Source organism: Pseudomonas sp. S4_EA_1b, assembly GCF_016307435.1.
Taxonomy (GTDB): domain Bacteria; phylum Pseudomonadota; class Gammaproteobacteria; order Pseudomonadales; family Pseudomonadaceae; genus Aquipseudomonas; species Aquipseudomonas rhodesiae.
On record NZ_JAEILC010000026.1, the window covers coordinates 1 to 115,343 of the forward strand.

88 protein-coding genes, 2 pseudogenes and 1 riboswitch (1 of these 91 running past the window's edge) are annotated in these 115,343 nt (G+C 62.1%); of the genes and pseudogenes, 46 read left to right on the top strand and 44 right to left on the bottom strand.

Features of this window, described 5'->3' with window-relative positions; all coding sequences use genetic code 11:
- Positions 1-49: 49 nt before the first annotated feature.
- From YA0848_RS08930 to YA0848_RS08940, 3 genes are all read right to left on the bottom strand, one after another.
- Positions 50-751 carry an SPOR domain-containing protein gene (locus tag YA0848_RS08930; RefSeq protein ID WP_034095503.1) on the bottom strand — a complete coding sequence of 234 codons (702 nt, stop codon included), beginning with the start codon at positions 749-751 and terminating at the stop codon, positions 50-52.
- Between the two features lies 1 nt (position 752).
- Complete coding sequence (gene argS, locus YA0848_RS08935) at positions 753-2,489, bottom strand: arginine--tRNA ligase (protein WP_034095504.1); 1,737 nt, start codon at positions 2,487-2,489, stop codon at positions 753-755.
- 110 nt (positions 2,490-2,599) lie between these two features.
- Positions 2,600-4,819 carry a primosomal protein N' gene (locus tag YA0848_RS08940; protein WP_034095505.1) on the bottom strand — a complete coding sequence of 740 codons (2,220 nt, stop codon included), beginning with the start codon at positions 4,817-4,819 and terminating at the stop codon, positions 2,600-2,602.
- A 216-nt stretch (positions 4,820-5,035) separates the two neighbouring features.
- Between YA0848_RS08940 and rpmE the strand changes: the two genes are divergently transcribed.
- The 3 genes from rpmE (at position 5,036) to YA0848_RS08955 (ending at position 7,534) form a co-directional block, all read left to right on the top strand.
- On the top strand, positions 5,036-5,254 hold the full coding sequence (gene rpmE, locus YA0848_RS08945) for a 50S ribosomal protein L31 (protein ID WP_010213765.1): 219 nt from the start codon (positions 5,036-5,038) through the stop codon (positions 5,252-5,254).
- 35 nt (positions 5,255-5,289) lie between these two features.
- On the top strand, positions 5,290-6,087 hold the full coding sequence (locus tag YA0848_RS08950; RefSeq protein WP_034095506.1) for a thermonuclease family protein: 798 nt from the start codon (positions 5,290-5,292) through the stop codon (positions 6,085-6,087).
- A 178-nt stretch (positions 6,088-6,265) separates the two neighbouring features.
- Complete coding sequence (locus YA0848_RS08955) at positions 6,266-7,534, top strand: malic enzyme-like NAD(P)-binding protein (protein ID WP_034095507.1); 1,269 nt, start codon at positions 6,266-6,268, stop codon at positions 7,532-7,534.
- Positions 7,535-7,745: 211 nt separating this feature from the next.
- Here YA0848_RS08955 and YA0848_RS08960 read toward each other — a convergent pair whose 3' ends face one another.
- Complete coding sequence (locus YA0848_RS08960; protein WP_371919181.1) at positions 7,746-10,211, bottom strand: penicillin-binding protein 1A; 2,466 nt, start codon at positions 10,209-10,211, stop codon at positions 7,746-7,748.
- 220 nt (positions 10,212-10,431) lie between these two features.
- On the opposite strand from YA0848_RS08960, the gene pilM reads away from it, so the two are divergent.
- From pilM to YA0848_RS09015, 11 genes and pseudogenes are all read left to right on the top strand, one after another.
- Positions 10,432-11,085 carry a type IV pilus biogenesis protein PilM gene (pilM, locus tag YA0848_RS08965; protein WP_232925082.1) on the top strand — a complete coding sequence of 218 codons (654 nt, stop codon included), beginning with the start codon at positions 10,432-10,434 and terminating at the stop codon, positions 11,083-11,085.
- Positions 11,082-11,636 (top strand): PilN domain-containing protein, encoded by a 555-nt coding sequence (locus YA0848_RS08970; RefSeq protein WP_034095509.1) that lies wholly within the window; start codon positions 11,082-11,084, stop codon positions 11,634-11,636. Before pilM ends, YA0848_RS08970 begins: the two co-directional genes overlap by 4 nt.
- On the top strand, positions 11,633-12,613 hold the full coding sequence (locus YA0848_RS08975; RefSeq protein ID WP_047881441.1) for a pilus assembly protein PilP: 981 nt from the start codon (positions 11,633-11,635) through the stop codon (positions 12,611-12,613). The genes YA0848_RS08970 and YA0848_RS08975 overlap by 4 nt, the downstream gene beginning before the upstream one ends.
- 139 nt (positions 12,614-12,752) lie before the next feature.
- A pseudogene (locus YA0848_RS08980) lies at positions 12,753-14,009 on the top strand (type IV pilus secretin PilQ); the annotation flags it as partial.
- 4 nt (positions 14,010-14,013) lie between these two features.
- Complete coding sequence (gene aroK / locus YA0848_RS08985; protein ID WP_003187914.1) at positions 14,014-14,532, top strand: shikimate kinase AroK; 519 nt, start codon at positions 14,014-14,016, stop codon at positions 14,530-14,532.
- Between the two features lie 125 nt (positions 14,533-14,657).
- Entirely contained in the window at positions 14,658-15,758 is a 1,101-nt protein-coding gene (gene aroB / locus YA0848_RS08990; protein ID WP_034095512.1) for a 3-dehydroquinate synthase, read from the top strand.
- A 10-nt stretch (positions 15,759-15,768) separates the two neighbouring features.
- Positions 15,769-17,328, top strand: a complete 1,560-nt coding sequence (locus YA0848_RS08995; protein ID WP_047881440.1) for an SPOR domain-containing protein — start codon at positions 15,769-15,771, stop codon at positions 17,326-17,328.
- Between the two features lie 352 nt (positions 17,329-17,680).
- A complete protein-coding gene (gene gltB, locus YA0848_RS09000; protein WP_040265781.1) occupies positions 17,681-22,126 on the top strand; it encodes a glutamate synthase large subunit in 4,446 nt (1,481 codons plus the stop codon).
- Between the two features lie 32 nt (positions 22,127-22,158).
- Positions 22,159-23,577 carry an FAD-dependent oxidoreductase gene (locus YA0848_RS09005; RefSeq protein ID WP_034095515.1) on the top strand — a complete coding sequence of 473 codons (1,419 nt, stop codon included), beginning with the start codon at positions 22,159-22,161 and terminating at the stop codon, positions 23,575-23,577.
- 275 nt (positions 23,578-23,852) lie between these two features.
- On the top strand, positions 23,853-24,920 hold the full coding sequence (gene hemE / locus YA0848_RS09010) for a uroporphyrinogen decarboxylase (protein WP_034095516.1): 1,068 nt from the start codon (positions 23,853-23,855) through the stop codon (positions 24,918-24,920).
- Between the two features lie 193 nt (positions 24,921-25,113).
- Positions 25,114-25,602, top strand: a pseudogene (locus YA0848_RS09015) (cytochrome b/b6 domain-containing protein); the annotation flags it as partial.
- A 35-nt stretch (positions 25,603-25,637) separates the two neighbouring features.
- Here the strand turns inward: YA0848_RS09015 and YA0848_RS09020 are convergent.
- Complete coding sequence (locus tag YA0848_RS09020; protein WP_232925083.1) at positions 25,638-26,858, bottom strand: MFS transporter; 1,221 nt, start codon at positions 26,856-26,858, stop codon at positions 25,638-25,640.
- A 172-nt stretch (positions 26,859-27,030) separates the two neighbouring features.
- Between YA0848_RS09020 and YA0848_RS09025 the strand changes: the two genes are divergently transcribed.
- Positions 27,031-27,924 (top strand): LysR family transcriptional regulator, encoded by an 894-nt coding sequence (locus YA0848_RS09025; RefSeq protein ID WP_034095518.1) that lies wholly within the window; start codon positions 27,031-27,033, stop codon positions 27,922-27,924.
- 299 nt (positions 27,925-28,223) lie between these two features.
- Here the strand turns inward: YA0848_RS09025 and YA0848_RS09030 are convergent, their stop codons facing one another.
- The 20 genes from YA0848_RS09030 to YA0848_RS09125 are packed head-to-tail and all read right to left on the bottom strand — an operon-like array spanning position 28,224 to position 45,478.
- Positions 28,224-28,676 (bottom strand): hypothetical protein, encoded by a 453-nt coding sequence (locus tag YA0848_RS09030; RefSeq protein ID WP_169902965.1) that lies wholly within the window; start codon positions 28,674-28,676, stop codon positions 28,224-28,226.
- Positions 28,677-28,702: 26 nt separating this feature from the next.
- On the bottom strand, positions 28,703-29,929 hold the full coding sequence (locus tag YA0848_RS09035) for a beta-ketoacyl-ACP synthase (RefSeq protein ID WP_034095712.1): 1,227 nt from the start codon (positions 29,927-29,929) through the stop codon (positions 28,703-28,705).
- Positions 29,929-30,657 carry a 3-oxoacyl-ACP reductase FabG gene (fabG, locus tag YA0848_RS09040; protein ID WP_034095520.1) on the bottom strand — a complete coding sequence of 243 codons (729 nt, stop codon included), beginning with the start codon at positions 30,655-30,657 and terminating at the stop codon, positions 29,929-29,931. Before fabG ends, YA0848_RS09035 begins: the two co-directional genes overlap by 1 nt.
- The gene (locus YA0848_RS09045; RefSeq protein ID WP_034136590.1) at positions 30,654-31,115 is read right to left on the bottom strand and encodes a hotdog family protein; all 462 of its coding nucleotides are present in this window, start codon (positions 31,113-31,115) and stop codon (positions 30,654-30,656) included. The genes fabG and YA0848_RS09045 overlap by 4 nt, the downstream gene beginning before the upstream one ends.
- Positions 31,112-32,278 (bottom strand): beta-ketoacyl-[acyl-carrier-protein] synthase family protein, encoded by a 1,167-nt coding sequence (locus YA0848_RS09050; RefSeq protein WP_169902963.1) that lies wholly within the window; start codon positions 32,276-32,278, stop codon positions 31,112-31,114. Before YA0848_RS09050 ends, YA0848_RS09045 begins: the two co-directional genes overlap by 4 nt.
- Positions 32,275-32,757, bottom strand: coding sequence for a hypothetical protein (locus YA0848_RS09055; RefSeq protein WP_034095523.1), 483 nt, complete (start codon positions 32,755-32,757; stop codon positions 32,275-32,277). The genes YA0848_RS09050 and YA0848_RS09055 overlap by 4 nt, the downstream gene beginning before the upstream one ends.
- On the bottom strand, positions 32,754-33,488 hold the full coding sequence (locus tag YA0848_RS09060) for a class I SAM-dependent methyltransferase (protein ID WP_047881437.1): 735 nt from the start codon (positions 33,486-33,488) through the stop codon (positions 32,754-32,756). The genes YA0848_RS09055 and YA0848_RS09060 overlap by 4 nt, the downstream gene beginning before the upstream one ends.
- Positions 33,485-34,732 carry an NAD(P)/FAD-dependent oxidoreductase gene (locus YA0848_RS09065; RefSeq protein WP_080758668.1) on the bottom strand — a complete coding sequence of 416 codons (1,248 nt, stop codon included), beginning with the start codon at positions 34,730-34,732 and terminating at the stop codon, positions 33,485-33,487. The genes YA0848_RS09060 and YA0848_RS09065 overlap by 4 nt, the downstream gene beginning before the upstream one ends.
- A gap of 33 nt (positions 34,733-34,765) precedes the next feature.
- Positions 34,766-37,096, bottom strand: coding sequence for an MMPL family transporter (locus YA0848_RS09070; protein ID WP_169902961.1), 2,331 nt, complete (start codon positions 37,094-37,096; stop codon positions 34,766-34,768).
- Positions 37,068-37,658 (bottom strand): outer membrane lipoprotein carrier protein LolA, encoded by a 591-nt coding sequence (locus YA0848_RS09075; protein ID WP_169902959.1) that lies wholly within the window; start codon positions 37,656-37,658, stop codon positions 37,068-37,070. Before YA0848_RS09075 ends, YA0848_RS09070 begins: the two co-directional genes overlap by 29 nt.
- Complete coding sequence (locus YA0848_RS09080; RefSeq protein WP_034095527.1) at positions 37,655-38,080, bottom strand: acyl-CoA thioesterase; 426 nt, start codon at positions 38,078-38,080, stop codon at positions 37,655-37,657. Before YA0848_RS09080 ends, YA0848_RS09075 begins: the two co-directional genes overlap by 4 nt.
- Positions 38,073-39,614 (bottom strand): HAL/PAL/TAL family ammonia-lyase, encoded by a 1,542-nt coding sequence (locus tag YA0848_RS09085; protein WP_047881434.1) that lies wholly within the window; start codon positions 39,612-39,614, stop codon positions 38,073-38,075. Before YA0848_RS09085 ends, YA0848_RS09080 begins: the two co-directional genes overlap by 8 nt.
- A complete protein-coding gene (locus tag YA0848_RS09090) occupies positions 39,598-40,533 on the bottom strand; it encodes an LpxL/LpxP family acyltransferase (protein ID WP_034095529.1) in 936 nt (311 codons plus the stop codon). Before YA0848_RS09090 ends, YA0848_RS09085 begins: the two co-directional genes overlap by 17 nt.
- Positions 40,530-41,264, bottom strand: a complete 735-nt coding sequence (locus YA0848_RS09095) for a glycosyltransferase family 2 protein (RefSeq protein WP_034095530.1) — start codon at positions 41,262-41,264, stop codon at positions 40,530-40,532. Before YA0848_RS09095 ends, YA0848_RS09090 begins: the two co-directional genes overlap by 4 nt.
- Complete coding sequence (locus tag YA0848_RS09100) at positions 41,257-42,921, bottom strand: acyl-CoA synthetase family protein (RefSeq protein WP_169902958.1); 1,665 nt, start codon at positions 42,919-42,921, stop codon at positions 41,257-41,259. The genes YA0848_RS09095 and YA0848_RS09100 overlap by 8 nt, the downstream gene beginning before the upstream one ends.
- A complete protein-coding gene (locus YA0848_RS09105) occupies positions 42,918-43,463 on the bottom strand; it encodes a membrane protein (RefSeq protein ID WP_034111460.1) in 546 nt (181 codons plus the stop codon). Before YA0848_RS09105 ends, YA0848_RS09100 begins: the two co-directional genes overlap by 4 nt.
- Positions 43,460-43,714 carry an acyl carrier protein gene (locus YA0848_RS09110; protein WP_003209389.1) on the bottom strand — a complete coding sequence of 85 codons (255 nt, stop codon included), beginning with the start codon at positions 43,712-43,714 and terminating at the stop codon, positions 43,460-43,462. The genes YA0848_RS09105 and YA0848_RS09110 overlap by 4 nt, the downstream gene beginning before the upstream one ends.
- 9 nt (positions 43,715-43,723) lie before the next feature.
- Positions 43,724-43,993, bottom strand: coding sequence for a phosphopantetheine-binding protein (locus tag YA0848_RS09115; protein ID WP_034095533.1), 270 nt, complete (start codon positions 43,991-43,993; stop codon positions 43,724-43,726).
- The gene (locus tag YA0848_RS09120) at positions 43,971-44,783 is read right to left on the bottom strand and encodes a lysophospholipid acyltransferase family protein (RefSeq protein WP_034136601.1); all 813 of its coding nucleotides are present in this window, start codon (positions 44,781-44,783) and stop codon (positions 43,971-43,973) included. Before YA0848_RS09120 ends, YA0848_RS09115 begins: the two co-directional genes overlap by 23 nt.
- Positions 44,759-45,478, bottom strand: coding sequence for a beta-ketoacyl synthase chain length factor (locus YA0848_RS09125; RefSeq protein ID WP_034136602.1), 720 nt, complete (start codon positions 45,476-45,478; stop codon positions 44,759-44,761). Before YA0848_RS09125 ends, YA0848_RS09120 begins: the two co-directional genes overlap by 25 nt.
- Before the next feature lie 337 nt (positions 45,479-45,815).
- On the opposite strand from YA0848_RS09125, the gene YA0848_RS09130 reads away from it, so the two are divergent.
- Entirely contained in the window at positions 45,816-46,586 is a 771-nt protein-coding gene (locus YA0848_RS09130) for a ParA family protein (protein ID WP_034095536.1), read from the top strand.
- 76 nt (positions 46,587-46,662) lie between these two features.
- Here the strand turns inward: YA0848_RS09130 and trxC are convergent, their stop codons facing one another.
- From trxC to YA0848_RS09150, 4 genes are all read right to left on the bottom strand, one after another.
- On the bottom strand, positions 46,663-47,097 hold the full coding sequence (gene trxC / locus YA0848_RS09135) for a thioredoxin TrxC (protein ID WP_034095537.1): 435 nt from the start codon (positions 47,095-47,097) through the stop codon (positions 46,663-46,665).
- Between the two features lie 88 nt (positions 47,098-47,185).
- Positions 47,186-48,649 (bottom strand): protein adenylyltransferase SelO, encoded by a 1,464-nt coding sequence (selO, locus tag YA0848_RS09140; RefSeq protein WP_047881432.1) that lies wholly within the window; start codon positions 48,647-48,649, stop codon positions 47,186-47,188.
- Positions 48,650-48,697: 48 nt separating this feature from the next.
- Entirely contained in the window at positions 48,698-52,081 is a 3,384-nt protein-coding gene (gene mscK, locus YA0848_RS09145; RefSeq protein ID WP_169902956.1) for a mechanosensitive channel MscK, read from the bottom strand.
- Positions 52,082-52,130: 49 nt separating this feature from the next.
- Positions 52,131-53,873, bottom strand: a complete 1,743-nt coding sequence (locus YA0848_RS09150) for a potassium/proton antiporter (protein WP_169902954.1) — start codon at positions 53,871-53,873, stop codon at positions 52,131-52,133.
- A 472-nt stretch (positions 53,874-54,345) separates the two neighbouring features.
- Here YA0848_RS09150 and YA0848_RS09155 point away from each other — a divergent pair, with 472 nt between their 5' ends.
- Positions 54,346-54,576, top strand: a complete 231-nt coding sequence (locus tag YA0848_RS09155) for a hypothetical protein (RefSeq protein WP_034095541.1) — start codon at positions 54,346-54,348, stop codon at positions 54,574-54,576.
- On the top strand, positions 54,573-54,863 hold the full coding sequence (locus YA0848_RS09160) for a cell division protein ZapA (RefSeq protein ID WP_034111467.1): 291 nt from the start codon (positions 54,573-54,575) through the stop codon (positions 54,861-54,863). The genes YA0848_RS09155 and YA0848_RS09160 overlap by 4 nt, the downstream gene beginning before the upstream one ends.
- On the opposite strand, the gene YA0848_RS09165 is transcribed toward YA0848_RS09160, so the two are convergent.
- Entirely contained in the window at positions 54,860-56,662 is a 1,803-nt protein-coding gene (locus YA0848_RS09165) for an acyl-CoA dehydrogenase (RefSeq protein WP_047881430.1), read from the bottom strand. The two genes, YA0848_RS09160 and YA0848_RS09165, sit on opposite strands and share 4 nt — an antisense overlap.
- A gap of 204 nt (positions 56,663-56,866) precedes the next feature.
- Positions 56,867-60,820: a trifunctional transcriptional regulator/proline dehydrogenase/L-glutamate gamma-semialdehyde dehydrogenase gene (putA, locus tag YA0848_RS09170; protein ID WP_169902952.1), complete on the bottom strand. Its 3,954-nt coding sequence runs from the start codon at positions 60,818-60,820 to the stop codon at positions 56,867-56,869.
- Positions 60,821-61,280: 460 nt separating this feature from the next.
- Here putA and putP point away from each other — a divergent pair, with 460 nt between their 5' ends.
- The 3 genes from putP (at position 61,281) to YA0848_RS09185 (ending at position 65,735) form a co-directional block, all read left to right on the top strand.
- Positions 61,281-62,765 (top strand): sodium/proline symporter PutP, encoded by a 1,485-nt coding sequence (gene putP, locus YA0848_RS09175; protein ID WP_034095545.1) that lies wholly within the window; start codon positions 61,281-61,283, stop codon positions 62,763-62,765.
- A 204-nt stretch (positions 62,766-62,969) separates the two neighbouring features.
- Entirely contained in the window at positions 62,970-64,976 is a 2,007-nt protein-coding gene (locus tag YA0848_RS09180; protein ID WP_169902951.1) for a type VI secretion system Vgr family protein, read from the top strand.
- A gap of 33 nt (positions 64,977-65,009) precedes the next feature.
- A complete protein-coding gene (locus tag YA0848_RS09185) occupies positions 65,010-65,735 on the top strand; it encodes a DUF4123 domain-containing protein (protein WP_169902950.1) in 726 nt (241 codons plus the stop codon).
- Here YA0848_RS09185 and YA0848_RS09190 read toward each other — a convergent pair.
- Positions 65,721-66,998: an O-acetylhomoserine aminocarboxypropyltransferase/cysteine synthase family protein gene (locus YA0848_RS09190; protein ID WP_169902949.1), complete on the bottom strand. Its 1,278-nt coding sequence runs from the start codon at positions 66,996-66,998 to the stop codon at positions 65,721-65,723. The two genes, YA0848_RS09185 and YA0848_RS09190, sit on opposite strands and share 15 nt — an antisense overlap.
- A gap of 175 nt (positions 66,999-67,173) precedes the next feature.
- Between YA0848_RS09190 and YA0848_RS09195 the strand changes: the two genes are divergently transcribed.
- A complete protein-coding gene (locus tag YA0848_RS09195; RefSeq protein ID WP_034095549.1) occupies positions 67,174-68,010 on the top strand; it encodes a 23S rRNA (adenine(2030)-N(6))-methyltransferase RlmJ in 837 nt (278 codons plus the stop codon).
- Between the two features lie 76 nt (positions 68,011-68,086).
- Here YA0848_RS09195 and msrA read toward each other — a convergent pair whose 3' ends face one another.
- The 4 genes from msrA to aceE all read right to left on the bottom strand — a co-directional run bounded on the left by msrA (position 68,087) and on the right by aceE (position 76,124).
- Positions 68,087-68,734: a peptide-methionine (S)-S-oxide reductase MsrA gene (gene msrA / locus YA0848_RS09200; protein ID WP_034095550.1), complete on the bottom strand. Its 648-nt coding sequence runs from the start codon at positions 68,732-68,734 to the stop codon at positions 68,087-68,089.
- A gap of 72 nt (positions 68,735-68,806) precedes the next feature.
- Positions 68,807-71,503 carry a putative bifunctional diguanylate cyclase/phosphodiesterase gene (locus tag YA0848_RS09205; RefSeq protein ID WP_169902948.1) on the bottom strand — a complete coding sequence of 899 codons (2,697 nt, stop codon included), beginning with the start codon at positions 71,501-71,503 and terminating at the stop codon, positions 68,807-68,809.
- Between the two features lie 314 nt (positions 71,504-71,817).
- Positions 71,818-73,467: a dihydrolipoyllysine-residue acetyltransferase gene (aceF, locus tag YA0848_RS09210; protein WP_099313048.1), complete on the bottom strand. Its 1,650-nt coding sequence runs from the start codon at positions 73,465-73,467 to the stop codon at positions 71,818-71,820.
- Positions 73,468-73,478: 11 nt separating this feature from the next.
- A complete protein-coding gene (aceE, locus tag YA0848_RS09215) occupies positions 73,479-76,124 on the bottom strand; it encodes a pyruvate dehydrogenase (acetyl-transferring), homodimeric type (protein WP_198712449.1) in 2,646 nt (881 codons plus the stop codon).
- Between the two features lie 383 nt (positions 76,125-76,507).
- On the opposite strand from aceE, the gene glnE reads away from it, so the two are divergent.
- The 8 genes from glnE to YA0848_RS09255 are packed head-to-tail and all read left to right on the top strand — an operon-like array spanning position 76,508 to position 86,452.
- Positions 76,508-79,447, top strand: coding sequence for a bifunctional [glutamate--ammonia ligase]-adenylyl-L-tyrosine phosphorylase/[glutamate--ammonia-ligase] adenylyltransferase (glnE, locus tag YA0848_RS09220; RefSeq protein WP_169902947.1), 2,940 nt, complete (start codon positions 76,508-76,510; stop codon positions 79,445-79,447).
- A 55-nt stretch (positions 79,448-79,502) separates the two neighbouring features.
- Entirely contained in the window at positions 79,503-80,537 is a 1,035-nt protein-coding gene (waaF, locus tag YA0848_RS09225; RefSeq protein WP_034095554.1) for a lipopolysaccharide heptosyltransferase II, read from the top strand.
- A gap of 1 nt (position 80,538) precedes the next feature.
- A complete protein-coding gene (gene waaC / locus YA0848_RS09230; protein WP_034095555.1) occupies positions 80,539-81,600 on the top strand; it encodes a lipopolysaccharide heptosyltransferase I in 1,062 nt (353 codons plus the stop codon).
- Positions 81,600-82,724 (top strand): glycosyltransferase family 4 protein, encoded by a 1,125-nt coding sequence (locus YA0848_RS09235; protein WP_034095556.1) that lies wholly within the window; start codon positions 81,600-81,602, stop codon positions 82,722-82,724. Before waaC ends, YA0848_RS09235 begins: the two co-directional genes overlap by 1 nt.
- The gene (gene rfaP, locus YA0848_RS09240) at positions 82,721-83,527 is read left to right on the top strand and encodes a lipopolysaccharide core heptose(I) kinase RfaP (RefSeq protein WP_034095557.1); all 807 of its coding nucleotides are present in this window, start codon (positions 82,721-82,723) and stop codon (positions 83,525-83,527) included. Before YA0848_RS09235 ends, rfaP begins: the two co-directional genes overlap by 4 nt.
- Positions 83,527-84,261: a lipopolysaccharide kinase InaA family protein gene (locus YA0848_RS09245; protein WP_034095558.1), complete on the top strand. Its 735-nt coding sequence runs from the start codon at positions 83,527-83,529 to the stop codon at positions 84,259-84,261. Before rfaP ends, YA0848_RS09245 begins: the two co-directional genes overlap by 1 nt.
- On the top strand, positions 84,258-85,010 hold the full coding sequence (locus tag YA0848_RS09250) for a lipopolysaccharide kinase InaA family protein (RefSeq protein WP_034095559.1): 753 nt from the start codon (positions 84,258-84,260) through the stop codon (positions 85,008-85,010). Before YA0848_RS09245 ends, YA0848_RS09250 begins: the two co-directional genes overlap by 4 nt.
- Positions 85,010-86,452 carry a lipopolysaccharide kinase InaA family protein gene (locus YA0848_RS09255; protein WP_169902945.1) on the top strand — a complete coding sequence of 481 codons (1,443 nt, stop codon included), beginning with the start codon at positions 85,010-85,012 and terminating at the stop codon, positions 86,450-86,452. The genes YA0848_RS09250 and YA0848_RS09255 overlap by 1 nt, the downstream gene beginning before the upstream one ends.
- Before the next feature lie 12 nt (positions 86,453-86,464).
- On the opposite strand, the gene YA0848_RS09260 is transcribed toward YA0848_RS09255, so the two are convergent.
- Positions 86,465-88,564: a TonB-dependent receptor family protein gene (locus YA0848_RS09260; protein WP_169902944.1), complete on the bottom strand. Its 2,100-nt coding sequence runs from the start codon at positions 88,562-88,564 to the stop codon at positions 86,465-86,467.
- A gap of 184 nt (positions 88,565-88,748) precedes the next feature.
- On the opposite strand from YA0848_RS09260, the gene YA0848_RS09265 reads away from it, so the two are divergent.
- From YA0848_RS09265 to YA0848_RS09290, 6 genes are all read left to right on the top strand, one after another.
- A complete protein-coding gene (locus tag YA0848_RS09265) occupies positions 88,749-89,105 on the top strand; it encodes a YceK/YidQ family lipoprotein (RefSeq protein WP_034111482.1) in 357 nt (118 codons plus the stop codon).
- Positions 89,106-89,247: 142 nt separating this feature from the next.
- Positions 89,248-91,005: a carbamoyltransferase family protein gene (locus YA0848_RS09270; protein ID WP_034095562.1), complete on the top strand. Its 1,758-nt coding sequence runs from the start codon at positions 89,248-89,250 to the stop codon at positions 91,003-91,005.
- On the top strand, positions 91,006-91,905 hold the full coding sequence (locus YA0848_RS09275) for an antimicrobial resistance protein Mig-14 (RefSeq protein WP_184315986.1): 900 nt from the start codon (positions 91,006-91,008) through the stop codon (positions 91,903-91,905). It begins immediately after the preceding gene.
- Positions 91,902-93,314, top strand: coding sequence for a PIG-L deacetylase family protein (locus YA0848_RS09280; RefSeq protein WP_169902943.1), 1,413 nt, complete (start codon positions 91,902-91,904; stop codon positions 93,312-93,314). Before YA0848_RS09275 ends, YA0848_RS09280 begins: the two co-directional genes overlap by 4 nt.
- Before the next feature lie 59 nt (positions 93,315-93,373).
- A complete protein-coding gene (locus YA0848_RS09285) occupies positions 93,374-94,522 on the top strand; it encodes a glycosyltransferase family 4 protein (RefSeq protein WP_034095565.1) in 1,149 nt (382 codons plus the stop codon).
- Positions 94,519-95,400 (top strand): glycosyltransferase, encoded by an 882-nt coding sequence (locus YA0848_RS09290; protein ID WP_169902942.1) that lies wholly within the window; start codon positions 94,519-94,521, stop codon positions 95,398-95,400. Before YA0848_RS09285 ends, YA0848_RS09290 begins: the two co-directional genes overlap by 4 nt.
- A gap of 43 nt (positions 95,401-95,443) precedes the next feature.
- On the opposite strand, the gene YA0848_RS09295 is transcribed toward YA0848_RS09290, so the two are convergent.
- Positions 95,444-97,300 carry a bifunctional O-antigen ligase/aminoglycoside phosphotransferase family protein gene (locus YA0848_RS09295; RefSeq protein WP_169902941.1) on the bottom strand — a complete coding sequence of 619 codons (1,857 nt, stop codon included), beginning with the start codon at positions 97,298-97,300 and terminating at the stop codon, positions 95,444-95,446.
- A gap of 157 nt (positions 97,301-97,457) precedes the next feature.
- On the opposite strand from YA0848_RS09295, the gene msbA reads away from it, so the two are divergent.
- The 3 genes from msbA to YA0848_RS09310 all read left to right on the top strand — a co-directional run bounded on the left by msbA (position 97,458) and on the right by YA0848_RS09310 (position 101,752).
- The gene (msbA, locus tag YA0848_RS09300; RefSeq protein WP_034095568.1) at positions 97,458-99,263 is read left to right on the top strand and encodes a lipid A export permease/ATP-binding protein MsbA; all 1,806 of its coding nucleotides are present in this window, start codon (positions 97,458-97,460) and stop codon (positions 99,261-99,263) included.
- 136 nt (positions 99,264-99,399) lie between these two features.
- On the top strand, positions 99,400-100,824 hold the full coding sequence (gene hldE, locus YA0848_RS09305; protein ID WP_034095569.1) for a bifunctional D-glycero-beta-D-manno-heptose-7-phosphate kinase/D-glycero-beta-D-manno-heptose 1-phosphate adenylyltransferase HldE: 1,425 nt from the start codon (positions 99,400-99,402) through the stop codon (positions 100,822-100,824).
- Positions 100,817-101,752: an NAD-dependent epimerase/dehydratase family protein gene (locus tag YA0848_RS09310; RefSeq protein ID WP_034095570.1), complete on the top strand. Its 936-nt coding sequence runs from the start codon at positions 100,817-100,819 to the stop codon at positions 101,750-101,752. Before hldE ends, YA0848_RS09310 begins: the two co-directional genes overlap by 8 nt.
- A gap of 29 nt (positions 101,753-101,781) precedes the next feature.
- On the opposite strand, the gene YA0848_RS09315 is transcribed toward YA0848_RS09310, so the two are convergent.
- From YA0848_RS09315 to YA0848_RS09330, 4 genes are all read right to left on the bottom strand, one after another.
- The gene (locus YA0848_RS09315; protein WP_034111491.1) at positions 101,782-102,750 is read right to left on the bottom strand and encodes a hypothetical protein; all 969 of its coding nucleotides are present in this window, start codon (positions 102,748-102,750) and stop codon (positions 101,782-101,784) included.
- Positions 102,751-102,791: 41 nt separating this feature from the next.
- On the bottom strand, positions 102,792-103,604 hold the full coding sequence (locus YA0848_RS09320) for an aldo/keto reductase (RefSeq protein WP_169902937.1): 813 nt from the start codon (positions 103,602-103,604) through the stop codon (positions 102,792-102,794).
- Complete coding sequence (locus YA0848_RS09325) at positions 103,601-104,770, bottom strand: NAD(P)/FAD-dependent oxidoreductase (RefSeq protein ID WP_169902935.1); 1,170 nt, start codon at positions 104,768-104,770, stop codon at positions 103,601-103,603. Before YA0848_RS09325 ends, YA0848_RS09320 begins: the two co-directional genes overlap by 4 nt.
- An 82-nt stretch (positions 104,771-104,852) precedes the next feature.
- Complete coding sequence (locus YA0848_RS09330) at positions 104,853-105,188, bottom strand: DMT family transporter (RefSeq protein ID WP_034095574.1); 336 nt, start codon at positions 105,186-105,188, stop codon at positions 104,853-104,855.
- Between the two features lie 101 nt (positions 105,189-105,289).
- Between YA0848_RS09330 and YA0848_RS09335 the strand changes: the two genes are divergently transcribed.
- Positions 105,290-106,180, top strand: coding sequence for a LysR family transcriptional regulator (locus YA0848_RS09335; protein WP_034095575.1), 891 nt, complete (start codon positions 105,290-105,292; stop codon positions 106,178-106,180).
- A gap of 23 nt (positions 106,181-106,203) precedes the next feature.
- Positions 106,204-107,481 carry a lipid IV(A) 3-deoxy-D-manno-octulosonic acid transferase gene (waaA, locus tag YA0848_RS09340; RefSeq protein ID WP_034095576.1) on the top strand — a complete coding sequence of 426 codons (1,278 nt, stop codon included), beginning with the start codon at positions 106,204-106,206 and terminating at the stop codon, positions 107,479-107,481.
- A gap of 106 nt (positions 107,482-107,587) precedes the next feature.
- Here waaA and YA0848_RS09345 read toward each other — a convergent pair whose 3' ends face one another.
- A complete protein-coding gene (locus YA0848_RS09345) occupies positions 107,588-109,027 on the bottom strand; it encodes a TolC family outer membrane protein (protein WP_034095577.1) in 1,440 nt (479 codons plus the stop codon).
- Between the two features lie 194 nt (positions 109,028-109,221).
- Positions 109,222-109,327: riboswitch (TPP riboswitch) on the top strand.
- A gap of 149 nt (positions 109,328-109,476) precedes the next feature.
- Between YA0848_RS09345 and thiC the strand changes: the two genes are divergently transcribed.
- A complete protein-coding gene (thiC, locus tag YA0848_RS09350) occupies positions 109,477-111,366 on the top strand; it encodes a phosphomethylpyrimidine synthase ThiC (RefSeq protein ID WP_034095578.1) in 1,890 nt (629 codons plus the stop codon).
- A gap of 125 nt (positions 111,367-111,491) precedes the next feature.
- The gene (cytX, locus tag YA0848_RS09355; RefSeq protein ID WP_169902933.1) at positions 111,492-112,781 is read left to right on the top strand and encodes a putative hydroxymethylpyrimidine transporter CytX; all 1,290 of its coding nucleotides are present in this window, start codon (positions 111,492-111,494) and stop codon (positions 112,779-112,781) included.
- Here the strand turns inward: cytX and YA0848_RS09360 are convergent.
- Positions 112,750-113,496: an RsiV family protein gene (locus tag YA0848_RS09360; protein WP_034095580.1), complete on the bottom strand. Its 747-nt coding sequence runs from the start codon at positions 113,494-113,496 to the stop codon at positions 112,750-112,752. The two genes, cytX and YA0848_RS09360, sit on opposite strands and share 32 nt — an antisense overlap.
- Positions 113,497-113,689: 193 nt before the next feature.
- On the opposite strand from YA0848_RS09360, the gene YA0848_RS09365 reads away from it, so the two are divergent.
- The 3 genes from YA0848_RS09365 to cpdA all read left to right on the top strand — a co-directional run.
- The gene (locus YA0848_RS09365; protein ID WP_034095581.1) at positions 113,690-114,307 is read left to right on the top strand and encodes an NUDIX domain-containing protein; all 618 of its coding nucleotides are present in this window, start codon (positions 113,690-113,692) and stop codon (positions 114,305-114,307) included.
- Positions 114,298-114,747: a DUF1249 domain-containing protein gene (locus tag YA0848_RS09370; protein ID WP_003171323.1), complete on the top strand. Its 450-nt coding sequence runs from the start codon at positions 114,298-114,300 to the stop codon at positions 114,745-114,747. Before YA0848_RS09365 ends, YA0848_RS09370 begins: the two co-directional genes overlap by 10 nt.
- A gap of 97 nt (positions 114,748-114,844) precedes the next feature.
- On the top strand, positions 114,845-115,343 hold the 5' portion of the coding sequence (gene cpdA, locus YA0848_RS09375) for a 3',5'-cyclic-AMP phosphodiesterase (RefSeq protein WP_034095582.1). It continues 317 nt past the right edge of the window; 499 of the gene's 816 nt are visible here — the first part of the coding sequence; its start codon is at positions 114,845-114,847; its stop codon lies beyond the right edge, outside the window.

Sequence of the window (115,343 nt, forward strand, 5' to 3'; positions counted from 1 at the left end):
CTGCATCGGGGGCAAGCCCCCTCCCACACTGTTTGGTGCTGATTCTGGGTCAGCGGCTCTGGCGCTGTTGTAACAACAGGTTGCTAAACCCGGCGCCGGCCAATTGCTTCTGCGCCACGGTCAGCTGTTCGCGGTTGCTGAATGGCCCCACCAACACGCGATACCAGGTTGCGTCTTTCACCGTGCCGGATTCCACCGTCACCGTCTGGCCCAACAGAATGATCTGGGCACGCACGCGATCCGCATCGGCCTGCTTCGGGAACGAGCCAGCTTGCAGGAAGAACTTGGTCACCGGTGCGGCCTTGGTTTCGGCAACCGGCGGTGCTGGCGGAGGAGTAATCCCGGCCAACGCCGCCTGGGCCCGCGCGGTGTCGATTTTCGCCGCTTCCGCCGGGGTGACCGGCGTGGTCGGCACTTGCGGCGTCGGCAGGGTTTTCTCCGGCACAGCGTCAGGCGGCACGATCACTTCCGATTCCGGCAACAGCGTGTAGAAGTCGTATTTCGGCTTCACCGGCGCCGTAGGGCTTGGAGTGGTCTTGTTGGCTTCAGCGATCTTCGAAGCTTTCTGCTGCTCTTGTTTAACCCGTTTGACGTCGTCGCCCTGGCCTGGGTCCAGCTTCATCAGAAACACGATAAAGGCGCCGACCGTGAGGCCGATGGCCATCCACAACCAGCCCGGGATCGGCTTCTTCGCCGGGGGCTGGTAGCGGCTGGCGCCGCGCTTGGGTGCAGGTTTTTTCTTGGCAGCCAACTTACATACGCTCCAGAGTTTCCAGGCCCAACAGTTCCAGGCCTTGCTTGAGGGTCCGTCCAGCCAGTGCGGCGAGGCGCAGGCGACTCTGCTTGTGGGCTTCGTCGTCGGCGGTGAGGATCGGGCAGTTCTCGTAGAAACTGGAGAACAACCCGGCCACTTCGTACAAATAGGTGCACAGGATATGTGGCGTGCCTTTTTCGCCAACGCTGTTCAGCACTTCGCCGAATTGCGCCAACTTGGCGGCCAGGTCCTGTTCATGGGGAGCGTCCAGCACGATCTGGCCTTCGACTTGGCTGAAGTCCTTGCCCAGTTTGCGGAACACGCCGGCCACGCGGGTGTAGGCGTACAGCAGGTACGGCGCCGTATTGCCTTCGAAGTTGAGCATCAGCTCGAAGTTAAAGCTGTAGTCGCTGGTGCGGTGCTTGGACAGGTCGGCGTATTTCACCGCGCCGATCCCCACCACGCGGGCGATGTTGCGCAAGTCGGCTTCGGCCAGCTCCGGGTTCTTTTCCTTTACCAGGTTATAGGCACGGTCCTGGGCTTCGTTAAGCAGGTCGATCAGCTTGACGGTGCCGCCATCGCGGGTTTTGAACGGGCGGCCGTCGGCGCCGTTCATGGTGCCGAAGCCCATGTGTTCCATATGCATCGGGTGGGTGACGAAACCGGCGCGACGCGCTACTTCGAACACCTGCTGGAAGTGCAGGGCCTGGCGCTGGTCGACGAAGTACAGCGCACGGTCCGCCTTGAGCACGCCACTGCGGTAGCGTACGGCCGCGAGGTCGGTGGTGGCGTACAGATAGCCGCCATCGGCCTTGACGATGATCACCGGCAGCGGCTCGCCGTCGGCGGTCTTGAATTCTTCGAGGAATACGCACTGCGCGCCGTTGCTCTCCACCAGCAGGCCCTTGGCCTTGAGGTCATTGACCACATTGATCAGGTCGTCGTTGTAGGCGCTTTCGCCCATCACGTCGGCCATGGTCAGTTTGACGTTGAGCAGGGTGTAGATCTGCTGGCAGTGGGCCAGGGAGATATCGCGGAAGCGGTTCCACAGCGCCAGGCATTCTTCGTCGCCGGCCTGCAGCTTGACCACCAGGCCACGGGCGCGGTCGGCAAATTCTTCGGATTCGTCGAAGCGCTTCTTGGCGGCGCGGTAGAAGTTCTCCAGGTCAGACAGCTCATTGCTGGTGATCGGGTTTTCCTGCAGGTACGCCATCAGCATGCCGAACTGGGTGCCCCAGTCGCCCACGTGGTTCTGGCGGATCACGGTGTCGCCGAGGAATTCCAGCACCCGTGCCACGCCGTCGCCGATGATGGTCGAGCGCAAGTGGCCAACGTGCATCTCTTTGGCCAGGTTGGGCGCCGACAGGTCGATGACCACGCGCTGGTTGTCGCCGGCCTTGCGCACGCCGATACGGGCATCGGCCAGCGCGGCGTCCAGGCGCGAGGCCAGGGCCTGGGTGTTCTGGAAAATATTGATAAAGCCCGGACCGGCGATTTCGGCCTTGCTCACCTGCGGGTCGGCCGGCAGGGCGGCGATGATTTTTTCCGCCAGGTCGCGCGGCTTCATGCCGGCCGGCTTGGCCAGCATCATCGCGATATTGCTGGCGAAGTCGCCGTGGGTCTTGTCACGGGTGTTCTCCACCTGAATCGCCGGCGTCAGGCCTTCAGGCAACACACCTTCGTTGACGAGTTGGGTGAGGGCTTGTTGGATCAGCTGGCGAATGGTGTCTTTCATGGTGTTCTCTTTCGACCGCAAGCGGCGGCGCGCGATGCGCAGGTGGAAAAACTGGGCATTATCCGTGGCGGGGGCGGGCTTGCCAACCTTCGCGGGACCTGTGGCCAGGCTTAATACAAATCTACCGGGTCTACGTCCAGCGACCATCTCACCTGGCGACCGCTCGGCATTTGCTCCAGCGCAAGTAACCAGCTACTTAACAGGCGATGCAAGGGGGCTCGCGCGCTGGCTTGCAGCAGCAGCTGTGCCCGATAACGTCCAGCGCGGCGCTCCATGGGCGCGGGCACCGGGCCAAGCAGTTCGATGCCGGTCAGACCCAACTCCCCGAGCAAACGTTCGGCAGCGCTGCACGCTTCATCCAGAAAACCTTCGGCCTGCCCCGGTTTATGCGCCTCGGCGCGCAGCAGCGCCAAGTGTGCGAACGGCGGCAGGCCGGCGGAACGGCGTTCGCTCAGGGCCTGTTCGGCAAAGGCGAAATAGCCTTGCTCGGTCAGTTGGATCAGCAACGGATGGTCGGCCAGGTGTGTCTGGATAATCACTCGCCCGGGCTCCTCGGCCCGTCCCGCGCGGCCGGCGACCTGCACGATCAACTGCGCCATGCGCTCGCTGGCGCGGAAATCACCGGAGAACAGGCCGCCATCGGCGTCCAGGATCGACACCAGGGTCACCCGAGGGAAGTGATGGCCTTTGGCAAGCATCTGGGTGCCCACCAGAATGCACGGGTGGCCCTTCTGGATGGTGGCAAACAGTTGGTTCATCGCGTCCTTGCGCGACGTGCTGTCGCGGTCGACCCGCAGCACCGGGTAATCCGGGAACAGAATGCCCAGGCGCTCTTCGGCACGCTCGGTGCCCGCGCCGACCGGCCGCAGGTCTACCTTGCCGCACTGCGGGCAGTGGCGCGGCACTCGCTCCACATGGCCGCAGTGATGGCAGCGCAATTCGCCGTAGCGCTGGTGCACGGTCATGCGCGCATCGCAGCGTTCGCACTCGGACATCCAGCCGCAGTCATGGCACAACAGGGTGGGGGCAAATCCACGACGGTTGAGGAACACCAGCACTTGCTGGCCGGCGGCAAGGGTCTGGCCGATAGCTTGTTGCATCGGCCCGGAAATACCACTGTCCAGCGGACGGCTTTTCACGTCCAGACGCAGGAAACGTGGCTGCTTGGCGCCACCGGCCCGTTCATTCAGGCGTAGGAGCCCGTACCGGCCGGTATAGGCGTTGTGCAAGCTCTCCAAGGATGGTGTGGCTGAGCCCAGCACAATCGGAATGTCTTCCTGGCGCGCGCGCACCAGTGCCAGGTCGCGGGCGTGATAGCGCAAGCCTTCCTGCTGCTTATAGGAGCCGTCGTGCTCCTCGTCGATGATGATCAACCCGGGATTTTTCATCGGCGTGAACAGCGCTGAACGGGTGCCGATGATGATGTCGGCCTCGCCGTCCCGCGCTGCCAGCCAGGACTCCAAGCGCTCGCGGTCGTTGACCGCCGAATGCACCAGGGCGATACGCGCGTTGAAGCGCTGTTCGAAGCGCGCCAGGGTTTGCGGGCCGAGGTTGATCTCAGGGATCAACACCAGGGCTTGTTTACCGGCCTGCAGGGTTTCGCGGATCAGTTGCAAATAAACTTCGGTCTTGCCGCTACCAGTGACCCCGGCCAGCAGGAACGCGTGGAAGCTGTCGAAGCCGGCGCGAATGGCTTCATAGGCGGCGCGTTGCTCGGCGTTCAGCGGCAGTTCCGGTTGGGCCAGCCAATGTTCGTGGCGGGCGTCTGGGGCATGCTTGCGGATTTCCACCTGCACCAGGCCTTTGGCGAGCAGCAGGTCGAGGCTGTCCTTGCTCAACATCAGCTTGCTCAACAACTGATGGGCTACGCCATGGGGGTGTTGGGCCAGCGTCGCCAAGGCTTCGCGCTGACGCGGCGCGCGGGCGATGCGTGGGTCGTCCAGGCGCGCGCCAGGCACCGTCGACCAGAAACGCTCCTGGCGCGCCTCGGCCAGTTCGCCCTGGCGCAGCAACACTGGCAGCGCCCAACTTAAGGTGTCGCCCAGGCTGTGCTGGTAATACTGGGCGGTCCACAAGCACAGCTTGAACAGCGCCGGTGGCAGTGGCGGCGTGGCGTCGAGAATCGCCACGGCCGGCTTGAGTTTCTCGGCGGGCACTTCGCTGTGGTCGGCAACTTCCACCAAGATGCCGATCATTTCCCGCCGGCCGAACGGCACGCGTACCCGCATGCCCGGCTGCAACTGCGCACGCAACACGCCGGCCGGCGCCCGGTAATCGAACAGGCGGCGCAGGGGCGAAGGCAGGGCGAGGCGCAAAATGGCGTCGGGCACGCGGGGAGTCTCATATAAAGGCAGGCGGTGGCGCAGGGGCGCGAGCCTAGCAGAGGAGGGCGTTAATGGGTATGCCGTGGTTTTCTGATGAAAGGGGCTTGCTGACGGTAAGGTCCGCTTGCGCGATTGCAAAGGTCTGGTAGAATCCGCGGCCTAATTACGTGCGGTATTCGACAATAGTGTCGAGTGGCGGCACGCTAGCCCGAGGAAGTCACCATGAAAGCCGATATCCATCCAGCGTACGAAACCATCGAAGTAACCTGCAGCTGCGGCAACAAGTTCGAAACCCGTTCGAACCTGTGCAAGCCACTGGGTACTGACGTATGCAACGAGTGCCACCCGTTCTACACCGGTAAGCAGAAAACTCTGGACACCGGCGGCCGTGTACAGCGCTTTGCTGACCGTTTCGGTGCTTTCGGTGCCAAAAAGGCCTAAGGCCGATCAACTTGGGAAGCCGCTGCGGTTTTTCCATGCTGATAAAAAAGGCGTCCCTTGTGGGCGCCTTTTTTGTGCCTGGGATTTGGCTGTCGGCGGTTCAGGCCGAGGTGTTTTGCCCGGCGCCGGCGTCCTTGGTTCAGGTGGAGGTGCAGCGCGTGGTGGACGGAGACACCGTGCGCCTCAAGGATGGCCGCAGTGTGCGTATGATCGGCCTCAATGCGCCGGAAACTGGTAAAAAGGGGCGGCCGGACGAGCCGTTCGCCGTCGCCGCGCGCGAGCGTCTGCAAGCCTTGGTGCAGGCCAGTGACGGGCGGGTCGGCCTGGTGCCGGGGCGCGAAGCCAAGGATCACTATGGGCGAACCCTGGCCCATCTCTACGGCGCCAATGGCCGCAATCTGGAAGCGCAATTGCTCGCCGATGGGCTGGGGTTTCAGGTGGGCGTCGCGCCGAATATCGATCTGGTGGCCTGTCAGCAGGCGGCCGAAAACAGCGCGCGCAAAGCGCGAGTGGGGCTGTGGCGGCAATCGCCGGTGCGCTCGGTGGCGCACATCAAGCGTTCCGGGTTCGCAGTCATCAGCGGGCAAGTCCGGAGCATCGAGCGCAATCGTGGCGGAATCTGGATCGAGTTACAGGGCTCATTGGTATTACGCATTGCACCCGATCAGGCCCGACAATTCGACTCGCGCCTGCTCACTGGTCTGCAAGGCAAGACCGTCGAGGCCCGTGGCTGGGTACAGGATCGCTCCCGGCGGGGTGGCCTTAAAACCCATCAAGCGCGCTGGTTACTGCCGCTGACCGATTCCAGCATGCTGAAAGTGCAGCGCGAATAAAAAATTGTAGACATTTTTTAATGGGATTGTGAACAGTCCAGCCCTTGTATCCCGTGGCCTTAGACCAAAGTACGGCGCTTTGGGGCCTTGACACCGGTGACTGCCCAGTCTTGTAGGGGCTTTACGACACGCGTATCCTCGGCGGTCCGTCGACCAACAGTAAAAGCGGAATGCCGATATGTCTGATTTGAAAACTGCCGCTCTCGAATATCATGCCCATCCTCGTCCAGGAAAGCTGAGTGTAGAGCTCACCAAAGCCACCGCCACCGCCCGCGACCTGTCGCTGGCCTACAGCCCTGGCGTGGCCGAGCCCGTACGTGAAATCGCTCGCGACCCCGAGCTGGCGTACAAGTACACCGGCAAAGGCAACTTGGTTGCAGTGATTTCCGATGGCACCGCGATTCTCGGCCTGGGCAACCTCGGCCCATTGGCGTCCAAACCAGTCATGGAAGGTAAAGGCGTGCTGTTCAAGCGCTTTGCCGGCATCGACGTGTTCGACATCGAAGTCGATTCCGAGAGCCCGCAGGCTTTCATCGACACCGTCAAACGCATCTCCATCACCTTCGGTGGCATCAACCTGGAAGACATCAAGGCACCTGAGTGCTTCGAGATCGAAAAGGCCCTGATCGAGCAGTGCGACATTCCGGTATTCCACGATGACCAGCACGGCACCGCGATCGTAACCGCGGCCGGCATGATCAACGCCCTGGAAATCGCTGGCAAAACCCTGGCTGACGCCAAGATCGTTTGCCTGGGCGCCGGCGCGGCGGCTATCTCCTGCATGAAGCTGATCGTCAGCATGGGCGCCAAGCTGGAGAACATCTACATGGTCGACAGCAAGGGCGTGATCCAGTCCGAGCGTACCGATCTGAACCAGTACAAGGCGATGTTTGCCCACCCGTCCTCCAAGCGCACCCTGGCTGACGCCCTGAACGGTGCTGATGTGTTCGTCGGCCTGTCCGGCCCGAACCTGCTGAGCGCCGAAGGCCTCAAGTCCATGGCGGCCAACCCGATCGTGTTCGCCTGCTCCAACCCGGACCCTGAAATCGCGCCGGAACTGGCTCACGCCACCCGTAACGACGTGATCATGGCCACTGGCCGTTCGGACTACCCGAACCAGGTCAACAACGTGTTGGGCTTCCCGTTCATCTTCCGTGGCGCCCTGGACGTTCGCGCCAAGCGCATCAACGAAGAAATGAAAGTAGCGGCCGCCAACGCCCTGCGTGAACTGGCCAAACTGCCAGTCCCTCAGGACGTTTGCGACGCCTACGGTGGCGCCAAGCTGGAATTCGGTCGTGAGTACATCATTCCGAAGCCAATGGACAAGCGCCTGATCACCGTGATCTCCGACGCCGTAGCCAAGGCTGCGATCGAGACCGGTGTGGCTACCCTGCCGTATCCGAAGCACTACCCGCTGCAAAGCGTGGATGATGTGTTCAACGGCTAAGCCGTAGTAGCGCACCAACAAAAAGCCCCGGCTCTCGCGAGTCGGGGCTTTTTGTTGGGGTGGCGATTAACGGGTGTCCTGTGCAGATCAAATGTGGGAGGGGGCTTGCCCCCGATGGCGGTGTGTCAGTCACTCGATGAGTTGGCTGGTCCAGTGCTATCGGGGGCAAGCCCCCTTCCACATTGGGTTCTGCGTAGGCTTAAGGTTCAGGTTAGAACAGATCGATCGGCGCCGACTCGTCTGCGGGCAGCGGGCTGCCCGGCACGACGCCGTTGCCCAGCTCATTGACCGACGGCGGCGTATCTTCGCTCTTGAACAGTTCGAAATACGCATTCGGCGTGCTTGGCGAGGCAGCGCGGCCGCTGATCGGGTCGATCCTCAGGCTGAGGATGCCTTCTGGTTCCGGCTGGGTGTGCAGCGGCTTATCCTTCAACGCAGCGCCCATGTAACTCATCCAGATCGGCAGCGCGACGGTGCCACCGAACTCGCGGCGACCGAGGCTTTCCGGCTGGTCATAGCCGGTCCATACCGTGGTGACGTAGTCGCCGTTGTAGCCGGAGAACCAAGCGTCCTTGGATTCGTTGGTGGTGCCGGTCTTGCCTGCGATATCTGCGCGGCCCAGGGCCAGGGCGCGGCGGCCTGTGCCCTTCTTGATCACATCTTCCAGGATGCTGTTGAGGATGTAGGTGGTGCGGCCATCTACAACACGTTCGGCCACAGCCGGTGCCTGCGGTTCGCTAGGGGCGCTAGGGTTGGCGGCTGCCGGAGTCGTGCCGGGCGTTGGCTCGATGGTGATCCCGCCGTGGCTCGGCGCAGCCAGGCCATCGGTGGCAACTACGCCGTTGACCACATCGCCCGGAACCCGTGGCGGGTTGGCAGTGAACAGGGTGTCGCCATTGCGGCTTTCGATCTTGTCGATCAGGTACGGCGCGATCTTGTAGCCGCCGTTGGCAAAGGTGCTCCAGCCGGTGGCGATTTCCATCGGCGTGAGGGTGGCGGTACCCAGGGCCAACGACAGGTTCGGCGGCAGGTCCGACTTATTGAAGCCAAAGCGCGTGATGTAGTCGATGGTCTTGCCGACGCCCATGGCTTGCAGCAGACGGATCGATACCAGGTTACGTGACTTGTACAACGCCTCGCGGATACGGATCGGGCCAAGGAAGGTATTGGTGTCGTTCTTCGGGCGCCAGACTTTGTCCAGGTACTCGTCGACGAACACGATAGGCGCATCGTTGACCAGGCTGGCGGCGGTGTAGCCGTTGTCCAGTGCGGCGCTGTAGATGAACGGCTTGAAGCTCGAACCGGGCTGGCGCTTGGCCTGGGTGGCGCGGTTGTAGTTGCTCTGCTCGAACGCGAAACCGCCGACCAGGGCGCGAATCGCACCGTTCTGCGGATCCAGCGACACCAGTGCGCCCTGAGCCAGCGGCACCTGGCTGAACTTCAAGCTGTCGTCCTTCTGGCGTTGCACGCGGATCAAGTCGCCCACTTGCGCGACGTCCGACGGCTGCTTGGGCATGGCGCCCATGCTGTTGGTGTTCAGGAAAGGGCGCGCCCATTTCATGCTGTCCCAGGCCACATGGGCCTCGCCGGTACGGGTCAGCACTTGCAGGCCGTCTTTTTTCACCTGGGTGACGATGGCGGGTTCCAAGCCGCTGATGGGGCGCTGTTTGCTCAATTCTGCGGTCCAGGCGCTGAGTGTCTTGCCCGGCAGACGCGATTCAGGGCCGCGATAGCCGTGGCGCTGGTCGTAGGAAATCAGACCGGAATGCACCGCATCGTTGGCGATTTCCTGCAGGTCGCTCGGAACCGTGGTGGTCACGCGGAAGCCTTCGGTGTAGGCATCGCTGCCGTAGCGGCCGACCATCTCGGCGCGGGCCATTTCGGCGATATACGGGGCGTTCACTTCCGGCGTCGGTACGTGATAGCTGGCGTTCAGAGGCTCGGCCACGGCGCTTTCGTAAGCGGCCTGGTCGATCTTGCCCAACTTGTACATGCGCCCCAGGATCCAGTCGCGTCGCTCTTTGCTACGCGCCGGGTTGGCCAGTGGGTTGAAGCGCGAAGGCGCCTTGGGCAGGCCGGCGATCATAGCCATCTGCGCCAGGCTGGCGTCGCGGATGGACTTGCCGTAGTACACCTGGGAGGCGGCTTCAATGCCGTAGGCGCGGTTGCCGAGGTAGATCTTGTTGACGTACAGCTCAAGGATCTCGTCCTTGGTCAGCTGTCGCTCGATCTGCAGTGCCAACAGGATTTCAGTGGCTTTGCGCGAAAAGCTGCGCTCGCTGGTGAGGAAGAAGTTCTTCGCCACCTGCATGGTGATGGTGCTGCCACCGGATTGAATGTGTCCGCTTTTTACCAACTGGGTGGCGGCGCGCACCAGGCTGCTGGGGTCGACGCCATAGTGGTTGGCAAAATTATCGTCCTCGGCCGACAGCAGGGCGCTGATGAAATTAGGCGGAATGTCGGCAAAACGGATCGGTGTGCGGCGCATTTCGCCGAACTCCGCGATGAGTTTTTCATCGCTGCTGTAGACCCGCAAAGGAATCTGCAACTGGATACTTCTAAGGGCCTCTACCGACGGCAAACCCGGACTAAGGTAGAGGTACGCCCCGCTGAGCACGAGCAGCAGCCCGCAGACGATGGCGACAATGGAGTACCCGAAAAACTTCAGCAGACGAATCAAGGCTTTTGGATTTCCAGAGAAAAGAATGGGTTAGGCGTCGGGGCATGCATGGCAAACGATGGATCAACCCGAGCTGCAGATAAAAAGCGGGAAAAAACGCTGGGCATTAAAGCATTTTCGGCCTGGGGCGTCATTCGCGCCTCTGCAACAAGTCGACCGAATGCACGGCGTCCCGCGGCAACCAGGCGGTATGACAGGCAATGTTCTAGGGAGTTTTATGGGAAAGGGATTATTCAGGCGAAAAGTCGATACCTTGCTGGGCATCGATATCAATGACACGGCCATCAGGCTGGTCGAACTGGGGCGCTCGCCCGCAGGTTTCAGCGTTAAAGGTTACGTAACGCAGGGGCTACCCGCCGGGGCGGTGATCGACGGTGCGTTCCTGGACCTGGACGGCATCGGCCAGGCGTTGCACACCGCTTTGCTCAAGTTGCAGACGAGGGTTCGGCGCGCAGCGGTCGCAGTGAGCGGGCCATCGGTCATTACGCGACTCATCGAGCTGGAGGCGGGGCTTACTGACGAAGCGATGCTGGCGATGGTCGAGCGGGAGGCCGAGCAGTACATTCCTTATCCACTGGATGACATGGCCATCGACTTTCTAGTCCAGGGGCGCTCGGTCCAGAAGGCGGAGCGGGTCGAGGTGTTGCTGGCGGCATGCCTGAAGGAGCATGTCGAAGCGCGCGAGGCGGTTTTGACCATGGCGGGGCTCATACCGGCGGTGGTCGATGTTGAAGCGTTTGCATTGGCGCGCGCGAGCAGTCAGGATTTCGCCAGCTTCACGCCGTGCAATCGCGTCGATGGCGCACAATGGGCCGTAGATGGCCAAGGGATGGGAGTTGCTTGCGGGCTGGCCCTGAGGAGTTTCGCTTGAAGACACGAATCAACCTTTTGCCCTGGCGCCAAGCCCAGGCTGAACGACGCCGTCACTATTTTGTGGCGCTGCTTCTGGCGTTCGTGTGCATGGCGTTGGTTGTCGTGTGGTTGGCGGATCAGGTGATTGACCAAGCGATCGATCGGCAGGTGACGCGCAATAACCACCTGGGAAATGACATAGCCACTCAGGATTCCAGTATCAAGACCCTTGGCGACCTAGAGGCGCAAAGCCAGCAACTGGCTGAGCGGATGAAGGTCGTGCAGGACCTGCACAACGGCCACTCATCCGGTGCCCGATTGTTGGATCAGTTGGCCCGTGCGGTGCCCGATGGCGTGCATTTGCATGAGGTCGTGGCCAAAGGCGATACGTTGAGTATCAGCGGCACCGCCGAATCCAGCCAGGATATCGCCCAATTGATGCGTCGTCTGGAAGCATCGGAGGGCGCCCATGGGGCTCGTTTGCAGCATGTGCGCACCGAAGGCGCGCAAGGCAGCAATGGATTCCAACTGATGGTGCGCCAGGGAGCGTCCTCCGAGGCCCAGCCATGAGCCGGCCCAGGCTCGAATTTTCCGCGTTCTCTCACCGTGCTGCAAAATGGCCCCTACCTGGCAAGGTCTTGCTGGGCTGTGCCCTGGGCGGCCTGGTGCTGGCGATGGGTGAGCTGATGCAGCTTGGTCCCGCCCGCGTCCGGTTGCAGCAGGCGCAGGCGCAAGAGATGGCCCTGCAACGGCAGCTCGCGGAATCAGCTGTTTTAGCGTCCGAACTCGAAGAGCGCGCTCGTCAGCTCCAACTCAAGCAGGCCCAGGTCGAGGGGCTGTTGCGACAACTGCCGGGTGGGCCCCAGATGCCAAGCATGCTGGAAGATATCGCCCGATTGGCCTTGGCCAATGGCTTGGTGATCGAGTCCGTGCTCCCCCAGGATGAACAACTGCGCCCTCTGTATGCCGAGCAGCCTGTGCAGATCGGCCTCACTGGCGCCTATCACGACCTCGCCTCGTTCGTCAGTGCCTTGGCTGATCTGTCGCGATTTACCACGGTGCATGAGATGCGCCTGCAAGCGGATGGCCGCTTGTTGCGGCTTGACCTGCAGGCCAGGATCTACCGGCGTGCGCTGCCATCGTCGGTGAGGGATGAGGCTGAGCCGTCGCCGTTGCGCAAACCGCGCTTTATCTACCGTGTGGCCGGCCTGCGCGACCCGTTCCAGCCGTTGAGCTTGCAGGTCGAGCATGTGGCAGGGCGGCGCGCGCCTGGGCCGGACCCGATGCGGCCAAGGGGGCTGCTGGAGGGGCTTGCCCTGGACCGATTCGAAATGGTCGGCACGCTCTCTCGTGGGGCGCAGACCTTCGCCCTGCTGAGGGTGGCGTCCACGGTGCATCGCCTGGCGGTCGGCGATTACCTGGGGCCCGATTACGGTCGAGTCACGGCCATTCATGACAACCATATCGAATTGGTCGAGCTGTTTCCCGATAAACAGGGTGCCTGGCTGGAGCGCCCGCGAACCCTCGTGCTGAACGTCAACTCATAACGGAATCAAGCAAATGAAAAGGACTTTCCTGTCCTTCGGTGTAGCGCTATGGATAGCGCTTACGGCACCGATGGCTGCCGCTGTGCCCAATCGTGTGGACCTCATCCAATTGCCGCCCCCTGGCAGGGCGGTGGTGAGTGCCTTTAGCGGCGAACCGCTCAACCTCAATTTCCAGAACATCGAAGTACGTGCCGTGCTGCAGCAGATCGCCGATGTTGCAGGCCTGAACCTGGTCGCCGGCGACGACGTGCAGGGTACGATCACACTGCGCCTCAAAGGCGTGCCATGGGATCAGGCCCTCGACCTGGTGCTGCAAGCCAAGGGGTTGGACAAGCGGATCAAGGCCGGGGTATTGCTGGTGGCGCCCGCCGAGGAGTTGGCGGCCCGCGAACTGCTGACGCTGGAATCACGCAAACAAATGGCCGACTTGGCGCCGTTGCGTCGCGAGCTGTTGCAGGTCAACTACGCCAAGGCGGCGGACCTGGCCAAGCTGTTCCAATCAGTGACCGGCCTGGAAGGTGCTACCGACGAGCGCGGTTCGGTGGCGGTGGACGATCGCACCAATAACATCATCGCTTACCAGACCGGCGAACGCCTCGACGAGCTTCGGCGGATCGTGGCGCAGCTGGATATTCCGGTGCGCCAGGTCATGATCGAAGCGCGAATCGTGGAGGCCAACGTCGATTACGACAAAAGCCTCGGCGCGCGCTGGGGTGGGCGACTCACGAGCGGCAACTGGCAGGCCGGCGGTATGCCTAAGCCGCTGCCGGAGGGCGCGCAACCGCCGGAGAACCCACCCAGCTCGCCGTTTGTCGATCTGGGCGCGGTGACCGCGTCGTCCGGTCTGGGGGTGGCCTATATCACCGACAATCTGCTGCTGGACCTGGAACTGACGGCCATGGAAAAGACCGGCAACGGTGAAATCGTCTCGCAGCCCAAAGTGGTGACCTCCGACAAGGAGACCGCGCGCATCCTCAAGGGCACCGAGATTCCGTATCAGGAATCCAGCTCCAGCGGCGCGACATCGGTGTCGTTCAAGGAGGCCTCGTTATCGCTGGAAGTCACCCCGCAGATCACCCCCGACGACCGGGTGATCATGGAGGTGAAAGTCACCAAGGATGAGCCCGACTACCTCAACCGGCTCAATGACGTACCGCCGATCAAGAAAAACGAGGTCAATGCCAAGGTCCTCGTCAGGGATGGCGAGACCATCGTGATCGGTGGAGTTTTCTCCAATACCCAAAGCAAAGTGGTAGATAAAGTGCCATTTTTGGGCGATGTGCCGTATCTTGGCCGCCTTTTCCGGCGCGATGTGCTGGCAGAGAAAAAATCCGAGCTGCTGGTATTCCTGACTCCGCGTATTATGAATAACCAGGCGATTGCTGTGAGTCGTTGATTCTGTGCGAAATTTGATTCTTGTAGGACCGATGGGGGCTGGAAAAAGCACCATCGGCCGTTTGCTGGCCAAAGAGCTGCGCCTGCCATTCAAAGACTCCGATAAGGAAATTGAATTGCGCACGGGTGCCAATATCCCGTGGATCTTCGATAAAGAAGGCGAACTGGGCTTTCGCGACCGTGAGCAGGCGATGATCGCCGAACTGTGCGGCTGCGATGGCGTGGTATTGGCTACCGGCGGTGGCGCGGTGATGCGCGATGAAAATCGCCGAGCGCTGCATGCCGGTGGTCGGGTGGTCTATCTGCATGCGTCGGTCGAGCAGCAGGTGGGCCGTACCGCTCGTGATCGCAATCGCCCTTTGCTGCGCACCGCCGACCCGGCGAAAACCTTGCGCGATCTGCTGGCGCTGCGCGATCCGCTGTATCGGGAAATCGCCGACCTGGTGGTGGAAACCGATGAGCGGCCGCCACGCATGGTGGTGCTGGACATTCTCGAACGCCTGCAACGGCTGCCTCCCCGTTAAAGCCAGGGGCGAAATGCGCTATTCTCGGCGTCGCGCCATCACCCTGAGCGGTGTGGCGTAGAGCCATCAGGCAGCGTCGGACCTCGACGTTACCGGTCGTCAATTCATCTCTCACGCGGGGACACATGCAGACACTTAAGGTCGATCTAGGCGAGCGCAGCTACCCGATCCACATTGGCGAGGGTCTGTTGGACCAGCCCGAGTTGCTCGCGCCGCATATTGCCGGGCGGCAAGTGGCGATCATCTCCAACGAAACAGTCGCGCCGCTGTATCTTGAGCGTCTGAGCCGCAGTCTGGCGGCCTACTCAGTGATTTCCGTGGTGCTGCCCGACGGCGAAGCCCACAAGAACTGGCAAACCCTGCAACTGATCTTCGATGGCCTGCTGACGGCGCGCCATGACCGGCGTACCACGGTGGTCGCCCTCGGCGGTGGCGTGATCGGCGATATGGCCGGTTTTGCCGCCGCCTGCTACCAGCGCGGCGTGGACTTTATCCAGGTGCCAACCACCCTGTTGTCCCAGGTCGATTCGTCGGTGGGCGGCAAGACCGGCATCAACCATCCGCTGGGCAAGAACATGGTCGGCGCGTTCTATCAGCCCAATGCTGTGCTGATCGACACCGCCACCCTCAACACCCTGCCACCGCGTGAGTTGTCGGCGGGTCTGGCGGAAGTCATCAAGTACGGGCTGATCTGCGATGAGCCCTTCCTGACTTGGCTGGAAGAGCACATGGACGCCTTGCGCGGTCTCGATCAGGTAGCGCTCACCGAAGCGATTTCTCGCTCCTGCGCGGCCAAGGCGCTGGTGGTGAACGCCGACGAACGCGAATCCGGCGTACGGGCCACCCTGAACCTGGGCCACACCTTTGGGCATGCGATCGAAACCCACATGGGCTATGGTGTGTGGTTGCATGGCGAGGCGGTGGCGGCTGGCACGGTGATGGCCATGGAAATGTCACACCGCCTGGGCTGGATCAGCGCCGACGAGCGCGATCGCGGTATCCGCCTGTTCCAGCGTGCTGGTTTGCCGGTCATTCCGCCGCAGGAGATGACCGAGGCGGACTTCCTCGAACATATGGCGATAGACAAGAAAGTGATCGACGGTCGACTGCGACTGGTGCTGCTGCGCCGCATGGGCGAAGCCGTAGTGACCGACGATTATCCGAAAGAGATTTTACAGGCCACGCTGGGAGCGGATTACCGCGCCCTGGCCCAGCTTAAAGGTTAATAAGATTCTCATGACTAGTTTGCATGCCGACGAGGCGTTCCTCGGCCATTACCAGTTAAGCCACGACCCTTTCGCTCCACGGGTGCCTGGTTTCAAATTTTTCCCGGCCCAGCGCAAGCCGGTGCTGGGACAGCTTCACCATCTCGCGCGCTATAGCCAACTGCTGCTGGTAGTGACCGGTCCCTTGGGCAGCGGCAAGACCTTGCTGCGCCAGGCTCTGGTAGCCAGTACCAATAAGCAATCGGTGCAGAGCGTGGTGGTGTCGGCCCGTGGTGCCACCGATGCGGCCGGTGTTCTGAGCCAGGTAGCCCAGGCGCTGGACGTGTCCACTGCCGAGCCGAGCGCAATCCTCAAGCAGGTGGTGCAGTTGGGTCTGACCGGCCAGGAAGTCTATCTGCTGGTGGACGATGCCGAGCAGCTCGACGAGTCGGCGCTGGAAGCCCTGCTGGCGCTGGCCGCGGGCACGCCGGAGGGTCGCCCTCATGTGTTCCTGTTTGGTGAGTCTTCGTTGATCGCCGATCTTGAGCAGATCAGCGGCGATCAGGAGCTGTTCCACGTTATCGAATTGCAGCCCTACGAAGAAGAAGAGACCCGCGAATACCTGGCTCAGCGCCTCGAAGGCGCGGGGGCCGGCATCGAACTTTTCTCCGCTGCGCAGATCTCTGATATTCACGAAAGCGCAGGCGGCTGGCCTGGCAACATCAACCAGGTTGCCCGCGATGCCATGATCGAAGCCATGATTGCCAGCCGCTCTGCGGTCAAGCGTCCAAAGATGGGGTTCACTATGCCGAAGAAGCACGTACTGGCCATTTCCGCAGTGGTCGTGGTCGCCGTTGCCGCCGCCTGGTTGATCCCGGGTCGCAGCAAGGCACCTACTACTGCCGGCACGCCTGCCGAGCAGGCGCAATTGCCGCTGGGCAAGCCAACGCCGAATGTGGAGTTCGCCAACTCTGGTCAGCCGACCAATCTGCCGATGGTGGGCCAGCCGGTGATGCGTGGCCCGCTCGCCGAAGAGGCCGGCGGCATTTCCGAAGGCGACGACGGCGTGCCGGTGGAAGGCTCCAGCGCCACGCCGCCGACCGTGACCACCACCGCACCGCCTGCAGGCGTGCCTGCGGGTCAGCCTGCGGCGAACCCAGCGCCGACTGTCGCTACCGCCAAACCTGCACCGGTCACCAAGCCTGCGGTCGCAGTGCCCACTCCAGCACCAGCTGCCAAACCGGCGCCAGTGACCAAGCCTGCTGAAAAGCCGGCCGCTACCGTGGCCAAGGCCGGCACCGCCGGCAGCAGCTGGTACGCCAGCCAGCCGAGCGGCAATTTCGTGGTACAGATCCTCGGCACCAGCTCCGAAGCCAATGCCCAGGCGTTCGTCAAAGAGCAGGGCGGCGAGTACCGTTATTTCAAGAAAGTGCTCAACGGCAAGCCTCTCTATGTGATCACCTACGGCAACTTCTCCAGCCGTGCGGCAGCTGATTCTGCCATCAAAGCCTTGCCAGCGAAGGTTCAGGCTGGTAAACCTTGGCCTCGCACTGTTGCCAGCGTTCAACAAGAACTGGCAGCAACTCGCTGAAGATCCGGCGGCCTTACCCAGGCCGCCCTCCCGGCACCTCAAAAAAAAATCGCATGGCGTGCAGTCTCTAGGGACCGCGCGCTTTGTGGTGTCTGCGTCACAGTAGCTTTTGAGTCGTAGCGGTCAGAATTAAAAAAGTTTTGACTAGCACAGCATATCGCTTTAAACCTTTCATAAATGCGACATAGATTTGCGACATTTCGTCGCTAAATTTGTGAGCGTCTGTGTCGGTGTGTACAATGACCTCCCTTTTGCCCCCGCTAAGCCGGCGTACGTTCGGCGTGGAAGGTAACCGGTTGAATTGAAAAGAAATTTGCCTCGGTATAAGAGGCAGCCTGGTGAGAAAGTGTCTATGAAAGCAGGTCTGTACCAACCCGATGAATTCAAGGATAACTGCGGATTCGGCCTGATAGCCCATATGCAGGGCGAGCCCAGTCATACCCTTCTGCAAACGGCCATCGAGGCCCTGACCTGCATGACCCACCGTGGTGGGATCAACGCCGACGGCAAGACCGGTGACGGTTGTGGCTTGCTGATTCAAAAGCCCGACCAGTTCCTGCGCGCTGTCGCCAAAGAGCATTTCGCGATCGACCTGCCCAAGCAATATGCGGTGGGCATGGTGTTCTTCAACCAGGACCCGGTCAAAGCCGAAGCCGCTCGCGAAAACATGAACCGCGAAATCGTCGCCGCCGGTCTGCAACTGGTCGGCTGGCGCAAAGTGCCGATCGATACCAGCGTACTCGGCCGTCTGGCCCTGGAGCGTCTGCCGCAGATCGAACAGGTGTTCATCGCCGGCGATGGCCTGAGCGACCAGGACATGGCGATCAAGCTGTTCACTTCCCGTCGTCGCTCGTCCGTGGCCAATGCTGCCGACACTGACCACTACATCTGCAGCTTTTCCCACAAGACCATCATTTATAAAGGCCTGATGATGCCGGCGGACCTCACCGCCTTCTATCCGGACCTGAGCGATGAGCGCCTGCAAACCGCGATCTGCGTGTTCCACCAGCGCTTCTCCACCAACACCCTGCCGAAATGGCCGCTGGCCCAGCCATTCCGCTTTCTCGCCCACAACGGCGAGATCAACACCATTACCGGCAACCGCAACTGGGCCGTGGCCCGTCGCACCAAGTTCGCCAACGACCTGATGGACCTGGAAGAACTCGGCCCGCTGGTCAACCGCGTGGGTTCCGACTCCTCCAGCATGGACAACATGCTCGAACTGATGGTCACCGGCGGCATCGACCTGTTCCGTGGCGTACGCATGATCATTCCGCCTGCGTGGCAGAACGTCGAGACCATGGACCCGGATCTGCGTGCATTCTACGAGTACAACTCGATGCACATGGAACCGTGGGACGGCCCGGCCGGCGTGGTGATGACCGACGGTCGCTATGCGGTGTGCCTGCTCGACCGTAACGGTCTGCGCCCGGCGCGTTGGGTCACCACCACCAACGGTTTTATTACCCTGGCGTCGGAGATCGGCGTATGGGACTACAAGCCTGAAGACGTGATCGCCAAAGGCCGCGTAGGCCCTGGCCAGATCCTGGCCGTGGACACCGAAACCGGGCAGATCCTCGACACCGACGCTATCGACAACCGCTTGAAGTCTCGGCATCCGTACAAGCAATGGCTGCGCAAGAACGCCCTGCGCATCCAGGCGACCATGGAAGACAACGACCACGGTTCGGCCTTCTACGACATCGACCAGCTCAAGCAGTACATGAAGATGTACCAGGTCACGTTCGAAGAGCGCGACCAGGTGCTGCGTCCGCTCGGTGAGCAAGGCTACGAGGCGGTCGGCTCCATGGGCGACGACACGCCGATGGCCGTGCTGTCCCAGCGCGTGCGCACGCCGTACGACTATTTCCGCCAGCAGTTCGCCCAGGTGACCAACCCACCGATCGACCCGCTGCGTGAAGCCATCGTGATGTCCCTGGAAGTGTGCCTCGGTGCCGAGCGCAACATCTTCCAGGAGTCGCCTGAGCACGCCTCTCGCGTGATCCTCAGCTCGCCGGTCATTTCCCCGGCGAAGTGGCGCTCGCTGATGACCCTGGATCGCCCAGGCTTCGACCGCCAGATCATCGACCTGAACTACGACGAGAGCCTCGGCCTCGAAGCCGCCGTGCGCAATGTCGCCGACCAGGCTGAAGAAGCCGTGCGCGCCGGTCGTACCCAGATCGTGCTGACCGACCGCCATATCGCCCCGGGCAAGTTGCCGATCCATGCTTCGCTGGCCACCGGTGCGGTGCACCACCGTCTGACCGAAAAAGGCCTGCGTTGCGACTCCAACATTCTTGTGGAAACCGCCACCGCTCGCGACCCGCATCATTTTGCGGTGTTGATCGGCTTCGGCGCCTCGGCGGTGTACCCGTTCCTGGCCTACGAAGTGCTAGGTGACCTGATCCGTACCGGTGAAGTACTGGGCGACCTCTATGAGGTGTTCAAGAACTACCGCAAGGGCATCACCAAGGGCTTGCTGAAGATCCTGTCGAAGATGGGCATCTCCACCGTGACCTCTTATCGCGGTGCGCAACTGTTCGAGGCCATCGGCCTGTCCGAAGAAGTCTGCGAACTGAGCTTCCGTGGCGTGCCGAGCCGCATCAAGGGCGCGCGTTTCGTCGACATCGAAGCCGAGCAGAAAGCCCTGGCGGCCGAAGCCTGGAGCGCACGCAAGCCGATCCAGCAAGGCGGCCTGCTCAAGTTCGTACACGGTGGCGAATACCACGCCTACAACCCGGATGTGGTCAGCACCCTGCAAGCCGCTGTGCAACAGGGCGACTACGCCAAATTCAAGGAATACACGAGCCTGGTGGATAACCGCCCGGTGTCGATGATCCGCGACTTGCTCAAGGTCAAGACCCTGGACACGCCGATGGACATCAGCGAGGTCGAACCGCTGGAGTCGATCCTCAAGCGCTTTGACTCTGCGGGTATTTCCCTCGGCGCCTTGTCGCCCGAAGCCCACGAAGCCCTGGCCGAAGCCATGAACCGCCTGGGTGCGCGTTCCAACTCCGGCGAAGGCGGCGAAGACCCGGCACGCTACGGCACCATCAAGAGCTCGAAAATCAAGCAGGTCGCCACTGGCCGTTTCGGTGTGACCCCGGAATACCTGGTCAACGCCGAAGTGCTGCAGATCAAAGTCGCCCAGGGCGCCAAGCCCGGTGAGGGCGGCCAGTTGCCGGGCGGTAAGGTCAACGGTCTGATCGCTAAGCTGCGTTATGCGGTGCCTGGCGTAACCCTGATTTCGCCGCCGCCGCACCACGACATCTACTCGATCGAGGATTTGTCGCAGCTGATTTTCGACCTCAAACAAGTCAACCCGCAGGCGCTGGTCTCGGTGAAACTGGTGGCGGAAGCCGGCGTGGGTACCATCGCCGCCGGTGTGGCCAAAGCCTATGCCGACCTGATCACCATCTCCGGCTACGACGGCGGCACCGGCGCATCGCCGCTGACCTCCATCAAGTACGCCGGCGCGCCGTGGGAACTGGGCCTGGCCGAAACCCACCAGACCCTGCGCGGCAACGACCTGCGTGGCAAAGTGCGGGTGCAGACCGACGGCGGCCTGAAAACCGGCCTGGACGTGATCAAGGCCGCGATTCTCGGCGCCGAGAGCTTCGGCTTCGGCACCGCGCCGATGATCGCCCTGGGCTGCAAATACCTGCGTATCTGCCACCTGAACAACTGCGCCACCGGCGTCGCCACTCAGAACGAGAAGCTGCGCAAGGATCACTACATCGGCACCGTCGACATGGTGGTGAACTTTTTCACCTACGTTGCCGAAGAGACCCGGGAGTGGCTGGCCAAGCTGGGCGTGCGCTCGCTGGAAGAACTGATTGGCCGTACCGATCTGCTGGACGTGCTTGAAGGCCAGACCGCTAAGCAACAGCACCTGGACCTCACGCCGCTGTTGGGCAGCGATCACATCCCGGCCGACAAACCGCAGTTCTGCGGCGTCGACCGCAACCCGCCGTTCGACAAGGGCCTGCTGGCCGAGAAAATGGTGGAGATGGCCGCATCGTCGATCAACGACGCCAGCGGTGGCGAATTCGCCTTGGATATCTGCAACTGCGACCGTTCCATCGGCGCGCGCATCTCCGGCGAAATCGCGCGCAAGCACGGCAACCAGGGTATGGCGAAAGCGCCGATCACCTTCCGTTTCAAGGGTACGGCGGGCCAAAGCTTCGGCGTGTGGAACGCCGGCGGCCTGCATATGTACCTGGAAGGCGATGCCAACGACTACGTGGGTAAGGGCATGACCGGCGGCAAGCTGGTCATCGTTCCGCCTAAGGGCAGCATCTACAAGACCCAGGACAGTGCCATCATCGGCAACACCTGCTTGTACGGCGCCACGGGCGGCAAGCTGTTCGCCGCCGGTACGGCCGGTGAGCGTTTTGCCGTGCGTAACTCCGGTGCCCACACGGTGGTGGAAGGTACTGGCGATCACTGCTGCGAGTACATGACCGGGGGCTTTGTCGCGGTACTGGGCAAGACCGGTTACAACTTTGGTTCGGGCATGACCGGCGGTTTCGCCTACGTGCTGGATCAGGACAACACCTTCGTCGACAAGGTCAACCACGAGTTGGTCGAGATCCAGCGGATCAGCGGCGAAGCCATGGAATCCTACCGGAACCACTTGCAGCACGTGCTGGACGAGTACGTCGAGGAAACCGGCAGCGAATGGGGTCGCAACCTCGCCGAGAATCTCGATGATTACCTGCGTCGTTTCTGGCTGGTCAAGCCCAAGGCTGCCAACCTGAAATCGTTGCTTTCCAGCATCCGTGCCAACCCGCAGTGATATGCGCCTGAAGAGTTTGATGAGGTTTTAACATGGCTGAACGTCTGAATAACGACTTCCAGTTCATCGATGTCGGGCGCAAAGATCCGAAGAAGAAACTGTTGCGTCAACGCAAGAAAGAGTTCGTGGAAATCTACGAACCCTTCAAACCCCAGCACTCGGCCGAACAGGCCCACCGTTGCCTGGGCTGCGGTAACCCGTATTGCGAATGGAAGTGCCCGGTGCACAACTTCATTCCCAACTGGCTGAAGTTGGTGGCCGAGGGCAACATCCTCGCTGCCGCCGAACTGTCGCACCAGACCAACACCTTGCCGGAAGTGTGCGGCCGGGTGTGCCCACAGGATCGTCTGTGCGAGGGTGCCTGCACCCTTAACGACGGTTTCGGCGCGGTGACCATCGGCTCGGTGGAGAAGTACATCACCGACACCGCCTTTGCCATGGGCTGGCGCCCGGACATGTCCAAGGTCAAGCCCACCGGCAAGCGCGTGGCGATCATCGGCGCGGGCCCGGCGGGCCTGGGTTGTGCAGACGTGCTGGTGCGTGGCGGCGTGACCCCGGTGGTGTTCGACAAGAACCCGGAAATCGGCGGCCTGCTGACCTTCGGCATCCCCGAGTTCAAGCTGGAAAAAACCGTACTGAGCAACCGGCGCGAAGTGTTCACCGGCATGGGCATTGAGTTCCGCCTGAACACCGAAGTCGGCAAAGACGTGACCATGGAGCAACTGCTCGCCGAATACGATGCGGTGTTCATGGGCATGGGCACCTACACCTACATGAAGGGCGGTTTTGCCGGTGAGGACCTGCCGGGTGTGTACGACGCGCTCGACTTCTTGATCGCCAACGTCAATCGCAACCTGGGCTTTGAAAAGTCGCCGGAAGACTTCGTCGACATGAAAGGCAAGAAGGTCGTGGTACTCGGCGGTGGCGACACGGCGATGGACTGCAACCGCACCTCGATCCGCCAGGGCGCCAAGTCGGTGACCTGTGCGTATCGTCGCGACGAAGCCAACATGCCGGGATCGCGCAAAGAGGTGAAGAACGCCAAGGAAGAAGGCGTGAAATTCCTCTACAACCGCCAGCCGATCGCCATCGTCGGTGAAGACCGCGTCGAGGGCGTCAAGGTGGTCGAGACCCGTCTCGGCGAACCGGATGCCCGTGGCCGTCGTAGCCCCGAGCCGATTCCGGGTTCCGAAGAGATCATCCCGGCTGACGCCGTGGTCATCGCCTTCGGTTTCCGTCCAAGCCCGGCGCCGTGGTTCGAGCAGTTCCAGATCCAGACCGATAGCCAGGGCCGCGTCGTCGCCCCGGAACAAGGCCAGTACAAGCACCAGACCAGCAACCCGAAAATCTTCGCCGGTGGCGACATGGTGCGTGGGTCCGACCTGGTGGTGACGGCGATCTTCGAAGGCCGTAATGCCGCCGAAGGCATCCTGGACTACCTGCAAGTCTGACCCCGATCCCGGGTTGAAATGGGATCAAAAGGTGGGAGGGGGCTTGCTGTGGTGAGCGGGCTTGTCCCGCGCCGGGCTGCGAAGCAGCCCCTTTGATCTGCGGTGAACGGTCACCAGATTCATTGGCTGACACACTGCAATCGGGGGCAAGCCCCCTCCCACATAGGTTCCAGATATTGTCGTAAATCAACCCGATAGACAAAAGGCACCGCTCTTGCCGTGCCTTTTGTGTCGCGCTCTGAGAAAATGCCCGCACTTTTTTTGCGGATGCCGACATGACTGCCCTCAAGAACGACCGTTTCCTTCGTGCCCTGCTCAAGCAGCCCGTAGACGTCACCCCGGTATGGATGATGCGTCAAGCCGGGCGCTATCTGCCGGAATACCGCGCCAGCCGCGCCCACGCCGGCGACTTCATGAGCCTGTGCATGAACCCGGCGTTCGCCTGCGAAGTCACGATGCAGCCGCTGGACCGCTATCCACAACTGGACGCGGCCATTCTGTTCTCCGATATCCTCACCATCCCCGATGCCATGGGCCAAGGCCTGTACTTCGAAACCGGCGAAGGCCCGCGTTTCAAGAAAGTCGTCAGCACCCTGGCCGACATCGAAGCCCTGCCGATTCCCGATCCGCACAAAGACCTGGGCTATGTGATGGACGCGGTCAGCACCATCCGCCGCGAGCTTAACGGCCGCGTGCCGCTGATCGGCTTCTCCGGCAGCCCGTGGACCCTGGCGACCTACATGGTCGAAGGTGGCTCGTCGAAAGACTTCCGCAAGACCAAGGCCATGCTCTACGACAATCCACAAGCCATGCACCTGCTGCTGGACAAGCTGGCCCAGTCGGTGACGTCTTACCTGAACGGCCAGATCATGGCCGGTGCGCAAGCGGTGCAGATTTTCGATACCTGGGGCGGCAACCTGTCAGCTGCGGCTTACCAGGAGTTTTCCCTGGCCTACATGCGCAAAATCGTCAGCGGCCTGATCCGTGAACACGAAGGCCGCAAGGTGCCGGTGATTCTGTTCACCAAGAACGGCGGCCTGTGGCTGGAAAGCATCGCCGATGCTGGCGCGGACGCCCTGGGCCTGGATTGGACCTGTGATATCGGCGACGCCCGTCGCCGGGTCGGCGATAAGGTCGCGCTGCAAGGCAACATGGACCCGACCGTGCTGTACGCCAAGCCGGAAGCGATCCGCGCCGAAGTCGGCCGTATCCTGGCCAGCTACGGCAAAGGCACCGGGCATGTGTTCAACCTGGGCCACGGCATCACCCCGGAGGTAAACCCGGACCACGCCGGCGCTTTCCTGCAAGCAGTGCACGAGCTGTCCGCGCAATACCACCAGTAACATCCCGCCTCAAGCGAGCCGCCCTCTGTCTGGCAGAGGGCGGCTCGTTGCGCTTCAGCGTTTGTTAAGTCCTGCCTTGGTACGCTGCCGAGGTTGGGATTTCTCCTACAGCCTTCGGTAACTGCCTCGGTAAAAATCCTACCCGACTCTTCAGCTCGCCAGTGATTGGCGTTTATTGTCAGGTGATATCAGGATGAACACTTCAGCGTATTCAACGGGCCAGAAACTCCTGCATTGGATTTCGGCCGTCATCATTCTGTGGGCATTGTTATCCGGTTTTTTCGTCGCCGTGTTCGGTGTGCCGGCGTCGATCAAGGCGTGGGTCGCGTTCTTCAATGTGTCGTTGACCACCGCCTATATCCCGATCTTCGTGTTGCGGGTGTTCTGCTCTTTCAGCCACGGCCTGGATTTTTCAAGCAAACGCACGGTGCAGGAGTACCTGGCGTTGCTGGTGCACAAGGCTATGTACCTGGTGCTGGCCGTGGTGTTGGCGACGGGTGTGCTGATGATGGACCGCCCGATCAATCTCTTTAACCTGATGTCCATTGCGCCTTTTGAGAGCGACGCGGCGCGCATCGCTCTCTACACCCTCGTGCATGTGCTGTCGTGCGTGGCGTTATTGCTGATGCTGGTGCTGCATATCGGCGCGGTGGTGATGCATGAGCGTCGCGGTAAACGGGTAATGGCGCGGATGTCGTTTACGCAGCCGAAGGTGCCTCAGGCCGAAGCCAGCGGCGGTAACTTGGCCAGCCTCAACGCCACCAGCAACGCCCCGGTCAGCAAGGTCAGGATAAACGCGCCGATGCCATTCCAACCGGCAAAGTGCCAGAAGAACCCGCCTGCCGTGCCGGCGATACTGGAGCCGGCGTAGTAGCAGAACAGGTACAGCGAGGAAGCCTGGCCCTTAGCCTTGGTGGCCCGGCGGCCGATCCAACTGCTGGCCACCGAGTGGGCACCGAAGAAGCCAAAGGTGAACACCAACATGCCCGGCACCACCAGCCATAACGGCGATAGCAGGGTCATGGCCATGCCGCCGAGCATCACCAGGATGGTGGCCCACAGCACGCGCCGGCGTCCGAGGCGGTCGGCCAGCGAGCCGATCTTCGCCGAGCTGTAGATGCCCGAGAGGTACACCAGCGACAGCAGACCCACCACGGCCTGGCTCAGGTCGTACGGATCGGCCAGCAAGCGATAGCCGATGTAGTTGAACAGCGTCACGAACGCGCCCATCAGCAGAAAGGCTTCAAGGAACAGCCATGGCAGGCCGGCATCCTTGAAGTGCATGACGAAGCCTTCCAACAGGCTGCGCGGCCGCAAACTACGGGGGCGGAAATTGCGCGATTCGGGCAGGATTTTCCAGAACACCGTCGCGGCGATCAGTGCCAGGGCGCCGATGATCAGCATCGCGGTGTGCCAACTGACGAAATCGATTAACACGCCGATGATCAACCGCCCGCTCATGCCCCCGATCGCGTTGCCGCCGATATACAAACCCATGGCCAGACCGATGTGTTGAGGGTGAATCTCTTCGCTCAAATACGTCATGGCCACGGCCGCCAAGCCACTGAGCGACAGCCCCACCAGCGCGCGCATCAATAGGATGCCTTCCCAGGACGGCATCAGGCCGCTGGCGATGGTGGCAAACGCGGCACAGAACAACGCGGCCACCATCACCGGTTTACGCCCCAGGGTGTCGGAAATCGGCCCGGTGATCAGCAGCCCCAGCGCCAGCATTGCCGTGGAAACCGAGAGCACCAGGCTGCTCTGCGCCGCATTGATGGAGAATTCATGGGACAGCGCCGGCATCATCGGTTGTACGCAATACAGCAGGGCAAACGTGGCGAAGCCGCCGGAGAACAGCGCGAGCACCGTGCGCATGAACAGCGGTGTGCCTTTTTCGATGTACTCGTCTTTGAGTTGAGCCACCACCTCATCCAGGGCGGTGGGTGGAAGATCATGAGCGAGTGGCGCAACAGCAGATTTCACAGGAACCTCGGGGGAGCAAAAGCCTGCCAGGCGGGCAATGGAAAAAAGAATATAGCTGGCTAATGATTCTTTCCAATATATTGTTCGACCTGTTTGATAGCTTAAACGACCTAATGAGGTAGGCATGGAATTGCGACATCTGCGGTACTTCATCGCGGTCGCCGAAGAATTGCACTTCGGCCGCGCCGCGCAGGTGCTGGGCATCTCGCAACCGCCCCTGAGCCAGCAGATTCAGGCATTGGAGCATGAGGTGGGGGCGCGGTTGTTCGAGCGTACCAATCGTCGGGTCGAGCTGAGCGAGGCCGGGCGCCTGTTTCTGCAAGAGGCACGCCTTGTGTTGGCCCAAGTCGATAAAGCCGCGGACGTGGCGCGGCGTGCGCAGTTGGGCGAACTGGGGGAATTGAAGATTGGCTTCACATCATCGGCGCCGTTCAATGCCAGCATTCCCCAAGCCATCTTTGCGTTCCGCCAGGCGTTCCCGGCGGTTCACCTCAACCTGCAGGAAATGAGCAGCACCGAGGTGGCCGAGTCGCTGGTGGATGAGTCGATTCAGGTCGGGCTGATGCGACCGTTGCCTTTGCCGGATTCGTTGGCTGTGATCGAGCTGATGCGAGAACCGCTGGTGGCCGTGTTAAGCGCCGGCCACCCCCTGGCGCAAGGCTCCGAGCGTGGTTTGCACCTGGCGCAATTGGCGGAAGAACCGTTTGTGTTTTTCCCACGCAGTTACGGTAGTGGCTTATACGCCCAACTGCTCAACCTGGCCCGCGACGCCGGCTTCAGCCCGCGCTTCGCTCAGGAAGCGGGTGAGGCCATGACGATTATCGGGTTGGTGGCGGCGGGGTTAGGCGTGTCGGTACTGCCGGCGTCGTATCAGCGCATCCGCATCGATGGCGTGGTGTATCGCACCTTGCTGGACCCGGAGGCGGTGACGTCAGTGTGGCTGGTGCAACGCAAGAGCGCACAAACGCCAATGGGCAAGGCATTCGTGGAATTGCTCACGCGCAAGGCCACGCAGTAATCGTCGAGCCGCCCGAAAAGGGGCCGCTGCGCGCCCCAGCGCGAGGCAAGCTCGCTCACCACAGAGGTTGTCTCACTACATAGGTTGCCTCACCACAAGGTTGTCTCACTACATAGGTGAGGCTTCCTACGGTGAGTCCGGTTGTTGTGGTGAGCGGGCTTGCCCCGCGCTGGGCTGGGCCGCCGCCCCCATCCCATGTGCCAGTTGAACGGCATCGGTTGAAAAAGGGGCCGCTGCAAAAATGCTCGGCTTATCACCACATAAGATGGGCCGACCATCGAAGGGGGTAGTGCTTGGCCTCAGTTCTGCTTTGAGGTGCCGGTCTGCTCAAACAACTGCGCCGCTGACCCTGCCTCGCCACTCACACCATTGCTGCGCAAGCCTGCCTTGATGTCGTTATCCAGGTTGTTCACCCAACGGTTGTAGTTGCGATGGATCTTGCCGTCCTTGTAGCCCAGGTCGCGGCTGTCGCGGTAGGTGATGGCGTAGCTGCTGCGGGTGTAGCGGATGTCGATTTCAGCGTGGTACTGGCCGCGCACGGTGATTTCGGCCTGCACCAGTTGCGGGCTCAGGCGTTGCACGGTCCATTCGCGTTTCTGCAAGGCGTTGACGATCACCTGCTTCATTTTTTCTTCGCTGACCTGCGTTCCGGCCGGTAGCTCACTGTGAGGGTTGAGCACCGGTTTGCTGGTGCAACCGGCGGCGCTCAGCAGGGCCAACGTGATGAAGGTGGCGCGTAGCAAGGAAGACATTCCGTATTCTCCAATCGATTGAACAGTCAGGACCAGCGGCGAAAAATCAGCGACGTATTGACGCCGCCAAAGGCGAAATTGTTATTCATCACGTAGTCGTGGTGCATCTGGCGAAAGCCACCTTGCAGGTAGTCCAGCTCGCCGCACTGCGGGTCGACGGTGTCGAGGTTGAAGGTGTGCACGTACTGGTCGCGGTTCATCATTTCGATGCTGAACCACGACTCCAACGCGCCGCACGCGCCGAGGGTGTGGCCCAGGAAGCTCTTTTGCGAACTGATAGGCATGCGGCTGCCGAACAGGCTGCTGGTGGCCAGGGTCTCGGCGATGTCGCCCTGGTCGGTGGCGGTGCCATGGCCGTTCACATAACCGATCGCGGCCGGTGCCAGGCCGGCGTCTTCCAGGGCCAGTTCCATGGCGCGGCGCATGGTTTTCTGTTCCGGGCGGGTGGTGTGCTGGCCGTCGGCGTTGCTGCCGAAACCGACGATTTCCGCATGGATATGTGCACCGCGTGCCAGCGCATGTTCCAGTTCTTCCAGCACCAGCATGCCGCCGCCTTCACCGATCACCAGGCCGTCGCGGCCGCTGTCATAGGGGCGTGGGCTGGTTTGCGGTGCGTCGTTTTTCAGGCTGGTGGCGTAGAGCGCGTCAAACACCATGGCTTCGGTGGGGCACAGTTCTTCGGCGCCGCCGGCGAGCATCAACGGCAGGCGCCCGAACTTGATGGCCTCGTACGCGTAGCCGATGCCCTGGCTGCCACTGGTGCAGGCGCTCGAAGTGGGAATCAAGCGCCCGGTCAGACCAAAAAAGATGCTGATATTGGCCGCGGTGGTGTGCGGCATCATGCGCACATAGGAGTTGGCGTTCAGCCCCTCAGCCACCGAGTTGAGCAGCATATTGCCAAAGGCTTTGATCTCATCGGTGCTGCCGGTGGACGAACCACAGGCCACGCCCATGCGCCCGTCCTTGATCGACTCATCCCCGAGCAAACCGGCATCCTGCAACGCCTGCTCCGCAGCCCACACCGCCAGGCGCGAGACGCGGCCCATGCTGCGCAGTTGCTTGCGCGTCCAGTGTGAGGGCACCACGAAATCGTCGATGGGCCCGGCCAGACGCGTGTTCAGTTCGGTGAAACGGTCCCATTCGTCCATGCGCCGGATACCGCTGCGGTTGGCGCGGAAGTTGGCCGAGATGGTCGGCCAGTCGCTGCCCAGGGAGGTCACGCCGGCCATGCCGGTGACGACGACACGCTTCATCAGCACAGGCCCCCATTCACCGCCAGCACCTGGCGGGTGATGTAACCGGCCTCGGCGGACATCAGGAAGTTCACCGCCCCGGCGACTTCTTCCGGGGTGCCCATGCGCTGTGCCGGGATCATTTTCATCAGTTCCTCGACGGGTACGTTTTCGTCCAGCATGGCCGTGTCGATCAACCCCGGCGCGACGCAGTTGACCGTGATCTTGCGCTTGCCCAGCTCGATGGCCAGGGCCTTGGCCGCGCCGATCAGGCCGGCTTTCGAAGCGCTGTAGTTGACCTGCCCGCGGTTGCCGATCAGCCCCGATACCGAGGTAATGCACACGATGCGCCCGGCCGCGCGACGACGGATCATCGGCATCATCACCGGGTGCAGCACATTGTAGAAACCGTCCAGATTGGTGCGCATCACCACATCCCAATCGTCCTCCGACAAGGCCGGGAACGCGCCGTCGCGGGTCAGGCCGGCGTTGAGCACCACGCCGTAATAGGCGCCGTGTTGCTCCACATCGGCTTCAAGGATGTGCTTGCAGCTGGCGCGATCCGCCACGTCGAATTGCAGCACCCGCGCCTGACGGCCCAGGGCCTGGATCTCCACCTGCACCGCATCTGCCTCGGCGCGGCCGCTGCGGCAGTGCAGCACAATGTCGTGGCCCGCCTGGGCCAGGCGCAGGGCAATGGCGCGGCCGATGCCACGGCTGGAGCCGGTGACCAGTACGGATTCAGTCATGGCGTTTCGTCCTTCGATTCATCTAAATAGGCGGCCGCCTGGGGCGGTCGAAATACGTTCAAGCGCGCGCTGGCGTGGAACCCGTCGCCGCGCAGGTGGCATTCGAACACACCCATGCCATTGTCGTCTTCCAGGGAGCGCAGGCCGTGGATGCTCAGCTCGGCACCGGCCGGAAAGTGTTCGACGTTGCACTCGAACTTACGCGTGCCCAGCAGGAAGCCCAACGCCACTGGCTCGCCTTTGCGGCGGGCATGGCAGCCGGCATAGGCGGCCACGCTCTGCGCCATCAGCTCGATACCGACCCAGGCCGGCAGGCTGCCGTCAGGGCGGTTGAACAGGCCGCCGGGCTTGACGGTGGCGCGGGTGTGAATTTGTTCTTCGTCGAACGACAGCACCTGGTCGATCAGGATCATGTCGCCCGCGTGGGGGATCAGTTCGGCGAGTGGCCAATCGATCATGGGGCCTCTCCGATAATCAGGCTGACGTTGTTACCGCCGAAGGCAAACGAGTTGCTCATCAGGCGCGTGTTTTTCAAGGGTTCGCCGACCAGTGCCCACTGCAAGGCGGGGAGCGCAGGGTCGGCCTCGCCGTCCCACACATGGGGCGGCACCTGGCCGTGGCGCAGGCTCAGCCAGCAGAACGCCGCTTCCAGCGCCCCAGCGGCACCCAGGGTATGGCCGCTCATGGGTTTGGTCGATGAGCAGCTTACGCCGTCGGGGAACAGGCTGGCGACCGCCAGGCTTTCCATGGCGTCGTTATGTTGGGTAGCCGTGCCGTGCAGGTTCAGATAGCCGATCTGCTCCGGCGCCAGTTTCGCGTAGGCCAGTGCCTTGCGCATCGCCTGGAGCGCGCCTTTGCCGCTCGGCTCCGGCGCGGAGATATGGTGCGCATCGCAACTGGCGCCGCTGCCCAACAGGGCGATGGGCGCCGGTTGCCTGCTCATCAGAAACAACACCGCCGCTTCGCCGATATTGATGCCGTCGCGGTTGCGCGAAAACGGGTTGCAGCGCGTGTCGGATACCGCCTCCAGCGCGCTGAAGCCGTTGAGGGTCAGCTTGCACAGGCTGTCCACGCCGCCGCAGATCACCGCATCGCACAGGTCCAGGTCCAGCAGGCGTCGGGCACTCATCAGCGCACGGGCGCTGGAGGTGCAGGCGGTGGAAATCACATAGGCCGGGCCGCTCAGTTGCAACCAGTCGGCAAGGAAATTGGCCGGGGCGCTGAGTTCCTGTTGCTGATAGTCATAGGTGCCGGGGAAGCGGTTGTCGCGCAGGTACTCGGCAATGCCGCGACTGGCTTCGTCGATGCCCGAAGTGCTGGTGCCGAGCACCACGCCTACTCGCGATGCGCCGTAGGTGTGGATCGCCTGGCGGATCTCTTCTTCGATTTGCAGCGCCGCTTCCAGCAACAGTTGATTGTTGCGACTGCTTTGCTGGCCCAGCTCAGGCGGGATACTCGCCAGCTCGCCCTGCACGCCGCCCACTGGCAACACGCGTTCGGGCACCCAGCCGCTTTCGGCGCGCATGCCCGAGCAGTCACCGGCGAACAGGCGGCGGCTGACCTCAGCCTGGCCACGGCCAAGGGCGCAGATCACGCCGAGGGCGTTCAAGTACGCGCTCATCGTGCGGTACCCAGCGGCGTGATGCGGTAGCTCAAGGGCTGTCCGACGATGTTCACGCTGAACACCTCTGAAGACTGGTAGATGATTTGCCAATGACCCGGCAGGGTGCGGGTCAGGTCGCGTGCCTGGGCGCTGGGGTACAGCGCGCGCACGTCATCGGCCGACGTCAGGGCAAACAACAGCGCGGCGAACAACTCGCGGGCCTGGGGGTTGGGCGGCAGCAAGCCATCGGCCTGCCACTGGCCATCGACCAGTTTCTGCCGGGCTTGGGGGATGCCCAGCGGATCCATCATCGACCAGCGAATCGCGCCGCCTTCGCGTTGCACCACCAGCAGCCAATCCTGGCTCTGGCCATCCGCCAGGCGCTGCACATGCAGTTGCAGCGGCAGCGGCAAGCTCGGGGTGGTGGCGGGCAGCGGTGGCTGGCTGGCGCAGGCGCTGAGCAGCAACAGGCAGCCGATCAACAGTGCGCGAATCATGGTACGACGCTCGCCAAGGGTTTGCGTGCCACGCAGTTGACCAGGGTTTCTTCGCGCTGGCCCACCGGTTTCGGTCGGCGCAGGCGCAGGCGTTCGAGCAGGCCGAAATCCTTCGAACGGCTCCACCACAGGTACGGGTACGAGACATTCTGCGGGCCGAACTCAAAGCCTTGCTCGCGCAGCATCGCCAGATACCCTTCGGCGCTTTTCTGCACGTGCATGGGGTGGCGGAACAGCCAGCGGATCACCCAGGTGTCGATATAGGCTTCGGTGGACTCGGCAAACAGCAGGTAGCCGCCGGGTTTGAGCACGCGATAGAACTCTTGCAGCGCACGCTGCTGTTCCACCAGATGGTGGAAGGTCTGGTGGCAGAACAGTAGGTCGACGCTGTTGTCCGCCACATCGAGGGTGGCGCAATCGCTGCCGATCAGCTCGACGCTCAAACCCTGGCGCTCGGCCTCGGCCTGGCTCATCTGCAAACTGTGAGGGTCGGCATCCAGGCCGATCAGGCGTGCCGGCGCGAATGCTTGTTGTAGCAGGGTGAACGACTTGCCCTGGCCGCAACCGGCGTCCAGCAGTACCGGCGCCTGGGGCGGCGGCTCGCTGAACAGGCCGCGCAGGTCGTTGATCGCCACGCGCAGCACGTGGTGCTGCCAGGTGTGGCTGCGCAGGAACCACAGGCCGAAGCGGGTTTCCTCAACGTAGTTTTTGCTCAGGTATTGCGTGCTCATACCGGCTCACTCGCACAGATTTCCGACAACATCCGCAAACGTCGCTTGGGCTCGCTGACGAACGGGTTGCGCTCGTCCCACGCATAGCCGGCGAGGATCGAGCTGATCATACGGCGAATCTCCGGGGCACTGCCCGGATGGAAAATAACGTCCTGGAACGTCCCGGCGTACCAGCCTTCGACGTAGCAGCGGAAGGTGTCGACACCGCGCTTGAGGGGCGCGGCGAATTCGGTCTGCCAATCCACTGCCTCGCCGCTCAACTGGCGGTGTAGCACGCCGGCGGCCATGCTGGCCGAGCGCATGGCGATGGTCACGCCGGAGGAGAACACCGGGTCGAGGAATTCCGCCGCATTGCCCAAGAGCGCGAAGCCTGGGCCGTGCAAGGTCGTGACGTTCGCCGAATAGCCGCCGATGGTGCGCGCCGGCGTGTCCCACACGGCGTTTTGCAGCACGCCGGCCAGGCTTGGGGTTTCGGCGATAAAGCCGCGCAGGCAGGCGTCGAGGTCATCGCCACGGCCGTCGAAATGTTCCTTGGCCGCGACCACGCCCACCGAGCAACGGCCGTTGCTGAAGGGAATGGTCCAGAACCAGATATCGCGCTGGGTGGGATGGGTGGTGACGAGGATTTTGGTGCGGTCGAAGCCTGGATGTTCGATGCGATCCTCGATGTGGGTAAACACCGCTTGGCGCACCGGGAAATTCGACGGCGCTTCCAGGTCCAGCAGGCGTGGCAGCACGCGGCCGTAGCCGCTGGCATCGAGCACGAACTTGGCCTTGAGGTGATACTCGCTGCCGTTCTCGCGGCGCACATGCAGGTAGCGGCATTCGCCTTTGAAATCCACGCCGACGATGGTTTCGCCGTAGCGGATGTCCACGCCTTGCAGCGCGGCCTGGTCGGCCAGCAATTTGTCGAACTCGCCGCGTTGCACCTGGAACGTGGTGGGCTTGCCGTCGCTGAAGGTGTCACTGAAATCGAACGCGCTGTAGCGCTCGCCCCAGGCGAACGCGGCGCCGGTTTTCAGTTGGAAACCGGCGGCCTGCACAGCGTCCAGCATGCCGGCTTCTTCGATGAAATCGATGCAGTGGGACAGCAGGCTTTCGCCGATCGAGAACCGTGGAAAATGCTGGCGCTCGATGATCAATACATCATGCCCTTTGCGCTTGAGCAGCGCGGCGGCGATGGCACCTGATGGGCCGGCACCGATCACCACGACCTGGCGGCGTTCCATTTCAACTGTGGGCACGAGGGCTCCTTGCCGCATTGGCGATAATCACATTCATAAGGCATGTTTCTGCTGGCCGGCCCAGGGCGCCAGCATAAAGCTGAACGCCAGGCCCAGGCTGACCGATAGACCGAAATTACTGACTGCGGGTGTACTCGACACTGCCAGCAGGCCGAACGACAACCATGTCGTCAGCGCCGCCAGCAGTGTTCCTAACAGGCTGACCGCAGCGCCGCCGATCTGTTCGCGCATCAGGATCGCGTAGTCGACACTGATCGCCGTCACCAGCAGCAGGCCGAACAGGCTGAACAACGTCAACGGCTGGCCCAGCCAACCGAGGCTGGCCAGGCTGCACAGCGCGGCGAGCAATGGCAGCGCGACGATACGCAACGCACCGCCGAGGCCAAATGGCACGATCAGCAGGATGACGATCAACCCGCACGACAGCAGTTTCAATTCAGCGGCGCTGATCTGCGTGGCGGCGAACACCCGATTCAAGTCGCCCAGGCGATCCACCAGTTGCACGCCTGGCAGGTCCGCCGCCTGCGCGTGCAGCAACGCCGGGTTGTTCAAGCCTTGCAGGCTGACCATCGCCGCCACACCGCCGTCCACCGAGCCCAGCCACAGGGTGCGCCAGGGTTCGGCCAGCGGGCCCGCTAAGGCGGCATCGATATCTTCGGTGGGCAGGGCCTGCAATTGCGCGATTTCGGCGTGCAGGGCACTGGCGGGAACGCCGAGGTCCAGCAGCGGCTGCCAATGCTGCGGCAGGCGGTTCAACGCGTCACGCACTTGCTGTTGCTCGGCGGGGCGACTGACCAATTGGTTGAGGGCCAGGTAGCCTTGCAGTTTGTTCATGTTCACCAGTTGATCCAGGCGCTGGCCCAGCGTGTCCAGGCGCTCCAGCAACTGGGGTTGATCCGGCGCGCGCACCAGAAAGAACTGGCTGGTGGGCTGGAACCCGGTGATGCGCGCCACGGCCTGGGCCTCCTGGAGCAACTGCGGCGGCGCGCCGATCCATTGGCGAATGTCGTTCTTGGTGTTCAGCTGCCACAGGCCGCCCGCGCAAAACAGCAGCACCAGTGCCAGCAATACGGCACTCGGGACACGCTTGAGCAAGGCAACGCGCAGTTGCCACAGGCGTTCGGCGATGCGCAGCGGCCATTGCGCCGGGCGCAGTTCGACGCCGTTGAGCAGCGCCGGCAACAGGCACACCGCCGACAGGTAGGCACCCACCAGCCCGGCGGCGGAGAACACGGCGATCTGGGTCAGTGCCGGGAACGGTGTCCAGGCCAGCGCCAGGTAGCCGATGCAACTGGTCGCCAGGCTCAGGCTCAGCCCCGGCAGCGTCAGGCGCAGCGCCGGCCAACTGCGCCACGGTTGCAGGCTCCAGCTTTTGGACAGGTAGTGCAGCGGGTAATCCACGGCCACGCCGATCAGGCTGGAACCCAGCACCAACGTCATCACATGCATATGGTCGAACAGCGCCACACACGCCACCGCGCCGAACAACATCCCCACCAGTACCGGCACGAATGCCAGCAGCACGCGCCAACGCCGGAACGCCAGCAACAGCAGCAACAGGATGCCCACGGTCGCACCGCCGCCGACCCAGGTGATTTCGCGAGTGGCCTGTTGCTGACCGTTGGCGGCGTACAACAGGCCGCTGGCGGCGAGCAATTGCGCGCCATGCTCGCCGGCCTCGGCGCGGCTGGCTTGGAGCAGGTCCGCCACGCGCAGTGGCAGGTGCATGTCGAAGGCGTTGCCGGTGGTGCGCGCGCGCAGCAGCACCCAGCTCTTGCCGTCGGCATCGGCAATCAGCGCGCCGCTGCCGATGTCCAGTTGCACCGAGCCACGTTGCGGCTGGCTGTTCTGTATGCGTCCGGTCAGGCCCAGCCAATCCTCCTGGCTGGGCACCAGGCTGAACCCGGTGAAGGGGTCGAACAGCGCCTGCACCCGCTGCTGAATGAAGGCGTCGGGGTGTTCGATCAACTGTTCGCGGTCTTTGCCCGACAGCATCGCCAGGCGCCCGCGCAGCAGTTGCTCGCGCAGCGCCGGCAGGTCGGCTTGCAGGTTCCACTGCACTGTTTCAAACAGGCCGCTGGCCTGCCAGCGCTCGCCCAATTGCCGGGCCACGGCCACCGCCTGCGGGCGGTCGGTGTGGCCCACCAGCACTAGCATCTCGCGGTTCAGCGGCTCCTGCATGCGCTGCTCGGCTTGCAGTTCCAGGGCATCCGGCGTGCTGCCGGGCACCAGCTCCATCAGGTTGGCCGACAGCGGCGCGCCATGACGCCACTGCCAGCCGGCCAGGGCCAGTACGGCCACCAGCAGGATCAGGAACAGGCGCGGCAACTGGCGCTCACTGGGCAAAATCGTGTTGCTCCGCATCGCTCAAAGGTTGATCGGCGGTGCTGTCCTGCATACGCAATACGGTGCTGTCGCCCTGGGTTTCCAGCAGTTCGATGGTTTGCACCAGCGGACCACCCTCGATGTTGATCCGGGTGAACACTTGCTTGAGCAGCAGCGAGCGCGGGATCAGCGTGAGCTTCCACTGCGTGGCCTCGCCTTGCAGTTGCAGCTCGAAGTCCCGTTGCAGGCCGCTGCTGTCGCCCTGTAGCACGGCGAGGAACAAGCGATTCTGCTCGGCGCCGGCGCTCTTGTTCGGCAGCAGCTGCCAGCCATTGGCATCACGGCGGGCGATGCCTTGGGCGCTGATGCGGTAATCCTGTTGCAGCGGCGTCTTGAGCAGCCACAGCAGGCCGTGGTCCTTGGCCAGGACGAAGGTGCCTTTGCTGACCAATGGCTGCGGCAGGGCGCGCAGGTGTTTTTCCTGGATAAAGCTGCCTTGGACCACCGAGGGCTTGGCCAACTGATCGCTGAGTTGTTGCAGGTCGAAGGCGTGGGCTTGAAGCGACAGCAGCAACGCGCCAAGGAAGGTGATCAGTTTCATGACAAGGCCCTGTCGACGGCGTCGGTGAAGACTTTGGGGGACGCCAGCTGCATCTCGCGAGTGGCGATTTCTACCGCCACCTGCACGGTGCTGGCGCGGGTCAGGCGCTCGCCGCTAGCCCGGTCGGTGATCAGGTAATTGACCTTCAAGCGGTTCTCCCACTCCACCAGGCTGGCGCGCACGTTGAGGGTCTGGCCGAACACCGCCCCGCGCACATAGCGCAGCTGCATGTCGATGACCGGCCAGGCATAGCCCGAGTCGAGCATGTGCGTGTAGTTGTGGCCGATCTTGTCCAGCAACGCGCAGCGTGCCACTTCCAGGTATTTCACGTAGTGCCCGTGCCACACCACGTGCATGGTGTCGACATCGAAAAACGGCACGAGGATCTCGGTGTCGCAGTGCAACACGCCCTGACTACGCATGCAGCCTCCAGTGTTGTTCGGCGATGCGTTGCAGACACAGGCGCAGCTCGCCTTCCAGGGCGCGGTCTTCGATCACCGGCGGGAAGTCCTTGGCCAGTTCCGCGTGCATGGCCGCCAGGGCCGGTGGCAGCGGGCGGGCGTCGTCGGCCTGGGCACGCAGCCACACGCCTTGATTGGCGGCCAGCAGGGTGGCGGCGGCAACCTGCTCGGTCAGCTCCAGCACGCGGATCGCATCGCGGGCGGCGATGGTGCCCATGCTGACTTTGTCTTGGTTGTGGCATTCGGTGGAACGTGAAAACACGCTGGCCGGCATGGTGTTTTTCAGCGCTTCGGCGGTCCAGGCGCTGGTGCCGATCTGCACCGCCTTGAAGCCGTGGTTGATCATGGCGCGATCCGCCGGCGCGCCGGACAGGTTGCTCGGCAGGCCGTGGTTGTAGCGCACATCCACCAGCAGGGCGAGCTGGCGGTCGAGCAGGTCGGCGACGTTGGCCACCAGGGTCTTGAGGCTGTCCATGGCAAAAGCGATATGCCCGCCGTAGAAGTGCCCGCCGTGCAGCACGCGTTCTTCTTCGGCGTCGATGATCGGGTTGTCGTTGGCGCTATTGAGCTCGGTCTCGATAAACCCGCGCAGCCAGCCCAGGCTGTCGGCCAGCACCCCGAGCACATGGGGCGCGCAGCGCAGCGAGTAGCGGTCCTGCAGGCGATGCAGCGGCGCGGTCGGTGCGTCGATGGCCAAGTCCTGGCGCAACCACGCGGCGACTTGCATCTGACCCGGGTGCGGCTTGGCGGCGAACAGGCGTTCGTCAAAGTGCTCGGGGTTACCTTGCAGCGCCACCACGTTCAGCGCGGTAATGCGCGTGGCCAGTTGCAGCAGATAGTCGGCGCGGGCAAACGCCAGGCACGCCAGGCCGGTCATCACGGCGGTGCCGTTCATCAAGGCCAGGGCTTCCTTGGGGCGCAGCACCAGCGGCTGCCAGCCCAGTTCGCGATGCACATCGGCGGCCGCGCGGCGCTCGCCACGGAACAGCACCTCACGCTCGCCGGACAGCGTCGCCGCCACATAGGACAGCGGCGTCAGGTCGCCGCTGGCGCCCACCGAGCCTTCTTCCGGGATCAGCGGCAGTACGTCGTGTTCCAGAAACGCTTGCAGGCGCTCCAGCAGTTCAACGCGCACCCCGGACACGCCGTGGCACAGCGACTGCAAGCGCGCGGCCAGCACCGCACGGGTGGCCTGGGCGTCGAGCAATTTGCCCAAGCCACAGCCGTGAAAGGTGTACAGGTGACGGGGCAGGGCTTCGACATGCTGCAACGGTACCGCCACCACGCAAGAGTCGCCGTAGCCGGTGGTCACGCCGTAGATCACGCCTTCCTTGTCCAGCAGCGAGTCGAGGAACTGCGCGCCCTTGGCGATGCGCTGGCGATAGGCCGCGTCGCCTTGCAACTGGGTAGGCACCTGACGGTTGGCCAGGGCCAGCACGTCTTCGATGCGCAGGGGGCGTTCGCCAAAGGTTACCGGCTCAAGATGCGTCGTCATCGGTCTTCCAGAAAGGGTAAAAGTTGAACCATTGTTGGGGCGCTTCCAGACAGAAATCGGCCAGGCGCGCGGCGTAGCGTGAGGTCCACTGGGCGATGACCTGCTCGCGAGTGCTGCGTTTCCATTCGATCGATGGCGCGAACGGCTCGATGGTCAGGCGATAACGGCCATTGTGCTTGAGGCACATCAGCAGGTTCACCGGGCAGTTGAGCAGGCCGGCCAAGAGCCAAGGGCCCTGGGGAAATGCGGCGGCATGCCCGAGGAAATCCACGCGCACCGTGCGCCCGCCGTGCAGCGGCACGCGGTCGCCGGCAATTGCCAGCCATTCGCCTTCGTCCAGGCGCTGGCTGAGCAACAGCATGGTGGCCGGGTCCAGCTCGCTGACCTGGATCAGGCGCAAATGGGTCGCGCCGGCTTCGCCCAGCAAACGGTTGAAACGTTCGGCGTGCTTGGTGTGTACCAGCACGTTCATGGTCACTTGTTCGCCGATTTCCGCCAGGGCGCGGCACACTTCCAGATTGCCCAGGTGCGCCCCCACCAGCATCTGCCCGCGCTCGCCGCGCAATTGCCCGCGTAGCTTGGCCGGGTCGTCGATGTCGATTTGTTCGATGCGCAGCTTGCCGTTCCACACATCGAGCTTGTCGAGCAGGGCGTCGGCGAAGGCCATGAACTGGCCGAAGACTTTTCTATGGGAGGGGCGCAGTTCATCGCGCCCGCTCCACTCGGCCAGGCGTTGCTGGTACTGCCAGGCGCTCTGGCGCGCGGTGCGGCCGAACACGAAGAAGTACAACACGATGCCGTACAGCACCGGGCTCAGCAGGCGCCGGCCCAGCACTTTGGCGGCGAACGCGGTGAGTTTCATCAGCCAGTAGCTGCCGCGTTCTTCGCGGTCGGCCCAGTGCTTGGTGCTGTCGCTCATGCCTGCCACCGCCGCCACAGGATCATCGGCGCGCGCACCAGCATGCCGAAGAACAAACGCGTGTGCATGGCGCTGATGCGCACGTTGTCGTGGAACAGCCGGAAGTGCGACAGTCCATCGGCCGGGTAGTGGACTTGGGTGGGCAGCCAGCGCATTGGTTGGTTGCGCCAGGCCAGGCGTACCAGGATGTCCGAGTCGAAGTCCATGCGCGTGCCGATGTAGGCCGAGTCCATCAGTGCCAACACCGGGGCCAGCGGGTACACGCGAAAGCCGCACATCGAGTCGCGGATCTGCAGCGACAGGGTGTTGATCCACACCCACACATGGGTCAGGTAGCGAGCGTACAGGCGGCCTTTGGGCACGCTGTCGTCGTATTCGGGGTAGCCGCAGATCAGCGCGTCGGGCTGGCGGCGGGAGGCGTCGATAAAGGTCTCGACTTCGCGCAGGTCGTGCTGGCCGTCGGCATCGACCTGCAAGGCATGGGTAAAGCCCTGGCGTGCGGCCTCACGAAAACCGGCCATCACCGCACCGCCCTTGCCCTGGTTGTGGGGCAGGGTGACCAGGCTGACGTTGTCCAGAGTGGCCAACTGCGCCAGCACCGCTGCGCAGGCCGGGCTGCTGCCATCGTCCACCAACAGGCACGGCAGGCCGCTTTTCAACAGGCTATGGACCACGGCGGGCACGGCGGCTTCGTGGTTATAGACCGGGATCAGGGCGCAGGGCTTATGCATGGGCGGCTTCCAGTTGGATGCGGCCGCTGGAACAGGCCGCGATGCCGTTGCGGTAGGCGAAATACAGCTTGCCGCGCTCTGCGTCGAAGCGCAGGTGCAGTTCGATCCGGTCGCCCGGGCGTATCAGTTGCTGGAACTTGAGCACTTCCATGCCGGCAAAGGTCGTCGGCAAATCCAGCAGTTGTTGGCCGAGGTTGAATGCCCACTCCACCTGCACCACTCCCGGCAATACCGGAGTGACCGGGAAATGCCCGCTGAAATAGGCTAGGTCCGGCGGCACGCTCAGTTGCAGTGTCCACTCGCCGTTAGCTTCAACCTGTTCCAACACCTGCGGCGCCTTGGGCCGTGGCGCCATGAGCAGCGCCGCCACGTCGGCCTGGGGCAGTTTGCCTTGGGCGTTGAGTGGCAATTGACTCAGCAGGCGCCAGCGGCGTGGCAGGGCCAGGGCTTCGCAATGTTGGCTCAAGTGCTGGCGCAGGGTCTGGGTAACGCTGCGCCGGCCCTGATTGCGCAATGCATGCAGGCCGGCGGCGCTCAGCACCACCAGCGCGCCGAGGGACGCGCGGCTTTCCTGAACCACGCCCAATCGCGTTTCGGCGACCCATGGATGGGTCATCAAGGCCTGTTCGAGCATGGGCAGGGAGATACGTTTTTCTTCCAGCTTGACGATGCGGTCCAGACGTCCCAGCAGCTCGAAGCGGCCATCGGCATGCAGGCGTGCGGCGTCGGCGGTCTGCTCGATATGCCCAGGGGGCAGGTACGGCGACGCGATGCGCAGGGCGCCGTCGGCATCCTGGCTCAGGTGCACATCGGCAAACGGCTGCCAAGGTTGATTGCCCTGGCGCCAGGCGATGCCGCCGGTTTCCGAACTGCCGAGGATTTCAGTGGGCCATTGTTGCAGGCGTTCATACAGACTGCTGGCGGCTTCCACCGGCAGCGCACCGCCGGATGAGAACACCCGCGCCACTTGGCTCAATGCCGGCCAATCGAGGTTGTCGCCCATGCGCTTGAGCAGCGCCGGGCTGGCCACCCAGGCGAACCGGGCGTGTTCGCGGCTGGCGCGCTGCAAATCTTCGGGGAAGGCCAGTTGTTGACGTACAAATGTGCGACCGGCGCACAGCGGCCACAACACGCGGAACAGCAAGCCGTAGATATGCTGCGTGGCGACGCTGCCGATGATGCAGGCACCGTCGAGGTCGGCGCCCCACAAGGTTTCCAGGGCCTGCACTTCGTTGGCTAACTGGCGCAGGGTCTTGTCGATGCGCTTGGGTTCGCCGCTGGAGCCGGAGGTGCACAGGCTCAATTGGCAGGTGTCCAGGTCCAGAGCGGACGGGCTCAGGGCGGCCTGATACAAGGCGTCGAGGTCCGCGGCCTCGGTCAGCCAGGCGTCGACGGTGTCGGCCCAGCGTTGACGGGTTTGGGGTTGCAGGTCGGCGGGCAGCAACACGCTGGCCCCGGCACGCCAGGCGCCCAGCAAGGCGATTGCCAGCAGGCCGGCATCTTCCAGGTGCACGGCCACGCGCTGGATGCCACGGCGTTGCAGCCCGGCGCCCAGGCGCAAGGCCTGGTCCCACAGTTGGGCGTGATTCAGGCCTGCGCACACCGAACGCTGCGCCACCGGCTCAAGCAACAGATGCTCAAGGTTCAACCAATTCATACGCGGCCCCGCACCCTTTGTCGTACCAGCCATTCCACGGCAAACAGCAGCCCCATCAGCCCGTAGGCGATCAGGCCGTTGTACAACGTCCACCAGCTCAGCGGTGCCCACAAGGTGAGGGCGGCCGCGAGCAGGCCGTTAGCTAAGAAGAAAACACTCCAGACCACCGTGACCTGGCGCGTGTACACAATTGCCTCGGGGGGCAGTTGCGGTTCCGTCATCCGCGCCAGGCGCTCAACAATCGGTGGGCCGTATTTCAGGCTCAAGCCGAACAGCGTGAGCATGAACGCGCTGACCAGGCTCGGGTACCAGCGCAGCAGCTGCGGGTTGTCGAACCAGGCCAGCAACAGGCAGAACACGATCACCGCCACCGCCATCCAACGGCTGCCAGGGCGCCGCGCAGCGGTGAGCGCCCGCAACAGCCATAGGCTGCCCAGCAGCAGGCCGAATTGCCACGGCGCAAAATGCTCGGTGCCGTAATACACCGCGAAGGGGTACAGCAGCCCCGCCAGCAACAGGCCAAGGCCGATCAGCCGGCTCATGCGGCTGGTTGGACCAGACGGTACACCGCCTCAACCACATCGTTCACGGTGCGCACGGCCTTGAATTCCTCGGCAGCAATCTTCTTGCCGGTCTGGCGCTTGATATGGTCGATCAGGTCCACCGCATCGATGCTGTCGATTTCCAGGTCCTGGTACAGGTTGGCGTCGAGGGTCACGCGTTCAGGTTCCAATTCGAACAGTTCCACCAAGGCATCGCGCAGGGTGTTGAAAATATCGTCACGAGTTTGCATGGTCCGGTCTCAAGCTGCCTGGCGGGCCGTGACGAACGCCGCAAGGCTGGCCACGTTGGTGAAGTGGTTGCGAGTGTCCTTGGCGTCGGCGTCGATCTTGATGCCGTACTTTTTCTGGATGGCCAGGCCCAGTTCCAGGGCGTCCACCGAATCCAGGCCCAAGCCTTCGCCGAACAGGATCTGGTCGCTGGGGATATCGTCCGCGCCGATGTCTTCCAGGCCCAGGGCCTCGATGATCAGCGTCTTTATGTCGTGCTCAAGGCGTTGTTTGTCGCTCATCTTCGGCGAGCTCCTTAATGAAATAGTGGTGCAGGTAATCGTTGAGCTTGCGTGAAGCCTGGGGCGCGGGGCCCAGTGCAGCGAACGCCTGTGGTTCTATATCGGCGCCAACCCGCAAACTGAAGTGCACGCGGCGTTTAGGAATGCGATACCAGGGTTCGGCCTTGGTCAGGGTGGTGGGGCTGACCTTGATCACAACGGGGGTGATGATTGTCGCACCTCGCAATGCAATGGCGGCGCCCCCGCGATGAAAGGCCGGCGCGGCACCGGGAGTGGTGCGGGTGCCTTCGGGAAAGATGATCAGGGTTTGCCCGCTTTGCAGGGCAGCGGCGGCGGCATCGAGCATTTCGGCGCTGCCGTCGTTGCTGATATAGCCGGCGTCGCGCACCGGCCCGCGGGTGAAGGGGTTCTGCCACAGGCTCTGCTTGACCACGCAATTGGCCTGGCGCACCAGACCGATCAGAAACACCACATCGATCAGCGACGGGTGGTTGGCAATAATCATCTGGCCGGGACGGCCGAGTTTTTCCGCGCCTTCGACGCTATAAGTCAGCACGCCCGCGCGTTGCATCAGGCGAATAAAGAACCAGAACAACCAACTGATGGTGTGCCGCGCGCGCCCTCGATGCCGGGCCGCACTGCCTGGCAGGCAACTGAGCAGGGGGAACACCAGCAGGCGCAAGCACAACCCACCGAAACCGAACAGCACGAAGCTGGCAGCGGTGGCGAACAGGCGCCAGTAGTAGGCGTCCCGGGGCTTGTTGGTCATGGCTTGCGTTGCCAATTCCATACGCGGTTCTTCCAGGCATGTTGGCAGGCACCCTGGTCGGTGAGCAGGGCGCGCAGCAGGTTCAGGGCGTGGGGCCACTGGGTTTGAGTGGCTTGGACAGTGCCGGTGGTGAGTTCCAGTTGCCACTCGTCGCCTGGGGTGAGCAACAGGCCGAGTGCATACGGAAACGGCACGTCATGGATCCAACTGGTATAGGCGGCGGGCGGTTGTTCTTCGGTGATCACCAGCAGCACCGCCGGCGCGCCTTCCTGGAGCAGCGCGGCGGCTTCGAGCAGACCGTGTTCCAGGCCGTCGCCGGCGGCAGCGAGGGCGGTCATTTCGCTGGTTTCATTGCGCAGGATCGACCACAGGCCGATCACGGCGTTGTGCACCGATAGGCTGAACTGGGTCGGCGACAGCGGTTGTTCGTGGGCCAGGTCGCTGAGGATATCGAGGGTGCGCGGGGTTTCGCCGTGGCGCGAAATGAACACCAGCGGCAGGTCTTGAAGGCCCTCGGCCAGCGGCCAGCCCACACTGAACGCCATGCGCGCCAGACGGCTCAAGCGCCGACGTTGTATTGCCGGCAGAAATGACACATCGGGAGCAGCTTCGCTTTCAGGCAGCAACACCGGGGCCTGGCACCACGCGTGCCAGTCGTCCGCACTCTCCAGGCCAGGGGCCCAGGCGCGCCATTGGGCGATGTTGAAATTGATCACTGAGAAGTTATCCCGCCCCTGCGGGCTTCCATGTGCGGCATTTGGCCCCGAATACCGGGACAGGCAGCAAGCGCCGAATGGCGCGCATTATCCGGGTGCCGTGGGGTTCTAGCAAACATTGGTAAAAAATTGTTCAAGGCCGATTACAAAATCGTGGGAAAGATTTGCAGATTGTCCGTTACCCAGGCGCTAGTTGGGCTGTCGGACCCTTCCTAAACCTTCGTGTGTGACGTACTACGGCTTTCGGTCGATGCAGCAGTGCATGGATGAACGAGGTAGCTAACAGGCGCTTTTGCCCTCTACACTCGGACATTCATTGATACACGGAGGTTTTTCCATGCGGCGTGTGGTGTTCAATCAGAAAGGCGGCGTGGGCAAATCCAGCATCGCCTGCAACCTGGCGGCGGTCAGCGCCAGCGAAGGCTATCGAACCCTGTTGGTTGACCTGGATGCACAAGCCAACTCTACCCAGTACCTGACCGGCCTGACTGGGGACGATATCCCCATGGGGATCGCCGATTTTTTCAAGCAAACCCTGTCTTCCGGACCGTTTTCCAAGAAGAACAAGGTGGATATCTACGAAACGCCCTTCGATAACCTGCATGTGATCACCGCCACCGCCGAGTTGGCGGACCTGCAGCCCAAGCTCGAAGCCAAGCACAAGATCAATAAATTGCGAAAACTGCTGGACGAGCTGGACGGCGATTACGACCGCATTTACCTCGATACCCCGCCAGCCTTGAATTTTTATGCGGTTTCGGCGCTGATTGCCGCTGATCGCGTATTGATCCCCTTCGATTGCGACAGTTTCTCGCGCCAGGCGCTGTATGGTCTGTTGGCGGAAATCGAAGAGCTGAAAGAAGACCATAACGAAGGGCTGGAAGTAGAAGGCATTGTGGTCAACCAATTCCAGGCCCGCGCCAGCTTGCCGCAACAGATGCTCGACGAGTTGATCGCCGAAGGCCTGCCGGTGCTGCCGGTGTACCTGGCCAGTTCGGTGCGCATGCGCGAGTCGCACCAGGAAAGTCGCCCGCTGATCCACCTGGACCCACGGCATAAGCTGACTCAGCAATTTGTGGAACTGCATAACCTGCTGGAAAACGCCTGACCTTCAAGCGCCACACAGATCCAAGGTGGGAGGGGGTTGCCCCCCACCCACAGTGTCCAGCATTGTCTCGGTGCGGTTATATCCCCTGGCTACGCAACCAGCTCATCAATTGCGGCAGCGGAAACGCGCCGCTCTGGCGCGCCACTTCGCGGCCGTTCTTGAACAGGATCAAGCTGGGGATCGAGCGAATCCCCAATTGCGCCGACAACTGCTGGTTGGCCTCGCTGTCGAGCTTGGCCAGGCGGCACTTGCCTTCCAGCTGACCGGCTGCTTGTTCAAACACCGGCGCAAACGACTTGCACGGCCCGCACCAGTCGGCCCACACGTCCACCAACAGCGGCAGATCGCCCTTGATCTGGCTGGCGTAGTCGCCTTGTTTCAACTCAAACGGCTTGTTCAGCAATACGGGTTGCTTGCAACGCCCGCATTTGGGCGCATCACCCAGGCGTTCGCCGGGGATGCGGTTGAGGCCGTTGCAATGGGGGCAAGGGATGACAAGAGGTTCGGACATGATGGGCTCCTGGGGATGGCCAATGGATTCTATTTGGCGCCGCCGCCGGTGTTTATCAAGGTAGCCAGCTGGGGTCGACCTCTCGATTTCACGACGAGCAACTGATTTCCAGGTGTTTGCCCCAATCCGGCGGCCGCTGCGCGTACTGTTCCATGCCGGGCTGTTCCTCGAACGGCTGGCTCAGCACCTCATGTAGCCGCCGCACTTCGCTGTAATCGCCTGACTCGGCGGCGGTAATGGCGTTTTGTGCGAGGTAGTTACGCAGGATGTACAGCGGGTTGACCGCGTGCATGCGTTCGCGGCGTTGTTCTTCGGTGTAGTCGCCGTCCCGTGTGATCCGCGCTGTGTACAGCTTGGCCCAGGCATCGAACCCGGCCAGGTCGACAAAGTCATCACGCAAGCGGCTCACGGCCAGCGCGGCCGGTTCATCCCCCAGGCGGCGGAAGAACAAGGTGTAGTCCACGCCACTGTTCTGCATCAGTTGCAGCAGGCGTTCCACCAGTTTCTGGTCAGCCTCTTCGGCCGTGGTAAGGCCCAGGCGGCGGCGCATCAAGTCCAGGTAATGGGCTTGGTACAGCGGCAGGAATAAACCCAGCGTTTCCTTCAAGGCATCGACGCTGATAAACGGCGTGAGCGCCTGGGCCAGCGCGCTGAGGTTCCACTGGCCAATCGGCACCTGGTTGCTGAAGGAATAGCGCCCTTCATGGTCGGAGTGGTTGCAGATGAAGTGCGCGTCGAAATCATCCAGAAACGCAAACGGCCCGAAGTCGAAGGTAATGCCCAGGATCGACATATTGTCAGTGTTCATCACCCCGTGGCAGAAGCCATAGGCCTGCCATTTAGCGATCAGTTCGGCGTTGCGCTCGACGATTTCGCGGAACATCGCCAGGTACGGTTCCGGCTGTTCGCGGCATTCGGGGTAGTGCAGGTTGAGTACGTGCTCGGCCAGTTGCGCCAACTGCTCGGACTTTTGGGTGTAATAGAAATATTCGAAATGCCCGAAGCGGATATGGCTCGGCGCCAGGCGCAGCAGCATGGCGCCGCGTTCCTGTTTCTCGCGCCATACCGGTGTGTCGGAGCCGATCACGCACAGCGCGCGGCTGCTGGGGATGCCCAGCGCGTGCAGCGCCTCGGATGCCAGAAACTCACGGATCGACGAGCGCAATACCGCGCGGCCATCGCCCATGCGTGAGTAAGGTGTCATTCCTGCACCTTTGAGGTGCAGGTCCCAGTGCTCGCCGGCGGCGTTGTATGCCTCGCCCAGCAGCAAGCCGCGGCCATCGCCCAGTTGTGGGCTGTAGCCGCCGAACTGATGGCCGGAATACACCATCGCCCGCGGCTCTGCTTCGGCCCACAGTTTATGGCCGCCAAACAGCTCGGCGAACAGCGGCGTGTCGGCCACCGATGGGTCGAGATCGAGCAAGGCCATGGCCCCAGGACTGGCCACTACCAGGCGCGGCTCGTCGAGAGGTTCGGGCAGAACGTGGGTTGAAAACGCGTCGCCCAGGCGTGCGAAACGATTGTCGAAGGTCAGGTCGTCGAGGGCTTTCACCGGCCATCTCCAGCAGAATGTCCGAGCATTCTGCTGGGGATAGAGGGTTTAGTCGAGTTTGCTCGGCGGCGGTTCCGGTGCATCGACGACTTTGCCGGCGGGCGGCTCGGGGGCATCCGTGCTCGGTTGCGCGCCGACGATGGTCTTACGCTCGTCTTCCACCGGCACCAGTTTGTACTCCTGGCCGTGCATATTCTTGAGGTACACCTCCATCTGCCGGAACGAGATGTTGATGTGCTGTTTCTTGAATTCGCGGTTGATGTAGCGGTTGACCTCGTCCAGCACCGGGTTGCGGTCGCCCAGGTCGCGCACATGCATGCGCAGTTCGTGGTCCAGGGTGCTTTCGCCGAAGTTGAGGAAGTACACGTGGGGTTCCGGATCTTTCAGAACCCGTGGGTTTTCCCTGGCGGCCTTGAGTAACAATTCCTTCACCAGGTCCAGGTCGGAGCCGTAGTCCACCCCCAGTTTCAAGGTCACGCGGGTGATGGTGTCGGTCAGCGACCAGTTGATCAGTTGCCCGGTGATGAAGGTTTTGTTCGGGACAATGATGTCCTTGCGATCGAAGTCGGTGATGGTTGTGGCGCGGATGCGGATCTTGCTCACCGTGCCCGACAGGTTGCCGATGGTGATGGTGTCGCCGATACGCACCGGGCGTTCGAACAGAATCATGATGCCGGAGATAAAGTTGGCGAAGATCTCCTGCATACCGAAGCCCAACCCCACCGACAGCGCCGCCACCAGCCATTGCAACTTGTCCCAGCTCACGCCGAGGGTAGACAGGGTTGAGACAAAGCCCACGCCGGCAATGATGTAGGACAGCAAGGTAGTGGTGGCGTAGGCGCTGCCCTGGGCCAGATCCAGTTTGGACAGCACCAACACTTCCAGCAGGCCGGGCAGGTTGCGCGCCAGGGCGAAGGTGATGCCGATGATGATCAGCGCGCCGAGCAAATCGCCGATGCTGATAGGCACCATGCTGATATTCGCACCGGTGCCGCTGGTGTATTCGTACAGGGTAACGTTGTCCAGGTAGGAAAATACCGAGATCAGGTCCGACCACACCCAGTACAACGCCGCAATAAAGCCGCCGAGCAGGGCCAGGCGGATCAGGCGCATGGACTGTTCGTTGACCTGTTCGATATCCAGCGTCGGCTCTTCGATCACCGCTTCGCCATCGCCGGCCTCTTTGGCCGCCTGACGTTTGGCCAGGGCGCGGGAGTAGGCCAGGCGACGGGCCGCCACGCCGAGGCCGCGGACGAAGGTGGCTTCGATCACCAGCCAGAACATCAGCAGGTATAGGGTATTGATCAAGCGGTCGCTGAGTTTGAGGGCGGTGTAGTAGTAGCCGAAGCACACCGCGATAAACAGTGCGATAGGCAGTGCGGTAAACAACAGGCCTACGGCTTTGCGAAACAACGATGCCTTTTCGTGGGTGGGGCTGTTGAGCAGCAGGCGACCCAGCAGCCAGGCCATCAGCGCGTAGCAGGTCAGCACCACGCCGATGCCCAGCACGTCGTCGGCCAGCGCCGCCGGTTGGTGCTCGGCGATAGCGACCACGGCCACCAGGGCCAATACCACCAGGCCGAGCTTGCGCACCCAGCCCTGGAGGAATTCGACCTGGGGTTTTTCCCAGCGGAAGTGCAGTTCCGCCACGCCGCCGGGCGCGAGAATCCGGTAAGCGGTGTAGAAAACCAACCACGCCTGGGCCAATTGCAGCAGGGCCGAGCCCAGGTTGGCGTTCTGCCCGCGTGCGTCGATCTGCAGCGCGTAGCCGCACAAGGCCAGGCCCAGGGATACCGGCATGGCCAGCAATATATTGATCAAAATGGCCTGTGGCGTATGCCACTGGCTGTCGCGCTTGAAGTGGCCGATGTCCAGATGGACCTTGTTCAGGCGCTGATACAGGGCCTTGCGGCGCCACAGCAGCGCGCCGATCAACAGCAGCAGCGGCAGGAACAGCAGCGGGCGCTGGGTCAGGCCGTCATACAATTCGCTGACGCTGGACGCCCACGGCAGGGTGGTGATTTGCTTGCTCAGGTGCGCCGGTACGGTTTCCAGCCACTCCGTGTCCAGCGGCTTGTTGCTGGGAATCCAAAACATCTGCTCGTCCAGCGTCGCGCGCAGGGTGGTGGCGGTGCTGAGCAGTTGTTTCTGGTTCAGTTGCAGGGTGATGGATTCGTTCAGCAACGCGCTCAACTCGCGGCTCAGGCGTTCAAGCAAGTCGCTGCGGGTGATCGCCAGTTCCAGCAGGGTGCGCCGCAGTTGCGGGGTCACGTCGTCCGGGGGCTGGTTGGCCAGCAGGTTATCCACATAAGCGCTGGGGGAGCTGATCAGCTCGCGCTGCTGGTTGACCTCAAACTGGTACAGCCGAATGTTGGCGATATCGTCCGCCAGGTCGCGGTCCACCGTGAGACGCGGCAGGGCTTGTTTCTGTTTGTAGAGAATCTTGGACAGCAGCAGGCTGCCCTTGAGCACGTCGATCTGCTCGTCCAGTGCTGAATCGCTCTGAGTGACGGCGTCCAGCTGTTGCTTGGTTTGCAGGTTTTTCTGCGTCAGGTCGTTGAGACGGTCGGTGCTTTTGAGCAGGTAGTCGGACAGCTTCAGGTTGGCTGCGCTTTCCGTGGCCAGCAGGCTGCTGCCGCCGGCTTTCTGCGCCTCGATGGACTGTTGGGTCACCGTCTGCTGGCTCTGGGCCAGACGCTTCTGATTGATCAGGGTTTGCAGGTCCTGGATTTCCTGTTCCAGGCGCGCGGTCTTTTCTTGGATCAGGTCGTGCTGGCTGTTGCCCAGGTCTTGCAACTGACTGTTGCCCGCCAGTTCCTGACGCCGCAGCGGTATCAGCGCATTCAGGGCCGCCAATTCAGCGTTCAACTGATTGCGTTGGTCGCTGCTCAAAGCTTTGCCGTTGTCCTTGCCGGACTTGAGGGTGGCGTTGATCTGCTGGATGCGCGTCTGGCTGCTGCTGATTTCGGTCTGGGCGCGCTCTGGGCGGGTTTGGGCGGCGATGGTCAGGCTGTTGGCGTCGGCCAATTCTTTTTGCAGGTCGCCTTGCTGGGTGCTGCGCTGCACCAGCAGCTGTTCCAACTGCGGTATCGGCAGGCTGGCATAACGCTGGGCCACCGGAATGATTTTGGTGGCCTTGAGCCGTGTCAGCTCGCGCTGGTTTTCGCTGGTCTGGCGCGGGGCGTCGTCCAGCTGGCGCTTGAGATCGACCAGGCGTTGCTCGTAATCCTGCTTGTTGCTCAGATACGTGAGGGTTTGCTGCAGGATGGTCTGCAGCGCCTTCATGTCGGCGTCGGGCAGTTTACGGTCGGGCAGCTTGTCCAGGGATTGCTGGATGGCGTCGGCGCTGGGCGGGTCGGCGGCGTAGACATTACCGACGCAAAGGGTCAGACCCAGCAGGGCAGTGGCGAGAAAAGAGCGCAGGATTGGCATAGAGACCGGTCGAGCTAGTGAAGAATCGGGGGCGTTGTCGCCCCGCAGTTTAGAGGAAGAGTCCGGGGCCCGGGCGACTTCCTTCGGGGAATCTGACGCCCACTTTGCCGATCTTGTTCCCGTCCATGACCGCGACGGTCCAGATGGTGTTGTTCCACTCCACCTGGTCGCCCACCACCGGGGCGCCCCCGACCTTTTGGGTGATGAACTGGCTCAGCGGCGTATCCGGGTCGATACCTTCGAGCTTGAGGCCATACAGCGCCGACACCGCGCCTAGCTGGGCGTCGCCTTCCAACACGAAATCGCCGAAGAAGCGCAGGTCCAGACCACGCTGCGGCGCCTGGCTGAACAGCTTGCCCAGGGCCGGCAGGTTGTGTTCGTGGCCGATTACGCAGAGCAGATCATCGACTTCCAGCACCGTACTACCCGACGGATGGAGCAGTTGCTGGCCACGAAACAGGGCGGCGATGCGCGTGCCTTCGGGCATTTTCAGCTCGCGCAGGGCCGCGCCGATGCACCATTTCTCCGCGCCCAGGCGGTAGACGAACAGCTCCCACTCGCTGGTGACATGCACTTCCAGCGCCGCGCGGGAGATCGGCGCCGGGTCCGGCGGCACTGTGACTTTAAGCAGCTTGGCCACCCACGGCAGGCTCGTGCCCTGTACCAGCAGCGACACCAGCACGATAAAGAACGCCAGGTTGAAATACAGCTGGGCATGGGACAGGCCAGCCATCAACGGGAACACCGCCAGAATGATCGGCACCGCGCCGCGCAGGCCGACCCACGCGATAAAGGCTTTTTCGCGGCCGTGGAAGGCCTTGAAGGGCAGCAGGCCGACCATCACCGACAACGGTCGCGCGAAGAGGATCATCCACAGCGCCAGGCCCAGGGCCGGCAGGGCGATGGGCAGCAGATCGTGGGGCGTGACCAGCAGGCCCAGCACCAGGAACATGCCGATCTGCGCCAGCCAAGCCATGCCATCGAGCATATGCAAGATGCCGTGACGGCTGCGCACCGGGCGGTTGCCGATCACCAGGCCGCACAGGTATACGGCGAGGAAGCCGCTGCCGTGGAAGGCGTTGGTCAGGGCAAAGACGAACAGGCCGCCGGCGATCACCAGAATCGGATAGAGGCCGGTGGCCAGGTTGATGCGATTGACCATTTGCAGCATCAGCCAGCCGCCGCCCAATCCGACCAGGCCGCCGATACCGAATTCGCGCACCAGATGGGTCAGTAGGCTCCAGTGCAGGCCGGTCTGGCCACTGGCGAGCATGTCGATCAGGGTGACAGTGAGAAACACCGCCATCGGGTCGTTGCTGCCGGATTCGATTTCCAGACTGGCGCTGACCCGTTCGTTCAAGCCCTTGCCGCCCAGCAGCGAGAACACCGCCGCGGCGTCCGTGGAGCCGACAATCGCGCCGATCAGCAAGCCTTGGATAATGTTGAGGTTGAACAGCCAGGCCGCCGCCATGCCGGTGAGGCCGGTGGTAATCAACACCCCCACCGTGGCCAGCGACAAGGCCGGCCACAGCGCCACGCGGAAACTCGCCACTCGGGTTCGCAAGCCGCCGTCGAGCAGGATCACGGCCAATGCGAGGTTGCCCACCAGGTAGGCGGTCGGATAGTTGTCGAAGATGATGCCGCCGCCGTCGACGCCGGCGACCATGCCCACGGCCAGGATAATCACCAGAATCGGGATGCCCAGGCGTGACGAAAGAGAACTCACCAGAATGCTCGCACTCACCAGCAACGCGCCGATCAAGAACAGGCTGTTGATGGTCGTCGCATTCAAAGGCAGTACTCCATGAGTAGATACAAAAAGACGGGGCGCAAACTGACCATGCAGTCTGCGTGCCAGGGATTCTAACCTGTTGAATTGCCGCCCTGTCAAAAAGCTTTTCATGGCGTTTAAATGTGGAAGGGGGGTTGCCGCCCCGACAGGTTCACCGACAAATCCAAGGGGGCGCTTCGCGGCCCAGCGCAGGGCAAGCCTGCTCACCACAAAAAAACTGGCTAGCTTCTGTGATGAACGAGCTTGCATCGCTATCGGTGGTACGACCAAAGCACTGAAGAGTGCCTTGGGTTTTTGTCGCACCTGACGAGGGGTTAGCGGATTCAGGAACCAGATGGGGGAAATGCAGTCACTAAGGCTCGAAAGCGTGGCTCCACCCTGAAGAACCGGGCTGCGCGCCGGGGATAAGCCTGGCATCCGAGGTGAATTTTCTTTATCGTCACCGCCCTTTTAAAACGCTCGAGAAATCAAAATGTTAGAAGCATCCCTCAGCCAATTGGAACAACTGGTCAATGACCTGGTACAGCAAAACCAGGACCTGCTGGGCAGCAATGAATCCCTCAAGGCAGAACTTGCCCGCGCCAAGGATGAAAACGACAGCCTGCAACTGAACCTGATGGAGCAGGAAGAAAAACACGGTGCTACTGCCGCGCGTATTCAGGCATTGGTTGAGCGCGTGAGCGCAGGTCCTGTGGGCGCATGAACGAAGGGATAAAGGTCGTTTCGATTCTCGGAGAGGATTACTCGATCAAGGCGCCGCCCGGGGAAGACAAAACCCTGATGCACGCCGTGACCATGCTCAAGGCTTCCCTGGCCACCACCAAGAAAAAGTACCCGACCCTGATCGGTGACAAATTACTGGTGCTGGCGGCGCTGAACCTGTGCGCCGAGCAGATCGAAATGCAGCAGGCTCATCAGCAGGAACTCGACCGTTACCAAGAGCAAGTCAGCGCCACGGTCGAGGTGATTTCCAAGGCGATCCAGCCTTAGAACCATTCATCCTGCATCCCCAGGCACGTATCGTCCCGTGCTTCCAGAATCGCCAGTTCATGATGGCAGCTCGGTACTTCCCAGGTCAGGAAGTACCGGGCGGCCTGGAGCTTGCCTTTATAGAACCCTGCATCCGCTGCATTGCCCTTGGCCAGTCCTTCTTCGGCGCGAATCGCTTGTTCCAGCCAGCGCCAGCCAATCACCGTATGCCCGAACACCTTCAAGTACAGCGCCGAGTTCGCCAGGCTGCTGTTGACCTTGCCTTGGCCGAGATCCGTCAACAAACCGAGGGTGACGCTTTGCAGTCTGTTAAGCAGGTGGTCCAGCGGTTCACGCAACGCGGTGAGTGACGGGTACTGCTGGGCCCGCGCGCCGGTGTCGGCGATCAGGCGGATCAGTTGCTTGAGCCCCGCGCCGCCGTTCTGCGCCAGCTTGCGCCCCAGCAAGTCCAGGGACTGGATGCCATGGGTGCCCTCGTGGATCGGGTTCAAACGGTTGTCACGGTAGTATTGCTCCACCGGGTATTCACGGGTGTAGCCGTGGCCGCCGAGAATCTGGATCGCCAACTCGTTGGCCTTGAGGCAGAACTCCGATGGCCAGGATTTGACGATAGGGGTGAGCAGGTCCAGCAATTCGTGGGCCTGTTTGCGTTCCGCTTCATCGGCCAGGGTGGTGGTGTCATCGAACAAGCGCGCTGCGTACAGGCCCAGATCGAAGGCACCTTCCACGTAGGACTTTTGCGTCAGCAGCATGCGCTTGATGTCCGCGTGCTGAATGATCGAGACCGGCGCAGTCGTAGGATCTTTACTGTCAGGTAGACGACCTTGCGGGCGTTCGCGGGCGTATTCCAGCGAGTACAGGTAGCCGGCGTAGCCGAGCATCACCGCGCCCATGCCCACGCCGATGCGCGCCTCGTTCATCATCTGGAACATGCAGCTCAGGCCCTGGTGCGGCTTGCCCACCAGATAGCCCACGCAGTTGCCGTTGTCGCCGAAATTCAGCGCCGTGGACGTGGTGCCACGCCAGCCCATCTTGTGAAATAGCCCCGCCAGCAACACATCGTTACGCGCGCCCAGGCTACCGTCGTCGTTGACCAGGAATTTAGGCACGATAAACAGCGAAATGCCCTTCACCCCCGGCGGCGCATCCGGCAACTTGGCCAGCACCATGTGCACGATGTTTTCCGACAACGGATGATCGCCGCCGGAAATAAAGATCTTGTTGCCTTTGAGGCGATAGGTGCCGTCGGCCGCGGGCTCGGCGCGTGTACGAATATCCGACAGCGACGAGCCTGCATGGGGCTCGGTCAACGCCATGGTGCCGAAGAAGCGCCCCTCGATCATGGGCTGCAAGAAGCGCTGTTTCTGCTCTTCAGTACCGAAGCTTTCGATCAGGTTGGCCGCGCCCATGGTCAGGAACGGATACGACGTGGACGCCGCGTTGGCCGACTGAAAGTGCGCAAAACAGGCTTGGGACAGCAGGGTCGGCAATTGCATGCCGCCGGCCTCGAAGCTACGCGCCGCGTTGAGAAAACCGGCCTCCAGAAACGCATCCACGGCCGGTTTGACCTCCGGGATCAGGATGGCCTTGCCGTCCTCGTAGCGCGGTTCGTTTTCGTCGTTTTTACGGTTATGGGGCGCGAAGTACTTTTCGGCGATGCTGCGCGCGGTGCTGATGGCCGCATCGAAGGTTTCGCGGTTGTGCTCGGCAAACCGCTCGCGCTGGGTCAGGCCCTCGGCATCGAGGACTTCGTACAGCTCGAAAGCCAGATTGCGGGAACTGAGCAGCGTCTCGGACATGGCGGATTACCTTTAGAGGAATTGGCCCGAGTCTAAGCGTGCGAATTAAGGGTGAATAGCAAGATTGATCTAAGTGATGGAGCGGCAGAATGTGGGAGGGGGCTTGCCCCCGATAGCAGTGTGTCAGTGCCCGAGGTACTGACTGATACTCCACTATCGGGGGCAAGCCCCCTCCCACAATGTCTAGCGGTATTTCTTTCAGGGTTAGCCGATGGTCATCAGGCTGGCGTTACCGCCCGCCGCAGCGGTGTTGACGCTCAACGCTCGCTCGATCACCAGGCGCTCCAACGCAATGGAAGTTTCGCCCTGGGACAAACCATGCACGCCGACGATCGCCCCACCACGCTGCGCCACTTGCTGGCACACCGCGCGCAATTGGTCAGAGTCGCCGTGGTGCAGAACGGCATCGAACACCACATCGTCCTTGGTCCAATCGGCCACGCGCTTGATCTTCGCCTGAATGTCTTTCGGCAGGCGTGGGAACAAGGCTTTGGTCAGGTCGGTTTCCGGCCATACCGCCGAGCCACCCACCGCCAGTACCGCAGCCAACTGAGTCAGCAGGTCACCTTCCACGTCCGCCAGGCACAGCACATGCTCGCGGGGCAGGATGGCGTAGCTGTTGCGCTCGCCGGTCGGGCCCGTCAGTTGGCGGGTGATACCGCTTTGCGATTGCGCGGCGAACTGGCTGCACAGCACGCTCAGCTCGCTGAACTTTTGGCTGTCGGCCCAGGCTTTAAGGGCTGTCAGCGGTTGGCTCATGGCATCGCGCAGACGTACGTCCGGCGCCGCCAACTTGTCGGCGCGCACGAAGGATTGCTCGATTGCATCGGTAGGACGAGTCGACAGCAAACGGTACAGATACAGCGGGCCACCGGCTTTCGGGCCAGTCCCCGACAGGCCTTCGCCGCCGAACGGCTGCACGCCGACCACAGCACCCACGATGTTGCGGTTGACGTAGACGTTACCGGCGTGAACGTTGTCGATCACTTTGGCGATGGTCTCGTCGATGCGCGTGTGCACACCCAGGGTCAGGCCGTAGCCGGACGCATTGATCTGGCCGATCAACTGGTCGATCTCTTTACGCTTGTAGCGGACTACGTGCAGTACCGGGCCGAAGATCTCGCGTTGCAGCTCGTCGAAGCTTTCCAGTTCGATCAGGGTGGGCATCACAAAGGTGCCGCGCTTGATTTCTTCGGCGTCGGCGATCGCCACCTGGTACACGTTGCGGCCTTTGTCGCGCATGGCCTGGATGTGCTTCTCGATGCCGGCCTTGGCTTCGGCGTCGATCACCGGGCCGATGTCCACGGACAAGCGCTCCGGGTTGCCCAGGCGGCATTCAGCCATGGCTCCTTTGAGCATTTCGATGACGCGGTCTGCGGAGTCTTCCTGCAGGCACAGCACGCGCAGGGCCGAGCAACGCTGACCGGCGCTGTCGAAGGCCGACGACACCACATCGATCACTACTTGTTCAGTGAGTGCGGAGGAGTCGACGATCATCGCGTTCTGGCCACCGGTTTCGGCGATCAGCGGAATCGGACGACCCTGGGCATCCAGACGCCCGGCCACATTGCGCTGCAGCAGGCGCGCCACTTCGGTGGAACCGGTGAACATCACGCCTTTGACGCGATCATCACCCACCAGGCGGGCACCGACGGTTTCGCCCTGGCCCGGCAGCAGTTGCAGCACGCCTTCCGGAATACCGGCTTCCAGCAGGATGCGCACGGCCTGGGCTGCCACCAGCGGGGTTTGCTCGGCAGGTTTGGCCAGTACCGGGTTGCCGGCGGCCAGTGCCGCGGCGACTTGACCACTGAAGATCGCCAGCGGGAAGTTCCACGGGCTGATGCACACCACCGGGCCCAGTGGGCGGTGGGCGTCGTTGGTGAAATCGTTGCGCGCCTGCACCGCGTAGTAGCGCAGGAAGTCCACGGCTTCACGCACTTCGGCGATGGCGTTGGCAAAGGTCTTGCCGGCTTCGCGGGCCAGCAGCCCCATCAATGGCTGGATCTCGCCTTCCATGAGGTCGGCGGCGCGTTCCAGAATCGCGGCGCGCTCGGCCGGCGGGGTGGCCTGCCAGATCGGGCCGGCATTGATCGCGCATTGGATGGCGTTGTCGACGTCTTCGACGGTGGCTTCCTGAACCTGACCGACCACATCGCGCAGGTCGGATGGGTTCAATACCGCGGTCGACGTTTGCTCGCTGGACGCGCAACCAAGCATCGGTGCGGCTTTCCAGTTGTTGTGGGCGGTGGCCAGCAGGGCGCAGGACAACGAGGCCAGGCGGTGTTCGTTGGCCAGGTCGATACCGGCCGAGTTGGCGCGGTCGCTGCCATACAGGTCGCGCGGCAGCGGAATGCGTGGGTGCGGCAAGCCGAAGCCGCCTTCCACCGTCGCCATTTGCTCGATGCTGGCCACTGGGTCGGCTACCAGTTCCTGGATCGAAATCGACTGGTCGGCGATGCGGTTGACGAACGAGGTGTTCGCGCCGTTTTCCAACAGGCGACGTACCAGGTAGGCCAAGAGTGTTTCATGGGTGCCGACCGGGGCGTACACGCGGCACGGACGGTTCAGCTTGCCGTCGGCAACCTTACCCACTACCTGCTCGTACAACGGTTCGCCCATGCCGTGCAGGCACTGGAACTCGTACTGGCCGGGGTAATAGTTCTGACCGGCGATATGGTAGATGGCCGACAAGGTGTGGGCGTTATGCGTGGCGAACTGCGGGTAGATGACTTCCGGCACCGACAGCAGTTTACGCGCGCAGGCGATGTAGGAAACGTCGGTGTACACCTTGCGGGTGTATACCGGGTAGCCTTCCAGGCCTTCGACCTGGGCGCGCTTGATTTCGCTGTCCCAGTACGCGCCTTTTACCAGGCGGATCATCAGGCGGTGGCGGCTGCGGCGGGCCAGGTCGATCACGTAATCGATCACGTACGGGCAACGCTTCTGATAAGCCTGGATCACGAAGCCGATGCCGTTCCAGCCGGTCAGTTGCGGCTCGAAGCACAGGCGTTCCAGCAGATCCAGGGACAATTCCAGGCGGTCGGCTTCTTCGGCATCGATGTTCAGGCCGATGTCGTACTGCTTGGCCAGCAGAGTCAGGGACAGCAGGCGCGGGTATAGCTCGTCCATCACGCGCTCGTACTGCGCACGGCTGTAACGCGGGTGCAGCGCCGACAGCTTGATGGAGATGCCCGGGCCTTCATAAATTCCACGGCCGTGGGAGGCTTTGCCGATGGAGTGAATAGCTTGTTCGTACGAGGCCAGATATTTCTGGGCGTCGTGTTCGGTGAGTGCGGCTTCACCGAGCATGTCGTAGGAGTAACGGAAGCCCTTGGCTTCGAACTTGCTGGCGTTGGCTAACGCTTCGGCGATGGTCTCGCCGGTGACGAACTGTTCGCCCATCAAGCGCATGGCCATGTCGACGCCCTTGCGGATCATCGGTTCGCCGCTCTTGCCGATGATGCGGCTCAGGGAAGAGGTCAGGCCGGCTTCGTTATGGGTAGAGACCAGTTTGCCGGTCAGCAGCAGGCCCCAGGTGGCGGCGTTGACGAACAGCGACGGGCTGTTGCCCAGGTGCGGCTGCCAGTTGCCGGTGCTGATCTTGTCGCGGATTAGCGCGTCGCGGGTGCCCTTGTCCGGGATGCGCAGCAGCGCTTCGGCCAGGCACATCAGCGCCACGCCTTCCTGGGAGGACAGGGAAAACTCTTGCAGCAGGCCCTGAACAATCCCGGCACGGCCGCCGACACTCTTCTGATTGCGCAATTTCTCGGCAATGGTGGCGGCCAGTTTGTTGGTGGCTTCGGCCATCGGCGCCGGGAGGCGGGCCTGTTCAATCAGCATCGGCACCACTTCCGGCTCGGGGCGACGGTAAGCGGCGGTGATCGACGCGCGCAATACGGACTGCGGCAGGATGCTTTCGGCGAACTCAAGGAAGCACTGGTGAGCGTGGTCGGTCTGGACCTCGCCTATGTCGTCTGCGTCCTTGCTGCTCAAACCATTGAGTTCGGTCAGGGTTGCACCACCCTCCAATTTCTCCAGGTAATTGAAAATCGCCTGCTTGATCAGCCAGTGCGGCGTGCGATCAATGGAGGTCGCGGCAGCCTTCAGGCGTTCGCGGGTCGGGTCGTCGAGTTTGACCCCAAGGGTGGTCGTCGCCATTTTCTTATCCTCATGGGTGCCACTACCGAGTGGCATTAGCTGGCGGCAAGATTAGCTGTGCACATGCGCAGGTGCAACCGGGTGCAACCTTTTTTGTTAATGAAATTTTCGATGGTTCGTCGGAAATATTTAAGCCCTCAGCGTAATGTGCTGCGTGCTGGTGCATTTGCTTCTGAGATCGGCTGTTTTTGCTCCGAAAGGGAGCAAAAACAGGTTGTTTTCCGCAAATTCACTCAAGGTGCAACTTATTCGCGAGAAACTGGTTGCACCTGATTTGCTTTGTTGAATAGCATTCGCGGCCAAGGTGCAACCAGCTTTCGGGTTTGGTGCATCGGCTGGCGGCTTTCCTGGGGAAACGCCAGTCATAAATGCGCGGCACGCGGGTTCGTCTACCCTTGCAAAAGGGTCGGCGCCTGACAGACCGCCGCTACATAAAAACAAAGCCAGGGCGTCACTTCTTATGAGCGTTAGCAATCCAACCCTGATCACGTTCGTGATCTATATCGCAGCAATGGTGCTGATCGGCTTCATGGCCTATCGCTCCACCAATAACCTTTCCGATTACATCCTCGGCGGTCGCAGCCTCGGTAGCGTGGTCACTGCCTTGTCGGCCGGCGCGTCCGATATGAGCGGCTGGTTGTTGATGGGCCTGCCGGGCGCTATCTACATGTCCGGTCTGTCGGAAAGCTGGATCGCCATCGGCCTGATCGTCGGTGCCTACCTCAACTGGCTGTTCGTGGCCGGTCGCCTGCGGGTACAGACCGAACACAACGGCGACGCCCTGACGCTGCCCGACTACTTCTCCAGCCGCTTCGAAGATAAAAGCGGCCTGCTGCGGATCATCTCCGCGGTGGTGATCCTGGTGTTCTTCACCATCTATTGCGCCTCCGGCATCGTGGCCGGCGCCCGTCTGTTCGAAAGCACCTTTGGCATGTCCTACGAGACCGCGCTGTGGGCCGGCGCGGCAGCGACCATTGCCTACACCTTCGTTGGCGGTTTCCTGGCCGTGAGCTGGACGGACACCGTACAAGCCACGCTGATGATCTTCGCGCTGATCCTCACGCCGATCATCGTGCTGCTGGCCACCGGCGGCGTCGACACCACGTTCCTGGCCATCGAAGCCAAGAACCCCGACAACTTCAACATGCTCAAGAACACCACCTTCATCGGCATCATTTCGCTGATGGGCTGGGGCCTGGGCTACTTCGGCCAGCCGCACATCCTCGCGCGCTTCATGGCGGCGGATTCGGTGAAGTCGATCGCCAAAGCGCGTCGCATCTCCATGACCTGGATGATCCTGTGCCTGGGCGGCACCGTGGCCGTGGGTTTCTTCGGTATTGCTTACTTCTCGGCGCACCCGGAAGTGGCCGGCCCGGTCACCGAAAACCACGAGCGTGTGTTTATCGAGCTGGCCAAGCTGCTGTTCAACCCATGGATTGCGGGCGTGCTGTTGTCGGCCATCCTGGCGGCGGTCATGAGTACTTTGAGCTGCCAACTGCTGGTGTGCTCCAGTGCATTGACCGAAGACTTCTACAAAACCTTCTTGCGCAAGAACGCCTCCCAGGTTGAGCTGGTCTGGGTCGGTCGCTTGATGGTGCTGCTGGTGGCCTTGATCGCCATCGCCATGGCCGCCAACCCGGAAAACCGCGTACTGGGCCTGGTGAGTTACGCCTGGGCCGGCTTCGGCGCTGCGTTCGGCCCTGTGGTGCTGATCTCGGTGATCTGGAAGCACATGACCCGCAATGGCGCTCTGGCCGGCATCCTGGTCGGTGCGATCACCGTGATTGTGTGGAAACACTTCGCGCTGCTGGGTCTGTACGAAATCATCCCTGGCTTCATCTTCGCCAGCCTGGCGATCTACATCGTCAGCAAGCTGGGCGCGCCGACTGCGGGTATGGTCGAGCGTTTTGATGCGGCGGAAAAAGACTACAACCTCAACAAGTAATTCGCCGGGCGCGCTGCGCCTGATGAGTTAAACGAAAGGCCCGCATCCTACGGATAGCGGGCCTTTTTTATGTGTGAATTGGGTCGGACAAACTGAAGATTCGCACGCTCGTTCGTAGGGTTTTACTGATTTATGCGCGCGCTGCTCGGCAAGCCTGGGCACTGGTGCAGAATCGGCCCCCCAGCCTTCGCAGAGAAACATCGGATGTTCGCGCCTGCCAATCAAAGTGCTTTCACCCTGACCCTGGACGGGGTGCCCAGCGATCTCAAGGTCTACCGCTTCAACGGTCAGGAAACACTCAGCCAACCCTATCGTTTTGACCTGGAACTGGTCGGCGAACAGCCGGACCTGGATCTGGGCAACTTGCTGCATCGCCAGGCCTATCTGGGTTTCGATGATCAGGGCCACGGTGTGCATGGCCTGGTCGACCATGTGGCGCAGGGCGATTCCGGTCGGCGGCTGACGCGCTATAGCGTTCGTCTCGTCCCTCAGTTGGCTTATCTGGCCCACAGCAGCCATCCGCGTATTTTCCAGCACAAAAGCGTGCCGCAGATCGTTGCGCAGGTGCTCAAAGAGCAAGGCATCCAGGCGGATCGATTCGAATTTCATCTAAGCGGTACGTACCCGGAGCGTGAGTATTGCGTGCAGTTCGACGAGACCGACCTGGCATTTATCCAGCGCCTGTGTGCCGAGCAGGGCATTCATTATCATTTTCGGCATTCGCCCGAAGGCCATTTACTGGTATTTGGCGACGACCAGAGCGTGTTTGCCCAGGCCGAGCACGCAACGCCTTACGCCGCAGGTTCCGGGATGGTAGCGGACACTCCGGCCATCAAGCGCTTCACCGTACAACTGCAAACCCGCACCACGGCGCTGAGCCTGCGCGATTACGATTGGCGCAAGCCGCGCCTGACGCTGGAAAGCGCAGTGTCCGACCAGCAGACCCTGTGCCTTGAAGAGCAGGGTTACCCCGGCCATTTCACTGACCGCGTGGAGGGTAAGCACCTGGCACGGCGCGGTTTGGAGCGTCACCGCAGCGAGCATCGCCTCGCCGTGGGCAACGGGGATGAGCCGACGTTGGCCTGTGGGCGCTTCCTCAAGCTGGCCGGGCATCCTCGCCAGGAATGGAACGACTTGTGGCTCGTGACCCAAGTCACTCACGAGGGCAGCCAACCCCAGGTACTCGAAGAGGCGGTGACCGAGGTGGCGGGTGGGGACATGCGCCAGGGTTACTCCAACCACTTCGTCGCGACGCCCTGGGATGTAGTTTTCCGCCCGCCCTTGGCGCCCCGCAGGCCGATGACGGGTTACCAGAACGCGGTGGTGACCGGGCCCGCCGACAGTGAAATCCATTGCGACGAATACGGCCGTGTCAAAGTGCAATTGGCCTGGGATCGGCACGGCGAACATAACGAGCATTCCAGTTGCTGGCTGCGGGTTGCCAGCGGCTGGGCTCATGATCGCTACGGCGCGGTGCTGATCCCCCGGGTGGGCATGGAAGTGTTGGTCGGTTTTGTGAATGGCGACATGGACATGCCCGTGGTGGTCGGTTGCCTGGCCAATGCCGCGACGCCGGTGCCCCTGAACCTGCCGGCGGACAAGACCCGCAGCATCCTGCGCAGCCAAAGCAGCCCCGGTGGTGGCGGTTACAACGAACTGCGCATTGAGGATCGCAAGGGCGCCGAAGAGATCTACCTGCGCGCCCAGCGCGATTGGACCCAGCATGTGCTGCATGACCAGCAGGTGCAAGTGGATAACCGGCGTCGGATCACCGTGGGTGGCGAGTCGCACCATGAGCTGCAGGGCGACGAGCAGCGCATCACCCACGGCAATCGCCTGACCGAACTCAAGCAGGACGACCACTTGGCGGTCGGCGGTTCGCAGCAGGTACGCGCGGAGCAGGTGATTCAGATCGGCGCCGGCCAAAGCGTCGTCATCGATGCGGGTGCCAGCGTCACGATCCAGGCCGGTGGGCAGTCGATCACCCTGTCAGCCGCAGGCATCTTCAGCAGTGCGGCGATCCAGCTCGGTGGTGCTCCCGCCCCCGCTGCGGCACCGTTGTTGCCCGGGCTGCAGGACAAGGTGCTGGCGGTGATCCCGGCGCCTCTGAGCCGCGTGCAGATCGCCAGTTTGAAGCGCAGCGCGCCGTTCTGCGAAGAGTGTGAACGCTGCAAGAGCGGCCAGTGTGATGTCGCTCACCAACCCCATTGATATGTGTTTTTCAACCCAAGGAGTTTCGCCCCAATGGATCAACCTCTATCGCCCAGTGCTTGGCTCGCACAGTGGCCTCTGCAGCCCCATGAGCAACTGTTCGCGGTGCTGGGCAATGCCAGCGATGCCCAGCCGTTCGAGGCTTGGCAAGGTGTGGCGGCGGGTGCGCCACCGCGCTCGATCTGGGCGAGCACGGCTTATGCGGATTGGACGCAGGTTATGCCTTATCTCGCACAAGTCGAGCCCGGCAGCGCCTTTCTCGATTGGGTGGCGAACACCCAGGCCGAGGACTGGGGTTGGCTGGCGGTGTCGTCCAGCCCGGCGGACGTGGTACTCGCTCATCTGCAAGGCTTGACCCAAGTGAAACTGCCCGAGGGGTCGCCGGTGTTCCTGCGCTTTTGGGACGGCACGCAGTTCCTGCCGCTGTTGCGGCAATTGGGCGGTGAGGCGGGGCAGGTGCTGCCGGTGTTTCAGCGCTATCTGATCAATGGGAAGCCCCAGGCCGTTGCAACGGGGCCGGTTACTACCGCCAAGGCCAGCCCCTGGTGGCAGGTGCCAGCATCGTTACTGGAGCATCTGGCCGAACAATCGCCGCAAACCCTGATCGACAACCTGCTGCAATGGCTTGAGGAGCAGCGCCCGGACCTCTACATCGCCTTCACGCCTGCGACCTTGCAGCACAAGGTCGCTTACTTCGCTCGTGGTTCGACGGTGACCTATGCAGCGCTGACGGACTACCTCGCCTCAGAGGCGAGTTGAGGTCAGTGCCTGCTGCAAGTCGTCGATCAGGTCTTCAATGGCTTCAATACCGACCGACAGGCGAATCATCTCCGGTTTCACGCCAGCCTTGGCTTGCTCCTGCTCATTCATCTGCCGATGGGTGGTGGAGGCCGGATGGCAGGCCAGGGATTTGGCATCGCCGATATTCACCAAACGTTTGAAAATCTGCAGCGCGTCGTAGAAGCGCACACCCGCGTCATAGCCACCCTTCAGGCCGAAAGACAGGATCGCCGAGGGTTTGCCCTGCATGTATTTTTGCGCCAGCCCATGGTGCGGATGTTCTGGCAGGCCCGCGTAGCTGACCCATTCCACCTCGGCATGCTCCTGTAGAAACTGTGCAACCTTGAGCGCGTTCTCGGTATGGCGTTCCATACGCAGGGCCAGGGTTTCCAAGCCTTGTAGCAACAGGAAGGCATTCATCGGCGCCAGTGCCGCACCGGTATTGCGTAATGGCACGGTACGCGCGCGGGCGATGAACGCGGCGGGGCCGAATTTTTCGGTGTAGACCACGCCGTGATAAGCCGGCTCGGGCTGGTTGAGACCGGGGAATTTTTCCGGGTACTGGGTCCAGGGGAAAGTGCCACTGTCGACGATCACACCGCCGAGGGAGTTGCCATGTCCGCCGATGTACTTGGTCACCGAGTGCACCACGATATCGGCGCCGAACTGGATGGGTTTGCACAGGATCGGGGTGGCTACGGTATTGTCGACCATCAGCGGCACGCCTCGGGCGTGGGCCACCTTGGCCAGGGCTTCCAGATCAATGATATTGCCCGCCGGATTGCCGATGCTTTCGCAGTACACCACTTTGGTCTGGTCGTCGATCAGCTCGGCAATGGCCTCGGCGGAGTCGTCCCGGGCGAACCGCACGTCCACACCGAAGCTGGGCAATAGGTGGGCGAATAAGGTGTAGGTGCCGCCGTAGAGCTGCGGCGTGGTGACAATGTTGTCGCCGGCGCGGGTCAGGGTCTGGATTGCGTAGTGAATCGCCGCGCTGCCCGCCGACACCGCCAGGCCCGCGATGCCACCTTCGAGGGCGGCGATACGTTGCTCCAGTACGTCATTGGTAGGGTTCATGATGCGCGTGTAAATGTTGCCGGGCACATCCAGGTTGAACAGGTCGGCCCCGTGCTGGGCGTTATCGAATTCGAAAGCCACGTTTTGGTAGATCGGCACGGCCACGGCCTTGGTGGTCGGGTCCGACTTGAAGCCGTGGTGCAGGGCGAGGGTGGCGTCTTTCATGATGGCAATTGACCTCCTTGGATTGGGTGCTCGCCACAATAAATCCGCGCTCATGGAGACATTTAGATTTTTTTCAGTCCGCTCCCTGCTTTTAGGGCATAAGCACCGCCCGGCATGCCGCCCTGCACCTTTGCCCGTGTAGAAGGTAAACTTCGCCCCCTGCGCAGGAGCAACCATGAATTATCGTCACGCCTTTCACGCCGGCAACCACGCCGATGTCTTCAAACACCTGACCTTGACCCGCCTCATCGCCCTGATGTCGCGCAAGGAGCAGCCGTTTGCCTACCTCGATACCCACGCGGGCATCGGCCTGTACGACCTGCAGGGCGATCAGGCCAACCGTACCGGCGAATACCTCGAAGGCATCGCGCGCCTATGGGGCCGGAACGATCTGCCGCCGCTGACCGCCGACTACATGCGCGTGCTGCACGAGATGAACCCGGACGGCCAGTTGCGCTACTACCCCGGTTCGCCGGAGCTGGCCCGACGCCTCACGCGCGCGCAGGACCGTGTGCTGCTCAATGAAAAACACCCCGAAGACGGTGTGTTGCTCAAGGACAACATGAAGGGCGACCGTCGGGTCAAAGTGCATTTGGGCGAAGGCTGGCATGTGCCGCGAGCGTTGCTGCCAGTGCCGGAAAAACGCGCGTTGATGCTGATCGACCCGCCGTTCGAAAAGCTCGACGAGATGCAACGCTGCGCGGCATCCCTCAAGGAGGCGGTCGGCCGCATGCGCCAGACCGTGGCGGCGATCTGGTACCCGGTCAAGGACCAGCGCATGTTGCGGCGCTTCTATCAGGACCTGGCCGGCACGGGGGCGCCGAAACTGCTGCGCGTGGAACTGCTGGTGCATCCCCTGGACACGCCCAACACCCTGACCGGCTCGGGCCTGGCGATTGCCAACCCGCCATGGGGCTTGGAGGAAGAACTGCGTGAGCTGTTGCCGTGGCTGTCCAAGCAACTGGGGCAGACCCAGGGCGGGTGGCAGATGGATTGGCTTATAGCTGAGTAGCTGTGAGTTGCAAGCTTCAAGCTGCAAGCTGCAAGTGAGAGCAGAAAACACCACTTGCAGCTTGCCGCTCCGAACGTCAGATCGGGCAAACCACGCCTGTTCCGCCAATGCCGCAATAACCCTGCGGGTTTTTCGCCAGGTACTGCTGGTGATACGCCTCGGCGAAATACACCGTCGGCGCCTGGTCGATTTCGGTGGTGATCTGGCCCAGGCCGGCCTTGTTCAGTTCGGCCTGATACGCCTCGGCACTGGCCTTTGCAGCCTCCAGTTGTTCCGGTGTGGTCGCGTAGATCACCGAACGGTATTGGCTGCCGATGTCGTTGCCCTGGCGCATGCCCTGGGTGGGGTTGTGCAATTCCCAGAACATCTTCAGCAGGTCTTCGTACTTGACCTTGGCTTGGTCATAGACCACCAGCACCACTTCGCTGTGGCCGGTCAGGCCGGAGCAGACTTCTTCGTAGGTCGGGTTGGGCGTGAAGCCGCCGGCATAACCCACCACGGTGCTGACCACGCCGTCGCGCTGCCAGAATTTGCGTTCCGCGCCCCAGAAGCAACCCAGGCCGAAGATCGCAAAGCCTACGTCATCGAGGAATGGGCCCAGCAGCGGGTTGCCATTGACGAAATGCGTCTCTGGCAGGCTCATCGGGGTGTCACGACCAGGCAATGCTTGTTCTTGAGTAGGCAGCACGTTTTTGTTCACCAGAATTTCCGAGCGCAAGACCATGATCAGTCCTCTCGTCAGGTTGAGTGATGGTAAAAATTCAGACAGCCAGTGTGCCCGAGTGTTACAGCGATGTCAGGCGATTGGGCCGCGCGGGTAGCGTTTGAGCATCGCCGGCAGCTCTGCCCCGGGGATCGGCCGATCGAACAGGTACCCCTGGCCCACATCGCAGCGGTGCCGCCGCAGAAAGGCCAGTTGCTCGGCGGTCTCGATGCCTTCGGCGACCACCTTGAGCTTGAGGTTGTGCGCCATGGCGATCACGGCGGAGGTGATTTCCATGTCGTCCTGGTTGTCCGGGATCTCATGGATAAAGCTGCGATCGATCTTGATGATGTCGATGGGGAATTTTTTCAGGTAACTGAGGGACGAGTAACCGGTGCCGAAGTCGTCCATGGCCAGGGTCAGGCCAAGACTCTTCAACTGGTCCAGTTGCAGGCGCGTGTCTTCGGTGGCTTCCAGCAGCAGGCCTTCGGTCAGTTCCAGCTCCAACAGGTTGGCCGGCAACGCTTCTTCCTTGAGGATCGTGGCGATTGAGGCTACCAGGTCCGGGTCGGAGAACTGCTTGGGCGACAGATTGATCGCCACCTGTAAGTCGCCCAGGCCGGCAGCGCTCAGTTGCTTGCTCATGCGGCAGGCCTGGCGGGCGATCCATTTGCCGATGGGGATGATCAGGCCGGTCTCTTCGGCCACGCTGATGAACTGGTCCGGGCGGATCATACCCTTTTCCGGATGGTTCCAGCGCAGTAACGCCTCCATGCCCAGTAAGCGACCGCTGCGCAGGCACAGCTTTGGCTGATAGAACACGTCCAGCTCGTTCTGCGTCAGGGCGCGGCGCAGGTTGTTTTCGACGAACAGTTTGTAACTGGCTTCGGCATTGAGGGCCTCGGTGAACACCTGCACCTGATGTTTGCCGTTGGCTTTGGCCTTATGCAGTGCCAAGCCGGCGTTACGCATAAGGGTCTGCGGGTCGCGGCCATGCAGCGGCGCGCAGGCCAGGCCCACGGAGCCGGTAACGCTGATCAACTGGTTGTCGACGAACATCGGTTTGTCGAGGGTCGCCAGTAACTGGCTGGCCACTTGTTGACCGGCCTCCAGATCGGTTTCATCCAGCAGCACCGCGAACTCGTTACTGGCAAAACGCGCCAGGCTGCCGCTGCTGGTCAAGCTGTTGCGCAGGCGCCGGGCCAGGCTGATCAGCAACTTGTCGCCGGTCTGGTGACCGAGGCTGTCATTGATGCGCTTGAAATTGTCGATATCCACCAGCAGCAGGCTGATCGGGCTGTCGCTGTCGCGGGCGAAGCGTTCGTCGAGGTTGCGGATGAACGCCGGGCGGTTGCCCAGGTTGGTCAGGTTGTCGGTGTACGCCAGACGCTCGATGCGCTGCTGGGCCAGCTTGGTCTGGGTGATGTCTTCGTAGATGCCGATGTAGTGCGTCAGCTCACGGTTGTCGCCATATACCTTGGAGATCGACAACTGCCCCCAGTAGGGCTCCAGGTTCTTGCGGCGGCTCTTGAACTCGCCCTGCCAGCTGTTGCTCTTGGCCAGGCTCGACGGCGCGTCGAACAACAATTCGCTGAGGTTCTCCAGGGCCGGTAACTGCGCCAGGCGGTGGCCGTGGACTTCTTCGGCGCTGTATTGGGTGATCGCCGTGAAGCTGGGGTTGACGTACTCCACTACACCATCGCAATTGACCAGCAGAAAGGCGTTGGCGCTTTGCTCCACCGCGCGCTGGAACAGGTGCAGGGCGCTGGTGGCGGTGCGGCGGTTATGGTTGTTGATCACTTGCGCGAACTGATCTGCCAGCTCGCCGGCAAACGCGATTTCGTCGGCCTGCCAGGCGCGGGAACCGCCGCCTTGTTCCAGGCACAGCACGCCGACCACTTGGCCATCGACGCGGATACTGGCGTCGAGCATGGCGTGTATGTCTTTGGCGCGCAGGTTTTCGGCCAATTCACGGGTGCGCGGGTCGCGCATGGCGTTGGTGGCATCGATGGCGCGGCTGGTGTGCAAGGCTTCCAGATAATCCGGGAAGCAACTGGCGTCTATAGGGTCGGGCAAATGGTGCTGCTGGTCGGCGCGGTGATAGGCCGAAATCGGCACCAGGCGCTGGCCTTCAAGGTTCCAGATGCTGGCGCAGTCGAGCTGATAGATTTCGCAGGCGCTACGGGTGATCAGCTCGGCGGCTTCCTGCAGCGAATTGTTGGCGGTGTAGCGCTGGCGGGCCAGCAGCAGGATCAGCTCCTGCTGGGCGCGCACCCGTTCCAGGTGCTGCAATTGTTCCTGCTGGGCCCGCTGGTTGAGTTCCAGGGCGATCTGCAAGCGGCTGTTCTGGCTCTCCAGGTCGTCCGAAGAGGGCAGGGGCGAAGGCACTTCACTAAACAGCCCGTCGACCACCATCAGGTAACCGCGCAACAGATGACGATTGTGTTGTTTATAGGCTTCGCCCATTTCCAGCAGGCTTAGAGGGCCGTCGTTGGTGTGCAGGGTATAGCGCACCAGGTAATGGGGGCTCAGGGTCAGTTGCTGTTGGATGGCGTCGTGCAATTGGTAGCGGGCCTGGGGTTCCATCAGGCTGGCGTAAGGGGTGCCGATCAGGGCGCACAATTCGACCGCCGGCAGGCCGAACTGGCGCTCGCAGTTGGGGTCGAGGTAGAGCAGGGCCCAGCTTGCCTCATTAAGCCGCTCGAAACGCAGCATGCCGAGGCGCGAAGGCACCGGTAACTGCGTGACTACCTCGGCCGCCATACGGGCGACATCGGGTTGGCTTTTCATGGGGGAAACTCACTTGAAATAACGCGCACGGCGCCGGGCTCACGCCCTCTTTTCTGTCGCTTGCGGCAAGGTTGCATCATGCGGCGCGGGCTGACAAGAGAGGATGAAGGCTAAGTGCTATATGTGTGTTATCGGCCGCTTGGGGGATTTCTACAGTCGCGCTGACAGAAGGTGTACAAACCTGTTCTGTCTGTCTAATTTTTGCCGTTGGACGCGCAAAAAAAGCCCCGCCAAATGGCGGGGTTGAGGTACGAGCGTGGCGCTCGGAAATCGATGCAAACGGGCCTTCCGGATAAAGGAAGGCCCGTTGCGGCTTACAGCAGAATGGTGCGGATGTCGTTCAGCAATTGGCTCAGACGCTGCGTGAAACGAGCAGCGGCGGCGCCGTTGATCACACGGTGATCGTAGGACAGCGACAGCGGCAGCATCAGCTTCGGCTGGAACGCTTTACCGTCCCAGACCGGCTGGATAGTGGCCTTGGATACACCCAGGATCGCCACTTCCGGCGCGTTGACGATTGGCGTGAAGCCAGTACCGCCAATGTGGCCGAGGCTGGAGATGGTGAAGCAGGCACCCTGCATATCGTCTGGGGTGAGCTTCTTGTCGCGGGCCTTGGCGGCCAGTGCAGCCGCTTCTGCAGCCAATTGCAGCAGGCTTTTCTGGTCGACGTTCTTGATGACCGGTACCAGCAGGCCATCAGGCGTGTCGACGGCAAAGCCGATGTGCACGTACTTCTTGCGAATGATCGCCTTGCCGCTTGGCGCCAACGAACTGTTGAAGTCCGGCAGTTCCTTGAGCAAGTGCGCACAGGCCTTGAGCAGCAACGGCAGTACGGTCAGCTTGACGCCAGCCTTTTCGGCCACGGCTTTCTGCGCAACGCGGAATGCTTCCAGGTCGGTGATGTCGGCCTGGTCGAACTGAGTGACGTGTGGGATGTTCAGCCAGCTGGCGTGCAGACCTGCCGCACCGATTTGCATCAGGCGGGTCATCGGCACTTCTTCGGTTTCGCCGAAGCGGCTGAAGTCCACAGTACGGATCGGCGGGATGCCCGAACCACCGGTCGCGCCGCCGGCAGCTGGCGCTTCCTTGGCCTTTTGCATCATGGCTTTGACGTAAGCCTGCACGTCTTCCTTCAGCACGCGACCGTGAGGGCCGGTGGCCGCGACGGCACTCAGTTCAACGCCGAATTCACGGGCCAACTGACGCACGGCCGGGCCGGCGTGAACCTTGGCACCACTTGGCGCAGGCGCGGCGGCTGGGGCTGGGGCGGCCTCGGCTTTGGCAGCCGGTGCGGGTGCAGCAGCCGGAGCCGGCGCGGCGTCAGCTTTGGCAGCCGGAGCGGCGGCCGGTGCTGCAGCAGCGGCAGGCGCGGCGCCTTGTACTTTGAGCTTGAGGATGAAGTCACCGGTGCCGACTTCGTCTTCCAGCTTAACCGCGATGCTTTCCACCACGCCGGCAGCCGGCGATGGGATCTCCATGGAGGCCTTGTCGGACTCCAGGGTGATCAGCGACTGATCGGCTTCGACGGTGTCGCCGACCTTGACCAGCAGCTCGATGATCTTGGCTTTGCCCGACGAGCCGATGTCCGGAACGTGAATGTCCTGAACGCTGGCGGCAGCCGGTGCAGCGGCCGGGGCCGGTGCTGCTGGGGCCTCGGCGGCGGCAGGCTTTTCGGCCGGCGCGGGTGCGGCAGCGGCAGCAGGGGCCGCCGCAGGCGCCGCATCGGCGGCACCTTCGATTTCCAGCTCCAGCAGTTCGTCGCCTTCTTTCAGGCGGTCGCCCAGCTTGACCTTCAGGCTCTTGACCACACCGGCCTTGGGAGCAGGAATTTCCATGCTCGCCTTGTCCGATTCAAGGGTCAGGATGCTCTGGTCGGCTTCGACGGTGTCGCCGACCTTCACAAACAGCTCGATTACTTCACCTTCACCGCTGCCGATGTCAGGTACGCGAATGAGTTCGCTCACAAAAAGTCTCCTCAGCAGTCCAGTGGGTTGCGTTTTTCCGGGTTGATCCCGAACTTGACGATGGCGTCAGCCACCACCTTGGGTTCGATCTCACCACGGTCAGCCAAGGCTTCCAGGGCTGCCAACACCACGAAGTGACGGTCGACTTCGAAGAAGTGACGCAGCTTCTTACGGCTGTCACTGCGGCCGAAACCGTCGGTGCCCAGGACTTTGAATTCCTTGGACGGGACCCACTGGCGAATTTGTTCGGCAAACAGCTTCATGTAGTCGGTAGAGGCGATGACCGGGCCCTTGCGGCCGGCCAGGCATTCTTCGACGTAGCTCTTCGCTGGTTTCTGACCCGGATGCAGGCGGTTGCTGCGCTCTACGGCCAGGCCGTCGCGACGCAGTTCGTTGAAGCTGGTAACGCTCCACACGTCGGCGCCGACGTTGAATTCGTCACGCAGGATCTTCGCCGCTTCACGCACTTCGCGCAGGATGGTGCCGGAGCCCATCAGTTGGACGTGGTGCGCCGCTTCCTTGGTGTCTTCTTCGAGCAGGTACATGCCCTTGATGATGCCTTCCTCGACACCGGCCGGCATGGCTGGCTGCTGGTAGGACTCGTTCATCACGGTGATGTAGTAGAAAACGTCCTGCTGCTCTTCGGTCATCTTCTTCATGCCGTCCTGGATGATCACCGCCAGCTCGTAGCCGTAGGTTGGATCAAAGGTGCGGCAGTTCGGGATGGTGACAGCCAGGATGTGGCTGTGACCGTCTTCGTGTTGCAGGCCTTCGCCGTTGAGCGTGGTACGGCCGGCGGTGCCGCCGATCAGGAAGCCACGGGTACGGCTGTCGCCCGCTGCCCAGGCCAGGTCGCCAATACGCTGGAAGCCGAACATCGAGTAGAAGATGTAGAACGGCAGCATCGGCTGGTTATGGCTGGAGTACGAAGTACCGGCCGCAATGAAGGAGCTCATGGCGCCCGCTTCGTTGATGCCTTCTTCGAGGATCTGGCCCTTCTTGTCTTCCTTGTAGAACATCACCTGGTCTTTATCGACTGGCTCGTAGAGTTGGCCGACGGAGGAGTAGATGCCCAACTGACGGAACATGCCTTCCATACCGAAGGTACGGGCTTCGTCCGGGATGATCGGGACGATGCGCGGGCCGATGTCCTTGTCCTTGACCAGCTGCGCGAGAATCCGCACGAAGGCCATGGTGGTGGAGATTTCACGGTCGCCCGAACCGTCAAGGATGGCCTTGAGGGTGCTGAGGTCAGGCGTCGGTACGCTGAAGCTGTTGGCGCGGCGCTGTGGCACGAAACCGCCCAGTGCGGAGCGGCGCTCGCTCAGGTAACGGGCTTCGGCGCTGTTCGGCTCCGGCTTGAAGAACGGCAGGTTCTCCAGTTCTTCATCCTTGACCGGGATGTCGAAGCGGTCGCGGAACAACTTCAGGCTGTCGACATCGACTTTCTTGGTGTTGTGCGCGGTGTTTTTCGCTTCGCCGGCACCGGTGCCATAACCTTTGATGGTCTTGGCCAGGATGACGGTCGGTTGTTCTTTGTGGTTGACCGCTTCGTGGTACGCCGCATAGACCTTGTACGGGTCGTGGCCGCCACGGTTGAGCTTCCAAATCTCGTCGTCGGACAGGTCGGCAACCATCGCCTTGAGTTCAGGCGTGTTGAAGAAGTGTTCACGCACGAACGCGCCGTCTTTGGCTTTGTAGTTCTGGTACTCGCCGTCGATGACTTCGTCCATGCGACGTTGCAGGATGCCGTCGACGTCCTTGGCCAGCAGTGGGTCCCAGAAACGGCCCCAGATGACTTTGGTCACGTTCCACTGCGCACCGCGGAACACGCCTTCGAGTTCCTGGATGATTTTGCCGTTGCCGCGAACCGGGCCATCGAGGCGCTGCAGGTTGCAGTTGATGACGAAGATCAGGTTGTCCAGTTTTTCGCGGCCGGCCAGGGAGATGGCGCCCAGGGATTCCGGCTCGTCACACTCGCCGTCGCCCAGGAAACACCAGACTTTTTGCTTGCCTTCAGGGATGAAGCCGCGGGCTTCCAGGTACTTCATGAAGCGCGCCTGGTAGATCGCCTGGATCGGGCCCAGACCCATGGATACGGTCGGGAACTGCCAGAAGTCCGGCATCAGCCAAGGGTGCGGGTAGGACGACAGGCCCTGACCGTCGACTTCCTGGCGGAAGTTGTTCATTTGCTCTTCGCTGATGCGGCCTTCCATGAACGCACGGGCGTAAACGCCTGGGGAGGTGTGGCCCTGGAAGTAGATCAGGTCGCCGCCGTGTTCGTCGGTCGGGGCCTGGAAGAAGTAGTTGAAGCCGATGTCATACAGGGTTGCGCTGGAAGCGAAGCTGGAGATGTGACCGCCCAGGTCCGAATCTTTCAAGTTCGTGCGCATTACCATCGCCATGGCGTTCCAACGTACCAGCGAGCGAATGCGGCGTTCCATGAACAGGTCGCCAGGCATGCGTGCTTCGTGGGTAACGGGGATGGTGTTGCGGTATGGCGTGGTGATGGCGTAGGGCAGTTGCGAGCCGCTGCGGGTCGCGAGTTCGCCCATACGGGTCATCAGGTAGTGAGCACGGTCTTCGCCTTCTTTGTCGAGAACCGATTCCAGGGCGTCCAGCCATTCCTGGGTTTCGACGGGATCGAGGTCTTGCATGGCTTGCTCCAGGGCGGAAAGGCTACCAGAATCGGTTGCCTGAAGTTTGCGACTGGCCTTGTGGGCAGACGACATAAATTCTTGGATGGCCGAAGGTTGCTTCGGCGTCCTGTAGTTTTACTACAAATCGTCGGCCATTTCAGCCTTTCGAATGTATATACGAGTAGTAAAACTACACAAGACTGAGCGTATGGCTCGGTCTGGCTGGTGAGCATAATCGTTATTGTTGATCTTTTGCGAACAAGAAAAGGTAGAAGTTTAATGTTGCCTGCCAAAATTAAAGTGTTTTCAGCTATTTCTAACTTTTGTTCGACAGTCCTTCATTCAGCGTGGTGCCTGCACGTCTCGCTACAAGCCTTTTACGCGCCGACCAAGGATAGACCATGAGCCTTCCAACGCTGGCCGAATTGCCGGCCATTCTGCTCCCAGCTGCCCAGCGGGCCGAGCAGTCATTTCGTGACGCAGTGGCCGCGCTGGATGACGATCATGGCCTTTCTGAGTGGACGCCGCAACGCTGGGCCGACTTCGCCCGGGTGTGCGCCGCCAGTGATTTCGTTATTGAACAGAGCCTTCGTGACCCTTTGATGTTGCTCGAACTGGCGGCCTGGGGCGAGCTGGACCGTGGTTTCGCACCTGGCGAGCTATGCGGGCAAATTGCTGGCGCGGTGCAACAAGCCGAAACAGAAGATGAGCTGGGCCGTGTGCTGCGTCGCCAGCGTACCCGCCAGCAAGTGCGCATTATCTGGCGTGACCTGACGCGCCAGGCCGATCTGGTGCAAACCTGCCGCGACCTATCCGATATGGCCGATGCCAGCATCGACCAGGCCTACCAGTGGCTGTACCAGCGCCACTGTGTGCAATTCGGCACGCCCACCGGGCGCCGCAGCGGCGAGGCCCAGCACATGGTGATCCTCGGCATGGGCAAGCTCGGCGCGGTTGAGCTGAACCTCTCGTCGGACATCGACCTGATCTTCGCCTACCCCGAAGGCGGCGAAACCGTGGGGGTGAAGCGTGCGCTGGATAACCAGGAATTTTTCATCCGCCTTGGTCAAAAATTGATCAAGGCGCTCGACCCGATGACGGTCGACGGCTTTGTCTTCCGCGTTGATATGCGTTTGCGCCCATACGGTTCGGCCGGTGCGCTGGTACTGAGCTTCAATGCGCTGGAACAGTATTACCAGGACCAGGGCCGCGACTGGGAGCGCTACGCCATGATCAAGGCGCGGGTGGTGGCTGGCGATCAGGTGGCGGGCGCGCAATTGCTCGACATGCTGCGGCCGTTCGTTTACCGGCGTTACCTGGATTTTTCCGCCATCGAAGCGCTGCGCACCATGAAGCAACTGATCCAGCAGGAAGTGCGGCGCAAAGGCATGGCCGACAACATCAAGCTGGGCTCGGGCGGCATTCGCGAAGTGGAATTCATCGCCCAGGCGTTCCAGCTGATCCACGGCGGCCGCGACTTGAGCTTGCAGCAGCGCCCATTGCTTAAAGTGCTCGGCACTCTGGAGGGCCAGGGCTACCTGCCGCCGGCGGTGATCGCCGAGTTGCGCAACGGTTATGAGTTCCTGCGTTACACCGAGCATGCGATCCAAGCGATTGCCGATCGCCAGACCCAGATGCTCCCCGACAGTCCGCAGGATCAGGCGCGCATTGCCTTTATGTTGGGTTTTGCCGATTGGGCCGCGTTCCATGAGCGCCTGATGTATTGGCGTGGCCGGATTGACTGGCACTTTCGCCAAGTGATCGCCGACCCGGATGAAGATGAAGGCGAAGAAAGCGAGCTGGTGGTAGGCGGTGAGTGGTTGCCGCTCTGGGAAGAGTCCCAGGACGAAGACGCCGCCTGCCGGCAGTTGGCCGAAGGCGGTTTCACCGATGCACCCAAGGCACTCAAAGCCCTGGCCAGCCTGCGCGGCAGCCCGCAACTGCGCGCCATGCAGCGCCTGGGCCGTGAACGGTTGGATGCGTTTATTCCGCGCCTGCTGGCCCAGGCCGTCGAGCATGCCAACCCGGACCTGGTGCTGGAGCGCGTGTTGCCGCTGGTCGAAGCCGTCGCGCGGCGTTCGGCATATCTGGTGCTGCTCACCGAAAACCCTGACGCCCTGCGTCGCCTGTTGACCCTGTGCGCCGCCAGCCCCTGGATCGCCGAGCAGATCACGCGTTTCCCGCTGTTGCTGGATGAATTGCTCAATGAAGGGCGCCTGTTCAAGCCGCCGTTGGCGCCGGAACTGGCCGCCGAACTGCGCGAACGCCTTACACGCATCCCCGAAGATGACCTTGAACAGCAGATGGAAGCCCTGCGCCATTTCAAGTTGGCGCATCGCCTGCGTGTGGCCGCCTCGGAAATCGCCGGCAGCCTGCCGTTGATGAAAGTCAGCGATTACCTGACCTGGCTTGCCGAGGCGATCCTCGAACAAGTCCTCGCCCTGGCTTGGCGCCAGACCGTGGCGCGCCATGGCTCGCCGCAACGGCTGGACGGCACCTTGTGCGATCCTGGGTTCATCATTGTCGGTTATGGAAAAGTCGGCGGCATCGAACTGGGGCATGGTTCCGACTTGGACCTGGTGTTTATCCACGACGGCGACCCGCATGCCGAAACCGATGGCGCCAAGCCGATCGACGGTGCGCAGTTCTTTACGCGCCTGGGTCAGCGCATCATTCATTTGCTGACGACCCAGACCAACTCCGGCCAATTATATGAAGTGGACATGCGCCTGCGCCCGTCTGGCGCATCCGGGCTGTTGGTGAGTTCGTTGGGGGCCTTCGACCGCTATCAACACAATGAAGCCTGGACCTGGGAACATCAGGCGTTGGTCCGTGCCCGCGTGCTGGTCGGTAGCCAGGACGTTGGCCAGGCGTTCGAGCAAGTGCGGGCCAGGGTGTTGGGGCGCGAGCGTGACCTGGCGACGCTGCGCCAGGAGGTCAGCGAGATGCGCGCCAAGATGCGCGACAACCTGGGCACCAAGAGCACTGCGGCCGGCACGGGCGCCAATGCCTTCGAAGCCACGGCGCTGTTCGACCTCAAGCAGGACGCCGGAGGTATCGTCGATATTGAATTTATGGTGCAATACGCGGCTTTGGCGTGGTCTGCGCAACATCCATCGTTGCTGCGCTACACCGACAATATCCGCATTCTGGAAGGCCTGGAGCAGGTGGGGTTGATGCCCGCCGCCGATGCTCATCTGCTGCGTGAGGTGTATAAAGCCTACCGTTCCGCCGCGCATCGTCAGGCCTTGCAGAACGAGGCCGGTACGGTGGCCGGGGATCAGTTCGTCGAGGAGCGGCGCCAGGTGATGCGAATCTGGCAGGAACTGGGATTGAGCTGAAGACACTATTAGGGCGGGGAGGCATAAGCCTCCCCGCATCGTTTGTGGAAACTACATGAATATTCTGATCGTTGGGCCCAGTTGGGTCGGTGACATGGTGATGGCACAGACACTGTTCCAGTGCCTGCGCGCTCGCCATCCAGATTGCCAGATCGACGTGCTCGCCCCTGAGTGGAGCCGGCCGATCCTTGAGCGCATGCCCGAAGTGCGCAAGGCCTTGAGCTTTCCGCTCGGCCACGGCGCCCTGGAGCTGGCGACCCGTCGTCGCATCGGCAAATCCATGGCCGGCGAGTACGACCAGGCGATCCTGCTGCCCAATTCGCTCAAGTCGGCGCTGGTGCCGTACTTTGCCGGCATCCCCAAGCGCACCGGCTGGCGCGGCGAATTTCGCTATGTGCTGCTCAACGACGTGCGCACGTTGGACAAAACCCGCTATCCGCTGATGATCGAACGCTTTATGGCGCTGGCGTACGCGCCGGGTGCCGAGTTGCCCAAACCCTATCCGCGCCCGAGCCTGCGGATTGACCCGGTCACCCGCGACGCGGCGCTGGCCAAGTTCGGCCTTAGCCTGGATCGCCCGGTGCTGGCGCTGTGCCCCGGCGCCGAGTTCGGCGAGTCCAAGCGCTGGCCTTCGGAGCATTACGCCAAGGTCGCTGAGATGAAGATCCGCGAAGGCTGGCAAGTATGGTTGTTCGGCTCGAAGAACGACCACTCGGTGGGCGAGGACATCCGCCAGCGTCTGATCCCGGGCCTGCGCGAAGAGGCGGTGAATCTGAGCGGCGACACCTCGCTGGCCGAGGCGATCGACCTGCTGTCCTGCGCCGATGCGGTGGTGTCCAACGACTCCGGCCTGATGCACGTGGCCGCGGCGCTGAACCGCCCGTTGGTGGCGGTGTATGGGTCCACCTCGCCGGGCTTCACCCCGCCGTTGGCCGACAAAGTGGAAGTGGTGCGCCTGGGGCTCGATTGCAGCCCGTGTTTCGAGCGCACCTGCCGTTTCGGCCACTACAATTGCCTGCGCCAGTTGTTGCCGCAGTCGGTCAGCGAAGCCTTGCAGCGGTTGCAGGGCGACGTGGTCGAGGTTCACTGAGTTGCGGGTACTGGTAGTCAAGACCTCATCCCTGGGCGACGTGATCCACGCCTTGCCGGCACTGACCGACGCGGCGCGGGCGATCCCCGGCATTCAATTCGACTGGGTCGTGGAAGAGGGCTTTGCCGAAATCCCCACCTGGCACCCAGCGGTAGACAAGGTGATCCCGGTGGCGATCCGCCGCTGGCGCAAGAACCTCTGGCAAACCTTCAAGAGCGGTGAATGGCGGCGCTTCAAGCAGCGCATCCAAGCGACCAAGTATGACTTGGTGATTGACGCTCAGGGCCTGTTCAAAAGCGCCTGGCTGACCCGTTACGTACGGGCGCCGGTGGCCGGCTTTGATAAAAACTCCGCCCGTGAACCCATCGCGGCGCGTTTTTACTCCCGACGTCTGGCCGTGGCTCGTGGGCAGCACGCGGTGGAACGCTTGCGTCAGTTGTTCGCCGTGGCCCTGGGTTATGACTTGCCCAAAGGCTTGGGCGACTACGGCCTGAGCGTCGACAAGTTGCTCGGCCTGCCACCGAAAAAGCCCTTCGTGCTACTGCTGCACGGCACCACTTGGGACACCAAGCACTGGCCGGAAGCCTACTGGCGCGAGCTGGCCGAACGCATGGGGCGCCTGGGCGTGGACGTGAAGCTGCCCTGGGGCAACGCCACGGAAAAAGCCCGCGCCGAACGCCTGGCTCAAGGCCTGGCGAACGCCGAAGTATTGCCCAAGTTGAACCTGGCCGGCGTGGCTCGCGTTTTGGCCGGCGCCCGCGCTTGCGTGGCGGTGGATACCGGCCTGGGGCACCTGGCGGCGGCGCTGGATGTGCCGACCATCTCCCTGTTCGGCCCCACCAATCCGGGCCTGACCGGCGCCTACGGCAAGGCGCAGATTCACCTGGCCAGCGATTGGTCCTGCGCGCCGTGCCTGCAAAAACACTGTACCTATCAACCGACGGCCGACGACCTGCGTCGATTCGACATCGCGCGCGAATCGCCCCTGTGCTTCACGCGCCTGAACCCTGAGCGTGTGGCAAGCCGACTGAGCACGTTGTTACTGGCTGAGGAACTGCACTGATGCAACTGGCTTTTGTTCTGTACAAATACTTCCCCTTCGGCGGCCTGCAGCGTGACTTCATGCGCATCGCCCTGGAGTGCCAGCGGCGCGGCCATCAGATTCGCGTCTACACCCTGATCTGGGAGGGCGATATTCCGCCCGGTTTTGAAGTGCTGGTGGCGCCGGTCAAAGCGTTCTTCAACCATCGGCGCAACGAAAAACTCAGTGCCTGGATGGAGGCCGACCTGGCCAAGCGCCCGGTGGACCGTTTGATCGGGTTCAACAAGATGCCCGGCCTGGACGTGTACTACGCTGCCGACGGTTGTTTTGAAGACAAAGCACAGAACCTGCGCCATTCGCTGTACCGCAGTTTTGGTCGTTACCGCCACTTCGCCGAATACGAACGTGCGGTGTTCGCCAAGGACGCCAAGACCGAAATCCTGATGATTTCCGAAGTGCAGCAGCCGCTGTTCATCAAGTACTACGACACCCCGGTGGAGCGCTTTCATCTGCTGCCGCCGGGCATCGCCCAGGACCGTCGCGCACCGCCGAACGCCGCCGAAATCCGCGCAGGGTTCCGCAAGGAATTCAACCTGGGCGAGGACGACCTGCTGCTGGTGCAGATCGGCTCCGGCTTCAAGACCAAGGGCGTCGACCGCAGCCTCAAGGCGCTGGCCGCGTTGCCCTCGGAGCTGAAAAAACGCACGCGTCTGTTTGTAATCGGCCAGGACGACCCCAAAGTATTCCAATTGCAAAGCGCCACATTGGGGCTGGGCGATAACGTGCAGTTTCTTAAAGGGCGCAGCGATATCCCGCGTTTCCTGCTGGGCGCCGACCTGTTGATCCACCCGGCGTATAACGAAAACACCGGCACCGTGCTGCTTGAGGCGCTGGTGGCCGGGTTGCCGGTACTGGTCTCGGCGGTGTGTGGTTATGCCCATTACATTGCCGAGGCCGACAGCGGCCTGGTGCTGGATGAGCCGTTCGAACAGGCTCAGTTGAACCAGTACCTGGCGCGCATGCTGACCGATTCTGCACAGCGCGCGGCCTGGAGCCGCAACGGGTTGGCTTTCGCTGAGACGGCCGACCTCTACAGCATGCCGCAGCACGCTGCGGATGTGATTCTGGCGGAGCCAAAGCCATGAAGTTGATGCTTGCCGAACCCTTCAAGAGCCTCTGGGCCGGACGCGATGCGTTCGCCGAAGTAGAGCGGCTGGAAGGCGAGGTGTACCGCGAACTGGAAGCCCGACGCACCTTGCGCACCGAGGTGGACGGCCGTGGCTACTTTGTGAAGATCCACCGGGGCATCGGCTGGGGTGAGATCGTCAAGAACCTGGTCACCGCCAAGCTGCCGGTGCTCGGCGCCGGGCAGGAATGGCTGGCGATCCAGCGCCTGCAGGAAATCGGCGTGCCGACCATGACCGCCGTGGCCTACGGCGAGCGCGGCAGCAACCCGGCGGACCAGCACTCGTTCATCATCACCGAAGAGCTGGCGCCCACGGTCAGCCTGGAAGACTTCAGCATTGATTGGGTCAAGCAGCCACCGCAGCCGCGCCTCAAGCGCGCGCTGATCGCCGAAGTGGCGCGCATGACCGGCATGATGCATCGCGGCGGGGTGAACCATCGTGACTGCTATATCTGCCACTTCCTGCTGCACACCGACACGCCGATCACGCCTGATCGCTTCAAGTTGTCGGTGATCGACCTGCACCGTGCCCAGACCCGGCCGAAAATCAGCCTGCGCTGGCGCAACAAAGACCTGGCCGCGCTGTACTTCTCGGCGCTGGACATCGGCCTGACCCGTCGCGACAAGCTGCGGTTCCTCAAGGGCTACTTCCAGCAGCCGTTGCGCCAGATCCTGGCCGAAGAAAGCGCTTTGTTGCAGTGGCTGCAAGGCAAGGCCGACAAACTCTACGCGCGTAAACAGCGATACGGGGATGCGCTCTGATGGCGGGCTGGAACCTGGAACCGGCCTACGCCGGCCTGGCGGATGACTTTGGCAGCCTCGACGCGGTGTTCGCCCTGCAAGGCGAGCGGCTGACCCGCGATCCGTTGTCCGAAGTGATCCGGGTAGAGCGCGGTGGGGTCAATTATTACGTCAAGCGCTACGTCGGCGCCGGCAAGGGCTTGCGTCGCTACTTGGGCAAGCCGCGGGTCAAGTCCGAATGGCAGAACCTCAAGCGCTTTGCCAAGTGGGGCATTCCTACTGCCGATGTGGTGGCCTGGGGCTTGGAGCGCAATGGCCTGGCCTATGATCGCGGCGCGATGATCACCCGTGAATTGCCCAAGACCGAAGACTTGTCGGCGCTGGCCGAGCGCAACGACCCCCGCCTGCGCGATCCGCGCTGGGTCGATGGGGTCAGCCGCCAGCTCGCCGAATACACCCGCACCATGCACGATCACCGCTTTACTCATAACGACTTGAAGTGGCGCAACCTGTTGATCGACGACCAGCAGACCCTGTACCTGATCGATTGCCCCAACGGCGATTTCTGGCGCGGGTTCTGGCTCAAGTACCGTATTACCAAGGATCTGGCCTGCCTGGACAAGGTGGCCAAATATCACCTGTCGGCCACTCAGCGCCTGCGGTTCTATCTGCAATACCGTCAGCGCCAGCACCTGAGTGCATCGGACAAACAGCGTATTCGCCATGTGGTGAAGTTTTTTGAGGGGCGCGAATGAGTGATTTTGTGGCGGCTGAAGACCGGGTTTTGTTGGAACGCAACGGTCTGGCCACGTTCGACGCCTTGTGGGCCAAACAGCTCGACGCAGTGGACGAACCGAACACCAGTCGCGGCGGCTGGAGCAGCGTGTTTCGCCTGGAGCTGGAGGGGCAGGGGTATTACCTCAAGCGTCAGAGCAACTACCTGACTCGCAGCCTTCATCGCCCATTGGGCGAGCCGAGTTTCTCCCGCGAGTTTCGCAATATCAGCCGTTACCGCACTTTGGGTATTCCGGCCTTGCAGGCGGCGTTCTATGGCGAACGCAAAGTGGCCGGCGAGTACCGCGCGATGCTGCTGACCCGTGCCCTTGACGGCTGGAACGACTTGGATTCGCTGCTTGAGCAGTGGCCTTCGCTCAGCGATGCCCAGCACCGCGCCATCCTGCGGGCGTGCGGCGAACTGGCGCGCCGACTGCACGGCGTCGGCCAGGTGCATGGCTGTTTCTACCCCAAGCATATTTTCCTGCAGGCCACCGGCGACGGTTATGCCGCGCAGTTGATCGATCTGGAGAAAACCCGCCCTTTGTTGTTTGGCTGGCGGGATCGGGTCAAGGACCTGGAGCCGTTGCTGCGCCGTTCCCCGCAATGGTCCGACGCACAGGTGCGCCAGCTGCTGGCGGCCTACCTGGACCAACCAGAAGACAGCGCAGAGGTCGCCACTTGGCTGCAACGCCTGACGACCCGGCGCAGCCATAAGGAGAAGCGCTGATGCGTCTGTCGGAGCTGAAAAACGCCGGCCGCACCCCGAGCCTGCCCCTGACCCTGGACCTGGCGGACGCCGCCGGCCCCGGTCAACTGCAAATGTTGAGCCTGTTGCGCGTGTTGCCGGGCGAGCGCTATGTCGGCGCGGCCGTCTGGCGCGGCCGCGCAGTGCTGGCCAAGCTGCTGGTAGGCAGTAAGGCGGCGCGGCATTTTCAGCGTGAGCTCAGCGGTGTTCGCCTGTTGGCCGAACAGGGTCTGACCACGCCGTTGCTGCTTGCCGACGGTTTGCAGCAAGGCGAGGGTGGCTGGTTGCTGTTCGAGTTTATCGAGGGTGCCGAAAGCCTGGCCGATGCCTGGCAGGCGGTCGAAGGTTTGCCGCCCTTGGCTGATGAACAAACCGCGGTGCTCGCCGAAGCATTGGGCGAGATTGCGCAGATGCACGTCAAAGGCTTGTGGCAGGAAGACCTGCACCTGGACAACCTGCTGCGCAAGGACGGCAAGTTGTACCTGATCGATGGCGCCGGAATTCGCGTCGAAGAAGCCGGCAAGCCGCTGTCGCGCAACCGGGTGCTGGAAAACCTCGGGGTGTTTTTTGCGCAATTGCCGAAGAATCTTGAGCCGTTTACCGAAGAGTTGCTGGTGTATTACCTGCTGAGCAACAGCGAACATGCCTTGCCCCTGGAAGCCCTGGAAAAACAAGTACGCAAGGTCAGTGCCTGGCGTTTGAAGGACTTTCTGGAAAAGGTTGGCCGCGAATGCACGCTGTTTAGCGTCGTGCGCGGTGCTTTTGCCTTGCGCGCGATCAGGCGCGAGGAAGTGCCCGCAATGCTGCCGGTGCTGGAGCAGGCCGATGTATTGCTGGACCAGGGCCATTTGTACAAGACCGGCGGTGCGGCCAGTGTGGCCAAAGTCGAGGTGGCCGGTCGGCCGCTGGTAATCAAGCGTTACAACATCAAGGGCTTCGCCCATTGGCTCAAGCGTTTTTGGCGCCCGAGCCGCGCCTGGCATTCCTGGCGCGAAGGCAATCGCCTGGCCTTCCTCGGCATCGCCACGCCCAAGCCGCTGGCGGTGTTGGAGAAGCGCTTTCTCTGGCTGCGCAGCCGTGCGTACCTGATCACCGAATACCTGCCGGGCCCAGACATCATCGAGCGTTTCGCGCCCTACGTTGAACACGGCGACGCGCCGGAAAACGAACTGCAGGCGCTGGATCATTTATTCGCTGAGCTGATCCGCGAGCGCATCAGCCACGGGGATTTCAAGGGCCATAACCTGTTTTGGCACGAAGACCTTTGGGCCCTGATCGACCTCGATGCGATGTGCCAGCACCGCAGTCTCGCCAGCTTCGCCCCGGCCTACGCCAAGGACCGCGCGCGGTTTATGCGCAACTGGCCGCAGGACAGTGCGTTATATCAACTGATCGACCAGCGGTTGCCCAAGCAACCCAGCTGATCGCTCTGACCATCAGAATTGATACTCGGCGCCGGCGCCGGCGTACCACGAACGGCCAGGCGCGGCTTCGTAGTAGCGGTTGTTGCTGTCGCCGACGATCACCGAACCGACGTACTGACGGTCCAGCAGGTTGTCCAGGCGCAGGGTCTGATGGAAGGTCCAGTGCTCGGCCTTCTGCTCGAAGCGCGCTCGCCAGTTGAACACGCCGTAAGCCGGTGCGGCGCGTTGCTGGTTGGTGTCTTCGACGTAGACCTTGCTGCGGTACAGCCCTTCGATGGCGGTGCTGACCCAGTCTCGCGGTTTCCAGTTCAGCTCGGCAAACAGCGTGGTCTGCGGTACACCGGGGAGGTAGTTACCTTTATCCACGGGGTTGCCGCCGCCCGTGAAGTCGCTGTCGTAGGTGGCTTGCAGGCGCGTATACGCGAGTTGGGTGCTCCACTGTTGCGTCAGCTGGCTTTCGACGCCCAGCTCGAAGCCACGGCGGAGGGTGCGCCCGGCGTTTTGGTAAGTGGTGCGCCCGCCGCTGGATTGCTGGACCACCAACTCGTCTTCGGTGGTGATCTGGAAGACCGCAGCGTTAAGGCGGGTGTCCTCGCCGACCCGTGCTTTCAGGCCCACTTCATATTGCGTACTCACCGATGGCTTGAGCGCGAAATTGAAACCATTTGAACCGCTGGAATACGCCGACTCCGCTTGTGTCGGAGTTTCGAAGCCTTTGCCGGCGCTCACATAACCGTGCAGGTCGGGTGTGAAGGCATACATCACGCTGACCGACGGAGTGTTCTTCTGGTAGGTCTTGCTGCCGCTGTCGTCACCGTCGCTGAGGAAATGGTCATCCACCTCCATCTTCATGGTGCTATGGCGTACGCCGGCTTGCAGAGTCCAGTCGCCCAGCAGCCAGTTGGCTTGTACGAATGGGTCGAGGCTGGTAGCAGTGTCGATTTCATCGCGGCCCAACGCACCTTTGACGCCATGCACGCCGTTGAGGGTGTTGGAATAGCCTTGGCGGTCATCCTCGCTGCGGTCGTAGTCGAGGCCGGCAATCAGGGTCAGGTCGCCCGGGGCGCTGGTGATGGGTTGCAGCCAGTGGATGGAGCCGCCGTAGAACGTGCGGTCGAATGCCACCACACCGCCGCGTGTATTGGCGGGGTTTGTCGCGCCACTGGCGAACTTGTCGGGGATCGACAGGTACTGAATCACGCTGCGCCGCCCCGTATACCCATTTACCTGCAATGTCGCATCGCCGAAATACCGTTCGTAATTCATCCCCAATTGCTGATGGTCGATGCTCTTGCGCGTGTTGTACGTGAGTGCGTTGGCGCTCACCGAGCGTGGATCGGCTTTGTAGGCGGCCCACGTCTGCCCTAGCGGATCTTGCGTGCCGTTTTGTTCCAGGCTGCTGTAGATCAGCGCCAGTTTGCTGTCGTCGTCGGGCTGGACATTGAGTTTGGCGAAGGTCTGGTCGCGCCGGGCGCTGCTGTGGTCGCGGTAGCCGTCGGTGTCCATGCGCGAGGCATCCAGCACGAAGCCGGCGCCGTCGGTCGCGCCCTCGGCGCTGAGGTGGTTTTTGCTCAAGCCGTCGCTGCCTACCAGGGTTTCGGCGCCAATGCGCGGTGGGCCTTCGCCGTCGCGGGAGAACATCTGGATCACGCCGCCGGCGTTGCTGCCGTACAGGGTCGCTGCCGGGCCGCGCAGCACTTCGATGCGTTCGGCGGTGTCGAGGTTGAACGTGGCGGCTTGGCCCTGGCCGTCTGGGGTGCTGGCAGGGATGCCGTCGGCGATGAGTTTGAGGCCGCGCACGCCGAACGCCGAACGGGCGCCAAAGCCGCGTGAGGAAATCTGCAGGTCCTGGGCGTAGTTCTGGCGGTTCTGCACCACCAGGCCGGGCACGCGGGCCAGGGCTTCGGAAGCATTGATGCCCAGTTGGCCGTCGCTGATCTGTTCGCGGCTGATGCCGTCCACGGAATACGGCAGCTCAAACGTCGGGCTGGCGCTGCGCGAGCCGGTGACGACGCTGGGGTCGAGGATCAGAACAGTGTCGTCTGCCTGGGCGGTGTCGCACAGGGCAAGCAGGCCGGGCAGCAGCAGGGTAAAGCGGGTGAGGTGGTTCATCAATCGGCCGAAAATCAGTGGCGCTTGGGAAGTAAACGCGCAAAGGGGCGCGAGTTTAGTGAGTCGGGCGATTTTTATCATTCGGGAATCTTCCTACGCGGCTAATCGACGCGTCCGTACTGGGACTTCATGGCGGGCGGTGCTAGCGTGGCTGTTCCTGAGTAAATAGATCAAAGGAGCGGACATGCGGCATCTATCGAGGGTCATCTGGCTGGTCGCGATACTGGCATTGGCCGGTTGCGGCACGATCAACACCGTGTTCCGCCCCGACGCCGTGGCCAGCCAGAATCTCAAGGACTCGCGCAGCCATTGCGAAAACGTGCCGCGCATCTACAGCGGCGTGATGTACGGGTTTTGTACGCTCAACGGTGAACCCAAGCCGGAAAGAAGCCTGAACGATCCAAGCCTGTCGAACAGTAGCGGCAACGCTCTACCGATCATCGCCATCGAATTCCTGGGGTCCGGCGTGCTGGACACCCTGGTCCTGCCTTACACGATCTACCGCCAGAACAAAGACGGCAGCATCGAGATCTACCGCTAGGCCCACTTGCCGCTTGCCGCTAACAGCTTCCCACTGCTTTTACGCTATAATCCCGCCCTTTAGCTGTTTCCCGCCCGTGCGGGAGGCACACTTTTTTCAGGCGCGACCCGCCTGCATGCAGACTAAAAGAGGCTAGACCCCTGTGGCATTGACGATTCTTGGCCTGTCCGGCGCCCTTAGCCATGATCCTTCCGCAGCCCTGTATATCGACGGCAAGCTGATCGCGGCCGCCGAAGAAGAGCGCTTCGTACGCGACAAACATGCAAAGAACCGCATGCCCTACGAATCGGCGAAGTTCTGCCTGGAACAGGCCGGCATCAAGCCTTCCGACGTTGACGTAGTGGCGATTCCGTTCGCCCCGATCAGCCTGTTCGGCGAGGCGCGCTGGCACTACGCCAAGCGTTACTGGTACGCCCCGGACCGCGCCCTCGACGCAATCCTGATGGGCAACCGCCGCTACAAGCGCTACCGCAACAAGATCGTGTGGTGCCTGGAGCAACTGGGCTTCGATCCGAAGAAGATCAAGATCGAGCCGGTCGAGCACCACCTGGCTCACGCCTCCAGTGCCTACCACTGCTCGGGCTTTCAGGAAAAAACCGCGATCCTTGGCATCGACGGCAAGGGTGAGTACGCCACCACGTTCTTCGGCTACGGCGAGAACGGCAAGATCCACAAAATCAAAGAATTCTACGACCCGGATTCCCTCGGCGGCCTGTACGGCGCGATCACCGAGTTTCTCGGTTTCGAGATGCTCGACGGCGAGTTCAAGGTCATGGGCATGGCGCCTTATGGCGATGCCAGCAAATATGATTTCTCGCGTTTGGCTTCCTTTGAAAACGGCGAGCTGGTGATCAACACCGACTACGCCAACGTCATCGGCCTGCGCCGCTACAAAGAGAAGGGCAAGGGCTTCTACTTCTCGCCGAAACTGATCGAGTGGCTGGGGCCCAAGCGCGAAGGCGACATCGCCGACGAGCCGTACATCCACTACGCCGCCAGCATGCAGGCGCTGTTCGAGAAGCTGGCCCTGCAGATGATCGACCATTACCTGGGCGACATCCTCAAGGATACCGGCAAGCTGGCCTTCGCCGGCGGCTGCGCGCTGAACGTCAAACTGAACCAGAAAATCATCGCCCGTGATGACGTGAAAGAGCTGTTCGTGCAGCCTGCGTCCGGCGATGCCGGCACCGCCGTCGGTGCGGCCGCCTATGTATCCCACGCTCGTGGTGTGCCGGTGGAGAAGATGGAACACGTCTACCTCGGCCCGTCCTACAGCAACGAAGATGTGATTGCCGCGTGCGCCAAGCACGAGAGCAAGCCGAACTGGCGCAAGATCGAAAACATGCCCCAGCGCATCGCCAAGATCATGGTCGACGGCAACCCGGTGGCCTGGTTCCAGGGCCGCATGGAGTTTGGCCCGCGTGCGCTGGGCGGTCGTTCGATCATCGGTTGCCCGAGCGCCACCGGCGTGGCCGACCGCATCAACCACCAGATCAAATTCCGCGAGCGTTGGAGGCCTTTCTGCCCGTCGATGCTCGACACCGTGGCCCCGCAAATGATCAAGGTCGATCACCCGGCGCCGTTCATGACCTTCACCTTCGAAGTGGCTGAAGAGTGGAAGACCCGCGTGCCGGAAGTGGTCCATGAAGATGGCACCTCCCGCGCCCAGGTGCTCAAGCGCGAATACAACCCGCGCTATTACGACATGATGAAAGAGCTGGAAGTACTGACCGGCAACGGCGTGTCCCTGAACACCTCGCTCAACCGCCGTGGCGAAGCGATGATCTGCTCGCCGACCGACGCGCTGAACATGTTCTTCGGCTCCGACCTGCAATACCTGATCATGGAAGACATCCTCGTGGTCAAGGACGGTGTGGATCCTTATGACGCTGTGGTCTAAATGCTGAATCGCCTCCAGGCATGGCGTGAACGTGGCGGCTGGCAGCCTGTAGAGGCCGAGGTTTACGCTCAAGCCTGGCAGCGCTTCGGTGGCAGCGTCGCGACCCATCCGCAGGTCGTGGAGCGCTTGGCCGACCTGGCGCGAATTCCGGTGCGTTACCTGGGCTGGCAGCAGGGCGGCGAACTCAAGGGCGCGATAGCCACTTGGGGACGCGACCTCGCCCTGTCCAAAGACGTGCTCAAGCGCAGCGGCAAGAAAGGCCTGTTCGATCTGGGCAATGCCGAGATCATTCTGCCGATTGCCGTTGATGCGCAGCTGCCGGTGCGCCATCGCGGGCGCTATCTGTCGGCCCTGAATCAAGGGCGTGTCAGTACGCTCAAGCCTCAGGTTGAGCAATTGGCCATGGCACGCACCCCTGAAGACTTGTCGAAAAAGTTTCGCTATAACCAGCGCCGCGAATTGCGACTGCTGGAGGAGGCGGGCGGTGTGGTGCGTGCGGTCAGCGAGTTTTCCAGCACCGAGTTGGCGGCGATTTATTGCGATCTGTTCCAGCGTCGTTGGGGTTTCCCGGCGACCGGGGCGGAGCGTTTGGCTGACGTGCTGGCGCTGCTCGAAGAGTTTCTGATCGGGTCGGTGCTGTTTCTCAACGATGCGCCGATCGCTGTGCAGTTGGTGTATCACGTCGAGTCGCCCGAGTGGATCAGCGTTGAGTACGTCAATGGTGGGGTTGACCCCGAAACCCGCGCGTTCAGCCCTGGGAGCGTATTGAGTTTCCTCAACACCCAAAGCGCCTGGGAACAGGCTCGTGCAGTGGATAAGCCGCTGCGTTTTTCGTTCGGCCGCGCCGACCGTGAGTACAAAGAGCGCTGGTGCAACCCGGTGCCGGTGTTCAGCCTATGAGCCGCAAACAGCAACTGCTCAAACGTCATCGGCGCAATAAGCGCATGGTGCTGTTGATTGGCGCGCTGGCGTTGATCGTGTGCGGCGTGCTGGTGGCTTGGTGGCTGCCGCTGATCCTGGCGGTGCTGCTGTGGGTGGCGCATGAAGCCTGGTTTGCCGACCATCTTTTCTATTCGCCCAAGGACGACTACCAATACCGCTTCGCCCCCGACAGCCAGCAGTTGGCGTTAAGCCTGGAGGGCGGACGCCTGGTGCTTCAGGAGACCGTGGAACTGGTCGGTGACGAAACGCTGATCGTCCAGGTACAACTCAAAAGCAACTGGCTGGGCCGCTTTCTGGACCCTGCGGTTGAGCTGTCGGCAAGCGAGCAGCCTGATCGTCAAGCGTTCGAACGCGGTGTGGCTGGCACACGCTACCTCAATCTCACGGGCTCGGCGCAGGCGTTGCTCGGCGGTGAGTTGCGCTTGCGTGGCTGCCATTGTCGGGTGATCGGTCGGCCGGTGCTGTGGGTGTTCCGCCAGCCGGACGCTGCAGGCCAGCGGGTGATGGTGATCGCGCCCCATGCCGACGACGCGGAACTGGCGGCGTTTGGTTTGTATGGCCAGGCGCATGAAAGCTGGATCGTGACCTTGACGGCGGGGGAGATCGAGGCCGAGCACTATCAGCAAATGGGCTTGCCCAAGGCCGAAGCGGCGCAGCTCAAAGGGCGTTTGCGCGCTTGGGACAGTATCGCGGTGCCACGTTGGGCCGGGGTGCCAGAAGCGCAGTGCGTTCAACTGGGGTACTTCTGCCTGCAATTGCCAGCCATGCGCGCTACGCCGGACCAGCCCCAGCCGTCCCGCGAAGCGCAGTTGGACGATACTCGTGTGTTCCGCCAGTTCAACAGCTTGGCACTGCCCAGCGATGTGGATGGCGCTCCGACCTGGAACAACCTGATTGCTGACCTGCGGGCGTTGCTGCTTAAAGCTCGCCCCGAGGTCATCGTCATGCCGACCCCAGTGCTTGACCCGCACCCGGACCACATCTGCGCACATGAAGCCGTCGTGCAAGCCTTGCACGGGCTGGCATGGCAACCGAGCACATTGCTTGGCTATGCCAACCACTTGCATGATAACGACCGCTGGCCCATGGGCGACGCCGGCGCCGGCGTAGCGTTGCCGCCACAGTTCGACCATGCCCAGGTACTCAAGCCCTACTGCCGGTTACTGAGCCTGAGCCAGCAGCGGGACAAGGCCATGGCATTGGGCATGATGCATGACCTACAGCCGCGCGCACGGTTCAAGCGCCGGGTGCGTCGCCTGTTGCAGCAATGGCTGGCAGGGCGCGGTCCATCGCCTTACGGTGAGAACGAATTTTTCCGTAAGGCCGTACGTCGGCACGAGCTGCTTTGGGTCCTCAAGCAGGACTGAAATTGACCTTTTTCGTCGGACTGCTCACGTGCAGCAGGCCGATTGCCTCATGGAGTGATATGAAACCTCGTTTCAAGGTTTTGCAATTGCAGCCGGACTACAACGTCAAGATCCATGACTTCGCCGATCTCGGTGAGCAGATCGTCAAGTCGTTGCCGGTTGAGCGTTTCGAGGTCACCTCGGCCTTTCTCAGTGGGCGGCCGCAACCGGGCCAGCCGCTGAGCGTGGCCGATCACTCCAAGTATTTCGAGTTTCCGGACAAGGCCCTCAAGGGCATACGTCTGGGCGCGATGTGGCAAATCTACAAATATTGCCGAGAGCAGAAGTTCGACGTGGTCATCTGTAACCGCTTCAAGTCGGTGAACATGATGCTGTCGCTCAACCGATGGTTGAAAATTCCGCTGTGCATCGGCATCTCCCACGGGTTTGGCGAGTATGAACGGGCGTATCGCCGGCGCCAGACGCGTCGGCTGGTGAGTCCGGCCTGGCGTTTTGTCGGGGTGTCGGCGGCGGTCAGGGATTATCTGGTAGGGCTTAATTGCGGCTTTACTCACCAGAACACCACCTTCGTCACCAATGCGATCGACATCCCCCAGGCCGAAGCCTTGCAGCTGCCTCGCGTGCAGGCGCGTGAGGCCCTCGGGCTACCCCAGGATGCGCGCATCATCGGCGCGCTGGGGCGCCTGGTGCCGATCAAAGGGCATACGCATCTGCTGCAGGCTTTCGCTCGTCTCAAGGACAAATACCCTAACGCCCAGGTCGGCATCATCGGCTCTGGCCGTGCCGAGGGCGACCTGCGCGCAGATATCGAGCGCCTCGGCCTCACAGGGCGGGCGCACTTGCTGGGTTTTCGCGAGGATGGTCTGCAATACGTGCGTGCGTTCGATATCTGGACCATGCCTTCATTGATGGAGGGGCTTGGTCTTGCCTTGTTGGAAGGCATGAGCGGGCGCTTGCCGGTCATTGCGTCCAATGGCCCGGCCATGCTGCCGTTGGTGCAAGGGGCGGGCGGTTTGTCCCATGAGCCTGGCAATGTCGAGCAACTGACGGCCGCCCTGGACACTTACCTGGCAATGAGCGACGAACAACTGCGTGCCAAGGGCGAACAGGTATTCCGTTACTTGGAACAAAACCACGCCCTGGCCGAATTCCAACAGAAATACCTGAACCTGATCGACACCGGCTTAAAGGAAGTAGGAAGAGCATGACTCAGCAGCAACCCCTGGTCTCGGTGATTATCGCGTCCTACAACCATGGCCGTTATATCGAAGAGAGCATCCTCAGCGTGCTCGGCCAGACATACCCCAATATCGAGCTGTTGGTGGTGGATGACGGTTCCAAGGACGACAGCGTTGAGCGCATCCGTCGCCTGCAGGCCGAGCACGGTTTTGATTTCCAGGTGCAGCAGAACCAGGGGCTGACCGCCACCCTCAATGGCGCCATCGCGCGTGCCAAGGGCAGCCTGATTGCCCCGTTCGGCTCCGACGACATCATGCTGCCGGAGCGCATCGCGATTCAGGTCGCGTACATGCAGGACAAGCCGAAAGTGGGGATCTGCGCTGGCAACATCGAGCTGATCGATGGCGACGGTAATCTGCATCCGGAGAAAAAACAGCGTCGCGATGTGCCGTTTCGCAGCCTGGATTTCGACGACATGTTCATGGATCGCAAACCGTTCCCGCCGGCGCCGACCATGCTGATCCGCCGCGAAGCGCTGGAGGAAGTCGGTGGCTTCGACCCGCTGATCCCGTTGGAAGACCTGCTGATCCAACTGAAGATCACCGCTGCGGGCTACACCATTGATGCCCTTGATGTGGTAATGGCGCGGTATCGGCAACACGCCAGCAACACCTACAAGAATCACCGCTACATGATCCAGAACATTCTCAAGACGTACGCCAAGTTCAGTGATCACCCTGAGTACGACGCGGTGCGTTACAACTTTCTGAACTCGATGTTCCTGAAGACGGCCAACCGTGATCGCGCGTTGGCGCGGGAGATTCTGAAGCAGATCCCGTTGAAGTTCTGGGGGCGCAAGACCTGGCGCGGTCTGGTTCGGTTGTACCTGACGCCGCTCAAAGGCTAAGCGTCGAAGAAGGCGACTATCGGCAACGATAGTCGCCTTTTTTTCAGGCGGCTGGACTCGCCAATTTCAATACATGGGCACGGATTGTTGCGGTGGCGGCCTGCCCCGCAACGGATGCGTAACCCTTGGCCAGTTGCTCAAAGTGTGTCTCGAACAGCCAGGCGCGGTCCTGCGGATAGCGTTGCATGTGCCGCAGGTTGCGTTGTCGCAAGGCGTTGCGCAGCGGCGAAGGGAATATGCGCAGGTCAGCAATGTCGATTAGGCCGAACTCCCCATCATCCATCAGCAACACGTTGCCCTGATGCAATGAACGGAAATACACGCCGCGTTCATGCAGTTGAGCCATGAACTGGCCGAAGCGTTCAATCAGGGATTCGCGCAGGCTGCTGTCCAGGCTTTGAAGCGCCTGGCGCAGAGTCAAACCGGACAGTGGTGAGTAAATGACGGCGCTGCTGCCATCGCTCAGACCATACACGCCAAGAATCTGCGGTGTGGGTATGCCCATGGCGCGCAATTGTTCCGCGTTGCTGGCAAAACGCTCGGAGTAGGGGTTGAAACTGCCCGAGGTGTACCAGCGGCGTGGGCGGAAAACCTTGAGGAAACGCCCATCAGCCAAGCGCAGGACTTTCGGGCCGAGGCCGTCTGCTTCGATGACGTGAGCATCGCTGCACAGTTGCTCGAAGGTTTCGGTTTTCAGGGATTGCACCGGCATGCTCAGTACGCTGCGCCGCCGCTGGGCAACGCTCAAGCCCGCGATGATTGCCAGTGGGATCCAGAGCAGGAACCAGTGCTCCTTGGGGCGGGACAGAATCCCCCCGCCTTCGGTCAGGCCGGCACCAATGCCGTACATCAACAGGGACGAAGCCAGAATAAACAGCGGTTGCGCCCGTTGCTTGAAGCCTTTGAAAAGGCCCCAGGCGAGCATGAAAATCCATGGGATAAAGCCGATGATGCCTACGTAATACAGCACGCCCAAGGCAAAACTGTGGGGTTCGCGCAGCTCGTTGCCATCGGCCAGAGTCAGGTATAGCTCTGAATCGTAGCTGTGGCCGATCCAAGGGTGATCGGCAATGCGTTGCAGGGACATGCTCCACAGCTCAAAGCGGAACGAGCTGCCACGGCTGGTGATCAGCTCCGGATAGATCAGCAACAGACCTGCAGCGCCCACCACCAAGCCCGCAATCAGCAGGGCCGAACGGCGATTGCGGCTGACAAAGGTTATCCACAGGATGGTCAGAGTCAGGGCCACCAGGGGCGTGCGCGAACCGGTTGCAAGGACCGCCGCGGTCATGATCGCCATGGCCGGTACGCTGAACCACAGGACGTGCAAGCGCTGGGTGGTTACGCAGACATACAACCAATAGACGCAGAAGAAACCGAATACATGGGAACTGAGCAGCGGGTTATCCAGGGCGCCGCGGCCGCCGATCATACGCATGCCCGGCTCGAAGCCCTTGATGAATGCCACCAGATTGAACAGGCACACCACCAGTGCGATCACCGCCGCACTGAAAAAAATCGGCTTGAACAGTTCATTGCGGTAATGCAGCAACAGCCCGCAGCCGGCGAACAGCATGAAGGTATGCAGGGGGCGTTTGAACAGGTCGGTGTCAGGGTGTTGCTCCGGGCTCCATAACAGGCTGGTCAACGCCCACGCACAAAACACCAGAAAGGCGATCACCAGCGGCTCGCGCAATAATTCCTTGATTTCCCTGGGGCGCAGGCACAGCAACAGCAAGGTCGGCGCGCTGAAAAGGCCGTAGTAGAGCTTGTGCAGCACATTGCGATTGGTCACGAAGAACAGCGAACTCAAAAGCAGCAATAAGCCTATGGGCAGAATCCATAGGACCAGGAAGTCGAAAACGCGATTTGCGCCATAGCTGAGGCGTTTGGAGTGCATACAAAAAGCCATTCCAGAAAGAGAAAGCCGACCATCTTAAAGTAGTGGCTATATAATGTCGCCGGTTGAGGCCGGCTAAGCGTTGGGTCATGCCGGGTGCAAGTACAACAGAGAAGCTGTGCTAAAGTCAGCCTCCTTTTTTAAAACGCCGCGTGATATGACCGACTCCAGTCCGAGCGCAAGCCCTTCGAGCTTGAAAATATATTTCCGCCTGCTCAGCTATGTGAAGCCCTACGCGGGTTTGTTCGCGCTGAGTATCGTCGGATTTCTGATTTTCGCGTCGACTCAGCCGATGCTGGGTTACATCCTCAAATATTTTGTCGATGGCCTTTCCAACCCGGAAGCCGTGCTGTTCCCCAGCGTTCCGTTCCTGCGTGACCTGCAGTTGCTGCAGGCTGTGCCGCTGCTGATCATCCTGATCGCGGCCTGGCAGGGCCTGGGGTCTTTTCTGGGTAACTATCTGTTGGCCAAGGTCTCTCTGGGGCTGGTTCACGACTTGCGGGTGCAGCTGTTCAACAACCTGTTGACGCTGCCCAACCGCTACTTCGACAACCACAACTCCGGGCACCTGATCTCTCGCATCACCTTCAACGTGACCATGGTCACCGGTGCGGCGACAGACGCGATCAAGGTGGTGATCCGCGAAGGCATGACGGTGATCTTCCTGTTCGCCTCCCTGCTGTTCATGAACTGGCGCCTGACGTTGGTGATGATCGCCATCCTGCCGTTGATCGCGGTGATGGTCAGCACGGCCAGCAAAAAATTCCGCAAGCAGAGCAAGAAGATCCAAGTCGCCATGGGCGATGTGACCCATGTGGCTTCTGAGACTATCCAGGGTTACCGCGTCGTGCGCAGCTTCGGCGGCGAGGTCTACGAGGAGAAGCGTTTCCTCAAGGCCAGCCAGAGCAACACCGACAAGCAACTGCGCATGACCCGCACCGGGGCGATCTATACACCGGCGCTGCAACTGGTGATCTACACCGCCATGGCCGTGTTGATGTTCCTGGTGCTGTACCTGCGTGGCGATGCGTCGGCGGGCGACATGGTGGCTTACATCACCTTGGCCGGTCTGTTGCCCAAGCCGATCCGCCAACTGTCGGAAGTCAGCTCGACCATCCAGAAAGGCGTGGCCGGTGCCGAGAGCATTTTCGAACAGCTCGACGAAACACCGGAAGTCGACCGCGGTACTGTCGAGCGTGACAAGGTCAGCGGCCGCCTGGAAGTGCGTCAGCTGAACTTCACTTACCCAGGCACCGATCGCCATGTGCTCAAGGACATCAGCTTTACCGCGGAGCCTGGGCAGATGGTTGCCCTGGTGGGACGTTCCGGCAGCGGCAAATCGACGCTGGCCAGCCTGATCCCGCGTTTCTATCACCATGAAAGCGGTGAAATCCTGCTCGACGGCGTAGAGATCGAAGATTACAAGCTGCTCAACCTGCGCAAGCACATCGCCCAGGTGACTCAGCACGTAACCCTGTTCAGCGACACCGTCACCAACAACATCGCCTACGGCGATTTGGCCGGCGCGCCACGGGCCGATGTTGAAGCGGCGGCGGCGGATGCCTATGCCAAGGACTTCATCGATCAGTTGCCCAAAGGCTTCGATACCCAGGTGGGTGAAAACGGTGTGCTGCTGTCCGGCGGCCAGCGCCAGCGTCTGGCAATTGCCCGTGCCTTGTTGAAGAACGCGCCATTGCTGATTCTGGATGAGGCCACATCGGCCCTCGACACCGAATCGGAGCGGCATATCCAGGGCGCGCTGGACAAAGTCATGCAGGGCCGCACCACCCTGGTGATCGCCCATCGTCTGTCCACCATCGAGAAGGCCGACTTGATTCTGGTGATGGACGACGGTCGGATCGTCGAGCGCGGCACCCATGCCGAGTTGCTGGCCCAGAACGGCTATTACGCCCGTCTGCATGCCATGGGCCTGGATGCCCCGGTCTCGGCGGATATCACTTAAGCCCGCCTGCGCTACGGCTGACGATGGCGGGGGAGTGCGCTCCCTCGCCATACCATCTTCTGTCACACCCCCCACAAGCCTGCTGTAACCCTGTGCTAATATCGCGCCCCTGTTCATTTTGTATGTGGGTTGCTCCATGAAGTTGTCCATGCCGCGATTCGATCAAGCCCCTGTCTTGGTGGTCGGCGATGTCATGCTCGACCGTTACTGGCATGGTGGTACCTCACGGATTTCCCCTGAGGCACCGGTACCGGTAGTCAAGGTCGAGCAAATCGAAGACCGTCCAGGTGGCGCTGCCAACGTTGCCCTTAATATTGCCGCCCTCGGCGCTCCGGCCTCGCTGGTTGGTGTGACCGGCGACGATGAAGCCGCCGACAGCCTGGCCAACAGCCTGCGCGGTGCCGGCGTGCGTGCGCTGTTCCAGCGCATCGCCCATCAGCCGACCATCGTCAAGCTGCGGGTCATGAGCCGTCACCAGCAGTTGCTGCGAATCGATTTCGAAGAGCCCTTCGCCACCGACGCCCTGGCCCTCAGCGGTCAGGTCGACGAACTGCTCGAAGGCATCAAGGTGCTGGTGCTGTCCGACTACGGCAAAGGCGCGTTGAAGAACCACCAAATGCTGATCCAGGCCGCCAAAGCCAAGGGCATCCCCGTATTGGCCGATCCCAAGGGCAAGGACTTCTCGATTTATCGAGGTGCCAGCCTGATCACGCCGAATCTCAGCGAGTTCGAAGCTATCGTCGGCGGTTGTGCCGATGAGCACGACTTGGTGAGCAAGGGCGCCACGCTGATGGCCGACCTTGATCTGGGCGCCTTGCTGGTCACCCGTGGCGAGCACGGCATGACCCTGCTGCGCCCGGGCCACCCGGCGATGCATCTGCCGGCGCGTGCCCGTGAAGTGTTCGATGTCACCGGCGCCGGCGACACAGTGATCTCCACCCTGGCCGCCTCCATCGCCGCTGGCGAAGAACTGCCCCACGCGGTGGCCCTGGCCAATCTGGCGGCGGGCATCGTGGTTGGCAAGTTGGGCACCGCGGCCATCAGTGCTCCGGAATTGCGTCGCGCGATCCAGCGTTCCGAAGGCTCGGAGCGCGGTGTGCTGAGCATCGAGCAATTGCTGCTGGCGATTGACGACGCCCGTGCCCACAACGAAAGCATTGTGTTCACCAACGGCTGCTTCGACATCCTCCACGCCGGTCATGTGACGTACCTGGAGCAGGCCCGCGCCCAAGGCGATCGTCTGATCGTCGCGGTCAATGACGATGCGTCGGTCAGCCGTCTGAAGGGCCCCGGCCGTCCGATCAATAGCGTCGACCGGCGCATGGCGGTTCTGGCCGGTTTGGGCGCAGTGGACTGGGTGATCAGCTTCCCTGAAGCGACCCCTGAAAATCTGTTGGCCCAGGTCAAACCCGATGTGCTGGTCAAGGGCGGTGACTACTCCGTCGATCAGGTGGTCGGCGCCGATATCGTCAGCGCCTACGGCGGTACGGTTAAAGTGCTGGGCCTGGTGGAGAACAGCTCGACCACGGCAATCGTCGAGAAGATCCGCAACAATGAATAAGGCTGAACCGTTGGTTTTGATCACCGGGGGCGCGGGCTTTATCGGCTCGCATCTGGTCGATGCACTGCTTGCTAAAGGCTATGCCGTGCGGGTGCTGGATAATCTGTCCACCGGCAAACGCAGCAACCTGCCCCTGGACAATCCGCGCGTGGAGCTGCTCGAAGGCGATGTGGCCGACGCCGAACTGGTTGGTCAGGCTGCCTTCGGCGCGACGGCGGTCGTGCACCTGGCCGCCGTGGCCTCGGTGCAGGCGTCGGTGGACGACCCGGTCAGCACGCACCAGAGCAATTTCGTCGGCACCTTGAATGTGTGCGAAGCCATGCGCAAGGCCGGGGTCAAACGCGTGGTGTTTGCGTCCAGCGCGGCGGTGTATGGCAACAATGGCGAAGGGGCCTCGATCGACGAAGAGACCACCAAGGCGCCGCTGACGCCCTACGCGTCCGACAAGTTGGCCGGCGAATACTACTTTGATTTCTACCGTCGCCAGCATGGTCTGGAGCCGGTGATGTTCCGTTTCTTCAATATCTTCGGGCCGCGTCAGGACCCGTCCTCGCCGTACTCCGGCGTAATCAGCATCTTCTGCGAACGTGCCCAGCAGGGTCTGCCCATCAGCGTGTTCGGCGATGGTGAGCAGACTCGCGATTTCATGTACGTGGAAGACCTGGTGGACGTATTGGTGCAGGCCATCGAAGCGCCGGATGCGCCGCTGGGTGCGATCAATGTGGGCTGGAACCGCACCACGACCCTCAAGCAGGTCTTGCAGGCATTGGAAGAAGCGGTGGGCTCGTTGCCCGCCGTGACTTACGGGCCAGCGCGTTCGGGAGATATCCGACATTCGCGGGCGAACAACCAGCGGCTGCTGGCCAGCTTCACCCTGCCTGAACCCACGCCGCTGAAGGTCGGTTTGCAGCGCCTGCTTAACGGCTGAATCCTGAGGCCAGTGCGCTAATTGCTTGATTAGCGGCTGGCCTTTTTCCTCGGCACAATCTTGCCCAGCATCTGCCGCGCCCTGCCAGTCAGGCGTTTGAGTTTCGACTCTTTCTCCGGCTGCGCCAGCCCTTGCTGGCGCAGCCAATCCTTCCAGCGAATCCGCTCTTCTCGCACCACCCAGCCGTCCTGCTGGGCGAAGCTCTCCGCCAGGAACAGGCCCCGTGTGCTGGCGGGGTGCAGTTGGTCTTTCTTGACTGTGTACAACTCGGCCAGTGGTTGACCGTCTTTCAGTGGCATCAGGTACAAGTCCGGGCGTTGACGGTCCAGGCGCGCCACCAGCTGGTCGCCTTCCAGGCGTTCATCCACATGGAACAGGCTCAGGGACTTTGCCTCCTTGGGCACTTCAAGGCGCAGGTCGTAAATCAATTGCAGCGAAGCGGTGGGCAGGTGCACATAAGCCCGTGGGCGTTCGATCAACTGGGTGGTGGCGCAGCGGACCGGGCGCGCGGCGCCGGACAGCGGGCTGAGGCGAAACGGCAGCGCCTCGCGGTAATGCAGGGCGGCGGAGTAGGGCGCCGGCAGCCAGGTATCGTTGAAGCGCCCGCCGAGCCAGCCTTCGGGGGTTTCCAGTAGGCACTCTTCGGCGATTTCCTGGATGGCGGTGTGCAGCGGCAGGTTCAATTCGTGAGCCGGGACGTAGCCGGAAATCAGCTTGAGCACCACGTCGCCCCGGTCCTGGCGGCGCTGGCGCACCAGCACCCAATAATCGCGGTTCTGCCAGTGCAAGGTCAGACGCACCGAGACCCCAAGGTTGGCCAGCTCCACCGCGAAGCGCTCGGCGTCCGGCACATCCACCGGTTTGCGCCGTTGCAGGGTCTGGGCGAAGTTGAGCGGCATGCCGACGCTCTGGTAACTCAGGCCTTCGGGGGTGGCTTCAACGTGCAGCGGCAGTGTCTTGAAGTTGCTGGGGTTTTTTCTTATGAGCGTGCGCGGCATGTCGGCTCCTTCTTGCGACGGGGTCGGCCGCGTGGGCGGCATCAGCGTTGACGAATGACCTGGGCAGCGGTCGCCACGTTATGGGCCAGGTGCAGCGGGTTAATGGTCCCGACAATAGCACTGGCGACGCCCGTTTGCGCAAACAACAACGTGAAACTGGCGCGTATTGGATCCATTCCGGGTTCCAGGCAGACATGGCCGCTGGCCAAGGCTTTTTTGACCAGGATGCCTTTGCCGTGGGCCGCTGCATAATCAATGACGGCTTTCTCGGCCTGTTCGTTCAGATTGTAGGTGACCATCGCGCAGTCGCCTTGCTCCAGGGCCTTCAAGCCACCTTCGACGGTTTTGCCGGAGAAACCGAAACCGCGAATCTTGCCCTCTTGCTTGAGCTGCGCCAGGGTCTGGTACACCTCGCAGTCGTTGAGGATGTGCAAGTCGTTGCCGTCGGAATGCACCAGCACCAGGTCGATAAAATCCGTTTCAAGTCGTTTCAAGCTGCGTTCTATCGACAGGCGCGTATGCGCTGCACTGAAATCGTGACGGGAGACACCCGCTTCGAACTCTTCACCCACCTTGCTGACGATCACCCAGTCCTGGCGCTGACCACGCAACAGCGGCCCCAGGCGTTCTTCACTCATGCCATAGGCCGGCGCGGTGTCGATCAGGTTGATCCCCAGCTCGCGAGCCTGGCGCAACAGCATGCGCGCCTCGTCATCCCCTGGAATCTGAAAGCCGTTGGGGTATTTCACCCCTTGATCGCGCCCCAGTTTGACGGTGCCCAGGCCCAGCGGCGAAACGAGCAGGCCGGTGCTGCCCAGCGGGCGATGCAGGTCGTGCAGGGTCGGCAGGCTCATGGCAACAGGGCCTCCCAGACGGGTACGCCGAGGGCGGGTTTGGGCAGTTCCGGCAGCGGTTGCGTGGGGCCTGGCCGGATGCCGTCGCGTTCCAGGCTGTGCAGCACGCGGTCGGCGAAGTCCGGCGCCAGGGCCAATTTGGTCGGCCAGCCCACCAGCAGGCGGCCTTGCTCGGCGAGGAAAGCATTGTCGGGACGGCTCAGGCCCGATTGCAGCGGTTCGGCACGGTCGACTCGCAGGGTGGCCCAGCGGGTCTGGTGCATGTCGATCCAGGGCAGCAAATGCGCCAGCTCTTTCTGTGCTGTGGCGATTTGTGCTTCCGGCGTGCGCGCCACGCCATCGGCCTCGGCGATGTCGCCGCCCATGTACCACACCCATTCGCCATTGGCGGCCGGGTGCGTGGTGATGGTCAGGCGCGGCTTGGTGCCGCCGCCCAGGCAATGGGCATACAGCGGCTTCAGGCCGGGGCCCTTGGCGAGGATCATATGCAGTGGCCGCGTCTGCATGGCCGGCTGGCTCAAGCCCAGGGCGCTGAGCAAGTCGGCAGTGCCGGCGCCCGCGCTCAATACGATGCGTTGGGCGCGAATCTCGCGGCCGTCCACCTTCAGGCCCACCAAGGTGCCGCCGTCGTGCAGCGGTTCGATGTGCTGCCCGGCGAGCAGGCTGTCACCGCCCAGTTGTGCCAGGCGCTCGATCACGCTCGGCACGTCCACCACCAGTTCGGCCAGGCGATAGACCTTGCCTTTGAAGCGCTTGTCTTGCAGAGCTGGCGGCAAATCGTCGCCTTTGACCTGATCCACACGGCCACGCACAGCCTTGCTGGCGAAGAAGCTGGTGAGATTGCCGGCGAGGGTGCCGGGGGACCACAGGTAGTGCGCCTGGGACAGTACGCGCACCCCGGACAGGTCCAGATCGCCGCTGCCGGCCAGGGCCTCGCGCCAGCGGCGCGGCATGTCGGCGATGGCTTCGGAGGCGCCGGTGAGGGCGCCGTGCAGGGCGTATTTGGCGCCGCCGTGAATGATCCCCTGGGACTTCACACTTTGTCCGCCGCCGAGGGTGGCGCTTTCTACCAGCACCGTGGAAAACCCCTGGCGGCGCAGGCGCGCGTTGAGCCAGAGGCCGGCTACCCCGGCGCCGACAATCAGAACGTCGGTGGAAATAGGCATGCGCGCGGGACCTCTGCGTTGGAAATGGGCGCGTAGTATAGCGCGCTGCGCTGCCTCATCAGTGCGACACGTTGGCCGCGACTCAATGCCCAGCCGTTTTCGAGAACAGCTGAATCACCACCACCCCCAGCACAATCAGGCCCATGCCCAGCATCGCCGGCAGGTCGAGCTTCTGCCCGTAGATAAACAGCGCCGCCACGCTGACCATCACGATCCCCATCCCGGCCCACACGGCATAGGCCACGCCCACCGGCACCGTGCGCACCACCAGGGTCAGCATCCAGAACGCCACGCCGTAGCCGACAATCACCAGCAGCAGTGGGATCGGCGTGCTCCAGCCCTTAATGGCTTTCATGGATACCGTGGCGATCACTTCCGAGCAGATGGCAATGGCCAGGTAGCAGTAGGCGGCATTCATAGGTCAATCCTCGGCGTAGGGCGGGTCAATAGGCCGGCATTTTAGCGGCTGCTTAGATGGGGTAAAGTCATTACCTATCAGTATGAGAGATAGGTTGCTCCATGAGCGTTCAATGGAATCTGGAACAAATGCGCTTATTTGTGAACGTTGCCGAGCAGCGTTCTTTTTCGGCGGTGGCGCGGGGGCAGCGCAAGGCGCAGTCGGCGGTCAGCAGTGGGATTGCAATGCTGGAGGCTGACCTGGGCGTGAGCTTGTTCGAGCGCAGCAGCGGCCGCCAGCCGCGGCTGACCGAAGCCGGCGCGGTGTTGCTCGAAGAGGCCCGGGAAGTGTTGCGCCAGTGCGAACGCCTTAACGGCCGTGCCTTGTCATTGATGCGCGGCGAAGAAGCCTGCCTGCGCCTGGCTCAGGACGAGGCCATGCTGTACCAGCCAGTGCTCGACAGCTTGGACGCCTTGGCCGGGCAATTTCCCAATCTGGAAGTGCAGCTTTCCAGTGCAGCCCAGGGCGATGTCGCACGCAAATTGGTGGAGCGCAAGGCTGACCTGGGCATGCTGTTCTATCACGATCAAATTCCCGAAGCGCTGGAGCGCCGCGTGGTGGGCAGTGTGGAGATGGTCACGGTCTGCGGGCGCCACCACCCGCTGGCGGCGCAGAATCGCGTGGATTGTCAGGGCCTGGCGCAATACCGTCAGTTGCTGATGTCGACCCAGACCAGTGTCTACCCCGGCAGTGAAGCCGCCAGCCCGCAGGTCTGGCGGGCCGACAGCTTCTACGTGCTGGCCGAATGGTTGATCCGTGGCCTGGGTTGGGCCTGGCTGCCCCGGCATGTGGTGCAATACCCCGCGTATCAGAACCTGATGGTCGAACTCGACAGTGAATGGACCCCGCCGGCGCTGGTGGTGGAGCTGGTCTGGCGGCGCGATGAACCCCTGGGGCCCGCCGCGAGATTTCTCGCTGAACGTTTTGCCGAGTGCCTGCGGGCGATCGACTGAAAAAGCCGATAAACTCCGCCGCCATGAATAGAACTCTCTACACCTGCCTGTTTTACCTGGCGCTGCCCTTGGTGGCTTTACGTCTGTGGCTGCGCGCGCGCAAGGCGCCGGCCTATGCCCAGCGCGTGGGCGAGCGGTTTTCCTACGGTTTGCCGGCGATGCAGCCGGGCGGTATCTGGGTGCACGCCGTCTCGGTGGGCGAAAGCATCGCGGCCGCGCCCATGGTGCGCGGGTTGCTGGCGCGTTATCCGGACTTGCCGATCACGCTCACCTGCATGACGCCCACCGGCTCCGAGCGTATCCAGGCCCTGTTCGCCAATGAGCCGCGCATCCAGCACTGCTATTTGCCCTATGACGTGCCGTGCGCGGCCAAGCGTTTTCTGGATCGCGTGCAGCCGAAACTGGCGGTGATCATGGAAACCGAGCTGTGGCCCAACCATATTCACGCCTGCGCCCAACGCGGCATTCCGGTGGCGCTGGCCAATGCGCGGCTGTCGGCGCGTTCGGCCAAGGGCTATGGGCGCTTCGCCAAGTTGACCGCACCGATGTTGTCCGAGATGAGCCTGCTTGCCGTGCAGACGCAGGCCGAGGCTCAGCGTTTCCTGAGCCTGGGCGCACGCCCCGAGACCGTGGAAGTGACCGGTTCGATCAAGTTCGACCTGACCATCGACCCGCAGTTGCCGGCCCGCGCCGCCGCGCTGCGTGCGCAATGGGGCGCCACTGAGCGGCCGGTGTGGATCGCCGCCAGCACCCACGCCGGCGAAGATGAAGTGGTACTTGCCGCCCATCGTCAACTGCTCGACAGCTACCCCAATGCGTTGTTGATCCTGGTGCCGCGCCATCAGGAACGCTTCGGGCCGATGTTCGATCTATGCCAGCAGCAAGGCTTCGCCACGGTTCGGCGCTCCAGCGGCGAGCCCGTCACGGCGCAGACATCGGTGCTGCTGGGCGACACCATGGGGGAGTTGCTGTTTCTGTACGCCCTGGCCGACAGCGCTTTCGTCGGCGGTAGCCTGGTGGCGACCGGAGGGCACAACCCATTGGAGCCGGCAGCGTTGGCGCTGCCGGTGATCATGGGGCCGCATGTGTTCAACTTCCTCGAAATCACCGCGATGATGCGCGAAGCCGGTGCGTTGCGCGAAGTGGATGATGCCGAAGGGTTGGCCGAAGCCGTGCGACAGTTGTTCGAGCTGCCCCAGGATGCCCGCAAGATGGCGCAGGCGGGGCTCAAGGTGATGCAGGCCAACCAGGGCGCGCTTGAGCGCTTGCTCAATGGTCTGGGCCGATTGATGGCGATTTGAAGAGAGAAAGGGGCTTGCCCTTGATGACGATCTGTCAGGTCAAATAGTGTTGGCTGTCTTGCGCTATCGGGGGCAAAGCCCCCTCACACATGATTTAGCAGCGTGATTAATTATTCGGGCGGGCCTTGAGCTGTTCGGCGGCGGCCTTGGCCAGGTCCGGCGGCAGGAAGTCGCGGTCCGGGTTGTAGTCAGCCTTGAGGTAGCGCGCCAGGTCCTGCAGATCCCCAGGGTTCAACGTGCCCGCGGCCTGCTTCAAACGCAGGTTGTCGAGGATGTAGTCGTAGCGGCTGTTGTTGTAGTTGCGTACCGAGGCATAGAGCTGGCGCTGGGCGTCGAGCACGTCGACGATATTGCGCGTACCCACCTGATAGCCGATTTCCGTGGCTTCCACCGCGCTCTGGTTGGAGATGATCGACTGGCGGCGCGCCTGTACCTGTTCCACATCGGTGTTCACCGCGCGGTGCAGGTTGCGTGTGTTTTCCACCACCTGGCGGCGCAAGCCTTCGCGTTGCTGTTCGGTCTGGCCCAGGCGCGAGTACGACTCGCGGACCTGCGAGCTGGTCAGGCCGCCGCTGTAGATCGGGATATTAAGGCGCAGGCCGATGGTGCGTTGTTCCACGTCGCCGCGATAGGGCGTGCCGAAGGCATTCGGGTTGCTGAACCCCAGCGCATCGTTATCGCCTTTTTCGTATTGCGCCACTGCGTCCAAGGTTGGCGCGTGACCGGCCTTGCGCTGCTTGAGGACTTCCTCGGCGGCGGTGACGGCATAGTTGCTGGCCAGCAAGTTGAGGTTCTGGCGCCCAGCGGTTTCGACCCAGGCCTTGGCGTCGTTCGGCAGCGGCGGCAACACCGGCAGCGTGTGGACAATGCCCTGGATCGAGTTGTACTGACGGTTGGTCAGGGTGATCAGTGCTTCAAACGCATCTTCTACCTGACGCTGCGCCAGAATCCGGTTGGCCCGCGCGGTGTCGTAGCTGGCTTGGGATTGCAGCACGTCGGTCTTGTCCGACAGGCCCACGTCGAAGCGCTCGTTGGACTGATCCAGTTGGCGTTTGAAGGCGTTCTCTTCGGCCTTGGTCGAGGCCAGGTTGTCCTGGGCGCGCAGCACGGCGAAGTAATTCTCGGCGCTCTGCAGAATCAGGTTCTGTTCGGTGGCCGACAGTTGCAGCGCTGCCTGTTCATTGGTGGCTTCAGCCGCCTGCAACTGGAACCAACGGTCGGCGCGGAACAGCGGCTGGCTGAGGGTCGCGCGCCAGGAGTGGGCATCGCGGTTGGCGGTGGCGGCCGGTGTGTCGATCTGGGTGCGTACATTGTTGATGTCGGCGCCGCCGGAGAGGTTCGGCAGCAAGCCGGCGCGGGCCTGAGGCACCACTTCTTTTTGCGCGCCGTATTGGGCACGGGCGGCGGCCAGGTCGGCGTTGTTATCCACTGCTTCCTGATAGACGCTGACCAGGTCGGTTCTGGCGGACAAGGGCGCTTCAGCTGCCCAGACCATTCCGTTGGTCGCACAAGACACGGCAATAGCCAGTGAGAGTTTGCGCAGCATGAGGCGATCCCTGAATAAATATTACGGTGATAATTCGACGGCCAAGGCTACGGCGACTGTTTCAGAGCGTCAAGCCTTGGGCAGTAGCCGAGTGTAGTGGCGCCGACCCGACGCAACAATCCTGCAATCATGCCATTCATCACGCTGAAAGCAGCACCATTGGCAATTTGCCCATTCCATGGTCTAGACTGGCCGCGTTCTTGTCGGGGTGCCTTGTTGGAAGGCTGAGATCGGTAAATACCGGATCCCGTTGAACCTGATCAGGTTAGCGCCTGCGTAGGGAACAAGATTTCTCGTCACCCGGCGAGTCCTCTTGTGCTTCGTCCGGGATGTTGTTCGTTTACCGAGCAGCCCTCGTGCGCCAAGCACAGCACTGGTTCCAGTGCGTCCGTCCGTCACAGGTTCGCTCCGACAAACATCCACCGCCTGGATAAGTTGGAGAGCCCGTGATGACTACAAAACTAAAAAATACCGTGCATTTGAGTGAATCGGCCAAGGTCGACTCTGGCTCCGTGCAGCCGTTTACCCGCTCGCAAAAAATCTACGTGCAGGGCACTCGCCCGGATATCCGCGTCCCCATGCGCGAAATCAGCCTGGACGTGACCCCCACCGATTTCGGCGGTGAAATCAACGCCCCTGTCACCGTGTACGACACCTCGGGCCCCTACACCGACCCCAATGTGATCATCGATGTGCGCAAAGGCTTGGCCGATGTGCGTTCGCCGTGGATCGAATCCCGTGGCGACACCGAACGCCTGGCCGGCCTGACCTCGCATTTCGGCCAGCAGCGCCTGAGCGATGCCGAGCTGACCGCCCTGCGTTTTGCCCATGTGAAGAACCCGCGCCGCGCCAAGGCCGGTGCCAACGTCACCCAGATGCACTACGCGCGCAAAGGCATCATCACCGCCGAGATGGAATACGTCGCCATCCGCGAGAACATGAAGCTCGAAGAAGCCCGGGCCAGTGGCTTGCTCGACCAGCAGCACGCCGGCCACAGCTTCGGCGCCAGCGTGCCGAAGATCATCACCCCGGAATTCGTGCGCGAAGAAATCGCCCGTGGCCGCGCAATCATCCCGGCCAACATCAACCACACCGAACTGGAACCGATGATCATCGGCCGTAACTTCCTGGTGAAGATCAACGGCAATATCGGCAACAGCGCCCTGGGTTCGTCCATCGAAGAAGAAGTGGCGAAACTCACCTGGGGCATCCGCTGGGGCTCGGACACGGTGATGGACTTGTCCACCGGCAAACACATCCATGAAACCCGCGAGTGGATCATCCGCAACTCGCCGGTGCCGATCGGTACCGTGCCGATCTACCAGGCCCTGGAAAAAGTCGGCGGCGCCGCCGAAGACCTGACCTGGGAGCTGTTCCGCGACACCCTGATCGAACAGGCCGAGCAGGGTGTCGACTACTTCACCATCCACGCCGGCGTGCTGCTGCGCTACGTTCCGCTGACCGCCAAGCGCGTCACTGGCATTGTGTCCCGTGGCGGTTCGATCATGGCCAAGTGGTGCCTGGCGCACCATAAAGAGAACTTCACCTACACGCATTTCGACGAAATTTGCGAAATTATGAAGGCCTATGACGTCAGCTTCTCCCTGGGCGACGGCCTGCGCCCCGGTTCGATTGCCGACGCCAACGACGCCGCGCAGTTCGGCGAGTTGGAAACCCTCGGCGAACTGACCAAGACCGCCTGGAAGCACGACGTGCAAACCATGATCGAAGGCCCCGGCCACGTGCCGATGCAGTTGATCAAGGAGAACATGGACAAGCAGCTCGAATGCTGCGACGAAGCGCCGTTCTACACCCTCGGCCCGCTGACCACCGACATTGCGCCTGGCTACGACCACATCACCTCCGGCATCGGTGCGGCGATGATCGGCTGGTTCGGTTGCGCCATGCTCTGCTACGTCACGCCCAAGGAACACCTGGGCCTGCCGAACAAGGATGACGTGAAGACCGGCATCATCACCTACAAGATCGCCGCCCACGCGGCCGACCTGGCCAAGGGGCATCCGGGCGCGCAGATCCGCGATAATGCCTTGAGCAAGGCGCGCTTCGAGTTCCGCTGGGAAGACCAGTTCAACCTCGGCCTGGACCCGGACACCGCGCGCTCCTACCACGACGAAACCCTGCCCAAGGACTCGGCCAAAGTCGCGCATTTCTGCTCGATGTGCGGGCCGAAGTTCTGCTCGATGAAAATCACCCAGGAAGTGCGTGAGTACGCGGCCAACCAGCGCATTGACGCGGTGGATGTGGACGTGGCCAAGGGCCTGGCGGAGCAGGCGGAGCGGTTCAAGCAGGAAGGCAGCCAGTTGTACAAGAAGGTCTAAGCCGCAGTCGGCGGTACCTGTACCGTCGTCTGCGGGGCAAGCCCCCTCCCAAATTCAAGTGTGGGAGGGGGCTTGCCCCCGATGGCTATCGCCCAAACAAAAAATGTCCCTCAGAGATACCCGCCTTGAGCACTCAATCGAGTACCTATTCCCCTGACATCGCGGTGCCTGCTGACAAAAGAGTCTTCGGCGCCCGCGACCTGTTTTCCCTGTGGTTCTCCCTCGGCATCGGCCTGATGGTCCTGCAGACCGGCGCATTGCTCGCGCCGGGCCTGGGCTTGTCGGGTGCCTTGCTGGCGATTTTCCTCGGCACTCTGGTCGGCGTGCTGTTGCTGGCCGCTGCCGGTGTGATCGGTAGCGACACCGGCTTGTCCGCCATGGCTGCGCTCAAGCTCAGCCTTGGGGCCAAGGGCGCCAGCCTGCCGGCGCTGCTCAACCTGTTGCAGTTGATCGGCTGGGGCTCGTTCGAAATCATCGTGATGCGTGATGCCGCCAGCCTGTTGGGCACGCGGGCGTTCAGCGAGGGCAGCCTGTTGGCCAGCCCGCTATTGTGGACGCTGTTTTTCGGTGGTTTGGCAACCTTGCTGGCGGTCAGCGGGCCGCTGACGTTCGTGCGCCAGATCCTGCGTAAATGGGGCATCTGGTTGCTGTTGGCGGCCTGTCTGTGGCTGACCTGGAACCTGTTCGCCAAGGCCGACCTCGGCGCACTCTGGGCTCAGGCCGGTGACGGTTCGATGCCCTTTGCGGTGGGGTTTGATATCGCCATCGCCATGCCGCTGTCCTGGCTGCCGCTGATCGCCGATTACTCGCGCTTCGGCAAACGCGCCAAAAGCGTATTCGGCGGTACCGCGCTGGGCTTTTTTATCGGTAATTTCTGGCTGATGAGCCTGGGCGTGGCCTACACCCTGGCGTTCGCGCCGAGCGGTGAAGTGAATGCGCTGCTGCTGGCATTGGCTGGGGCTGGACTGGGGATTCCGCTGCTATTGATCCTGTTGGATGAATCGGAAAACGCCTTTGCCGATATCCACTCGGCGGCGGTGTCCAGCGGGATGTTGCTGCGTTTGAAAGTCGAGCACCTGGCATTGGCCATCGGCGTGATTTGTACCCTGATCGCTTGCCTGGCGCCGCTGGCGCAGTACCAGAATTTCCTGCTGTTGATCGGTTCGGTGTTCGCGCCGCTGTTCGGTGTGGTGCTGGTGGACCATTTTGTCCTGCGCCGTCGCGGCCAGGGCGTACCGACTGCTCTGCGCTGGCCGGCGCTGTTGGCCTGGTTGGGTGGGGTTGCTACCTATCACTTGCTGGCCAACGTCTACCCGGATATCGGCGCGACCCTGCCGGCGCTGGTGCTGGCAGGGTTGCTGCAGTTCATGCTTGGGCGAGCCTTCAGCGGCGCGCGGGCACCAGTTCGGGTTTGAGGATGCCTTCCAGGCGCGAGTAAGGGATCTGCAACTCGACGTGGCCCAGGGCGTACGGTGCGATGGTCGAGGTCGGGTACTTGAGGATCACGCCGCCGTAGGTCAGCGCCACGTTCGGGGTTTTCTGGAAGGGGTAGGTCTTCACGAACTCCTGCTCCAGGCTCAGGCGGGTGCTGATCAGCCAGCTATTGTGGGCGACCTGGGCGGCTTTCCAGAACGCGTCTTCCTTGCCCGGCAGCAGCATGTCGGTCAGGGACAGGGCTTTTTGCTGCTGGCGCGAATAGTTGATGAACGCGCGACCCGGCTCGCCATGGGTGGCGCCTTGGTCCAGATAGCTGGACAGTTCGATGATCACCAAGCCGTCATGCTGCTCGCGTACCTTGGCTTGCAAATACATGCTGTTGCGCGGCGCGGCGGTTTTCAGGAACTGCTCGCGGTACGTTTCCAGGCTTGTGGGCAAAGGCTCGTTCGGGGTGGTGCGGGTCATGTCCAGCAGGCGCTGCTCGATCAAGGCGTCGAGCTTGGGCTCTTTGGCAAAGTGCACGGTGTCGATGTTCACCAGCGGGCAGTCGGCGCTGGCGCAGCCCGGCTTGCTCTGCTCGGTGGCGTCGCGAGTGGCTTCCAGCGGGGTGCGATAGCTCGGTTGGAACAGGCTTTGGCAGGCACCGAGGGTCAATGCGATGCAGGCCACGGAGGCAATCTTTAAGAGCGACATGGATGTCCTTCGTCTAACGATAAGAGCGAAATTTGTGGTGCTTCGACTGCCAGCGAGGCAGTCAGTTCGCCACTAAGCTATTTAGAGTGAGTTTGACGTCCGCCGTCTATCCCGGCAACCGGAAAGGGGCTGCACCAAGGGGCGCGAGCGCGTTAGGATGGCGCGAATCGCCCAGGCATAACGAGGAAGGGATATGACGGACATTGCAAAATCGACGCCGAGCACGATTGAAATCGTTAAGCGCGACAATGCCTACAAGGGCTTCTACCAACTCGATCGCGTGCAACTGCGCCACGAGAAATTCGATGGCGGCATGAGCCGGGTGATCAACCGCGAAGTCTTCGTCCGTCACGACGCCGTGTGTGTATTGCCCTACGATCCGCAGCGCGACGAGGTGGTCTTGATCGAGCAGTTTCGCGTGGGCGCCATGGGCCGCGCGGGCAACCCGTGGCTGGTGGAGATGGTCGCCGGCTTGATCGATAAGGATGAGCAACCGGAGGAGGTTGCGCACCGTGAAGCCGAGGAGGAAGCTGGGCTGACCTTCTCCGCGTTGTGGCCGATCACCAAGTATTTCCCGTCGCCCGGCGGCAGCACCGAGTTCGTCCACTTGTACCTGGGCCGTTGCGACAGCACGGGCGCAGGCGGCGTTCACGGCCTGGAAGAAGAAGCAGAAGACATCCGCGTCACCCGCTGGGCATTCGACGATGCTCTGCAAGCGGTGCGCGACGGCAGAATTTCCAACGCAGCCAGCATTATCGCCCTGCAATGGCTAGCGCTTAACCGCGCGGAAGTGAGGGGGTTATGGCAGTAAAGGCACGGGAACGTTATCGGGTCGACCTGATCGGGCTGCAAGCGGCCTGCGAGGCCAACTATGCGCGGCTGATGCGCTTGCTCCCCGACATGCGCCACGCCCCCGAGGCGCGGCGCATCGGCGTGACCCATGGCGACCAGATGCTCGGCGTACTGGCCCTGGAAGTCATCGTCAATTGCCCGTACACCACCACCCTGCGCGTGCGCCAGGAACACAGCCTGCCATGGTTGCCAGTGCCGCAGCTCGAAGTGCAGGTGTACCACGACGCACGCATGGCCGAAGTAATCAGCGCCGAACATGCGCGACGCTTTCGCAGCATCTATCCTTACCCGAATGTGTTCATGCATCAGCCCGATGAAAAAGCCCAGCTCAATGTGTTCCTCGGTGAATGGCTGAGTCATTGCTTGGCACTGGGGCACGAGTTCGAAGTCGTGCGGTAGATGTGAACTGCGTCTGCTTCCTTAGGTTTCCTCTTTGTGTCCTGCCCAGCATAATCGCGCCAACCGTCCATTTCTGTGATTGCCTTGGGAGAGCGCCTTGCCGAGCGTATCCACCGTGAGCCCCGACGCTTCGGCGTTGCTGGTGCAACTGTCCGACAGCCACCTGTTTGCCGAGGGCGACGCAACGTTGCTGGGCATGAATACCCGCGAGAGCCTGCAACGGGTGATCGAATTGGTGCGCGAGCAACAGCCGTCTATCGACCTGATGCTGGCCACGGGGGATCTGTCCCAGGACGGTACGCTTGAGTCGTATCAGCAGTTTCGCGCCTTGACCGCGGCCATCGACGCTCCCGCGCGCTGGATCCCCGGTAATCACGACGAACCGCTCATCATGGCCCAAGCCGCCGAGCACAGTGATTTGCTGGAACCGGTGGTCGATATCGGCCACTGGCGCATTACCCTGCTGGACTCCGCCGTACCTGGCTCCGTGCCGGGTTATCTGGAGGACCAGCAGCTGCAATTGCTCGCTCAATCCTTGAGCGAGGCGCCGGATCGTCATCACCTGGTGTGCTTCCACCACCATCCGGTGTCGTTCG

What these genes read in the sequence shown, in the direction of transcription:
- argS (WP_034095504.1), bottom strand. Translation starts at nt 2,489, where the DNA reads ATGAAAGACACCATTCGCCAGCTGATCCAACAAGCCCTCACCCAACTC.
- rpmE (WP_010213765.1), top strand. Translation starts at nt 5,036, where the DNA reads ATGAAAGCCGATATCCATCCAGCGTACGAAACCATCGAAGTAACCTGC.
- YA0848_RS08950 (WP_034095506.1), top strand. Translation starts at nt 5,290, where the DNA reads ATGCTGATAAAAAAGGCGTCCCTTGTGGGCGCCTTTTTTGTGCCTGGG.
- YA0848_RS08955 (WP_034095507.1), top strand. Translation starts at nt 6,266, where the DNA reads ATGTCTGATTTGAAAACTGCCGCTCTCGAATATCATGCCCATCCTCGT.
- pilM (WP_232925082.1), top strand. Translation starts at nt 10,432, where the DNA reads ATGGGAAAGGGATTATTCAGGCGAAAAGTCGATACCTTGCTGGGCATC.
- YA0848_RS08975 (WP_047881441.1), top strand. Translation starts at nt 11,633, where the DNA reads ATGAGCCGGCCCAGGCTCGAATTTTCCGCGTTCTCTCACCGTGCTGCA.
- aroB (WP_034095512.1), top strand. Translation starts at nt 14,658, where the DNA reads ATGCAGACACTTAAGGTCGATCTAGGCGAGCGCAGCTACCCGATCCAC.
- YA0848_RS08995 (WP_047881440.1), top strand. Translation starts at nt 15,769, where the DNA reads ATGACTAGTTTGCATGCCGACGAGGCGTTCCTCGGCCATTACCAGTTA.
- gltB (WP_040265781.1), top strand. Translation starts at nt 17,681, where the DNA reads ATGAAAGCAGGTCTGTACCAACCCGATGAATTCAAGGATAACTGCGGA.
- YA0848_RS09005 (WP_034095515.1), top strand. Translation starts at nt 22,159, where the DNA reads ATGGCTGAACGTCTGAATAACGACTTCCAGTTCATCGATGTCGGGCGC.
- hemE (WP_034095516.1), top strand. Translation starts at nt 23,853, where the DNA reads ATGACTGCCCTCAAGAACGACCGTTTCCTTCGTGCCCTGCTCAAGCAG.
- YA0848_RS09025 (WP_034095518.1), top strand. Translation starts at nt 27,031, where the DNA reads ATGGAATTGCGACATCTGCGGTACTTCATCGCGGTCGCCGAAGAATTG.
- YA0848_RS09030 (WP_169902965.1), bottom strand. Translation starts at nt 28,676, where the DNA reads ATGTCTTCCTTGCTACGCGCCACCTTCATCACGTTGGCCCTGCTGAGC.
- YA0848_RS09035 (WP_034095712.1), bottom strand. Translation starts at nt 29,929, where the DNA reads ATGAAGCGTGTCGTCGTCACCGGCATGGCCGGCGTGACCTCCCTGGGC.
- fabG (WP_034095520.1), bottom strand. Translation starts at nt 30,657, where the DNA reads ATGACTGAATCCGTACTGGTCACCGGCTCCAGCCGTGGCATCGGCCGC.
- YA0848_RS09045 (WP_034136590.1), bottom strand. Translation starts at nt 31,115, where the DNA reads ATGATCGATTGGCCACTCGCCGAACTGATCCCCCACGCGGGCGACATG.
- YA0848_RS09050 (WP_169902963.1), bottom strand. Translation starts at nt 32,278, where the DNA reads ATGAGCGCGTACTTGAACGCCCTCGGCGTGATCTGCGCCCTTGGCCGT.
- YA0848_RS09055 (WP_034095523.1), bottom strand. Translation starts at nt 32,757, where the DNA reads ATGATTCGCGCACTGTTGATCGGCTGCCTGTTGCTGCTCAGCGCCTGC.
- YA0848_RS09060 (WP_047881437.1), bottom strand. Translation starts at nt 33,488, where the DNA reads ATGAGCACGCAATACCTGAGCAAAAACTACGTTGAGGAAACCCGCTTC.
- YA0848_RS09070 (WP_169902961.1), bottom strand. Translation starts at nt 37,096, where the DNA reads ATGCGGAGCAACACGATTTTGCCCAGTGAGCGCCAGTTGCCGCGCCTG.
- YA0848_RS09075 (WP_169902959.1), bottom strand. Translation starts at nt 37,658, where the DNA reads ATGAAACTGATCACCTTCCTTGGCGCGTTGCTGCTGTCGCTTCAAGCC.
- YA0848_RS09080 (WP_034095527.1), bottom strand. Translation starts at nt 38,080, where the DNA reads ATGCGTAGTCAGGGCGTGTTGCACTGCGACACCGAGATCCTCGTGCCG.
- YA0848_RS09085 (WP_047881434.1), bottom strand. Translation starts at nt 39,614, where the DNA reads ATGACGACGCATCTTGAGCCGGTAACCTTTGGCGAACGCCCCCTGCGC.
- YA0848_RS09090 (WP_034095529.1), bottom strand. Translation starts at nt 40,533, where the DNA reads ATGAGCGACAGCACCAAGCACTGGGCCGACCGCGAAGAACGCGGCAGC.
- YA0848_RS09095 (WP_034095530.1), bottom strand. Translation starts at nt 41,264, where the DNA reads ATGCATAAGCCCTGCGCCCTGATCCCGGTCTATAACCACGAAGCCGCC.
- YA0848_RS09100 (WP_169902958.1), bottom strand. Translation starts at nt 42,921, where the DNA reads ATGAATTGGTTGAACCTTGAGCATCTGTTGCTTGAGCCGGTGGCGCAG.
- YA0848_RS09105 (WP_034111460.1), bottom strand. Translation starts at nt 43,463, where the DNA reads ATGAGCCGGCTGATCGGCCTTGGCCTGTTGCTGGCGGGGCTGCTGTAC.
- YA0848_RS09110 (WP_003209389.1), bottom strand. Translation starts at nt 43,714, where the DNA reads ATGCAAACTCGTGACGATATTTTCAACACCCTGCGCGATGCCTTGGTG.
- YA0848_RS09115 (WP_034095533.1), bottom strand. Translation starts at nt 43,993, where the DNA reads ATGAGCGACAAACAACGCCTTGAGCACGACATAAAGACGCTGATCATC.
- YA0848_RS09120 (WP_034136601.1), bottom strand. Translation starts at nt 44,783, where the DNA reads ATGGAATTGGCAACGCAAGCCATGACCAACAAGCCCCGGGACGCCTAC.
- YA0848_RS09130 (WP_034095536.1), top strand. Translation starts at nt 45,816, where the DNA reads ATGCGGCGTGTGGTGTTCAATCAGAAAGGCGGCGTGGGCAAATCCAGC.
- trxC (WP_034095537.1), bottom strand. Translation starts at nt 47,097, where the DNA reads ATGTCCGAACCTCTTGTCATCCCTTGCCCCCATTGCAACGGCCTCAAC.
- mscK (WP_169902956.1), bottom strand. Translation starts at nt 52,081, where the DNA reads ATGCCAATCCTGCGCTCTTTTCTCGCCACTGCCCTGCTGGGTCTGACC.
- YA0848_RS09155 (WP_034095541.1), top strand. Translation starts at nt 54,346, where the DNA reads ATGTTAGAAGCATCCCTCAGCCAATTGGAACAACTGGTCAATGACCTG.
- YA0848_RS09160 (WP_034111467.1), top strand. Translation starts at nt 54,573, where the DNA reads ATGAACGAAGGGATAAAGGTCGTTTCGATTCTCGGAGAGGATTACTCG.
- YA0848_RS09165 (WP_047881430.1), bottom strand. Translation starts at nt 56,662, where the DNA reads ATGTCCGAGACGCTGCTCAGTTCCCGCAATCTGGCTTTCGAGCTGTAC.
- putA (WP_169902952.1), bottom strand. Translation starts at nt 60,820, where the DNA reads ATGGCGACGACCACCCTTGGGGTCAAACTCGACGACCCGACCCGCGAA.
- putP (WP_034095545.1), top strand. Translation starts at nt 61,281, where the DNA reads ATGAGCGTTAGCAATCCAACCCTGATCACGTTCGTGATCTATATCGCA.
- YA0848_RS09180 (WP_169902951.1), top strand. Translation starts at nt 62,970, where the DNA reads ATGTTCGCGCCTGCCAATCAAAGTGCTTTCACCCTGACCCTGGACGGG.
- YA0848_RS09185 (WP_169902950.1), top strand. Translation starts at nt 65,010, where the DNA reads ATGGATCAACCTCTATCGCCCAGTGCTTGGCTCGCACAGTGGCCTCTG.
- YA0848_RS09190 (WP_169902949.1), bottom strand. Translation starts at nt 66,998, where the DNA reads ATGAAAGACGCCACCCTCGCCCTGCACCACGGCTTCAAGTCGGACCCG.
- YA0848_RS09195 (WP_034095549.1), top strand. Translation starts at nt 67,174, where the DNA reads ATGAATTATCGTCACGCCTTTCACGCCGGCAACCACGCCGATGTCTTC.
- msrA (WP_034095550.1), bottom strand. Translation starts at nt 68,734, where the DNA reads ATGGTCTTGCGCTCGGAAATTCTGGTGAACAAAAACGTGCTGCCTACT.
- YA0848_RS09205 (WP_169902948.1), bottom strand. Translation starts at nt 71,503, where the DNA reads ATGAAAAGCCAACCCGATGTCGCCCGTATGGCGGCCGAGGTAGTCACG.
- aceE (WP_198712449.1), bottom strand. Translation starts at nt 76,124, where the DNA reads ATGCAAGACCTCGATCCCGTCGAAACCCAGGAATGGCTGGACGCCCTG.
- glnE (WP_169902947.1), top strand. Translation starts at nt 76,508, where the DNA reads ATGAGCCTTCCAACGCTGGCCGAATTGCCGGCCATTCTGCTCCCAGCT.
- waaF (WP_034095554.1), top strand. Translation starts at nt 79,503, where the DNA reads ATGAATATTCTGATCGTTGGGCCCAGTTGGGTCGGTGACATGGTGATG.
- YA0848_RS09235 (WP_034095556.1), top strand. Translation starts at nt 81,600, where the DNA reads ATGCAACTGGCTTTTGTTCTGTACAAATACTTCCCCTTCGGCGGCCTG.
- rfaP (WP_034095557.1), top strand. Translation starts at nt 82,721, where the DNA reads ATGAAGTTGATGCTTGCCGAACCCTTCAAGAGCCTCTGGGCCGGACGC.
- YA0848_RS09245 (WP_034095558.1), top strand. Translation starts at nt 83,527, where the DNA reads ATGGCGGGCTGGAACCTGGAACCGGCCTACGCCGGCCTGGCGGATGAC.
- YA0848_RS09250 (WP_034095559.1), top strand. Translation starts at nt 84,258, where the DNA reads ATGAGTGATTTTGTGGCGGCTGAAGACCGGGTTTTGTTGGAACGCAAC.
- YA0848_RS09255 (WP_169902945.1), top strand. Translation starts at nt 85,010, where the DNA reads ATGCGTCTGTCGGAGCTGAAAAACGCCGGCCGCACCCCGAGCCTGCCC.
- YA0848_RS09260 (WP_169902944.1), bottom strand. Translation starts at nt 88,564, where the DNA reads ATGAACCACCTCACCCGCTTTACCCTGCTGCTGCCCGGCCTGCTTGCC.
- YA0848_RS09265 (WP_034111482.1), top strand. Translation starts at nt 88,749, where the DNA reads ATGCGGCATCTATCGAGGGTCATCTGGCTGGTCGCGATACTGGCATTG.
- YA0848_RS09275 (WP_184315986.1), top strand. Translation starts at nt 91,006, where the DNA reads ATGCTGAATCGCCTCCAGGCATGGCGTGAACGTGGCGGCTGGCAGCCT.
- YA0848_RS09280 (WP_169902943.1), top strand. Translation starts at nt 91,902, where the DNA reads ATGAGCCGCAAACAGCAACTGCTCAAACGTCATCGGCGCAATAAGCGC.
- YA0848_RS09285 (WP_034095565.1), top strand. Translation starts at nt 93,374, where the DNA reads ATGAAACCTCGTTTCAAGGTTTTGCAATTGCAGCCGGACTACAACGTC.
- YA0848_RS09290 (WP_169902942.1), top strand. Translation starts at nt 94,519, where the DNA reads ATGACTCAGCAGCAACCCCTGGTCTCGGTGATTATCGCGTCCTACAAC.
- YA0848_RS09295 (WP_169902941.1), bottom strand. Translation starts at nt 97,300, where the DNA reads ATGCACTCCAAACGCCTCAGCTATGGCGCAAATCGCGTTTTCGACTTC.
- msbA (WP_034095568.1), top strand. Translation starts at nt 97,458, where the DNA reads ATGACCGACTCCAGTCCGAGCGCAAGCCCTTCGAGCTTGAAAATATAT.
- hldE (WP_034095569.1), top strand. Translation starts at nt 99,400, where the DNA reads ATGAAGTTGTCCATGCCGCGATTCGATCAAGCCCCTGTCTTGGTGGTC.
- YA0848_RS09310 (WP_034095570.1), top strand. Translation starts at nt 100,817, where the DNA reads ATGAATAAGGCTGAACCGTTGGTTTTGATCACCGGGGGCGCGGGCTTT.
- YA0848_RS09315 (WP_034111491.1), bottom strand. Translation starts at nt 102,750, where the DNA reads ATGCCGCGCACGCTCATAAGAAAAAACCCCAGCAACTTCAAGACACTG.
- YA0848_RS09320 (WP_169902937.1), bottom strand. Translation starts at nt 103,604, where the DNA reads ATGAGCCTGCCGACCCTGCACGACCTGCATCGCCCGCTGGGCAGCACC.
- YA0848_RS09325 (WP_169902935.1), bottom strand. Translation starts at nt 104,770, where the DNA reads ATGCCTATTTCCACCGACGTTCTGATTGTCGGCGCCGGGGTAGCCGGC.
- YA0848_RS09330 (WP_034095574.1), bottom strand. Translation starts at nt 105,188, where the DNA reads ATGAATGCCGCCTACTGCTACCTGGCCATTGCCATCTGCTCGGAAGTG.
- YA0848_RS09335 (WP_034095575.1), top strand. Translation starts at nt 105,290, where the DNA reads ATGAGCGTTCAATGGAATCTGGAACAAATGCGCTTATTTGTGAACGTT.
- waaA (WP_034095576.1), top strand. Translation starts at nt 106,204, where the DNA reads ATGAATAGAACTCTCTACACCTGCCTGTTTTACCTGGCGCTGCCCTTG.
- YA0848_RS09345 (WP_034095577.1), bottom strand. Translation starts at nt 109,027, where the DNA reads ATGCTGCGCAAACTCTCACTGGCTATTGCCGTGTCTTGTGCGACCAAC.
- thiC (WP_034095578.1), top strand. Translation starts at nt 109,477, where the DNA reads ATGACTACAAAACTAAAAAATACCGTGCATTTGAGTGAATCGGCCAAG.
- YA0848_RS09360 (WP_034095580.1), bottom strand. Translation starts at nt 113,496, where the DNA reads ATGTCGCTCTTAAAGATTGCCTCCGTGGCCTGCATCGCATTGACCCTC.
- YA0848_RS09365 (WP_034095581.1), top strand. Translation starts at nt 113,690, where the DNA reads ATGACGGACATTGCAAAATCGACGCCGAGCACGATTGAAATCGTTAAG.
- YA0848_RS09370 (WP_003171323.1), top strand. Translation starts at nt 114,298, where the DNA reads ATGGCAGTAAAGGCACGGGAACGTTATCGGGTCGACCTGATCGGGCTG.